Origin of the sequence: Pacificibacter marinus, from assembly GCF_018860505.1 — a bacterium.
GTDB classification, from domain to species: domain Bacteria; phylum Pseudomonadota; class Alphaproteobacteria; order Rhodobacterales; family Rhodobacteraceae; genus Celeribacter; species Celeribacter marinus_B.
On sequence record NZ_JAHKPU010000032.1, the window covers coordinates 1 to 115,343 of the forward strand.

Genomic DNA, 115,343 nt, shown 5'->3' on the forward strand with positions numbered 1-115,343 from the left:
CGCCGTCGCCACTCATCGCTGGGCGGCAAAAGCCCCTTGGCTTTCGAGCGAAAGGCCGCATAAATGAGTTCAGAGACCGGAACGTACACGAGGCAAGACCATTTTTGATCTTGTCTGAAAAGTTCCGTCGCTTCGTCATTCTCGTATCCATTCATTCGTGTTGGATACACCTTAGCACGCTGCCCAAATTTGCCGGACCACTTCAGTTGGAACAGCTCACGCTGCGCCACGTGTTTGCATTGAATGCCCCAGCACGCCCAAAACCACACTTTACGCCATGCATACTGAATTACGCCGTACAAATGGCGCTCCATTTCGGGGCGGCGTTTTTGCTGGTGAAGCGCGCAACAACAGGTCATCATGTGCCCAGTAACATATGAGACATGCCGTGACCGACACCAAGCCATCGATGATCTTTGTAACGCGCAAATTTCCCCCTGCGATCGGCGGGATGGAAACCTATTCGGCGCGGCTTTGTGATGGCCTAAAAGACAGCTATGACGTCACGCTTTTGGCCTGTGCAGGCCGCGAAAACGGCGCGCCGCCCAGTGAGAAAACACTGCTCACTTTTGGCTGGCGCGCCTTTTGGACTATTTTACGCACCCAACAGGCCCCACGCGTTTTACACGTCGGCGATATGGCGACATGGCCTTTGGCTTTGCCTGCCAAACTCAAACGCTGGCCCACGCGCATCATATTGTCTGCCCATGGCACGGATGTCAGTTATCCTTTGCGCGGCGGACTTAAGGGGCGTTTGTACGGTGCTTATCTGCGGCTGGGGCGACGTCTTTTGTCTGGCGCGTGCGTTGTGGCCAATTCTGGGGCCACTGCTGCTGCCACGCGTGATCTTGGCTGGAGTGATGTCGCTGTGGTGCCTTTGGCGTCTGATTTACGTGGCACTGATACAGCCCCCACGCCCACACGATCTTTACTGTTTGCAGGGCGTATTTTGCCACTCAAAGGCCTGTCATGGTTTGTCGAACACGTCCTGCCTCAGCTGCCTGATGATATCACGCTGCAGGTGGCGGGCACCATTTGGGATGACAAAGAGGCACAATGTTTGAAGCACCCGAAAGTGGACTATTTGGGGCCTGTGCCACAAACGAAACTGATTGAGTATTACGCGAATGCTTTGGCCGTGATCATTCCAAACATCCCGTTGCAAAACCGCACATTTGAAGGCTTTGGACTGGTCGCAACCGAAGCCTCGGCTTGTGGCGCGGTGACGCTGGCCTCAGCCTCTGGAGGCTTGAGCGATGCTGTCATTGAGGGCACCACTGGATTTTTACTTCCCCCCCAACAGGCCCCCGCTTGGACCCACAAAATCAACGATATTGCAAGCTGGTCCCCTGAGACCCGCGCGGACTTTGTCAGCCGCTCCATGCAAACTTGCATCGCCTATTACAATTGGGAACGTGTCGTCGAGGAAACAGTTGCAACATATGACGTCTGATAAAGCGGCACAAACCGTCTTTTTTCTAACTTAGGTTGCTTGAAGCCGATTGGTCCTAAATACTGCAACCAAACATAAGAGTGGGCAGTATCCGAATAGACGAGACAATCTCGCGGCGGATAAAGACGGAGAAACAGGTTGAAACTCATCATTCAAATACCGGCGTTCAACGAAGTTGGAACGCTCGCGGAAACCGTGGCAGACTTGCCGCATCAGATTGATGGCATTGATGTCATCGAATACCTTGTGATCGATGATGGCAGTCACGATGGCACGTCTGATTTGGCCCGCGAATTGGGGGTTCACCACATAGTGCGCCATACTGGAAATCGCGGACTGGCCCGTGGGTTTCAAACGGGCATCGATACTGCTTTGTCGCTGAGCGCGGATATCATCGTCAACACAGATGCGGACAATCAATATGCTGGGCAAGACATCGAAAAGCTCGTGCGCCCGATTTTGGATGGCACCGCCGACATCGTGATCGGCGATCGTCAGGTGGGCGATCACGCGCATTTTTCTTGGCTCAAACAACGTTTACAGCAAGTGGGCAGTTTCGTGGTCGGGCGTCTATCCAACACAAATATCCCTGATGCCGTCAGTGGGTTTCGCGCTATAAGTCGCAAAGCCGCCCAACGCATTCACATTTTGTCGGATTTTTCCTATACCACAGAAATGTTGATCCAAGCGGGACGCAACCGTTTGACCGTGATCGCCGTCCCGATCCGCACCAACGAAGTGGATCGTCCATCGCGGTTGTTTGGCTCTATTCCAGGGTTCATAATGCGCACAGGAACGACCATCGTGCGCGCCTATGCGATGTATTACCCGCTCAAAGTGTTCATGGTCATCGGGCTTGTTTCGGCTTTGATCGGGGCGGCGCCAATCCTGCGTTTTATCTATTTCTTCTTTATTGATGGTGGCCAAGGTCACATTCAATCCTTGGTCATTGGTGGCACGCTGTTCATGCTCGGGATCGTGGCGATGATGCTTGGCATTTTGGCGGATTTGATCGGTCGCAATCGGCAATTGCATGAGGCGACTTTGGAGCGGATCAAACGGGTCGAATACATGCTGGCCGAAGCGCAAAACGTTGCCAAGGTTCCAGCCCCAAAAGCCAAAGCCCCTGCCACAGCGAAAGCGCCCACCAAAGCGAAGACGGCTTCCAAAAAGACAGCCACGGCCACGTGATCTCGATGCGCGTTGACATGCCCCATTGGACCGACCTGCCATGATACGTCTGCTCACAGCGACAGGTGTTTTGGTGTCCCTATTGGCCATCGGCTGTGTCGGCTATGCAATCCATTCGAACTGGGCCACAATCGCAGCATTCGACTATGCGCAGATGGACTTTAAAATGGCCGGAGCATCCGTGCTGTTATACGTGTTGTGCATTGTCGTGGCCGGCCTGAATTGGACCCAAATCCTGCGTAACATGGATAAATCCTTGCGCATCAGGCCCGTGTTCTCGGTGTTCATCGTCGCGCAATTGGGCCGCTATCTGCCAGGCAATATCGGGCATTTCGTTGGCCGCGCTGTTTTAGGGCGCGCGCTCGGTATTCCGCTCACGCTGATGGCCGTAACCTCAGTGATTGAAGTCTTAGCGGCGCTCGCGGCAGGTGCCGTGATCTTTATTGTGGTTTATGTGTTCGTCCCCGATATTTTCGCACAAGCGCTGGCTTTTTTGCCCCCACAGGCAACTCCCATGCGGGTGATTTTGCTGTTATTGGCCATCATGTTGGCGGCAGCTTTCGTGACGCGAAAGTTCAAATCGCGCGAAGCGATGCCACGCATCGGTGCTGGACTGTGGACCGCAGCAACTGGACTTGCGGGCCTAAGTCTCGTGCTGACAGGACTGTCATTTGGGGTGTTTATGCACAGCATCGCAGCGCTAACATCCGAACAGTTCGTACTGACCTTAGTGGTCTTTGCGATGGCATGGTTGGCGGGTTACGTGACCCCGGGTGCTCCGGCAGGTTTGGGCGTGCGCGAGGTTGTCATACTGGCGTTTTTAACGCCTGTTTTTGGCGCAACATCGGCTTTGACAGTCAGCGTGTTGCATCGTGTGATGTGTACGATCATCGACTTGGTGACATCCGCAATGGGTGTAGGGCTTTATATTTGGGTGAAGCGAGACAATGAAAAACTACGGAAATAAGTTGGATTTAGGTCTCATTTTGACTATTGCTCTCACGCTTTTGGCCAGTTTGCATTTGGCTGTATTCCAAAAGATCAATTGGGATGAGTTTTACTATCTCTCGCAGATCCATGATTATGGGCGCGGCACTTTTTCAACCGCCTTGCAAACGATCCATGTGCATTTTGGACTTTCGCTGACTACGACAGACCTCAACGAGGTGGATCAAGTCGTGATCGGGCGCTTGGTCATGTGGCTGGCTTTGGTAGGCACGGTCACGGCGATTTATGTCACGGCACGTGCCTTTTTCAGCCGCTCTTGCGCGCTGTTTGCGGGGCTTGTCTATTTGTCGTTCAACTACACGCTTGTGCATGGCACCAGTTTTCGCACCGATCCATCGGCCGCTTTTCTGATAATGACCTGTCTGGCCATCGCCATAAGAGCCCCCCTTGGCGTCTGGGCGATACTTGGGTTCTCGGTTTGCGCTGCTTTGTCTGCGCTGATCACTGTGAAGGTGGTGTTCTATCTGCCAGCCTTTTTGGCAGCTATTCTTTGGCGCTTATCAACAGAGCCGCGCAAGGCCCCTGTTCTTATGGCGATCTTGGCGATGCTCGCGATCAGCGCTATGCTCTTTGGTCTGGGCTACAACTGGCATCAAAGCACCTTGGCCGATGCAGGTTTGGCAGGATCCAAAGCGATGTTGTCCAATGCCGCCAACACGACCTTGATGCCGTCCATTTTGTTCCCGCGCTGGCCCTATATATTGCACAACACTTACGCATCATTGGCGCCAAGCGTTATCGTGCTTGTAGGTGCGCTTTTGTTGCTAATCAAAGGCAAACACTTAACAGGGCATGGATTGGCCGCAGTCGTGGTTTTAGGGTTGGCTTTGCCGCTGGCGTCATTCGCCATTTATCGCAATGCATTTCCCTATTATTTCCCGTTTATTTTTCCGCCTGCAATGATTTTAAGCGCCGCTGTTTTCGAGGCCGCAAAATCCCGTGTGCCACTTTTGGCGGGCTTGATTGTGGCCTGCCTGTTCACATCTGGCAGTTCTTGGGTGGATCGTTTGAGCGCCTCAAAGCACCCGCAAGCTGTCGTCCTTGACGCAGTGCACGAGGTGTTTCCAGAACCCGTTGCCTATATTGACCGCAATGGCTCCATCGCGCGGTTTCCCAAAGCAGGGTTCTTTATGAGCACGTGGGGCGTGTTAAATTACCGCAATGCAGGCGTGCCAGTCTTGTCACAAGCCATCAACAGCCAGACCATCCCGCTTTTGCTACTCAACAGCCCTCAGCTTGAACACGCGGTATCACCAGAGACCAGCATGACGCGAACACCACTGTTTGAACTAGACCGTGAGGCCTTAAAATCCAACTTTATCCCCCACTGGGGGCCCATTTGGGTCGCAGGCAAGACTCTGATGGCAACACCGCAAGCGCAAGTCATCACATTGCGCACCCTTGGCACCTATACGCTAGAAGCATCCATGCCTATTTCCGTAAACGGCACCCTCTTAGGTCCTGGTGCATCAATCACAGTTACAAATGCGCCAATGAGCATTCAAAGTAATGTCGCGCAAGAAATCACATTGCGCTGGGGAAAGGATTTGGTCGTGCCACAAACGGCTGTGCCACAACAAGCGTTTTTTACTGAATTCTAGGACCCAAGCAAAGTAAGCCATCCAGTGTCGTCACATTGGTAATCTCCCCATTTTTGGGGTCCAGCCGTAGAATTCAGGCGGCTGTTTACAGTTTCATTGCGGGTGTGAGGCTGCCGATGCACATATTGGGTCGCTCGTTGTTATAAGCCCAGAGCCATTTCGTTGCCTGATCCTGTGCCTGCTCGATCGTTTCAAAGATGTATTGGCTCAACCATTCGCTACGAACGGTGCGGTTGTAGCGTTCGATGTAGGCGTTTTGCTGCGGCTTGCTGGGCTGGAGTATTCCAACCGGATGTTGCGTTTCTCAGCCCATTCTATGAGCTTTCCACTAACATACTCTGGGCCGTTATCGACGCGAATTGCTTTCGGCTGGCCGCGCCACTCGATGATTTGGTTCAAACTGCGCACGACACGTTCAGCGGGCAACGAGAAGTCTACTTCGATGCATTGCCCTTCGCGATTAAAGTCATCCAACACGTTTAATGTGTGGATAGAGCGGCCATCTGCCAGTTGGTCCGCCATAAAATCCATGGGCCAGGTGTCGTTTGGGACCTCAGGCACGGCCAGCGACTCAAGACTATCACGTTTCAGTCGCTTCTTGGGTTTGATCCGCAGGTTCAGCTCCATCTCGCAGTAGATCCGGTAAACCATTTTGTGGTTCCAGCCGTAGCCCTGCGCGTTGCGCAGGTACAAAAAGCATAGGCCAAATCCCCAAGATCGCTTGTCCGCTGTCAGTCGTTCCAGCCAATCTGAGAACTCTTCGTTCTCATCACTCAGAACCGGACTGTAACGATAGCACGTCTCACTGATCTCAAACGCACGGCAGGTCAGTGCAATGCTGACCCCGTGCCGTGCGACCGCGTTCATGGCCATCTCTCGCCTTAGAGATGGTCTTTCCACGGGGCCTAAGTAGACGGTTTTGACCTTCGTGCCTGAGCTGTTTTCGGTTTTCGAGGTGCGGGTGCCATCGGGCCACTAGGTGTAAGGCGCTGTGCCGCCGCCTGTGGCGCTCAGAGGTCGGTTCTAGACATTGACGGCATAGTGCCAATGGCGGCTTATCAAAAACGGATGCCCGAAATTCTATTTGCAGCGAACGTTCGATTCCCGCCGATTCTGTTGAAAAACTAACGGTTGCGAGTGCAGAAATGGGACTTCCAAATTCGGCGCGAGCGCCTTTTTTATCGGGCTTTGCTCGTTTGCTGCGGTGCAGGAAAGATCCCTCTCGTGCATTGGCTTTGCCAATACCCTGCCGGGCAATGCTTGGCTAGTTTGCGGAGGTTTTGGGCGGTGGCAGCGAGTAGAAATTCGTCATTTGTCGCAAGCGGGGTCGTCTCGCTATCGCGCTCGGTCGTCACTGGATCTGTCACGCTTTCGTGCCGCCCCAAGTGCTCGTTTAAGCCACTTTCCTTTCGAAAGCGACGGGGCTTTTCCAGCCCAGTGCTGAGTGGCGGCGGCGCGAATTTACGAGGCCATTGATGTATTCAAAGATTGCCATCTCAGCTTTCCGTCTTGTCTCCCAAGGATGCCGCCAGATCAGTTCAGCCTTGATCACTGCCCGGCAGGGGTTTTGAAGAAGGTGAGGAGGATCAGAAAACAGTCTGGGAGACTGTTTTCCCGACGCAAGACTGCCGCGTTTTGCGCCTTTGAATGATCTCCCAGATCATTCAATCCGCTGGCGCGGACCAACTTAAACTCATAGCAATTTCCTTTGCCGCTCATCGATATCTTGAAGCCGTGCTTGCGTAGGATTTTCTGGTAATCGTGGGAACAGTATTGCGACCCACGATCCGTGTGATCGATACAGCCTTTTGGTGGTTTCCGGAACGCGATGGCCATATTCAACGCCCGGATTGCTAAATCGCGTTTCATTCGATTGCTTACAGCCCAGCCGATCACGCGCCTCGAATACAGGTCCAAGATGACCGCTAGGTACAACCATCCTTCACGTGTCCAAATGTAACTGATGTCACCTGCCTGTTATCTGACAGGGTATTGCGCAGCAATGTCCCGAGAAGGCATTTCTGATTGGGCGCATCAGCGTTGAAGTCACGATTCAGCAGGTTCGGTGCGATGTTGAACTTATGATTGCTGCCTGTGGTCACCTTATGTTTGCGGGCTCGCACAACGGATATGCCGTTCTCGCGCATCAATCTGCCGACTTGGCGGTGACCGACGTCCAGACCAATCTCTTTAAGCTCCTCAGTCATGCGTGGCCTGCCACTCTCTGGACATTTCCTACGGAAATACCCTGCCGTGCAACGCATAGCTACCAAGACTGAGACGCGACTGTTCTTTGATATGCGCCAACGTCACCATATCAGACCGTTGTCTGCGACTGGCTGTGCGGTTATGAAACGCCCGTAAGCCGCGCGCGCTGACATTCGTCACATGGCACATCCGTCCAATCGAAAATGCAGATTGGCGTTCTTCCCCTCTTATCGAAACTGCGTTTCGACTGCAGGGCAGTGGATAAACCTAAACCTCACGGCTTTTGGCTCGCAAAGAACACCGTGGCCTTTTTTAGAATCTCCCTCTTTCTCCGGGCAAGCCGTCCCCCAGACGGTTTGCATATCCGGATCAAGTCCTTGAGAAGACGGTTCTCGCGTCGAAGCCGATCATTCTCTTTGGCGAGGTCCAAGTCCTCTTTCGACACCACATCCGTGCCGCGATGTGCTGTGATCTTTCGCATGCGTGCTCGGACCCGTAGCGCTACACATGCTCAATGTTCAGCGTCGACATGCCAACGCCCACCTTCTCGGGACATTGCTGCGCAATACCCTGCCAGGCAGTGCATGCCGCCGACACACATCGACAGTCTTCTCGCCAGCTTCCTGTTCCTTGATCATCGCTATGATTTGTTCGTCCGTAAATCGTGCCTTCATTTGTCCGTCCTTTTGTTGGGCAGACTCTACACAAATCTGGAGGAGTTTTAGGGGCTCAGGTCAGGTCCATAGGAACGATAACGGGGTGCTAAGCCTTTACCTTAGATTCTGGCAACAGAAAAATGAGACCAAGTAAAACTCAAGTGTGAGGTGAATTTTAACCACGAATTTCACCATGGCTCTAATCCCAGAAAAATATATAAAATAGTCGTTCGCTCGGTAGGTCGTCGTCCTATCACGATAGATCATGCCCAGTACAGATTAGGACCATTGGAGTTTCCTAAAAAACTTCAGCGTTGGACCAAATGGCAATCTAAAACCCGCTATTCTGTATCGGATGTTCATAAGACTGCTGGAATGGTTGCTACAAGGATGTGAAAATATCGACCAATGGAAGCAGGGGTGACATATTCGAGATCAAGATCTAGCATCTGGATGGGACTGAGCTTGTTTCGACCGCTGATTTGCCATAACCTGGTCATGCTCGGAGGCACTTCATGGCGCAACGCGTATTTCTTCGGGAAGAGAGAGACTTCTTCCACAGTATGCGGGCGTGGTCCCACAAGCGATATATGCCCAAGCATTACGCTGAATAGTTGCGGAAGTTCGTCAAGGCTTGTTTTTCGAAGAATCTTCCCAGTCTTGGTGATCCTTTTTTCCATACCCGTCTTGTACTGCCCCCGTGAAGGGTCGGCGGTCTTGAGCACTTCCAGAAGATGTTCATTTCCGGCGTTAGTATCATGTGTCCTGGTCCGGAACTTGAAAATACTGAAGATCTTGCCTCGATACCCAACACGTTCCTGCAGGTAAAATATCGGGCCCGGAGAGTCTATCCGAACCGAGAGCGCGGATATCAACAGAATAGGCGCTGCGATGATGATAAGAAACGGGGTCATCAGAAAATCCATCACGCATTTGTATCTGGGGACCAAATACCTTTCGGACAATATTTCTTGATTATGATCTGTCTTTAGGGAACTCACGTGACTAGCTACTCTACTAGATCGTTGAAATGATCTGCGATCCGCAACACAACTTCATCACTTAAGCCCAGACCGGACGGGAGGGAAAGACCGCGCCCAGCGGCCTCTTGAGCTCTGGGCAGCGAGACATGATATGCGCCGGATGTGATCGCAGGCTGCATATGGCAGGGAACGGGGTAATGTATACCAACGGGCACGCCTTTGCGTCGCAACTCTTCGCAAATGCGATCCCTATCGGCGATCTGCACCACAACTTGGAGTGTCGCGCGAGACGACCCCAGGCGGATCATTGAAAATAAAAGCAGGAGGCTGAGCCAGATGGTTCCTGTAGAGATCAAATATCTCGTTCTTTCGTTTATTCCAACTCTGCAGATGCGGCAATTTTATTGAAAGGATGCGCGCTTGAATTGCAGACCATGTACAGCGCAGAAATTCATTGCGTCATCCATATTACAGGCATGACCAAAGAGATGGACTGCAATGAGTGCCCGCGTCTTCGAGACTTAGCAGTAGGCTATCCACTTCGATATCACAAAAAACTGGTGTCGCCCCACATCTTATGGCGGCAGCTGCCGTGGCGAAGAATGTGTTGGCCGGAAGAATGACCTCAGCGCCTGCAGTTGTCTGTTTCCATGGCTCAGCGTTTCGACGAGGCGGAACGACTGCGGCCGTGCTGCGGTCGGAGATGGCGCCGAAAGATTTGTGCGTGTCGAAGGCGCCATCAGCGGTGACGCTGTCGATATCATGATCCGTGTCGATCTGGGCAAGCAAATCTGGAAGCATCGATGCGTCGACGACGTTACTGCTGCTCACTGGCTGCTTCGGGCCGGTCGCAGCCGCCAGTGAACCTTCAATACACTTTGATGACTTTTTGTGATGCGGCGAATGTCAGCTTTGGAAGTGTGGTTTAAACGGATCGCCGCAACACAGGATTCAAATTTCTCTGCTGGGGTTTGGTATTGCAAGGTCTTTCGGGGGCGCTCGTTGAGTTGGCGCGCGACAGCGCTGAGTTTGGCTTGATCAGGGCAGTGATAACGCTTTGGGTGTCCTTGTTTTCGACCTTTGCCAACATCACAAGCTATATAGCTGTTGTTAGATCCCACGATGAGCTCGTCCTCCCAGTGCTCTGGCATGGCCCGACCCTCGACCTCCGAAGGGACGGGGTCGCCCCCTTGATCTTGCGCAACTTGAGCCCTTTCTGGGTCGCATGGCGGGACCATCTGATTGCGCGTGGACTGCGCAGACACTCCTATAATTCCTTATTCAAGACCCCACGGGTCTGCACATAAAGGCTGCGATAGAACGTCTCGTGGGACACGCGAAGATGCTCGTCCTCGGGATGTTTCCGCTTGAGCCAACCCGCTACCTGCTGCGGCGACCATTTCCGTCGCAGCTTGCGTGCAATCAGTTGGCACAATGGATCATTGAACGCGAGCTTACATGATTTGGGCCGTGTTGCGCAGTCCCAAGCCCGTTGATCCGAGCGCGCCCAATGCTGCGGCCACCCCTTATCTGTACAAACCGTATTAACGACAGAACTCGCCGGTCATCACCTCACCGTTGTTTGTGACCGTTTGAGTTGTGAATGAATAACACCCCTCGGTCTCAGCTGGCGCGTAGCGGATGAAATAGGGGTCACCTTCATATGTGTAATCCATACTGCGGCTTCCATCATCGTTTTGCGTAAACACTAGATCGTCAACCCCACCTTGCGGAGGACGACCTGGCTGCGCCCCGCCACCTGTTGCAGCAGACAAAGGACGCACGCGGGGCAAGGCATCGAAATCAGGGACTTCGCCCATGAGGCATTGAACGATGTAAGGGGAGTCGGGTGATGTGTGATAGCGGTAGCCAAACACCTCGTCGGGTTGACCATTGCACACATCCAACGTCCCATCGGCAATCGCAGTACCGTCAGGATTGGCATCGCTGTAGATCGGAAAACCGTCAAAAGCCCAGCCAATAATTGCTGCGTCGCCAGCGTTTTTCATTTGCTCAATCATGCAGGTGGGTTTGGCGTGATAGTGGTAATCATCGCCCCGCCCCGCGTGGCCGCCGCAGACATCCAATTGATTGGTTTGCAACGTGTCGTGCTGCGCTTGATGGTGCGCGAGATCGGCCTCAGTCATCTCGCCGCCGCCTGTGTAATCGTAAATCGGCACACCGTTCACGGCCACGCCCAAAGCCGCATCGCGAGTCAAAGGCGTGGTCCCCAGCGTTGGCGTCAAGATGATCGGCGCGGCATATTCTGCAGGTACGGGAACCTGTTCGTTTGTGCCGACAATTCCCGTCATCAAGTCGTGATCTGGGTATGTGTCAGATGTTAAAATGGCGTGGCTGTCGGTACAGGTCACTGTGACATCGCCCTCAAATCCCGCATCCGCGACAGAGGCGGCAACCACGCTACACTGATCGTCATGAGCGCTGGCGTATGTGGGAATAGAAATAATTGAAAAAGCGATGAGCGCGATAGGTTTGGAAAGGGTCATAATTTGACGGTCCTAAATATGATTATTCAACGGTTAAGCGGCACAGAACAGTGTTGCTTTGTTCAAGATCAGGACCCCAGATCAATTCAGCACTCTCAGCCCAATTGATTTCGTCGTAGCCATCCTTGGGGCTGACCTCATGTTCAGAATAGACATTTGCTTGCGGCCAATCTGATGCGTCAAAAGCGGCTGTGTCCCATCCTGCGGGTTCATCAGATATATCAAAGGTGCAGGTCCCTTCGCCAGCAACAGGATCAGACGATGTTTCGCAGGATTTATCGAGCGGGGCTGTATGGATCACAAGACACTGCCAGCCATCGTCGCTTACAGCGACAGGCTCACCTGCCTCATCTAAAATCTGCAATATCACGCCCCCATCGCCCATTTGTTGGCGCGGGGTCCCAATGTATTCCAACCCTGTATCGTTCTCTTTGAAATCCTTGGCGACCAAACCAACCACAAACGGGCGCTCGGCCTCAAAGGTAAAGCTTTCAGCATTGAACGACCGCTCTGTGGTGATCGAAACACTGTCTTGTGCAACCTGTGCGCCATCAATGCGCATCTCAAACCAATTGTCGGCCCAAACATCTGCCGAAAGAGTTTCAGCTGAAAGCGGAAGTACAGTTGTGGCCAGCACAGCCAATGCGGTGAGAGCGGTCTTCATGATTGGATCCTTTTCTGAGGCAATACATCTATAACGTAGCCGATGTATTTTTCCGTCGGAAAAAAGTATAAATTATGAAAAAACTATGAGACATTTTGCCCCCAAGAGCTATTTCGACCAATTGGAGCTTCAACACTACTAAGTGCCGACCTTCACGGTTAACCTAGCGAAATTCCGTTTCCCGCCCTGCCTTAGATGCGTAAGAATCTGGCATTCGCTATAAGGTGCTACATTATGCTGCGTCATCACCAAAGAGCGGGCAAAGATCGAGAATCTGAAACTGTTGCACCGTTTTGATTCCAGTGATCCCGCCGATGATCTGCGCCACGATCATGCGATTGCTGACGCATAGGCACAGGTGAATACGGACGGCCTGCACGGCGCGGCGTCTGATCAGCCATTGGTCTCTTTGAATCTGGACACCATCCGCGATGACCTTTCAAGCGAAGTCCGCCAGAACATCATTCAGCGCGAGCAATGCCAATCGCTGAAAATGCCTCACCAGCTGATCACGCTTTACCTCGCTCTAATGCTCGCTAGATTGTGAACACAGCTTACCACGTTAGGGCTGGTGGTTTGACGCAGGACACACATCTTGTAACTACATTGAACAGGGCTCAAGAGGACATGACATGACATATACACCACCTAAGGTTTGGACTTGGGACGCAGAGAGCGGCGGCAAGTTCGCCAGTATCAATCGGCCTATCGCTGGACCGACCCATGACAAAGACCGGAAAGTGGGCAAACACCCGCATCAGCTTTATTCACTCGCGACCCCCAATGGCGTCAAAGTTACCATCATGTTCGAGGAACTTCTTGAAGCGGGCTTTTCCGAGGCAGAATACGACGCATGGTTGATCAACATCCAAGACGGCGATCAATTTGGTTCTGGCTTTGTTGAGGTCAACCCAAACTCCAAGATCCCTGCCCTATTTGACGAAACCAACGGTGTGCGCATTTTCGAATCCGGTGCGATCTTGCTGTATCTAGCCGAAAAGTTCGGAGCCTTCTTGCCAACGGACCCAAAAGGTCGGACCGAGACCTTGAATTGGCTGTTTTGGTTACAAGGCTCTGCCCCCTACCTTGGCGGCGGCTTTGGTCACTTCTATGCTTATGCGCCAGAAAAATTCGAATATCCGATCAACCGCTTTGCAATGGAAACCAAACGCCAATTGGACGTGTTGGATCGACGTTTGGGGGAAAGTCAGTATCTGGGCGGGGATGCCTACTCCATCGCGGATATCGCAACATTCCCGTGGTACGGCGCGCTGGTCCAGAACATCATCTATGACGCGGCAGAATTCCTTGACGTATCCTCTTACAAGAACGTCAATCGTTGGGTCGACGACATCGCCGCCCGCCCTGCTGTGATCCGCGGTAAGATGGTGAACAAAACATCTGGCGACGAGTCCAAGCAGCTGCGCGAGCGGCATGACGCAAGCGATTTTGACACGCAGACATGGGACAAAATCAAACCATCAGAGTAGCAAGAGCACTGTGGCAAGACGTCAACAAAAAGCGGGGCTGCTGATCTGCGGCCCCGCTTTTCAATGCAAAATCACATATTGGGATAGTTCGGCCCATCACCGCCTTGCGGGGTGGTCCATGTGATGTTCTGACTTGGGTCTTTGATGTCGCAGGTTTTACAATGCACACAGTTTTGGAAGTTGATCACAAACTCTGGCGCGCCAGCTTTTTCAACGATTTCATAAACACCTGCGGGGCAATAACGTTGCGCAGGTTCAGCATATTTGGCCAAATTAACTGCGATAGGCACAGACGGATCAGCCAATTTCAAATGGCAGGGCTGGCTTTCTTCGTGGTTTGTCGCGGCAAAGCTGACATTGGTCAGGCGATCAAAGCTGAGAATACCGTCCGGTTTCGGATAGGTAATTTCGGCAAAATCTTTCGCCTCGCCAGTCGCTTGTGCGTCGTTTTTGCCATGCTTCAATGTGCCAAAGACTGACAGTCCGAGCAAAGAATTAGTCCACATGTCTAAGCCGCCAAGAACCGTCGAGGCCAAAGCCCCCCATTTGGCCCACAAAGGTTTAACGTTGCGTACCTTTTTCAAGTCATCGCCGATATCTCCGTCACGCACAGCTGTCTCGTAATCGGTCAGCTCATCGCCTTCGCGGCCTTCAGAAATTGCCATGGCCGCAGCCTCGGCTGCCGCGATGCCAGACAGCATCGCATTGTGGTTGCCCTTGATGCGCGGCACGTTGACCATGCCCGCAGAACAGCCCAACAAAGCACCGCCCGCAAAGGTCAGTTTCGGCAAGGATTGCAAGCCCCCCTCAGAGATCGCACGCGCCCCATAAGCGATACGTTTGCCGCCTTCCAACAGATCCGCCACAGCGGGGTGATGTTTGAAGCGCTGAAATTCCATATAGGGCGACAGATAGGGGTTCTCATAGTTGAGATGCACCACAAACCCGACGTAGACCTGATTGTTTTCAATGTGGTAAATGAAGGACCCACCACCGGCATTACTGTTCAGCGGCCAGCCCATCGTGTGTTGGACGGTGCCTTCTTTGTGTTTTGACGGGTCGATTTCCCAAATTTCTTTCATGCCAAGGCCGAACTTTTGCGGCTCGTGCCCCTCGGACAAATTGAACTTGTCTATCACGATTTTAGAGAGGGAGCCACGCACACCCTCGCCCAGCAAAACGTATTTGCCGCGCAATTCCATGCCCGCTTCATAATTGGCACCAATGCTGCCGTCCGCTTCGCGGCCAAATTCGCCAGCAACAACCCCCGCAACGCGGTCGCCTTCCATAACCAATTCAGATGCGGCCATACCTGGGAATACTTCAACACCAAGCTCTTCGGCTTGCTCAGCCAACCAGCGACAGACATTGCCCATCGAGACAATGTAATTGCCGTGGTTGGACATTAGTTTTGGCATCGGCCAATTCGGGATACGTACAGAGCGCTTATCGGTCAAAAACAAGAAATGATCTTCGGTCACAGCTGTCTTGATTGGTGCTGATTTTTCTTTCCAATCGGGGATCAAACGATCCAATCCGATGGGATCAAGAACCGCACCAGACAGAATATGAGCGCCAACTTCAGAGCCCTTTTCCAGCACCACAACCTCAAGATTGGGGTCGAGCTGTTTCAACCGGATCGCAGCGGAGAGGCCTGATGGCCCCGCCCCCACGATCACGACGTCATAATCTATGCTTTCGCGCAGTGGAGCGTCTGTTTCATTGCTTGTTTGCGACATGATTTAGCCCATTCTTTCAGACGAGTAGCTGCCCGGTGACGCAGACACGACCACAGTTTTGTTGCCATTCAAGAACACGCGGTGGTTTGCGTGGGCGTGGATGGCACGGGATAGAACTTGCGCTTCAACATCGCGCCCCAAAGACACATAATCCTCTGGGCTTTGCGCATGGGTAATACGCACAACGTCTTGTTCAATAATCGGACCTTCATCAAGATCAGCAGTCACATAGTGAGACGTTGCACCAATCAATTTCACGCCGCGCGCAAAGGCTTGTTTATACGGGTTAGCACCCTTGAAGGATGGCAAAAACGAGTGGTGGATATTGATGATGCGACCTGACATTTTGGTACACATATCGTCAGACAAAATTTGCATATAGCGCGCCAAAACGATCAATTCCGCACCAGAGTCTTCGACCACTTTCATAATCGCGGCTTCGGCTTCTGGTTTGTTATCTTTGGTCACTTTGATGCAATGAAACGGCAGGTCGTTGTTCACCACAACCTTTTGATAATCCATGTGGTTTGAAATCACAGCAACGATTTCAATCGGCAAAGCGCCGATTTTCACGCGGTACAAAATATCATTCAGACAATGACCAAAACGGCTGACCATAATCGCGACTTTCATCTTGATGCTTTCGTCATGGAAAGCAAACTGCATGTCGAAAGGCTTGGCCACTGCGGCGAATTCGGCCTCTAGATCACTTTGGGACACGCCATTTTCAGAGGTAAAGCTGACTCGCATGAAAAATTGATTGGTGTCCAGATCGTCATACTGCGAGCTGTCTGTGATGTTGCAACCGTGGTCAGACAGAAAGGTCGCGATAGCTGCAACGATGCCGCGGCTGGCAGCACAGGTCACGGTGAGGCAATGGTTTGTCATAGTCATATGTCCTTTTCAAGCGCCCAAAAGCACTGGTTCAGGGAGAGAATTAAGGTGGCAACACGCACTGAGAGTGTTAACCAAGAGACAGGCGATGGTCATCGGGCCGACGCCACCAGGCACTGGTGTGATCGCGCCCGCGACCTCTTTGGCCGCATCGAAATCGACATCGCCCACAAGTTTGGTTTTGACGGTGCCATCGTCTTTCACGCCATTTTCAGGCGCAGGCACACGGTTGATACCCACATCAATCACGGTGGCACCGGGTTTAATCCAATCGGCCTTCACCAGTCCAGGCACCCCTGCTGCGACAACAATAATGTCGGACATCCGTGCCAGTTCGGGAATATTGGTCGAGGATTTATGCGTGACAATCACCGTACAATCCGCGTTCAACAGCAGGCGCCCCATGGGTTTACCAACGATGTTGGAATGACCGATAACAAGCGCGGTTATGCCCCGAAGATCAGGATAAATCTGCGCCAACATCATCATGCAGCCACGCGGCGTACAAGGCACGATGGCGTCCTGACCCGTGCCGACCATGCCGACATTGGTGGTGTGAAACCCGTCCACGTCTTTATGCGGATCAATCGCGTTGATCACGAGCTTGCTGTCCAGATGCACTGGCAGTGGCAATTGTACCAAAATGCCATGCACCTCAGGATCGGTGTTGAGCCGTTCAATCAGGCTCATCAGTTCTTTTTCCGAGGTGTCGGCAGACAGGCGAAATTCAAAGGAATTCATGCCTGCCTCAATGGTTTGTTTGCCTTTGGAGCGCACATAGACCTCAGAGGCCGGATCGTTGCCAACAAGGACAACGGCCAAGCCGGGAATGATCCCGTGCTCGGCTTTAAGCTGTGCAACGGCATTTTTTACAGTCCCACGCACCGTTGATGCGAGAGCCTTGCCGTCGATGAGCTGCGCTGTCATTTGAGTTGCTCCGTCAAAGCAGGAACCGCGTCAAACAGGTCTGCGACCAAGCCGTAATCGGCCACTTGGAAGATCGGCGCCTCTGAATCGCTGTTGATTGCGACGATCACTTTGGAATCTTTCATGCCAGCCAAGTGTTGGATCGCACCTGAAATACCACAAGCGATGTACAGATCTGGGGCGACAACTTTACCCGTTTGCCCGACCTGCATGTCATTGGCGGCAAAGCCACTGTCAACCGCCGCACGCGAGGCGCCAACGGCACCGCCAAGTGTATCAGCCAGCGCAGAAATGATTGCAAAGCTTTCTTCCGAGCCAACGCCACGGCCACCTGAGACAACAACACCGGCAGATGTCAGTTCAGGGCGATCGCTGGTCACAACACGGTCTTCGACCCAACGCGAGCTGTCTACAGCCTCTGCCGCATCGATAACCTCTATGGACGCTGCGCCGCCATCCGCCACTGCGTCAAAGCCAGCGGTACGAATAGTCATCACTTTGATCGCGTCAGTAGAGGTCACAGTTTGGATCGCATTGCCCGCATAAATAGGACGTTGGAACGTATCCGCGCTGTCCACGGCAATCACATCAGTGATCACCATCACGTCGAGCAAAGCGGCCAAACGCGGAAAGCTTGCTTTGGCTGATGTGGTCGCGGGGGCTGCGATATGGGTGTAATTTGGAGCAAGGGATTGCAGCAATTTGGCGTATGCTTCTGGCATTTGGTGGCCGTAGTCAGCCCCTTCGACGTGAAGCACTTTGTCCACGCCCGCCAATGCGGCAAGTGGGGCCGGATCAACCCCCTCGCCTGCGGCCAAAATGGTGACCGGACCAAGCGAGGACACAGCCGCCAGCGCTTTGGATGTTGCATCAATAGATATTTGCGAGCCGGAGATTTCGGCGACGAGAAGAACGGACATTATACCACTCCTGCTTCTTTAAGTTTGGCCTTGAGTTCTTCAACAGAACCAACGATTTCACCTGCCGCGCGTGCAGCGGGTTCGACAGTTTTCACAACGGTCAAACGCGGTGTAATGTCCACGCCGTACTCCGCGGCGGTGGTCGCTGCGAGTGATTTTTTCTTGGCCTTCATGATGTTCGGCAGTGACGCATAGCGTGGCTCGTTGAGACGCAAATCGCAGGTTACAATCGCTGGCATGTTCACATCGACAACTTGCAAACCACCATCAACTTCGCGCGTCACACGCGCCACGCCATCGGTGATTTCCAGCGCAGAGGCAGAGGTCGCCTGCCCCCAACCGAGCAAGGCACCAAGCATCTGACCGGTTGCGTTCATGTCATTGTCGATCGCTTGCTTGCCCGCCAAAATCAAATCAGGAGTCTCGGCCTCAGCAACTTTTGCCAAAAGCTTGGCAACGGCCAAAGGTTCGATATCTGTGTGCACATCGTCTGCCGCTTCGATCAAAATTGCGCGGTCTGCCCCCATGGCCAGCGCAGTGCGCAGCACGTCTTCGGATTTTTTCACGCCAATGGTGACCACAACAACTTCCGAAGCCACGCCTTTTTCTTTCAGACGAATGGCTTCTTCCACTGCGATCTCATCGAACGGGTTGATCGACATCTTTACGTTGGCAAGCTCAACACTGCTTTCATCTGCCTTCACGCGGACTTTCACATTGTAGTCAATGACGCGTTTGACCGGCACTAAAATTTTCATCACATCGCTCCTTGGGAGATTAAGGGAGATTAAGTTCATTCAAAATGCGCCTGAAGCGCGAAATTATCGCATAGATAGACCAGAGCCAGCCGTGACGATTGAATGCTTGTCGCGGCTGGTTCGACCCGCGATGCACAAGGGGGGCGTGCACCGCAGATCAACTGGTTCAGCCTTTGAGGACCAGCACAAGGCCGGTCACTCGTTTGCTATTTAGCCCCGCATGAGTGCGTAGGATGGATCGTAGGGGGACATTTCAATCACTTCCGCGCCAACCATATCGCCCAACAAATCGAGCTCCATCTTGGTGCCCACAGCTGCCAGCTCTGGCTTAACGAACGCATAAGCAAGGTTCATGCCCACACGGTGGCCATAATCGCCAGATGTGATCGTGCCGACCACTTTTCCGTCCAGCATCAAAGACGCGCCACCATGTGCGGGTGCATGGGTTGCATCGATTTTGAAACAGGCAAGCTTGGCTTGAACACCAGCTTCTTGGCGTTTGACCAAAGCCTCTTTACCGATGAAGTCGACTTTTTCCATTTTGATAAAACGATCCAAGGATGTCTCGAATGGGTCAAATTCGGTCAGCAAATCAGCTTTCCAGTGCATAAAGCCTTTTTCCATCCGCATGGAGTCAACCGCACGGGCTCCAAACAGACCAAGACCGTGCTCTTTACCTGCGGCGCGCAGGGCGAGGTACACAGCGTAAAGCGATGCGTTTGGTACATGGATCTCATAGGCCAATTCGCCAGAGAAGCTAACGCCAAGGACAGTCACAGGTGAGAAGCCGATGAACGCTTCGCGCACTGACAACCATTTAAAGCCTTCTTTAGACCAGTCGCCGCGGCTTGTGGCTTCAAGCACTTTACGCGCTTTTGGTCCAGCCAAGACAAGAATAGTCTGATCATTTGTCAGGCTCTTGATTTGAACGTCCTCGTCCGCATTCAAGTGCTTTTGCAACCAATCCATATCGTGGAATTCAGCAGCCGCAGCAGACCCGAACCAAGCACGCTCTGGCCCGCGATCACTTGCTGGAATATTCGCAATTGTCGCTTCGCCTTTGACCATACCGTGGTGGTTGAGCATGTAACCCAAGCCAACGCGGCCGTCTTTTTTGGTGACGTTGCCACAGAACATGCGGTCCAAGAACGCGTGACGATCCGCGCCAGTGATCTCGAAGCGGTTGAAACCGTTGACTTCACACAGACCAACGTTTTCTTGCACGTTTTTCACTTCAGCGGCAACGATGTCGAAAGTCTCGTCGAACAGGAAGTTCAAAGACGGGTGGAAATCAGACGTTGGCTTGATGTAATCCATACGCTCCCAGCCGTTCACAACAGTGAATTCAGCGCCTTCAGCGGCCAATATTGGCGTCAAAGGAGTTGTTTTCGCTGGGCGACCTGCGGGGCGGTGTTCATGTGGGAAATGGAACCGGAATTCATTTTGGTAATCTTCGATCGCTTTCAGGGCGGTCAATTCAACATTGGTGTGACCTGTGAAACGACGTGGATCGATGCACCATGTGTCAAATTCTGCTTCGCCGTGAACGATTTGTTGTGCAAGCATCAACCCGTGACCACCGCCTTCACCAAGGCCTGCACGCAGACCGATGATACAGAAGGCGTTGCGTTTGCCAGGAATAGGTCCAACAAGCGGCGCGCCATCGATTGTGTAGGTAATTGGACCGTTCACAATCGCACGGATTCCGGTTTCTTCCAAAGCTGGCATACGTTCAAACGCACCGGCCAGAACATCCATAACGCGGTCCAGATCGTCTGGGCAAAGCGCGTTGACAAAATTCGGGTCGATGCCGTCCATGCCCCATGTTTTACAATCTTGCTCATAGAACCCAACCAAAAGGCCGTTCTTTTCTTGGCGGCAATAGTAATCTGAGATCGGACAACGCAAAAGCGGCATGCGCTTGTCTGATTCCACGATCGCAGGAATGTCTTCGGTTAAGAAATACTGGTGCTCCATAGAGGCAACAGGGTGGTGAACACCCATCATCGCACCCACTTCGTTCACGCGGTAGCCACAGGCGTTGACCACGATTTCACAATCGATATCGCCGTGTTCGGTGTGCACTGTCCATGTGTCGTCTTTATGCTGGGTCAGGCCAGTCACAGGTGTGTTACGATAGACTTCGGCGCCGGCTTTGCGGGCACGACGTGCAAGCGCTTGGCACAATTGCGCTGGGTCGATGTCGCCATCAGAGCCATCCCAAAGGCCGCCGAGTAGGTTATCAGTAGAAATCAACGGGTGGCGACGCGCACATTCTTCTGCGTCGAGGACTTCGAAATCAACGCCCATGCCGCGCGCCATAGACGCGAAGTGGCGGTAGCCCTGCATTTGCTCTTCAGTATTGGCCAAGCGGATACCGCCGTCACCGTGGTGATACCCAACGGGATAATCGGCGTCTGCTGCCAGTTCTTTGTACAGTTTGATAGAATGGCTTTTCAAACCAACCATCGTCTGGTTACCACCAAAGTTGGTGACTTGCGCCGCAGAGTGCCATGTTGTGCCCGATGTCAGCTCATTACGTTCGACCAAAACAACATCGGTCCAACCTTCTTGTGTGAGGTGGTACAGCGTGGAACAGCCAGCAATGCCCCCACCAATAACAACAACGCGTGTTTGAGTTTTCATATCGATCTCACTTTTAAAATATGGATTTGTATCTTCTAAACCTGAGCGAACAGTCACCGTCAATCGTTCAAATTTAAGTTCACAAAAACAGAACGACCCACTAAAAAATACAGAACAAATCTTACTGGAGACACTGATGAAAAACCCATCAAAAACATCAAAAACATCAAAATACGTGGTTTTTATTCATGAAATAAGGGTTTTCAACTTAAAATAGCCTATAACGTAGCGCACATTTTTTTAGCAACTTAAAAACCTAAGGAATATATACGGTTCACAAAAAACCACTCCAAAGCTGTATTCAAATTGATTCTGAACAGGCCAAAGGCTATGATGCAGCATGATAGATACTCTCACCACATCCGCCATACTCAATGACTTTCCCGACCGGCTGACCATACGGGGCTTACGAGTCTTTATTGCGCTGGAAGACACCAAATCCGTTGCGGAAGCGGCAAAGGCCTTGGGGTTGAGCAAGTCCAATGTTTCGCAACAAATCACCACGATGGAACAAAACCTTGGCACGCTCTTGTTTGATCGAAAGCAAAAGCCGATTTCGCTAACCCCTGCGGGTCAAGTTCTCAGTCTGCACGCCCACCGCGTGGTGGCGATGCTCTTAGCGGCAGAAGCCTCGCTTGGGGAATTCACCGTTGCAAATCTACCCGTGTTGAACTGTGCGATCATCGATGACTTGGATGCCTCCCTGACACCGGTGATGGCCACATCGCTGCAAACGCAACTGCCACGCAGTTTCATCAACACCTTTTCTGGCCGATCTGATCACGTGACGGCCCGTTTGGAGTCGCGCGAAGCGGACATCGCGGTGACAGCCACCATTCCTACCAATACGCTTAAATTTCAAGTGCAACAATTGTACCGCGAACAATTCGTCTTGGTGACAGCGCGGGGCACCTATCATCCCACGAATGAATGGCGCAGCGCTCTGCGCGCTATGCCATGGGTGCAATATTCCGAAGCTATGCCGATGGGGCAATTGGTTGCAACGCATCTCAAACGTCTAGGCTTTGATGCGCCCCGACGGTTTTCCTTTGAAACAAGTCGTTCGGTTATCGCCACTGTCGCCCGCACTGGTGGCTGGACATTAGCCACCCCCTTGAGCATTTTGGATGCCAGTCGATTTCGAGACTTGGTGGATATCCATCCCCTGCCCTTTGCCAATATTTCGCGCCAAATCTATTTGATCAATCGTATGAATGAATTGGGCGCTTTGCCCGAAGTCTTGGCCAAACAGCTGCGCGATTTTCTGCAAAATGAACTGTTCCCTGAATTTAGCAAGACAGCTGCGAATGTGTCACAAACGCTCGATGTGTTCAGCGAGACCGTGATCTGAATGCGGCGCTCAAGTAAACCTATCCTTAGACCTAAAAAACCACCGTTCGCGTCATGCAAACGGTGGTTTTATTTTTAACAAGATCGAAAAGATCTTAGCTGCGGCCTTTCCATGGCACCAACCAGTTTTCGGCTTTGCGCATCAAAATATCGATGCCGAAACCGATCAAACCAATCACAATAATCCCCATCAACACGATGTCAGTGGATTGGAACTTGGACGCAGTGACGATCATTTTGCCGATGCCTTTTTCGGCAGCAACCAATTCAGCGGCCACAACTGTGCCCCAGCAAACGCCCATAGCAACGCGCGCACCGGTAAAGATTTCCGGCAGTGAGTTTGGCACGACAACATGGCGCAAGATTTGCCATTTGTTGGCCCCCAAAGAATAAGCGGCCTGCACTTTGGTGATATTGACCCCAGATACGCCAGCACGGGCGGCGATGATCATCACCCAAAGAGCGGCAAGGAACAGCAGAACAATCTTACCTTGTTCGCCAATACCGAACCAAATAATCACAAGCGGGATCAAAGCAAGCGGCGGAACCGGACGCATGAACTCGACGATGGGATCAAACCAACCGCGCGCCCAGCCGGACAAGCCCATAGCGTAACCAAGCGGAATTCCCACAAGCGAACCAAGCACAAAGCCAGCAACAACTCGCCACAACGACCAACCTATGTGTGAAAACAAGGATACATTTTGATAGCCTTCTGTGGCGATTTCATAGAAGCGAGCGGCCACGGATTCTGGTGCTGGAAGCCAAATGGGCTCCATCTGCCAGCCAGCATTGGGTGAAAAATTCAGCGACCCTTTGGCTGTCATCGTGACAACACCATTTGGCACTTTGACTGTATCACCAGGGGTGATCGCTTTGCCTTCGATGGCCGTGATCTTTGCATCGTCGCCGTCATTGGCCTGTGCGCGGATCAAAACAGACCGCCATGCGGCCACTGTAGCTGCATCGTTTTGTGCAAACCCTGTTGATGCGTCCACCTCAGGCGCGTCCACATCAGCGCCGGCTTGATGTACCAAAACATCGACTATGGCGTCAGCCGTGTCACCGCTTGGGCTTGTGGAAGTGTAGGTAAAGCTGGTGTCGCCCATAAAGGGGCCAGGCATGTGGATCGGAACCAATTTGGACCCTGTAAACGCCCCCCAAACCAAGAATACGGCGATAACAGAGATGATTGATGCGACACGATCCGCAGTGACGGCACTTTCATCACCGAAAGTGACCGTTTTCAAAGACGTGTAATCCGTGGCTTTTCCCAAAGCCGCGCGGATCACCTTGGCTAAGAAAAACGCGCCTATGAACAAGCCAGCATAAATTGCGAGTACGATTAAACCAGACATAGCTATTCGTCTCCCCCGCCCATAATTTCTTCTTCCATTTCCCAAATCATTTCGAGAATTTCCTTTTTGGTCTCGCCGAAGGCAGGGTCTTCTTTGACCACACGCAAATCAGCGCCAACTGCCCGTTCTGCAAACGGAAGACGGTATTCTTTAAAGATGCGCCCTGGCCGTGGCGCCATCACCAAGAGGCGTTCGCCCAACAGCAGCGCTTCATCAACCGAGTGGGTGATCAAGATAATGGTTTTTCCGGTCTTCTTCCAAAGATCCAAAACCAAACCTTGCATTTTTTCGCGGGTCAAAGCGTCCAGTGCGCCCAGCGGTTCGTCCATCAAGATCACGTCGGGATCGTTGGCCAAACACCGCGCCAGTGCAACGCGTTGCTGCATGCCACCCGACAGTTCATAAACAGCTTTGTCTTTGAAATCGCGCAACCCCACGGTATCCAGCAGGTTTTCAACGGTCGTGTTACGTTCCGTTTCGGGCATATTTTTCATACGCGGGCCGAATTCAACGTTTTCGCGCACACTCATCCATTCAAACAATGCGCCTTGCTGAAACACCATGCCACGCTCTGCACTGGGTCCCGTGACTGTCTCGCCACCCAATGTGACGACGCCGTCAGTTGCTGCAAGAAACCCCGCTAAGATATTCAAAAGGGTTGATTTTCCGCAACCCGACGGGCCTAGAACCGAAAGCAGCTCCCCCTTTTCCAAATTTAGGGAAACGTTTTGTAAAGCTTGCACATGAGAGCCATCCGGCAACTCGAAACGCATGGAGATATCATTAATTTCTAGAGCACCCACAAGGTTCTCCTCTTTCATACTCTTTTTCGGGACATATCAAAAAATGCGCAGGACGATTGCCCCGCGCATTGAGTATGCAATTACTTGATCGCAGCAAGTGGACCAGTGGACACTGTATCATCGTAGCTCTCGAGCGCTGATGGAATGGATTCAGCTTCAACGAACACGTCAGCAACGCCTTTCATGTAGGCTTGCGCCGCGCCACCAAGCCATTTTTCAGACAACTGATCTTCAACGGATGGGAAGTTAAATGTGGCCATAGAGGCCGCGGCTGCATCTTCATCCATGCCTGCTTCCACGGCCACTTTTGTCAACATATCAGCAGGTTGATCTGCCATCCAAGCCGCGTTGTATTCAGCAGTAACAGCCAAGAATTTGGACACAATTTCTTCATTTTCAACAACAAAATCAGATGGGCCTGATGTCACGTCAAAAACCAAGATACCGATGTCTTCTTTTTCAGTGCCTGTTAGCAAAATGTTGCCATGTTCTTTCATGCGCGACAAAGCACCACCCCAACCACAGGCAAAATCAACAGAGCCTTGCGCCAAAGCCGCAGCACCATCTGTTGGCGCCATGTCGATGATTTCCAAAGATGCAAGGTCGACACCGAAGTGTTCCATTTGTTTCAAGAAACCGTAATGCGCGCCCGTGCCAAGCGGAACAGCCACTTTTTTACCCGCCAATTCATCGGCGCTGTCTTTGTCGATTTCAAGCTCAGCCGCAACCACACAGTTATCGTTTTCTGCGTAGCTCACTGCCACATCAAGCATTTGCAACGCTTGACCTGAAGATGTCGCAATAACGAAAGGAGGCACACCTTGGCTGACAGACAATTGTACATCGCCAGAGGCCATAGCAGCAGACATTGCTGTGCCTGTGTCAAAGCTCACCCAGTTGACAGGCATGCCAAGCGCTTCGGCGTATTTTCCGTCAGCTTTGGCCGCAAGGAATGGCATTGGCCACTCAAGAAAATACCCAACAGTCAGTTCATCAACAGCAAATGCAGGTGTTGCAACGCCGAGTGCTGTCAAGGCCAGTGCAGATGAACCTGCAAGGGATTTAAGTGTTTTAGAAAAGATCATTGATAGCTCCATATTGGTTTTTTGGCACATAGTTTTGGCACATAGTGATGCCTTAGATTGTGATCGGTTTTTCCGATTCTGGTAGTGTTTTTCTTTGATTTCATAAGGATACGCAGTTTAAACTGCGTTTCAATTTTGGACGCCCCTTTTTTATGCACTGCCTAGAAATGCACCTTACGTTACGACAAGATAGATCGAAAACCAAACAAGGTCCAACCCAGATATGCAGGTCATTTTGGCGAGGCAGCTCCAATATTTGGAGCCACCGTTTTTGTTTAAGCACAGGTCGGTATCGCGCTCAAAGCGCGGTCAAGTGTTTCCGTAATTTGGTTGATTTCGCTTTCGCCTACGATCAAGGATGGGGCAAGACATAGCGTGTTGTTAAAGCCTTCAATCGCGCGGGCTGTTTTGCCAATCAAAACGCTTTCAGCGTCACAGCCAGCAACCACTTTATCAACCAAAGCCTCTGCCAGTGGTTCGCGCGTCTCGCGATCTGCGACCAATTCAAGACCACAAAACAGACCTTGGCCGCGCACATCCCCAACGATTGCATGACGATCTTTGATCTCAAAAAGCTTATCCATCAAATAAGCGCCCATCTTTTTGCTATTATCCAGAAGATTTTCATCTTCGATAATGCGCATATTTTCCATCGCAGCCGCTGGTCCAGCCGTACAGCCGCCAAAGGTCGAGATGTCACGGAACATGCTCATTGGATCTGCGGGATTGGTGCGGAATTTTTGGAACACGTCTTCGGTTGTGATCAAGCAAGAAATCGCAGCGTAACCAGACGCCACACCTTTTGCAGTGGTGATGATGTCAGGTTTGATGCCGTAGTTTTGGTACCCAAACCACTCGCCCGTACGCCCCATGCCGCAGACAACTTCGTCCATGTGGATCAAAATATCGTATTTTGTGCAGATTTCCTGCAAGCGTTCCCAGTAACCCGCTGGCGGTGTGATAACGCCGCCGCCTGCTGTCATTGGCTCAAGGCAGATCGCGCCAATGGTGTCTGGACCTTCGCGCAAAATGACCTCTTCAACCGCATCGGCCGCGCGAACGCCATAGTTTTCAACGTCCCATTGCGCCCTGTACTCAAGGCAGTGCGGCACAGCAACAAAGCCATCAGGAAACGGACCAAAATGCGCCTTGCGCTGGCCTTGGCCTGTGGCTGCCATCGCGCCAAAGGTGCTGCCGTGATAGTCGCGATCACGGTACAAGATTTTCCATTTTTTGCCACCGTGATGTTGATGCGCGATTTGGCGCACCATTTTAAACGCTTTTTCATTGGCTTCGGACCCTGAGTTCAAAAAGAATACCCGATCCAACCCTGGCGTTTTAGATGTGATCTGTTCAGCAAATTGTGCGGCAGGAACAGTTCCCATGTTACCGCCAAAAAAGTTCATTTTAAGAACTTGATCGCGGATCGCATTGGCCATGCTTTCGCGGCCATAACCGACATTCACAGTCCACAGACCGCCCGACACACTGTCAAGGAATTCACGACCATTTTGGTCCCACAACTTCATCCCGCGTCCTTCAACAAAAATACGTGGATCTTTTTGGTCAAGTGCGGCGTGTTGAAACAGGTGATGCCACACATGCGCACGATCCGAGTCTACAGTTGCGCGAATATCGTTGATTTGAGTCATTTCCATGAGACGGGTTTACCTAAGCGTTAAGAAACTATTTTTGCAGATCATCGCGGAAATGGCTGCATTCGATAGAGCCAGTTTAGAAATCCGAATGGAGCCAGATAGAGCAACCTTCCTTATTTTGCTAATTTTTCAGGCAATAGCACAAATAATTGTAGTACATATTAAGCAAATCCGCTTTTCCACCCGCTCAACGCTTTAAACTGGCACCTTAATTGGTGAAAAGAGCAGAGCCAGTACATCAAGCATGGCTCACCGCAAAAGAAAGTCACAGATGCAAAATCTTCCCTTTTCCATAGATCGCGACAGCGCTGAGCCTCTGCAACGCCAGTTGCGTCGTGCCTTCATCGATGCGATTCATGATGGGCAGATGGTCGTTGGGCAAAAAATACCATCCTCGCGTGCCTTGGCCGAACAGCTCGGTATCGCGCGCAACACAGCAACCGCTGTCTATGATGAACTGATCGCGCGTGGGTATCTGGAAAGCCAAGCCCGACGGGGATGCTTTGTGTCTGCACGTGGGGCCGAGCAAGATGAAAACACCGCTAAGCCGTCAACTTTGGATTGGAATGCGCGTATGCGTGTGCATCCGTCAAGATTCAATCACATCCGCAAGCCACTGAATTGGAAGGATTATTCATATCCCTTCATTTATGGTCAAGTCGATCCACGCCTGTTTCCCGTGAATGCATGGCGCACCGCATCACGCGACACTTTAGGACGGGCCTCGATTGACTGGTGGGCTGCAGATCGCGCCGTTGATGATGACCCAATGTTGATCGAGCAAATCCGCACTCGAATTTTGCCTGATCGCGGCGTTTACGCCCGTCCCGAAGAAATACTGATCACATTGGGTGCCCAAGAAGGATTTTACCTATTGGCGCGCATGCTATCAGGCCCCGGTGCGCGGGTTGGTTGCGAATATCCTGGATATCCAGATTCCCGCTTTATTTATGAACTCTACGGTGGACAATCGGTGCCTTTGCCAATCGACGCACAAGGGGCGCGCATAGCACCCGGTTTGGGGTTGGATGTGGCCCTGTTAACGCCAGGGGCGCAATGCCCGACCATGACTTTGATGACAGATGCACGCCGCGACCAGATTTTAAATCTTGCGGCCCAAGAAGATTTCTTGATTGTCGAAGACGATTATGAAGGCGAAGTGTCTTTTGCCCGCGACACAGCTTTGAAAGCGCGCGACAAAGACGGACGCGTTTTGTATCTTGGCACCTTGTCCAAAGTCTTGGCCCCTGGTGTGCGGCTTGGCTTTATGGTGGCCCCACCAGAAGTCGTGCAAGAGGCGCGCTGGCTGCGCCGCTTGATGCATCGTTCTGTGCCACTGAACAACCAGCGCGCGGCCGCTATATTTTTAGCCGAAGGGCATTATCTCGCTCTGGTGCGCAAATTGCGCAAAGTGCATGCCGAACGGTGGTATCGTGTCATGGAGCACATCGATACATTGATGCCCGGCTTTAAAGTGCCTGACCCCTGCCAAGGCGGGGCAAGTGTTTGGCTGGAATGCCCCGAAGGTGTCGATGGCCGTGATTTGATGCGCGAGGCGATGAAAGCTGGCGTACTGTTTGAAAGCGGCGATCCCTTTGTGCGCTCTGAAGACGCAGGTCGTTTCTTGCGCCTTGGGCTATCGCTGATCGAAACCGACGCCATCGTGCCAGGGATGCGTGTTCTCGGTGAAGTCGCGGCACGATTGGCGGACTCTGCCCCCACTGTGGCCCCATAAAAACCCAAGGCGTGGACCAATCGCCGCCTAGCAATGCTGTCTAGGGGCTGGATATCCCTATAGACATCTTGATTCGAGAAAGCCCAGATTATGATCCTTAGCACCACCATCCTTGTTCTTGTCGCGGTTCTATTTTCCGCCTTCTTGCGCGGCCTCGCTGGGTTTGGATTTGCCTTGGCTGCCGTACCAATTGTGTCTTTGGTTTTGTCGCCGCTTGAGGCGGTGACACTATCGATTTTGCTGCAAGTCGTTGTCGGCGTGCGCGATAGCTTGACCCTATATGGCGAGGTTCATAGACCCTCGCTTTTGCGCCTATGCATCGGCGCCATCGTTGGAATCCCTGTTGGCGTTTTGGCCCTTACGGCTTTGAGCGCCGATTCCGCGCGGATCATGATTGCGGTTGTTGTCTTAGCTGGTTTGATCATTTTGCTGCGCTACAAACCCAGCACCGCAGAACCCAACGGTCCGCTGGCGGTTGTTGCCGGTGTTATCGCAGGTGCCTTTACAGGCTTGGCAGCCATGCCCGGACCACCCGCTGTCGCGTATTTCTTGGGCACGAGCTTGCCACCCAAACAAACACGCGCATCCTTGTTGTTGTTTTTCTTTGTGGTGTGCATCTTGGCGACACCAGGTCTGTATTTTAAAGGCGCATTGACGCAATCCACACTGGTCATGACCGCTCTGTCTATCCCCTCAATGGCGCTCGGCACATGGCTTGGCACCGCCACATTTAAACGCCTGAACAGCACGCAGTACCGCAATATTGCCATTGGCGTCATGGCCATCGCGGCCATTCTTGCAGGCGCGCGCGGGATTGCGGCTTACATGTGACCCTAGGCTGAATGCCAGCGACAGTTCCTAATGTTATACATTAATACAACAAGACAATTGTCTGTTATAAAATAAAAATCGCCCCAAATTTGGAGGCGATTTTTTTAATAAGTGCAGCCACGTCAAACGAATGCAGCGCCTTAGCCGCCGTAGCTGCGCGTGCCTGCAGATTTCCCAAATCCACCGCGCGAGGCAACGCTGGCTTTGGTCATCGGCGCCTTACCTGCGGTTGCTGCGGGTTTGGTAAACTGAGAGCTGCTCAAACTCCCCTTGCCTTTGTTTCCTGAATAGCTCGCGTTACCAGAAGCGTTGGTATAACCGCCGCCTGCCTTTTTGTACAATGGCTGCGAGCCCGCCATTCCAGCACGATTGCTAAGCATATTACCGATCAAATAGCCCGTCAGAAGTGGCATAAAAATACCGCTTGAACCGCCGTTTCCGACCTGAGCCGCCTCAGTCCCACAAGCACCTTCGCCGTGCTGGCTTTCGCAAACCTCGACACTGTCGTAGCGTGGAGCGGCTTCAACATGCAGCGCTTGAGCTTCGGCAAAGGCCACATCGCAAGCCTCGGTTGAGGCCAATCCGCCCTGCCCGACTTCAGCCTTACAGGTCGCAAGATCAGGATAGGCTTGGGAGTCGATTTTTTCCTCTTGGCAACCAGCCAATGCGAATGAGGCTGCACCGAGAATGCTCAAAGCGACGGTTTTAGAACGTTTTGACATAGGGATATCCTTTGAGATCAATCGCGAATGAAATGGGGTTTGAAGCGGGACAGGTCTTGAGTGATGCGCGAGCGATCTTCGCGGACACTCATGCCGACACATTGCGTGCCAACGACCCAAGATCCGATGACAGGGCGATACCCATCGAACTCAGGCAAGGCGTGATAGGCCTGCACAATTTGCGGAAAGGCACTGTAATCATCATTAGGGGCTGTATCAGTTGTGGCCCCATGCTCGATGATGGAAACGGATGCACCTTCGCGTGAAAAGATCGGTTTGCGCACATGACCCGCCCGCAATATGTCAGACGCGCGATCAAAGGCATCCGACACATGGGGCGCCACTGCGCCTGTACCATTCAGTCCGCCAATGACATCCTCTTCAAAAAAGGCGGGCAATAGGTTTTTGTGGCCTTCAAACATGTTCCACAACACAGGCAACAGCCCCTTGTTGGACACGACAGATTTCCACGCAGGTTCGATCATCAGACAGTTGGCACCCTCGATATGCTGGGCATAGTCATCGCGCAGCATATCTTCCCAAGGGTAGAGTTTGAACAGCGCGCCGATGACGCGGGCTTCGTCGTCCAGAAACTGCCCCTCTTTGCTCAGACCCAGCTTTTCCAGATCAAAGTAATGCGCACCAAGTCCCGCCTCGCGGGCGGCCCAACCCAGCATTTCAACCGTGCCGTAGTCTTCGGGATTGCCGCTCATCGCGGTGAAATGCACATCCATCGCATTGTCGAATAAGGCCTTGAAACGATCAACTAAGGCCTCATGAATGCCGTTGAATTGATCGTCGTCTTTTCCAAGCACGCCCAGCTTGATCTGGTCTTCCAGCCAAGTCCATTGATAGGAGGCGGATTCAAATAAAGACGTTGGTGTATCAGCGTTGTATTCCAACAACTTAGCGGGTCCGGTCCCATCATAGGCCAAATCAAATCGACCATAAAGCTCAGGATCACCTCGGCCCCAGCTGTCTTTCACCAAATCGAAATACGCGGCAGGAATGCCTAATTTTTCGAGCAATTCTTCGCTTTTGACAATCTCAGCCACGGCATCGCGACACATCGTGTGCAATTCGGTCGAGGGGTCTTCGATGTCATCCTCAATTTGACGCAACGAGAATTCATAGGCCGTGGTTTCGTCCCAATAGGGCTCGCCATGCATATCAGCAAAGGTAAAACCCAATTCAGCCGCTTGGTCGCGCCAATTTGGCCGTTCAGGCAGTTTGACTTTGCGCATGAGATCCCCCCAGAATAGTCGCTTGAGCCTCTACATAGAGGGGAATGTGCGCTTGCACCAGACCGGCTGCGCGAGATCAATGATTTGCAACCCGCGCGAGCCGTATCGATAAGGTCAACGCAGTCTCAGGCCTGTAGGCGCTCTGCGTGCCACGCCAAATGATCATCCATAAAGGTCGAGATAAAGAAATAAGAGTGATCGTAACCATCTTGGAGGCGCAAGGTCAGTGCAATGTCAGTGCCAAGGCAAGCATCCTGCAAGGCATGCGGGTTACATCCGTCAAAGAAAGTGTCCGACACGCCTTGATCGACCAAAATGGCAGACAGACGCGCGCCTGATTTGATGAGTCTGACAGCATCATATGGAGCCCATTTGGACTCGTCTGGTCCCAGATAGGCCGCAAGCGCGCCTTTGGACCAATCTGCCGTCGAAGGGTTGGTGATCGGCGCAAAGGCAGAACAGGATTTAAACCTATCAGGATTTTTCAACGCGATGGTCAGCGCACCATGACCGCCCATGGAATGACCGGTGATCCCTTGGCGAGACATATCCACAGGGAAATGTTCTGCAATCAAGTCTGGCAATTCTTTTGTGACATAAGAATACATCTGAAAATGCGCAGCCCACGGGGCTTCTGTCGCGTCAACGTAGAACCCTGCCCCTTGCCCCATCTGCCAACTCTCTGCATTGGCCACATCATCGCCGCGAGGCGAAGTATCAGGGCAGACAATGATCAAACCAAGCTCAGCCGCTTTGCGACGGTATTCGCCTTTGTCCATCACATTGGCATGCGAACACGTCAGGCCGGACAGATACCAAAGAACGGGACATTTCTGTGACGCGGCTTGAGGCGGCACAAAAACAGAAAAGGTCATCTGTGTGCCTGTGGCGCTGGATTGATGGGTGTAGACGCCCTGCGTCCCGCCAAAGGAAAGATTGGTTGAAACGGTTTCCATCTTGCATCTCCAAATTAAAATATCACGCGTGATACACGGTTTGAAGAAATCTATCTGAGGACGTGCTGCAGGCAAAGGCCTCTAGTAGCCGCAATCAATGATTTTGCTGCGCGCTGGCGCATTTCATATTGATCAAAAATGCAAAGGACTCTGTGTGTCATATCCCATTGCCGAACATCATCGCAGGCAAAGACACGAAAAACCCCCGCAGCCTAGTGGCAACGGGGGTCAAGTCTTGCAATACGTTTTACGTATATATTCAGGCGTTCGTTCCGCGTGCAGCTTCGCGCGCAACCATTGGAATGTCAGAACGTTTGATGCCGATGTCTGCCAGTTCACGATTGCTCATGTTAGACAGTTCAGACATGTAACGGCTTTCAGCCACGGAAAGCGCGAACTGCTTGAAGAAGTTTGAAATGACGGTTGTGAAGCGCTCTGTCAAAGAGGATTGAGCGATCTGTGCGTTTGAAGTTGCGTATGCCATTTTAATATTCCTATCTTTCGGTTCGGATGTCGTTTGTGTGAAGGCGCTGTGATTGGCCTAAATTTCTATGTCTCTTGTTAGGCGTTTGCCCGTTTGCTTGAGTTGAATATGGGGTAAATGCTGCGATGCAACAATCCACAATGCGAGAACCCCGCCATGCGTCAAATGCATACATAAATCTTCAGCATATGCGTGGAATACATATCTCCCTTTCGCCTGCTGCAATGCAGAAAAAACAGATTGACTTGTCTTGGTGAAATCCGCGCTTGCGCAAACGTCTAAAGACCCGAAATCAAAAAAAGGCCCCGCGAATGCAGGGCCTTTAACATAAAAAATAATGTAAAATATTACAGCGCCAAAGCCGCCTCATGGGCAGGCAGATAGTCAAGCCCTTGAAATTGCGCCACAGGCTCACAGGTCACTTTCCCATGCGCCACGTTAAGGCCTTCCAGCAGATGTGGATCAGACAACAAGGCTTCTTTCACGCCCATATCCGCCAGTTTCAAAAGATGCGGCAAGGTCGCGTTGTTCAATGCATATGTAGAGGTGCGCGCCACAGCGCCCGGCATATTCGCCACGCAGTAGTGCACGATGCCTTCCTCGACATAGATCGGATCGGCATGAGTTGTCGCCTTCGAGGTCTCGAAACACCCCCCTTGATCGATGGCGACATCCACCAAAACAGCCCCCTGTTGCATCGTTTTCAACATCTCACGGGTGACAAGCTTCGGGGCCGCGGCACCAGGGATCAGCACAGCGCCAATCACCAAATCAGCAGTCGCAATAGCAGTCGCTAATGCGGACTTGCTGGAATACAGCGTTTTGACCGTGCCACCGAATTGCGTATCGATGCTTTCCAGCGCCTCATTTGAGCGATCCAGAATGGTGACATCCGCCCCCATACCGACAGCCATCGCGGTGGCATTGCGCCCGACAACACCGCCACCAATGACGATCACTTTTGCAGGGGCCACACCAGGGACGCCGCCCAGCAAAACACCGCGCCCCCCTTGGGCTTTCTCAAGCGTATGTGCGCCAGCCTGAGCAGCCATACGGCCAGCGACTTGGCTCATCGGCTTAAGCAATGGCAGACCGCCAAAGGGCGATGTCACCGTTTCATATGCGATACAGATGGCCCCAGAGGCCATCAAATCGACCGTTTGCGGCGCGTCTGGCGCGAGGTGTAAATAGGTGTATAGCGTTTGACCTTTGCGCAGGCGCGCGCGTTCAACCGCTTGGGGTTCTTTAACTTTAACGATGATATCCGCCGTGGCGAACACATCTTCGACAGCAGCCAGTGTGGCACCGACCGCGGTGTAATCTGCATCTTCAGCGCCTATGCCTAAGCCAGCACCATGCTCAACCACAACGTCGTGGCCATGTGCCACAAGCTCTGCTGCGCTTTCTGGCGTCAAGCCTACGCGGTATTCATGATTTTTGATTTCTTTAGGACAACCGATGCGCATGTTCATTCCCTCCATGTTCGCTTGGGCTCAAGCTTAGCATCGCGATTTTGGGATGTTCTTCGTCATTATGCTCTGAATGGTGCAGAGGTGAAACTTATGTCCGAACTTTCGTCTTAAAGTGAAAATAAATCCCGATTTTAAAACTCGAATGGGATATTACCCCACGCTAAAGCTGAATTGGGGCGAATCTTATGGTGTGGTTTTAACCCTTCAGCTTGCGCCCTGCCCGCGCTTTATGGTCTATGGACGCAAAGCAATTCGGAGCATTGATATGACCACCATCCAAGCCGTCACCATCGGGGACAAAAGCCTTAAAGGCGCCGTCACGCTTGCCAACGATCTGCCATTTGGCTTGATCTGCGGTCCTTGCCAGCTGGAAAGCTTGGATCACGCACGTATGCTCGCGGAAAAAATCGCGGCGGCTTGCGACGCCACAGGCACGCCATTCATTTTCAAAGGCTCCTACGACAAGGCCAACCGCTCGTCATTGTCCGGCGAACGCGGACTTGGGTCAGAAGCGGGCCTGACAATCTTGTCGAAAATTCGCGATGAATTTGGCTGTCCTGTTCTCACAGATGTGCATGAGACACATCATTGTGCCATGGCAGCGGAGTTTGTCGATATTCTGCAAATTCCTGCGTTTTTGTGCCGCCAAACCGATTTACTTTTGGCTGCGGGCGAAACAGGAAAGACCATCAATATCAAAAAAGGTCAGTTTTTGGCCCCTTGGGACATGGCAAATGTCGCTGAAAAAGTCGCCTCAACCGGCAATCGCAACATCATGCTATGTGATCGTGGCACGTCTTTTGGCTATAACACGCTTGTCAGCGATTTCCGCGGTTTGCCAAAGATGGCGGAAACCGGATACCCCGTTGTGTTCGATGCGACGCATTCCGTGCAGCAACCCGGTGGCAATGGCAATTCATCGGGCGGTGATCGCACTATGGTGCCGCCTTTGGCCCGCGCAGCTGTCGCTGTTGGCACTGCTTGTCTGTTCATTGAAGCGCATGAAGACCCTGATAATGCGCCTTCAGATGGTCCAAACATGGTGCGGATCGAAGATCTACAACCGCTTTTGGCAACATTGCGTGCGCTCGATCAGGTTGTGAAGCCCCAGTAAACTACGGTTTCGAATGCAATGAAAACATCTCGCGCTATGGGCGTCTTATCGTCATATGCCAAAGATGTCGCCCAAGCATCAAAAGTTTGCTTGGGCAGATTACGCTCACAAAATGGCATATGAAAATGCCGCAGAATTCAGCTTTTTTGTACTTTGCTTACAATCTTGAAACGGGCCATCCAACTCAGTCTTCAAGCGATATATTCATGACCAAAATTTCCCCTACCGACCCTGTTTCCTCTATTCGCAACCTCGGACCGGCCACCGATGCGGTCTATGCCCGTGCTGGAATCACCACAGCGACACAGTTGCGCGACCTTGGTCCTGATGCGGCTTACGCAAAGTTGCTCAAATCCGGTGCACGCCCACATTTCATCAGCTTTTATGCCATGGTGATGGGGCTGCAAGGACGGCCTTGGAATGACTGCAAAGGCGAGGAAAAAACCGCACTGCGTGAACGCTTTGATGCGATTAAAGATGGTGTGACGGCTGACCCCTTGTCAGGAATTGAGAAGATTTTGAATGAGATCGGAGTGATTGAAACCCGATAGGTCTCTGGTCCTGCAACACACTCTGTTGAACGTGATCTTTAGGCCGCAATCGGCGAAAACCATTCAACAAAAAAGGCCACTCATATGAGCGGCCTTTTCTAATCTACATGGACCTAATTCAGATCCGTGAGGCAGAGCCTCTTAGCCAACCAATTCAAGACCGGAGAAGAAGTAAGCGATTTCTTCTGCAGCTGTTTCTGGAGCGTCTGAACCGTGAACAGAGTTTTCGCCGATAGACAAAGCGAATTCTTTGCGGATTGTACCCTCTTCAGCGTCTGCTGGGTTTGTTGCGCCCATAACTTCGCGGTTTTTCGCGATGGCGTCTTCGCCTTCGAGAACTTGAACAACGATAGGCTCGGAGATCATGAATTCACACAATTCGCCAAAGAAAGGACGCTCAGAGTGAACGCCGTAGAATTGCTGCGCTTGTGCAAGTGTCAATTGGATGCGCTTGGATGCGACAACGCGCAGGCCAGCTTCTTCGAATTTCGCAACAATCGCACCTGTCAGGTTACGTTTTGTGGCGTCTGGTTTGATGATAGAGAAAGTGCGTTGGATAGCCATGGGAATGCCTCATAATGCAAAGTTAAAGTGCTGTGAGGCGTCTTCACGCCCCGTTCTCGCGCCGCATAGCACGGGACTTAAAGTTTGGGAAGAGAGTACTCAAGCTATTGCGTTAAACAATGCGGTTTCAAAAAGATTTTTCAAAAACAAGGCTACAATCAATCGCACGGTAGTCAAATAAGGCGATGTTTGACTGATGAATGGCCTGTGCACATGACATACGCGGGCGCGCGCCCTTGATTTGGAATGTTTCGGGCCGAAAAGACCCCCCTATTGTTATTTTTGTATCGCTGCGGGCCATGGTCGTCGCGGGATAAAGTCCATCATAACTGTTCATCGAATAGGTTGCGAAAACGCCAATATTACCGACCCCCTTAAACCCGCGGTTGATCTGGGCTGAGACCTGATGCTGCACATATGAATTATGGTCTAAGCCAGCTTTAAATCCTGAAAGACTATAGCCCAAAGCGGCATTGGTTTTGTCGGCAACAGGGAAAGCATATAACAGATTGCCTTTGGCAAACTGACCGCTCAAATCGGCATTGGAAATATCAGTCCGATCTTGCACATCCAAACCGATCGTCACCTGTTTGCCATCACCCAAATGCCATTTGTGGCTGTATTGAAGGCCAAAATCACGGCGGTAAAGCTCTGCGTCCCCATCAAATCGCAAATACGAATAGGCCTCAACAGTGCCTTCACCACCGATATAGAATTGCTCTTGTTTAACGCCGAACCTCAGCCGTGTGGATTGTAGGTCGTGATCCTCATACAGGCTTTGCCGCAGTTGCGCGCTCAGTCCAATTCGAGACCCGCCTTGCGTGACGAAAGCGTAGTTGAGCGTCCCGCCCAGAGATAGACCAACCCCACTTTCGGCGTTTCCGTCACCTGTTGGGACAAAAGTGCCCAATAAGGTCTCAAAACGATCATTATAGGTGTAGCGGTAAACGTTGCTTGACGGCAAAATCGCAAAATCGGTGTTGAACGTCCAAGGGGATTTTTCCTCAACCGACTTGAGTGCCTTCAATAAAACACGCCTGTCGTTTTCTGTCTTGGGCGATTTAAGCAAGGTGCGAATATGAAAGCGCGCTGCATCATATTTTCCAGCTTGAAAAAGCCACCCCGACAGCGCCCAGCGGGCCTGCCTATTGTCAGGGTCCTCTTTAAGCGCATTAAGAACATTCGACAGGTTTATGGCTTTGGGCTGCGCCTGCGCCTGTGCAGATGGCGAGCACAAAACAATAAAGGCTGAGGCGATCCCCAAAGAAAGACAGAAACCAAAAATCGATTTCATTTTGAAACACCTACCAAGGACAATAAACACGCGCTGTCGCCGCATCGGAAAAGTCGTACCGTAAACACAGAAGGATCACAAAGACCCCTCTACTTTTTTCGTCTTAAATTAGACTATTTAGCAACATTAAGGCCACTCCTGATCCGGTTATATAACCTGCGAAATGTCCCCTTCCTTGGGATTCAAGTGATATGATTATAGCACTTTGATGTGACGTCTAGGTGTGACGTTTAAAGATGACCACATATGAACAGTTTTTCCCGATACCTGTTCAACACAAAACAAATTATTTCTATTCTTTCGTTTTGCTTAAAATCCGCCTCATGCTTTGCCGAATTGTTGGAATGACATCCGTTTCAAACCAAGGGTTTTGCTTAAGCCATCTGTTGTTTCGCGGGCTTGGGTGGGGCAATACAAATAAACGATCTTGGCCTTGCCAAGACAGTTTGACAGCGTCAGTAACGGTCTTTCCTTTCAGGTGAGGCAGGTGCCATGCGATGGCATAAGCCCCTAAAACCAAAGTCAATTCAACGCGTTTGAGAGCGTCCATGGTGTTTTTGCGCCATGTCGTCGCACAAATATCCGGTGGTGGTTTGTCCCCAGAAGACCCCGTACCGGGAAAGCAAAGCCCCATCGGAAAAATGCCGATCTGAGGATCCTCATAGAAAGCAGACTTATCAATCCCAAGCCAGTCACGCAAACGATCCCCCGACGGATCGTCAAACGGTCGATTTTTCAAATGCGTAATGCGACCAGGAGCTTGACCAACAATCAAAATCTTTGCGCGCTCGTCGAGCTGAAAAATGGGATTTGGACCTAGCGGCAGGTCGTTACACAGTCGGCAGGCCAGCATCTTTCGTTTGAGCGTATGAAAGTCCTGTTGCATCCATTCCCAACCAAACCGTTTCAATAGCCACGGACTGAATTCTTGCGTGGATTTCTTTTCATACTTTCCAGCGCCTGTCAGCAAGTGGCTTTATCGATCTTTTGGTATCATTCGCCAACCATTCTCGTGATTTAATCTCTTTTTCCACAGAATGACCGCGATACGATCTGAAGTAAGCCGCCAGGTCCGTCAAACTGCCCCGCGATAGCGGTGTCGCTCTTGTTGTAATAAAAAATCACTTTTGGTCGACAGAATTTTAGCGCTGACGCGTAGAATTATGGAAGGCTGGTTACCAAGCCAGTTCAACTGAGATTTGAAGGATTTCTAACAATGGCGATTTTACGCAATCTGGGTCTTATGACTGCGCTCATGGTATCACCGCTCGCAGCTGTCGCCCACCATGGCAGCAGCGGTCAGTTCGACACCAGCACAACGGTTGAACTGTCCGGTGAGATCACCCGCATACGGCTCGTGAACCCGCATGCCTATGTATATTTCGACTCGACGGATGAAAACGGCGAGACCGTGAATCTTCGTTGCGAGTTGCAGTCTGGATCACTTTTGAAACGCAATGGTTGGACCACGGATATGTTTGAGATCGGCAGCACGATTTCCATCATCGGTTCGCCAGACCGCACAGACCCAACCACCTGTTACATGAGCCAAGTCACCTTTGAAAATGGCGTTGTGGCAACGCGGTATAGTAAGTTTGACGACCAAGGCGCGATTGAGGCTGAGCAGCGCCAAACTGAGCGCGATGACGGCACGCCCAATATTGACGGCAACTGGGCTATGGTGCGCGAAGCGGGCGCACCTCCCGGTGGTGGTGGCCGTTCGACAGTCGAGCTGACCGAAGCAGGTGCCGCCGCCATTGAGGGCGCAACCGCAGATGACAACCCGCGCTATCAGTGCGCGGCCACAAACATCGTGATGGACTGGTGGTTTGATCAGATGGTGAACACCATCGAGCAGGGTGATGATCAAATCACAATGACTTACGGGTTTATGGATCTTGAGCGCACCATTTATCTTGATGGTACAGAAATGCCGGATGATTACGTGGCACATCGCGCCGGATTTTCAACGGGTGAATGGGATGATGAAACGCTTGTTGTGACCACCACAGGATTTGATGAAGGATGGATCAACGCTCCGATGAGCGAAGGTGAAGGCCCTGGCTCACGTCCTGAAGGAGACGATGGTGACGCAGCAGATCGACCTGCGGGCCCCGAAGGTGCTGGAGGCCCGCCATCCCCAGTGAAAAATAGCCCTGAATTGATTGTGACTGAAACGTTTACACTCAACGATGACGGCACCGTTTTGACGCGAAACTACACGTTTGAGGATCCTCTTTACCTTGAGGCTCCGATCTCTGGGTCTGACGCGGTTACCCTCACAAACGATGCCTATGAAGACTATGCCTGTGATGACCTGACTGAAGAACGCTCAGAGTCTGCAGAGTAATCTATGGGGCCGCACAATCGCGGCCTCAACGCTTTTCATTCACGAACAGATTAAATTGCCCCGCCACCCGACGCCGTCTTACGCGGCGGGGCACGACCGTTGACAGAAAGACATGACATGGAAATGCTATTCTGGTTGGAGGATTCAATCGTCGGTTTGACGGTCTCCAGCACCCAATGGGGTTATCCCATTGTTCTCTCGCTTCACGCGGTTGGCATGGCAACCCTTGTGGGTGTGGCTTTGATGCTGACAATTCGTGTTTTGGGCTTTGCCCCAAACATCCCCGTGACCTCTATGGCACCTTATTGGCGCGTGGCTCTTGGTGGATTCATATTGAATTTGCTGTCGGGCAGCGCGCTGTTTTGCGGCAATGCGTCTGAGCTGTTTTTCAACTGGGCGTTCCGTATCAAAATCGTGTTGGTCTTTATCGGTTTGGCGCTCACATGGCGGTTGGTGCAAATCTGCGTCAAACGCACGAATGAGGTTTCACCCGCGCATCGCAAACTTGCTGCATTGGCAATGGCAACATGGATCGTCGCGATCATTTTTGGCCGTCTCATTGGTTACTGGTCTTAAGGGGAACATGATATGAATACCTTGCTCAACTGGGTCATCGATACCTTGAATTCAACGGCGCTCAGCGGGTTTATCATGACCAACGCCTATCTGTTTCCGTTTTTGGAAATGGCGCATTTCATTGGGCTGTGCCTGCTGTTCGGGTCGCTGATTGTGGTCGATTTGCGTGTGGTTGGTTTTGCCAAATCCGTGCCAATCGCGCGCGTCGATCTGTTTGTGCGCTTTGCTCTAATTGGCTTTGCGATCAATCTGATGTCTGGAGCATTGTTCGTGGTGGGGGATTCCGATCGCTACCTCGTGAACTATGCGTTTTGGACCAAGATGGGGTTGATTGTCCTTGCGGGTCTGAACACCGCGTATTTCGTGCGTCGGATCAAACCGCAAATGGATCGCGGCGTGACCTCGCAAAATCTGACCAATGGTGCAAAAACCGTGGCTTGGCTGTCCTTGACCTTGTGGACCTGCGTTATCATTTTGGGGCGATTTATTCCCTATGTTGAAGACCTATAAATCGCGCGCTGCCCTGCCCTTGTGGATATTGATTGCAGGGCTTTGCATCGCCTCAACAGCTTCGGTTCAAGGCGTTGCTGCGCAAGATCAGGGGTTTCTGGCAAGCGCCTCAGGTGTTCACCTCGGCCCCATTTTTCATCCATTTCAACAGCTGCGAACGTCCTGTTGTTTGCAGCAAGGCTGACCTTGTTTGACATGCAAACGGCTGGCTATTTCACCACATAACGGAGACATGATCATGAACCTTACCACGAAACTCACCCTTGGTGCCTTTGCGGGCGGCGCTTTATTGGTTATCGCTGTCTTACCTGCTGAATACGGTATTGATCCGACAGGTTTAGGTGAAACATTCGGTCTGGACGCTTTATCCACTAAGCCCATTACCATCGCGCAGTTTGATGGCGATCTGTCGTTTAATGTGGGCGATTACGACCCGACAGCAGAACGGATAGATCAATCTGTGCAAGGCCTGATCCATCTTGAAGATGCGCCTTTTCACAGTGAGGTCATCGATATCCAGATCGAGGATTACGGCGAGGTTGAATATAAATTCGTCATGCCCGCCGACACAACATTCGTCTATTCGTGGCAGGTGTTAGAGGCGCAGGGCGATGGCGTCTATTATGATTTTCACGGGCACCCCTCATCTGAGGACGCGGTGAATTTTCCCGAGGGGTTCGAGATGGCCTATGCCAAAGGTGAGGGTTTGACCCAAAGCGGGTCTTTCACTGCGCCATTTGCAGGCTACCACGGGTTCTACTTTATGAATATCGAAGAAGGCCCCATTACGGTACGCCTCAACATCAGCGGGTATTGGGACGAGAGCAAAGAAATGTACCGCGCCATTCAAGGCGAGGTCGTCACCAACGAAGCGTTCTAGTCAAATTAAGCGCCGCCACTGGGGGCATGTGGTGACCTGCTCCACAGTTTGAATGCGTTTTTTTGATAGGCATATTTTGACAGGCATATCTTGTCTGTTCCACAAACTCATAACCAATGTGGGTTTGTGGCCCCTCACCAGCCTCATGACCCTATGAGGAAGACATACCCCTAAACATCATACGCTTACCGTATGTCAGTCGCACCGATACGATATTTGAGTTTCGCACGGAACTAACCTTACCCTTTGAGCAGATATTTTCATTCCAGAAGTCTGCTCACAGAAAGTTAGTAAAAACATGACAACCAAACCTTGTATCATCTGCATTGCGATGACTGGATCGCTTCCCAGCAAAAAAGATAATCCAGCGGTTCCGATTACAATTTCAGAGCAGATTGAATCGACACACGAAGCCTATGAGGCGGGTGCTTCCATTGCGCATTGTCATGTTCGCTGGGACGACGGGACACCAACTGCCGATCCAGAACGATTTGGCTTGTTGCAAGAAGGGCTGATCAAACATTGCCCTGACATGATCATCCAGTTTTCAACTGGCGGCAAATCCAGCTCAGGGGATGCACGCGGAAAAATGCTACCCCTGCGCCCCGATATGGCCTCGCTCAGCACAGGGTCCAGTTCTTTCCCGAACAACGGTGTCTTTGCAAATCCGCGCGACCTTGTTGAATGGCTTGCGTTGGAAATGGTCAAATATGACATCAAACCTGAGCTTGAAATCTTTGACCTGTCACACCTGCATCAGGCCGCGGCACTGCAAAAGTCAGGTCACATCAAAGGGCCACTATACGCGCAATTTGTCATGGGTATTAAAAATGCGATGCCTGTCGATAAGGACGTGTTGGATTACTACGTGAAAACGCTTCATCGCCTGACGGATGATAGCGAATGGTGTGCGGCTGGTATTGGCCCCTCTCAAATCATTTTGAATGAATGGTGCGTCGCAGGCGGCGGTCATGCCCGCACAGGGTTGGAAGACAACGTGCGTCTTGATCGCGATACACTTGCCCCCTCAAACGCGGCGCTTGTGAACCGCGTTGTCGAGCTTTGCGACAAATACGAACGCCCCGTCGCCACACCTGCGCAAGCCCGTGACCTTTTGCGTTTGCGTCCCGCGTAACAGCTCGAAACTTTTACCATTTCAGCAATAGGAAACACTATGACCACCAATCGAAACCGCCGTAGATTTGTTTTGGGGACATCCGCTCTTTTGAGCACTTCCCTGATATGTCCTCGATTTGTTGGGATGGCACAGGCTGCGACCCCCACCAATCCGCTTGACGGGATGAGCGCTATTCGTGTGATTTCACAAGACAAAATATCCACCGAAGGCCCTGTGTGGGACGCGATCAACCAGCGCCTTATCTTTACCGACATCCCCGGTGATACGATTTACACATATACGCCAAAAACCGGCGAAGAGACGATTCTGCGCAGCCCCTCAGACATGGCCAATGGCTTGCTTTTGGATGGAAAAGGCGGTCTGCTCGGCGCGGATCAACGCACACGCATGATTTCGCGGATGGATTTGGAAACCGGAGAGGTTGAGCCCTTTGTCACCGAATATGACGGCAAAAAACTGAATTCTCCCAACGACATGTTTTACCACAGCTCTGGCATTCTCTACTTTACCGATCCGCCCTTTGGCATGGACCGCGCCAGCGCTGACAAAACACGCTATATCGATTTCAACGGGTTCTATGCGCGTCATCCAGATGGCACGGTTGAGCTGCTTAAGAAAGTCGCGACAGACCTGAATCCGAATGGCGTCATTCTAAGCCCAGACGAGAAAACACTGTACTTGTGCATTTCCAGCGATGGGGTATCACCGATCTTGGCCTTTGATGTTGCCCCAGACGGCAGCCTATCGAACGAGCGTGAATTTGCGACGGGCCACCACAATGACGGTTTATCTGTCGATGTGGACGGCAATGTTTATGTCGGCAACGACACAGGCGTTTTCGTATATGCGCCAGACGGCACGCATCACGGTACGATCACCCTACCCGGCGGAGAAGTCGCCACGAACATGATCTTTGGCGGGGCAGATCTACAGACCCTGTTCATCACCTGCCGCGGGACCAATGTTTATGCCGTCGACCTTGCCATTGCAGGTCTTGCAGCGCGTCAGTTTTAGCGACGCCTATCCCCCCCCAGTCGCCCGCAGATCACAACGCGGGTGAGTATGTGACACGCTGTCCCAGTTAAAATCAGGACGGCGTGTCTCTTTATGACAGATTTTCCGACCTCAAAGAACAAGGACAACGCGATGCGCAACGTCACAAAAGACAATATTACAGATGTTTTCATGAGCTACATGGGCCCTGAGACCCCTGAGCGCCTACGAGTGGTTTTGGGCAGCATGGTCAAGCACCTGCATGACTTTGCCCGCGAGGTGAACCTCACCCATGATGAATGGAACAAAGGCATCGCGTTTTTAGAGGCCGCCGCCGAAATTTCAGATGCAGAGCGCCATGAATATGTGCTGCTGTCTGATGTTCTGGGCCTGTCATCTCTCATCGACCTATTGCACGCCGATCCCGATGGCACCTCGTCGTCTGTATTGGGGCCATTCCATATTTCAGGCTCGCCCAAGCTCGAGCTTGGCGGCGACCTCAGAAAAGACTGCGATGCGCAGGTTCTATTGGCACAAGGCTGTGTCAAAGACCCTGACGGCAACCCGATTTCTGGGGCGACCTTGGACATTTGGCAAACCGCGCCGAATGGGCTGTATTCTAGCCAAGATCCAGATCAAGACACCTATTCGTTCCATGGGTTACAAACCGTTGGGGCCGATGGCAGATATGCGTTCACCTCGGTGCGCCCTGTTGAATACACCGTACCCTCTGATGGGCCAGTCGGGGACATCCTGCGCGCGTGCGGGCGGCACCCTTGGCGGCCCTCTCATCTGCATTTCATCGTTGAAGCCCCAGGGTTCCGCCCTTTGGTGACCGAGGTTTTCCCTGAAGACGATCAATACCTTGATCAAGATACAGTGTTTGGCGTGCGTGAAGATTTGGTCATGCGATATCAAAACATGCCCGCCGGCAGTTTCCCCGAAACAGGGTTCGCGTTGTCAGGGGCAGTCGATGAGGCCTATCTCAAAGTGGACTTTGATCTGACCCTTGTGCCCGCCTAACGTGTGCCTTTCTAAATCAGACATAAACACCCCTGCCCATTAGATGTTAAAAACGCTGGACCACAAACATGGTCCAGCGTTTCTGTTTGAAGTCCCAATCACATCCGGGGAGAGGAGAATTGCAGTCCACCTGAGCAATGCGCGCTCAGATGGGACTGTTGTACAGTTAGGCCGCGCCTAGGTTCGGCATAAGGTTTAACAAATGCTGACTGTACGCGTGTTGAGGGCTCTCAAACAGATCTTCGTTCGATGCGATCTCACAGATTTTGCCATGACGCATCACAGCGATACGGTCACACATCTGACGCACCACAGGCAGATCGTGGCTGATGAACAACATCGTCAGCCCCAGCTCGTCTTGCAGGTCACGCAACAGATTTAGGATTTGAGCTTGAGTCGATACATCCAGCGCCGATGTCGGCTCATCACAGATCAATATCCTCGGCCTTGAGGCAAGGGCACGCGCAATCGCGATCCGTTGCCGTTGACCACCTGAGAATTCATGCGGATAACGGCGGGCTGCGGTCTTGCCCAACCCGACATGATCCAACAAATCATCCACAATTTGTCGTGTTTGGCTTTCGTTTTCCGTCAAGCGATGAAAGCGCATTGGTTCGGCCACGATATCGCGAATATTCATTCGGCTGTTCATGCTCGAATAAGGGTCTTGGAACACCACCTGTAAAAACGTCCGTGAATGACGTCGTGCGAGATCATTGTGCTTTGGGCCGATTTTTTGGCCATAGATAGACAAATCGCCTGTATCGGCAAAGTGCAATCCTGCGATGATTTTTGCCACAGTCGATTTTCCAGAACCGGATTCACCGACCAAGCCAAAGGTCTCCCCCTGTTGAATGTCAAACGACACGTTGTCGACAGCCTGCACAAATGTGCGCTGGCTCTTAAAAACGCTGTTTTTCAAACGAAACGCCAAAGACATATTTTTCACTTGGATGGCGGGACCAACCGAAGCCTCGACACCCGCATTCGTCTTACCCAACCAATGCGACTGCACATCAATCTTTGATTGAGCCGCCTCCCCTTCGATCAAATCGACACAGGTGAAACGGTGCAGGCGCTTGTCCGGCGATGGCACTGCAACGATCAGGTTTTGGGTATATTCATGCTGCGGAAGGCGCAGGACTTGATTGACGTCACCCACCTCAACCAGCTCACCGCGAAACATCACTGCAACGCGGTCCGCAATTTCACTGACGACGCCGATATCATGGGTGACCATAATGACCCCTAATCCACGTTCATCGCAGATCCGCCTAATCAGTTTTAAAATCTGTGACTGAATCGAAACATCAAGCGCCGTTGTCGGCTCATCTGCAATGATCAATTCAGGATCCCCCGCGAGCGCCAGCGCGATCACCACCCTTTGACGCATTCCACCCGAAAACTGATGAGGGTAGGAATTAAGGCGGCTTTGCGGATCAGGAATACCAACGTCGTTCAGCAGTTCAATCGCCCGTGCCTCGGCGTCCTTGGCCTTTAGCCCAAGGCACTCTTGGATCGTCTCAACCAGTTGTTTGCCAACTGTCATCAACGGGTTGAGCGAACTTTGCGGATCTTGAAAGATCGTACCAATACGGCGACCGCGCAATTTGCGCATCTGCTCATCCGTATAATCGCGGATGTTTTCGCCTTGAAAGTAGACCTCGCCAGAACTGATGCGGCCTGGTTTGCCCAACAATCCCGTGATCGCGTTGCCCACAGTTGATTTACCTGCACCAGATTCCCCAACAAGGCCAATGATTTCACCCGCATTCACCTGAAGATCAAAATTCTTCACGGCGTTCAAAACCAAGTTGCGCATTGGGAAATCGATACAAAGATTTCGAATGTCCAAAAGCTGTGTCATCTTAATTTAGGATCCAAAATATCGCGCAGCTTGTCGCCGAGCAGGTTGACAGAAAAAACGAGGAGAACCAGTACCAATGACGGGAAGAACGCAATCCACCAAAGGCCTGAGAACAGGTATTCATTCCCGACACGGATTAAGGTTCCAAGTGACGGTGTTGTTGACGGAATGCCCTGCCCCAGAAACGAAAGTGTCGCCTCAGAAATAATCGCAATCGCAAAGCTGAGCGTTGACAGCACAATCACGGATCGCATCACGTTGGGCAGCACATGGCGCAAGATAATCAGCCAACTTGGCAGGCCGATAACGCGCGCGGCTTGAACATATTCTTTGTTGCGCTCCACCATTGTTGCGCCACGGGTCACACGGGCAAATTGCGGCCAATCCGACAGACCAATGGCGATGATCACAAAATAGATCGCAAATTGGTTGTGATACTCAATCGGCAGAAACGCGCGACCAAATCCGTTGATCATGATCGCAGTCAAAATGCCAGGGATCGTCAATTGAACATCCGCGATGCGCATGATGACCACATCGGTCAGCCCGCCAGCAAAACCGGAAATGACCCCAAGGGTTGTGCCTAGAACCATTCCCAACAGAACCGCTGCAAGGCCAACCAGAATAGACAATCGCCCACCGTAAAGCATCGTAGACAACAGGTCGCGCCCCTGATCATCCGTTCCCAAAATATACTGGGACTGCCCGCCTGCGGCCCACGCTGGTGGCAGCTTACCATCCCACAGCATCACCTGCGCGGGATCGAAGGGATTGAATGGGGCAATGATCGGCGCAAACAATGCGACGCTAAAAAAGAACAGCGTTGCTAAGCCCGCGATCATGGCCATCGGCGAATGGGTGAAGCTCCAAACCACATCATTGTCTAAAAAGCGGCTGAGGCGAGATGTCTTATCAGTATCAATCATGGTCATCTGACTTTTCATAGGGATTGGCATCAGCTTAAGCGAATGCGCGGGTCGATCAGGAAGTAGAGCAAATCAACGGTCAAGCTGATCAAAACAAACAATCCTGCGACAAACAAAAGATAGGCTGCCATGACGGGAATATCGACAAAACCCACGGCCTGAATGAACATTAAACCTGTGCCAGGCCACTGGAATACAGTTTCAGTGATCACAGAAAAAGCAATCAAACCGCCGATGTTCATCCCTATAACAGTTGTCACCGGAACAAGCGTGTTGCGCAGTGCATGCCCAAAGTTGATAGCACGGTCTGTGAGCCCTCTTGCCCGTGCAAACTTGATAAAATCAGCCCGCATAACCTCAAGCATTTCGGCGCGTACAAGGCGCAAGATCATCGTTGTTTGGAACAAGGACAGTGTAATCGCAGGCAAGAGGATCGAGCGCCAACCATCCACCGTCAACAAGCTGGTTTTCCATCCCCCAAGATCGACAGTTCCGCCGCGCCCTGAGGATGGCAGCCACTGCAATGTGACCGCAAAGATATAAATAAGAGCGATGCCGATGACAAAGGTTGGCAGGCTAACCCCCGCCAAAGATGAAGATAAAATCGTCTTTGACAGCCACGATTTAGGGCGAATGCCACAAAATACACCTGCTGTTACGCCAAAGGTGATTGCGATCACAGCCGACACCGCGACCAATTCCAATGTTGCAGGCAAGCGGCTCGCAATCAGTTCGGTCACGGGTTGTTTTAAACGATAAGAAATTCCAAAGTTGCCTTGGACGGCATTGGTCATAAAACGTCCGTATTGCGTCATCACCGTGTCGTTAAGCCCAAGCGCCTCGCGCATACGATCTGCATCCGCTGCTGTCGCATCCTCGGGCAGCAAACTGCTGAGAGGATCCCCCACAAAGTTAAACATGGAAAACGAAACAAATGACACAATGATCATCACCAGACCAACCTGCATGAGCCGGCCGAATAAATAGCGCATGACACCCCCTTTTATATCCTAGATCGCGATGAATCCGCCGCGCCCCATACAGATATTTGGGGCGCGGACTATTATTTTTGTTGCAATCAGTTTGCGTTTTTCACAGCAAATTCAAAGCGTGGCGTGTTGTCAGCCGAGATCGGCAAATCAAGATCTGACACCATCGCCCATGAAATCACCTGATGGTGCACAGGCGCATAAGGCGCTTCATCGCGCGCAATTTGCCAAGCCTGATGAATAAGATCAAGGCGTGTCTCAGGATTCATTTCTTTGCGAATTTCGCCAATTAAATCATTTACTTGTGAGTTATCGTATTCAGCAGCATTGGCACGCCCGCCTGCTTCCAACAGGTATTCCATTGGGTATTGGCTATCCAATGTTGGCACCCCCCAGCCGATCAAGAAAAAGTCCGTATCCTTGTCGTTGACCTTGGTGAAGTGAATGTTCTTTGGTGTCGCCTCCAAAGTCACGTTGATGCCAATACGGGCCAGCATTGCAACCGCAGCCTGACAGATTTTCTCATCATTGAGGTAACGATCGTTCGGGCAATCCAATTGAACCGAAAACCCGTCTGCATAGCCCGCTTCAGCCATCAATGCCTTAGATTTTTCGGGATCATAGCCATAAGGTGCATCCAATTCAGGCGTGCTGCCAAAGACGCTCGGCGATGTCAGCATCCCAGTCGGGAAAGAATTGCCATCCATCACAACGCGCTGAATGGCTGCCAGATCAAGAGCATGATTGACGGCCAAACGCACGCGCACATCCGCAAACGGATTAACGTCAGTGATGTTAGACGATTTCAAAGGCTCCGCGCTTTGCTTCATGCCAAAGAAAATCGTACGGACTTCAGGAACTGTTTCGATTTTTAAACCTTCAGCCCCCTTGATGCGTTGAATGTCTTGCAACGGCGGATCAAGAACGAAATCTAACTCCCCCGACAACAAAGAGGCCACACGCGTCGCAGCATTGGCGATGGGGCGAAATTCAATTGTGTCGATGTTGCCAGAGTGATCGCTCCAGCCCCACCAGTCTTCATTGCGCGCCATGATCGTTTGCTCATCCGGTGCGCGTGAGACCAATTTGAATGGGCCCGTGCCATTAGCATGGCGCACCGCATAGGTCTCTTCTTTGGTCGTGAAGTTTTGGGGCTCGACAACGCCGTTCTCTTCAGCCCAATCGCTGTCCATGATCATAATCGATGTCAACTGCGCTGGCAAAATCGGGTTCGGATCTGTCGTTATCAATTTAACTTCGTAGTCGTTGATCACCTCAACGGATGCAATCGAAGACATAAGTTTGATATAGGCAGAGGTCGGCGCCTGCGTGCGGGTGATTGAAAACACAACGTCTTGCGCGTTGAAGTCTTGCCCTTCGTGGAAAGTCACGCCTTTGCGCAGCTTCAAAAGCCAAGCATTCTCGCCCTCAATGGGTTCCCAACTGGTCGCGAGGCCTGGGACCAAATTCAAACTCGGATCACGCGTGATCAAGCGCTCGTACATAATTCCGTTAATGGCCCGTGTAGAGGCATCCACTTCACTATGCGGATCAAAGGTTAGCGCATCGCCAGAACTGCTCCAGCGTAAAGTTTCAGCCGAAACCGCAGTGCCGGCTGATATGGCAGTGCCCGCTACGGCCATGACGGCCAGCATTGAGATAACATTTTTTTGCATCAGATTCTCCCTATCGACGTTACAAATTGCAACCCGCAAGGGTTGAATTAGACTTGCAGTACGCGGGTAAAGCCGTGAGGGGCCTCCTCCCCCTGAGCCACGTCAAACCATCGCGTTGTCTTAATGTACTATAAAGATATAACGAGAGAAAAAGCACTGTTGCCAATACTGCTTAGGATGGGCCGCCTTTCCTAAAAAGTATCGCAAAACCCTGTTTTATATTCTAATATCAGCAACGAACCTGACTAGAGAAAATCTCAAAAAAACCTCTAGTAATATACTTTAATGTTTAAAATAAAAAGGTTACGAGATGAACTTACGCCAACTTGGTTACTTCGTTGCTATTGCTGAAGAACAGAACATGGGCCGCGCGGCCCAACGCTTGAACATCTCGCAGCCGCCTCTTAGCCGCCAAATACATGCCTTGGAAATTGAGTTGGGCGCACAATTATTTACCCGTATGCCCAAAGGTATGGTCCTCACCGAAGCGGGACGTATTTTACTGTCTGAAGCGAGAGAGATTCTTGCGAAAACAAACCACGTCCAAGAGCTGATCGAGGGGGTTGTCTCTGGCAATGTCGGACAGTTGAACGTCGGCTTTTTTGGTTCCACCATCTATGGCGCCGTACCTTCGGTTTTGAGAAAGTTCAGCCTGCAAAATCCCCGTGTCAACGTCACTCTGCGCTGGATGAGCAAGCCGGAGCAAATCAACGCAATACGAGACGGGCGTATTCATGTTGGGTTCGGACGCTACTTCTTCGCAGGTGACGATCTAGAGGAAGTGACGTTTTACCGTGAACACCTGTTTGCCGCTGTGCTGAACGATTCAGAACTGTTTGATGCCGAGGAAGTGACACTTGAACAGCTCAGTAAAATGCCGCTGTTCTTGTACCCGGCAGCCGATCCACCCAGCATCGCGGACGAAGTCATTGCCGTGTTTCGCAAGGCCGGATTGAACCCTCAAGTGGAACAAAAAGTACCGGATTTAACCTCAGCGCTTGCCCTTGTGCGTTGCGGCAAAGGCTGTGCGATCGTGACAGAGGCGGCAACGGCGCTACAGTTCCCTGATGTTAAATTTCTGCGAATTAGGGGATGCGATAGCTTTATTCCAACCTCTTACCTTGTTTCTGCACAAAACAAATCGCCAGTCTTAGAAAAGTTCTTGGATATTATCGACGAAGACATCACCACGCATGGCGATTAATGGCTTGCGATGAGGACTATAAATTGAAAATGCCGTGCCTGACATTCATCAGACACGGCATCGTTTTATCTTACGCCAGTTTTATCGTGACCGTTTTATGTTGTGCGTGATGGCAATGCGCCTGTGAAAACGGGCTTTCGTTTTTCCTTGAACGCCATCTTGGCCTCACGCCCGTCTGGGGACATAGACAAGTAGCCTTGCATCGTGCCTGAGGCTGCCATGTGGTTTGAATAGCCAGCGGAATCCATCAAAATATTGGTCGCTTTCTTGGTATATTTTATGGCCAGTGGCGGCAATTCGGACAAGGCGATGGCGTAATCGTTCACGGCGTCTTCAAACTCTGCAGCAGGTACGCAGCGGTTGATCAGTCCCCAACGTTCCGCTTCCGGCGCGTTAACTTTGCGGCCCAACAGAGACATTTCCAATGAACGTGCCCTGCCGACGCTTAACAGCGCCACGCCACCGGAATGATTGCCCGCCTGAATTTCGCGCATCTGAAAAAAGGCTGTGTCCACTGCGACGATCAAATCACAAGACATCGCGATATATCCACCACCGCCGATGGCAGGCCCGTTCACGGCAGCCACAATGGGCTTGGGGCTGCGCTGCATGCGCTGACGAGTGCCTTCGTTCCAATGGCCATATTCGTCCATTTGTTCACTCGTCGCCGTTGCCGTAAACCGAAGATCTTGACCAGAGGAAAAGAAATCGCCACTGCCTGTGATGACGATGCAGCGGCAGTCGTCATTATGTTCAAGCATGTCCAAAGCCTGTGAGATTTCCTTGAAAACATGGGTATCATGGGCGTTCTTGACCTCAGGGCGGTTCAAGGTAATCGTCCAAACGGTACCGGCTTGCGAAACCAACAGTGAATCAAATGTCATCGTCATAAGTGCTCTCCAATATGCTTCGAGGCCAGACGCGGACGACGTCTCGATAACCTCTCAGATTTAGCGAAGCATATTTTTCAAACACCATATCAGGAAAATACTATTTTGCTGCGCACACCATGCCAAATCAGTATGACGCAACGCATTTCGATCAAAACTCAACACCAATATACCAGTTAGGTATGAAAGATCGGCATCAAAGGTATTTGAAACGTATCACGTTATTTGACTAACTTCCCCAAAACCACAGGTGAATGACACAGGTGGATCAACGATTTGCCCATCGTCATCACGACAATGACAACAAAATGGGCAGTGACCGTGCAACGGAGAAAAACACATGGCCAAAATTGAATTCGGTGTCTTGGATGATCAGGCGATCATCGTGGTGTCCGGCAAAATCATTAACGTAAACGAACGCTCTAACGGGCAGTTTTCAAGCGATCCAATGGCGGTCCTCGCCGAGTGGCCTGCTTTTGAGACATGGGCACGCGACGTCACTGCATTAGGGACTGAACCTGACGTCGATTATGACGCGCTTGGCTGCCCTGTTCCAAAGCCGACTGCCGTTTATGGTATTGGTCTGAACTACGCGGATCACGCAAATGAGGCGGGTTTGGAATTCCCCAAACAGCCAATGGTTTTCGCAAAATACCCCTGCTGCATCACAGATGCCACAGCAGATGTTATTTTGACATCTAACCGCGTGGATTTCGAGGCAGAGTTGGTCATCGTCATCAGTCGTGAAGCGTATAAAGTCAGCGAAGAGGACGCTATGTCCTATGTCGCAGGCTATTCGATTGGTCAGGACATTTCGGATCGTCGCCAGCAATTTTCCGACAAACCACCACAGTTCTGCCTTGGTAAATCTGCGCCAACCTATGGCCCTTGTGGCCCTGTCATCGTGACAACGGACGGTTTTGATGACCCGCATGACGTGCCGCTCAACTGTTTTATCAATGACGAACAAGTGCAAAACAGTAGCACGAAGCATCTGATCTTTAACGTGCCGCAACTGGTGTCTTTCTTGTCGCAATGGTGCATTTTGCAGCCCGGCGATTTGATTTTCAGCGGCACACCTGCCGGTGTCGGCGCCGTGCGGACTCCGCGCCGTTATTTGCAACCGGGCGAAGTCATCACAACGAATATCGAAGGTATCGGTCAAATGCGCAACCGCTGCGTTTAAACCCTACTCTCTCATGAACAGGATACAACCATGACCGATTTTCAACACATGGATGACGTCGCCGCAATGATGGCGCAACTGGATCGCAGAGACCCGATTGATGGATCAATCGTCTTCTATGGTTCATCGACATTCAAAAACTGGAAACGCCTTGCCGAAGACATGAACAACTTGGACGTTGTGAACGCCGGTTTTGGTGGCGGCACATTTGAAGGAGCGATGCAGCATTTCGAGCGCGTCTTTGATGCTGTCACGCCAAAAATGATCGTGGTCTACTTTGGCGAAAATGACATCGCCAGCGATGGGTTTACAGCCGAGGAAACTTTAGATCTGCACAAGGCTTTTCACACCCGTGTACGCGAGCGTTTTCCTACGATTCCAGTGATTTACCTGCCACCAAAGACAGGTATCATTCGCTGGATTTGGCACCCTGATTATGTCGAATACAGCCGCCTTGTGGAAAAAGACACCCAAAACGATCCGAATGCTTACTTCGCCGATGTTGGTGTGGTGACGCTTGGATCGAATGGTCGCCCCGCGACAAAATTCTTTGAGCGCGATGGCATCCACATCGGTCCAAAGGGCTATGCAGCTTGGACACCAGTCATCAAAGCAGCGATGGCCAAAGCTGGGCTGAAGTAAACAATCCGCCACAATCCGCCAGCGCAAAACCCGATCCTACACGTAAACGGGATCAAGTTTTGCGCTGACTGAGGCATTTATAGACACAACGAGATTGTGGTCAGTTTTGCGACCCCAAGTTGAATACGCCGATTTCGGTTCACCTATTTCAGCGTGATCTTATCTCAGGGCTTAGTGCTCAGGCTCATCGCCAATCGCTGCCATTTTGGCAGTCAGCTTGGCAAGCATCATCTTTCGAACCTCAGCATAAGCGGGATCATCGGCGACGCTGAACAATTCCAATGGGTCATTTTCGCAATCTAACAATTCCCATTCCCTTTCCTGCCCGCCTTGGTTGGTGCCCGGCAGATCAAAGCCGTCATTGTACCAATAGATCAACTTATAGCGCTGATCGCGAATGCCGTAATGAGAATAGGCGTTGTGGTCGGGATCGCGATGCATCCAGACCGAGAACGGCAGAAACAACCCTGCATGCGCTAAAATCAGCCCTGTGAAGCTATTCAATAATCCAAGTTGCAGAAAATTTTGAAAAAAAGATGGCAGCAAAGACACCGGCGGAAACATCGAGACCGCCAAAATGCCAACCATCAAAAGCCCTGCAAACCGCAGATTCAAGCGTGACAAGGCATAGGCGGCGACGGCCATGCATAGATGCCTGCGGTGTTTTTAAACGAGGTCAGGATCAGCCAAATGATGGGAAAAAAGGAAATGAAGACCGACAGGCCAACAAGCGTATAGAGCACGTAATGTGGACGATGTGTATGAATTAATCCTTGTTGCGCAGTGTAAAGACGTAGACCAAGCTCATGGCGAAGATGACCAAGAACTGCACCACCACGATGGCTGCGACAAAGTTGAAATCCAGAAAATCAAAGATGACCTTATAGGCATAAAGCGACAGACTTTCTGTGGCCGCAGCGGGTCCACCGTCAGTCAGGTTGAACGGCAATTCAAACGTGCGCAGCGCATTCATTGAGCGAATGATCAAGGCACCCAAAATGGGCCCTTTAAGCAATGGCAGGGCGATTTGCGTGAACTCGGTCCAACGGTTCATGCCGTCCATCCGCCCTGCTTCGAACAGGTCACGCGGGATAGATTGCAGCCCCGCCAGAATGATCAAGGCCATGAAAGAACTGGTTTTTCAAACAGCGACAGTCACCATAGAGGCCACCGCCAAAACGTCATCGCCGAGAAAATTAATAGGGCGTTCCACCAAGCCAATTTGTAGTGCGACCGAATTAAACAATCCATAATCAAAATTGTACATCCAGCGCCACATCAGCGTGTTCAACGCCGTCGGCAAAGCCCAAGGGAACAAAACGGCCAAACGCGCTAGGCCTCTGAATTTGAATATTTATTTATCAATAATGCCAAGCCGACACCCAACATCAATACCAAAGGAATTGACAACGCGGTAAAGGTGAAGGTCACACCCAAAGAGTTCCAAAATCGGGCATAGCCCATTAACTTTGCGTAGTGGTCAAACCCGACAAAACGGTAAGGTTCAAACCCATCAATGCTTGATTGACCAAAGCTGAGAATAACCGATTGGATGATGCGATAGATAAGAATGAGGGCGATGATCAAAACCGTCGGCGTGACAAATCCGATCCCTGTCAGCGCGGTGCGTTTCTATTACCGATCTTCTCAGCATGCTGGAGCACTCTCAGCTTGCGTTGAACGTCACGTTCTTCGTTCGTCATAAAAACTTCCTCCACCCAAAATTGGGTAATTTACAGGAAGTGTCCCGAGAGTCCGTACATATCTACAGGTTCAAAAAAGTTTTGCCGACGTAATGAAATGAACTCGGGAGCCGCGTTCAAGCGTGACGACACATCACGGCAAGCCGCATTCAAACTTTGCAGATCCATGCCGCCGACGGCCATGATCTGTTCAAATGAAAAATTGGGAATTAATTTGCGATCATCCGCTTTGCGCAGATATCCCAAATCTTCGAGCTCTCCAACCAAACGATACACCGTGGACGCAGCAAGACCTGTGCCTTTGACCAAATGCGTCACCTGCATTCCTTCGTCTTTGGCTGAAGACAGATTGTTCCAATAGTGTCAGTATTCGCTTTAGATTTTCACTCACAAAGAATCTCCCTTATGAGAAAAGTATTCTTAAAATAAGGAATGGTCAGCGTAATGAATAAAATTGCCATTCAGCAGATTAGTCGTCAAAAAATGATCACCCGCGCAGACTGCGCCACAGGTTCAGCGCTACGTCGGTCAGGTCAGCAAGGCGGGCCGTGATGTGTTCTTGCGCAATGGTATTATTGCGATCTGATGCGACCTCTAATCGGTTAATAAGACGACACAAACGGCGTCGGTGCGTTCCTGTTATGACCTGCAATGGATCCGCGATCACGCCTGCGAACGTTGTGACCACAGAGGCCAACATCGAGAGGACAACGCCCGTTGCCACCAATTCCCAAGGCTTTAGGTCCGTCGAGAACACACCATAATACAGCCTGCCCAACCCTTGTCCGAGGGGGAAGTTTGCGATGGCATGTGCGTGGGCTCTGAGTTCGGCCACCTGTCCCGTGATAGAGATGACCCCTAGGGTGACAGTTTGAAAGGCAATGATCCCCACAATGATGACCACGAGTGTCGTTGTTATTTCGCTCACGGCACTGCGCACACCTGTATAGTTGGCAATTTCGTGCTCGACGATTTCTTTGGAGCAGGCACGCATATTGCCCCTTGTTTCAAGATCGCGAATGAAGGCCATAACGCGCTTTGCAACCTGCTGAGATACATTGGTTTCAAGAAAAATTTGACGTTGCGACAGCCAAATAGAGGCTTTGTGGCATCGTATCGTCCGCGCGATTAGGGCACTCAGTTGGATCACAAGAAAAACGGGCGCCAACAAGACATTCGCAGGAGCACGCAACAGATCAAAGCCAAAGGCAAAACGATGAAGGCGCAAAGTGCCTCGCACCCCAAACGTCGCGCGCACGAATGCGTTAACCTCTGCGCGCCGTCTTTCATTTGATGTCACATCACTCACGACCACGGCTTCCTCACGCTCTTTCAGATTACCTTATGTAGGATATCTGATCGTGATGTAAGCATTGCGACAAATCATAAAAGTCCACTGCAGCAAGGGCAGTTTGATCTTCATGCCGCGATCAAAACGGCGGTGCAGTACACACAAAGCGAGGGACTTGCACCCCTCGCTTTGGAACTTGTTATAAAACTGGCTGTCTTAGTACCAGTTGCCTTAGAACGGGCTGTCTGCGTAGTAGAATTCAGCCGCGTTGTCTTGAGTGACCAAAACAGACCCAATGACAAATGTACCTGATACTGGCGCTGTTGACGTCAGACCAACAGCTGTCAACTCAATCGCTGTTGCGATCATGGACGGTGGGTAAGTCACGTTCGCAGGGATCATTGCATCGCCATCACGGGTACGGGCAATCATTTCTTTCATGCCAGCGCCGCCCAAAACGAACTGAATATCGTCACGACCTGCGGCCTCGATCGCAGCCAGAATACCAATGGCCATGTCATCATCAGAAGCCCAAACAGCGTCGATTTGTGCGTGTTTGGACAAGAAGTCCTGCATCACAACAAAGCTGTCATCACGGTTCCAATTGCCATGCTCCATGCCAATGACCTCGATACCAGAGCCTTCGATGGCCGCTTCGAACCCTGCAACGCGCTCGTTGTCGATCGAAGTTGGAATGCCACGGAATGCAACGATTTTACCGCCCTCAGGCATTGCGGAGACCATAAATTCGCCGGACACTTTACCAAAACCCGCATTGTCGCCGGCAACGTAAAGATCTTCGATACCCTCAATTGACAACCCACGATCCACAACAGTGACCCATGCACCGCCATCAGACACGGCTTTCACAGGGCTCGTCAAAGGCTCGGATTCGAAAGGCAAAACAACCAGCGCGTCGATATTGCGTGTCGCAACCATGTCTTCGATATCGTTGACCTGTTTGGCTGCATCTGATGCCGTTGCCAAAACGAAATCCAGTTCTGGGTAAACCTCTTCAAGGCGTTTAACCGCTTCTTGAGCGTGGAAATTCATACCACCAGCCCAGCCGTGTGTCGCCGCCGGAATGGAGACGCCGATGACCTTTGTGTCTTGTGCAAAAGCGGGCATGACCAGTGTTGCACCAAGTGCGACTGCACCTGCAAATTTAGTAAATTTCATGGTTTTTCCTCCCAATAACCAATTTTCTCTGCAAAAGACATCTTAGCCTTCTGCCTTTTTATCGCGCTGCAAAATCACAGCGAGAATGATGATGACCCCTTGGACCGCACCGTTCAGATAGGGTGAGACGCCGTCAGTCAAATTCAAAATATTTCCAATCAATGACAAGATCAGCACACCGATGATGGTGCCCCAGACCCTGCCAAATCCGCCCTTAAGCATGGTACCGCCGATGATCACGGCCGCAATTGCTTCGAGTTCCCACAGCACACCTGTGCTAGAGGATGCAGACCCCAACCGTGGCACATACATGATGGTGGCGATACCAACCAAAACCCCTAAAAAGATATAGGTCATCATGCGCACTTTGTTCACGTTTACCGATGAATACCGTGCGACCTGATCGTTCGAGCCAACAGCCGCAACATGACGCCCAAAGGCCGCGCGACGCATAACCAATTCGCCAATAACCGCGACAAGCGCGAAGACGATGATCGGCCAACTGATCCCCAGAATGCCGTCAAAATAGATCGGACGAATGATAGCGCGCATCCCGAAATCCAAAGACAACGTGCCCCCATCGGCCAACCACGTCACAAGACTGCGGTAAATGCCCATGGTGCCCAAGGTGACAATAAACGCGTCAATACGCATCGTGGTGATGAGAAACCCATTGATGAACCCCGCCGCGGTACCGGCAACGATGGCCGTCAGTAACCCGACCATGACCAAAGGCCACCCTGCCCCCATCGACGGCAGCAATCCGTTCATCACAAGGATCATCAAGCCAGCGATAAACGCCGCCATTGAGCCCACTGACAGGTCCAAGCCTCCTGCTGTGATGACAAATGTCATACCCACCGCGATGATGCCAATAAAGGCCGAACGGGACAAAACATTACTGACGTTCCCTGCGCTTAGGAAATTTCCGTTCAGTGCGGCGCCGACCAGCACCAGCACGATAAGCGCAAGAATTGGTCCCATGACTTTTAGATCCAAAAGCATGTTTTTGGTGTGTTTGTTTTTATCTGCGGTGAGCATCAAACTGTTTCTTCCTTTTGCGCATCAAGCCCCATAGCGAGCCGGACGATTTTGTCTTCGGTCATGTCTGCACCTGATACTTCGCCTGCAATGCGGCCAGTGCGCATGACAAGAACACGATCCGCCAGTCCAATGACTTCTTGCATTTCAGAGCTGATAACGATGATCGACTTGTCCTGCGCCGAGAGTGCGTGAATGAATTCGTAAATCTGTTGTTTGGTGCCGATATCGATACCGCGCGTGGGTTCGTCGATGACCACGATGCTTGGGTCGGCCAGCATGATCTTGGCGATCAATAGTTTTTGCTGATTGCCACCGGACAAATTGCCCACTGCGACGTGACGGGTTGGCGCGCGAATGTCGAACTCTTCGATCGCTTTCGTCAGCGCTACCTCTTCGGCCGTGTGGTCGATCAGCCAGTTGGTGAAATCCGGCAGGCTTTGTAACGTTAAGTTCTCGCGCATGCCCTTGTTCAACAACAGACCACGGCTCTTGCGATCTTCTGTTAGATAGCAAAGCCCTGCGGCCTGTGCTTGGCTTGGGGATTTGAAACGAACGTCATCCCCGTTCAGGCGCACTTGGCCCGTGGCAGACCGCAATCCAACCAGCCCTTCGATCATTTCTGTGCGACCCGACCCGATCAGGCCAGAAATGCCAAGGATTTCGCCTTTGTGCAGGGTGAAAGATACGTCTTCAGCAAACCCGGGCACAGTCAGCCCCGTGACCTCAAGCGCAGCCGTTGTGCCAATTTCGCCAGCACGCACGGGGTATAAAGATGACACATCACGACCGACCATGGCAGTGGCCATTTGATCTTCGTCGTAATCGCTTGCAGGCCCTTGCGACACGACATGACCATCGCGCAAAACTGTGATCTGGTCCGAAATTCGTTTCACTTCATCCAGCTTATGCGAAGTGAACAAAATGGCCACGCCATCGGCCTTCAGCTTTTCAACCTGTTCGAACAAGACATCCGCTTCGCGTGCCGTCAAAACAGCCGTTGGTTCATCCATGATCAACACTTTCGCGTTGCGCGACAATGCCTTTGCAATTTCGACCATTTGCTTGTCAGCGTTGGCAATATCTTGGACTCGCGCTGAAGGGTCGACCTCACAGTTCAAGCGTTTAAGCAACGCCCGCGTCTCGGTTTGCATCGTAGCCTTATCCAAGAAAAGCCCGCGTGTTTTCTCATGCCCGAGGAAAATATTTTGCTCGACACTCAACTGATCCGCCAGATTGAATTCTTGGTGGATCAAAACCACGCCTTGGGCCTCGGCGTCTTGCGAATTCATGAACGACACAGGCACGCCGTTTAACGTCAACTCACCAGTGGTCGGGGCCAAATACCCCGACATGATTTTCATCGTCGTCGACTTGCCCGCGCCGTTTTCGCCAATCAAAGCATGGACTTGTCCGGGGTGCAGCGCGATGTCCACGTCGTGCAACACCTGCACGGGACCAAAACTGCGGCAAATCCCATTAAGAGAAAGCGTAAGAGGATCGCTCATACTTTGACCCATGCAGCACCGCCCGCAGATGAGCGCACACAGGCGTCAATAAAGGTCACGCCATCCAGCCCATCATGCACAGTTGGCAGCATATGATCGATGGTCGCTCCATCGCGCGCAGCAACGATCACATCAGCCGCCTCGTTATAGATATTTGCAAAGCCCTCAAGATAGCCCTCAGGGTGTCCGGGGGGAATGCGCGAAGCCGCCTGATTAACGCCATACGCGCCGGCACCATTGCGGGTCAAAAGACGTTTGGCTTCGCCATGGGGCGTGAACCACAGATAATTGGGGTCCTCTTGTGACCATTCCAAGCCACCCTTTTCGCCGTAAACCCGCAATTTCAAGCCATTTTCATTGCCGGGCGCGACCTGCGACGACCACAACATGCCTTTCGCCCCGCCCTTATAACGCAGCATCACATGCACGTTGTCGTCCAGACGCCGCCCCTCAACAAAGCTGGTTAGGTCTGCTGCAAGACTGTCCAAAGTCAGCCCTGAAACAAAACCTGCAAGGTTGTATGCATGCGTGCCGATGTCCCCCACGCACCCGCCAGCGCCAGAGCGCGCAGGGTCAGTACGCCATTCGGCTTGCTTCGATCCTTCGCCCTCAAGCGGCATGGTCAGCCAATCTTGTGGATACTCTGCTTGCACAACGCGGATTTTACCCAAAAGGCCGTCCGCCACCATCGCGCGTGCTTGGCGCACCATCGGGTAACCCGTGTAATTATGCGTCAAAATGAACTGCGCCTTCGACTGTTCGGCTGCCGCGACCAGTTTTTTGGCATCTTCAAGCGTCGATGTCAGGGGCTTGTCGCAGATCACGTGGATGCCACGTTGCAAGAATGCATGCGCAGCAGGGTAATGCACGTGATTGGGCGTGACGATAGCGACGGCCTCGACGCCATTTTCCAACTCGGCCTCGCGCGCGGCCATCTCGTTAAAATCGCCATAGCAGCGGTCGGCATCCAAACCCAGCGCCGCGCCTGAGGCCTTGGATTTCTCAGCCGTCGACGACAGTGCCCCCGCGACCAAATCAAATCGCCCATCAATGCGGGCTGCAATACGGTGAACGCCACCGATGAAGGCATCGTTGCCCCCACCGACCATACCTAAACGGATCGGTTTCATCAGCTTATCCCCATCATTTTGGCATTGAGCGCCGTATCTGCACCACTGTCGGCAAAATCATCAAAAGCGCGTTCAGTCACGCGAATGATATGGTCTTTGACAAATTGTGCCCCTTCACGCGCCCCGTCTTCAGGGTGTTTAAGCGCGCATTCCCATTCGACAACGGCCCAGCCATCAAAATCGATGGCAGCCATTTTTGAAAAGATCGCCCCAAAATCAACCTGACCATCGCCCAAAGACCGAAAGCGCCCTGCGCGGTCGACCCATGATTGATAGCCACCGTAAACACCTTGACGGCCTGTTGGATTGAACTCGGCATCTTTGACATGGAACATACGGATGCGGTCTTTGTAGATATCGATGTTATCAAGGTAATCCATGCATTGCAGAACGTAATGGGACGGATCGTAAAGCATGTTGGCGCGGGCGTGATTACCTGTGCGCTCTAGAAACATTTCATACGTGACGCCGTCGTGAAGGTCTTCGCCTGGATGAATTTCGTAACAAACATCAACGCCGCAGTCTTCGGCATGATCCAAAATCGGCAACCAGCGCTTGGCCAATTCGTCAAAGGCTTGTTCGACCAAACCAGCGGGGCGTTGCGGCCAAGGGTATACATAAGGCCAAGCCAAAGCGCCCGAGAATGTCGCATGTGCGCCGATGCCAAGTTTTTTTGAAGCCGTCAGCGCCTTTTTCACTTGATCAACAGCCCATTCTTGGCGGGCCTTTGGATTGCCACGCACTTCTGGAGCCGCAAAGCCATCGAAGGCGTCGTCATAAGCCGGATGAACAGCGACCAATTGGCCTTGTAAATGTGTCGAAAGCTCAGTGACTTCGACGCCATTGGCCCGTGCCTGACCTGCCCAATCCTCGCAATATCCTTTGGATGTCGCAGCCTTTTCCAGATCGATCAGACGGGCATCCCATGTGGGAACTTGGACGCCTTTATAGCCGCAATCAGCCGCCCATTTGGTTATGGAATCCCACGAGTTGAATGGCGCCTCATCGCCTGCGAATTGCGCTAAAAATAGTGCTGGACCTTTGATCGTTTTCATCGGTTTTCCTCTCTTTGTCGTCACACGAAACGGTGGACGATAATCTCAAATTCTTCCTGTAGTCCCGTAACCGGTTGCAGGATCTGGCCTGTCGCATACCGCGCCTTAAAGCGACGGATGCAAACATCCAGCCCCACAAAAGTGAAGGGTTCCATATGAGCAAAGTCTCTGCTCATGATATGTTTTCTCTGCTGTAGATATTCATTCTAATTTTCCCAGTATCCTTGGGCAAATCACGTAGTTCTATCAAGTTGCGCATAAGGCGAACCGCCGCGACAACAGCCGCTGGAGCATCCTGATCCAGAACCAAATCGACGATGCCATCCCGCAATCCGTCGCGGGAAGTTGGCGTCAATTCGTGAACAATAACAACGGGTTTGGGATCGAGAGCCTGAACGGCGCTCACCAAACCCCGGTTCCCCGCACCGATGCCATAAATCCCCACCAAGGGCTGCTGGGCGGCGGCATCTGTGATAAGGCGTTTGACTGTCGCGGCATTATCGTCGCCCTCAACCGTTGGCAAAAGAGTGAGGCTATCAAACCGCTCTTTCATAACCGCGCGAAAGCCCATCAAACGCTCGTTGTGATCACGCGAAGACAGCGATCCCGCAATCATCAAAACCGCACCGGCAGGGCGAATAAACCGGCCCATAAACTCAGCCGCTGTGCGTCCGGCAGCGACATTGTCGAGCCCGACATAGCCTTCGCGGTCGGAATGGGGCAAATCTGCGACAAGTGTCACGACGCGCACACCACTTGCGCGCAGGCGGGTGACTTCTTCTTGAATTTCAGGCGCTTCACTTGTCATAAGTGCGACAGCATCGCAGTCTAAATTGCGCATGGCTTCGACCTGACCGGCAACATCAAAGGCCCGCGTTTGAACGATCTGTATCAAGATCTGCTCTTCAACCAAGGCCACACGTTGATATTCAAGCGCTTGCAGCAACAGAGCCACAAAACCTGTATCACTTGACGGCACAATAAAACAAAACTTGTAGACTTTGCGACGTGATAGGTTTGCAGCGGCGATATTGCGGACATATCCGGTTTGCGCAACAGCAGCTTTCACCTTAGCCACAACCTTTGCAGACACCCCACCACGATTGTTCAAGACACGGTCAACCGTAGCCAAGCTCACCTGTGCCACCGAAGCGACGTCATGCACCGTAGGTCCGCTCATCAAATCCCCCCAAGCTTGAAACCTCCCTCAAGCTATAGCGACCCTAAGAACAGTCTTGAGGTACGTCAATCAAAAATATGATGTAACCTCGTCATTTCACAACGTCACCGAGATGACATTCATTACAACCTTGTTTAATTTGGCGATCAAACCCGCATGTCCTCAGTGATCGAGATAATGAAGGTTGGCGCTGCGGCTGTTGATACCGGCGCGCGTTAACAATTACTGAATCGGGTTTAGGAATGTGGGACTGATCTACGTGCATGGCAAAGTGCTGCCTTTTCGGACGCGGTAATCAGCGTGCCGCGTCTTAGGCCCTTTTAACGATTGGCCGCTGTCACAATTGAGCAAAGTGATACTGCGCTTGGTACATGGCATGACCGCGCATCATACTATGAGAAGCAGTACCGCAGCCGCGTCCTCGGCAACCTTAAGAATCGCGCCAAGCCATTTGGGTATGATGTGCACAAATGACCAGCCGACGTTGATATCGCGGTTTCTAAAAAAGGCGCGGAGCACTGCCCCGCGCCTTTTTTGTGTGATTTTGTCGTAAGGAGCCTTAGACCCAGCGGCTATCCAAGCGCGTAGCCTGCGCCGCGAACTGTTCGTACTGGGTCTTCGCCGCCATGTTGACACAGAGCTTTGCGCAGACGTCCGATATGGACATCGACTGTACGCGTATCGACATAGATATCACGCCCCCAAACCCGATCCAGCAACTGCTCACGTGACCAGACACGGCCTGGTTTTTCCATAAAGGTGGTCAACAGACGAAACTCGGTTGGGCCAAGTTTCAAAGCACTGTCAGAGCGTGTCACTTTATGGGTTTCTGCATCAAGACGGATGTCGTCAAACGACAACACCTGCCCCACAGCTGATGGGCGCACGCGACGCAATTGCGTGCGCACGCGGGCCATCAATTCGATCACTGAATACGGTTTGACCACATAGTCATCCGCACCCGTTTCCAAGCCCCGCACGCGATCAACATCTTCTGAACGCGCTGACAGCATGATGATCGGGATTTGACGTGTCTCTGCGCGCGATTTCAACCGACGGCAAATTTCGATGCCAGACACACCAGGCAACATCCAATCAAGGACGATGATGTCTGGTGCCTCTTCGCCTACAAACAACAAGGCATCATCGCCATTTTCGGCTTTGGTGACCTGAAATCCTTCGGATTCAAAGTTATAGCCCAAGACTTCACGCTGCGCTGGTTCATCTTCGACAAGCAAAACATGCGGACGATCAACAGACATCAGAACGACTCCATATCCATGTCAGTGTGCGATGTCAGATCACCTTTTGGACGGCTTTCCTCTGGCATTTCCCCCGTGACAAGGTAGATCACTTGCTCAGCAATCGAGGTCGCGTGATCGCCCATGCGTTCGATGTTTTTGGCAATGAAGTGCAGATGCATACAGGCCGAAATATTGCGCGGATCTTCCATCATGTAGGTCAGGAATTCACGGAACAAAGCATTGTACATCTGGTCGACGTCAAGATCACGTTGACGCACTTGCTCAGCCAATTCGGCATCGCGTTGAATGTAGGCGTCCAGTGCGAGCTTGAGCATTTCCTCAACTTCGCGCGCCATGCGGCGGATAGAGGCACCTGCCCCTGTGATTGGCTGCATATCGGCCAAGACACCTGTGCGCTTGGCTAAGTTTTTCGCGTAATCACCGCAGCGTTCCAAATTACCTGCGATTTTCATCACAGTTAAAACGGTGCGCAAATCGCCTGCCGCAGGTGAACGCAATGCGATCACGCGGGCGGCTTCTTCATTGATTTGCTCTTCCAAAGCATCGATGGCTTTGTCAGAGGCGCGCACTTTAGCCGCCAGTTCAACGTCACGTTCTTCCAAGGCCTGCGCCGCAGAGGTGATATTGGCTTCAACCAAGCCACCCATTTTCATGATCAGAGCTTGGATGGCTTCTAGGTCGCGATCAAAAACCGACGCGATGTGTTTTTCATTTGTCATAGAAGTTACTCCTTAACCGATCCGGCCAGTGATGTAGGACTCTGTACGTGGGTCCTGAGGATTGGTGAAAATTTGACCTGTTTCGCCGTATTCAACAAGGTTTCCGAGGTGGAAGAAGGCTGTTTTTTGGCTCACACGCGCAGCTTGCTGCATGGAGTGCGTGACGATCACCACAGAGAAGTTTTCGCGCAATTCGTCGATCAGCTCTTCGACCTGAGCGGTGGCAATTGGGTCAAGCGCAGAACATGGCTCATCCATCAACAGAACCTCTGGTTCGGTGGCCACAGCACGGGCAATACACAAACGCTGTTGCTGACCGCCTGAAAGACCTGTGCCCGGCGCATGCAGGCGATCTTTCACCTCGTTCCAAATCGCACCGCGGCGCAGGGATTTTTCAACGATTTCGTCAAGATCCGCTTTGGTGCGCGCCAAGCCGTGAATACGTGGGCCATAAGCCACGTTGTCGTAGATTGATTTCGGGAACGGATTTGGTTTTTGGAACACCATGCCAACTTTGGCGCGCAATTGCACCGGATCAACACGTTTGTCGTAGATGTCTTCACCTTCGATTTGGATAGACCCTTCAACGCGGCAAATATCGATGGTGTCATTCATCCGGTTCAGGCAACGCAAGAATGTGGATTTGCCGCAGCCAGACGGACCAATAAAGGCTGTCACAGTCTTATCTTTGATCTCGACATTCACGTCTTTGATCGCATGGGTGTCACCGTAATAGACCTGTACACCTTTGGCGGAAATTTTAATGTCGTTCATGTCAACGTCTCTTTTCACAATTCGCATATCGTTCATTTTGTTACCCTTTCCTACCAGCGACGCTCAAAGCGGCGGCGTAGAATAATTGCGATGATGTTCATTGTCAGAAGGAAAGCCAGCAAGACGATGATACCGCCCCATGCCTTTTCATAAAAACCAGCATCAGCGCGAGCGGCCCAAGTGTAGATTTGTGCAGGCATTGCAGAGTTCGGGTCAAGGAAGCCACTGACAACCCCATCAGGGAATTCGCGGGCCACGAAGCCAACCATCCCGATGAGCAAGAGTGGTGCAGATTCACCCAAAGCCTGCGCCAAGCCAATAATTGTCCCCGTCAAAATGCCAGGCATAGCGAGCGGCAACACATGGTGGAACACGGATTGCATCTTAGACGCGCCAATCCCCAAAGCGGCATCACGAATGGATGGTGGCACAGCTTTCAATGATGCACGTGTCGAGATGATAATCGTTGGCAGTGTCATCAAGGTCAAAACCAAACCACCAACAAGCGGGGCTGATTGTGGCAGGTGCATAAACTGAATGAACACGGACAGGCCCAGAATACCAAAGACGATGGACGGCACAGCAGCGAGGTTTGAAATGTTCACTTCCACAATATCTGTGAACTTGTTTTGCGGCGCGAACTCTTCAAGGTAGATGGACGCAGCAACACCGATCGGCAAGCTGAGAAGCAAAACCACCAACATCATAAAGAGTGACCCAACAGCCGCCGCACCGATACCAGCGCCACCAGGGTTATCAACACCCGCATCTGTGCCCTTGATAAAGGCCCAGTTAAAGCGGCCCGTCAGAATATCTGCGTCGGTCAATGCGTCAACAATATCAAGGTCGGTTTTGACCAAGAAACGACTGTCCACAAGGCTTTCCCGATCGACACGGCCTTTGAAATAGCCTTCGACGCGCGACGATGTTTGCAATTGGAATGTAACGGGGCGTCCAATATCGTCTGGGTGTTCACGGTAGTGCCCGCGAATGTCGCCACCGACCTTACCCAAGATGCGTTCAATCGCATCAGAGTCGTAGGCCACATCGACACCGCGTTCATCCAAAGCGTTACTGAAGTTTTCGATGAAAATATCAGTGTATGCAGCGGTTTTCAGCATTTTGCTTTCAGCGGCATCGTAATCTTCTTGCGACAAGGTCACTTCGAGCTTGGCCACATATTGCGTAAAGGCCGGCAAGCCCGAGCGCAGGATAGAAAAGGCTAGAGCGGCAAGAAAAAGAACACCGATCGAGATCGCAACAATACCGTAGGCACGAAACCGTGCCTCTGCGGCGTTTCTTTTTTTGGTACGCGGATCCGCGACCATAAGTGAGCCGTGTGAGATACGGCCATTTGAGGCTGATTGATCAGACATTAGTCGTATTGCTCCCGGTATTTACGAACAATGATAAGGGCAACAACGTTCAGCGCGAGTGTGATAACAAAAAGCGTCATCCCCAGCGCAAAGGCCACCATCGTTTCAGGACTGTTAAATTCACCATCACCCGTAAGCTGGCTGACGATTTTAGCGGTGACTGTTGTCATAGCTTCGAGTGGGTTAAGCGACAGGCTGGCCGCAGCCCCTGCCCCAAGCACCACGATCATGGTCTCACCAATGGCGCGTGACGCAGCCAAAAGAACCGCCCCTACGATGCCCGGCAAAGCCGCCGGCAAAATCACTTGGCGAATGGTTTCAGACTGGGTTGCGCCCAGACCATAAGATCCATCACGCATCGCCTGTGGCACAGCGTTGATGATATCATCAGACAATGACGACACAAACGGGATCAGCATGATGCCCATCACCAAACCCGCTGTCATTGCGGCCGTACCACCAGACATCCAATTCACACCCAATAGGCCATCAGCGCCAAAGATATTGACCAAAAGTGGGCCTACGGTGAGCAAAGCAAAGAGACCGTAAACAATGGTCGGAATGCCCGCGAGAACTTCGAGGACAGGTTTTGCGATAGAGCGCACAGAATTAGAAGCGTATTCAGACAGGTAAATCGCAGCAAAAAGACCAAGTGGGACAGCGACAACCAATGCGATGATGGAAATGTAGAGTGTCCCCCAGATCAGTGGCAAAAAGCCCAGATCAGATGCGCCACCGCGACCAGAAAAGCTTGGTTCCCAACGTGTGCCAAAGAAAAAGTCAGCACCCGGAAAGGATTCAAAAAAGTCGATTGTGTTAAAGATCAAGCTGAAGACAATGCCCAAAGTGGTCAAAACCGCGATGGAAGCTGCAGCAATTAACAAGACAAGAATACCACGTTCAACGACATTGCGGGCGCGGAAGTCTTTGTCGGTTTGTTTCAAGGCATATCCGAACCCCGCCGCTGCAATCAGCAACACAACGATCCCGCGGATCATATTACCTGTCGCCGCCAAGGCACGGAATTTTTGCGCCGCTTCCAATGTGGATTGCGTGACAGTCGATCCGACAGCAACACCAACACTGGCAAGGCGCTCGCGCACGTTGGTAAAGTCTACACGAACATCGCTTGCGGCGTCGCGGCTCATTGCCCCTTGGGCGACAGCGACATCAAGACCATCCGCAACGCGGCGGACATCTGCCATCATAAGGGAACGGGACGATCCTTGTGCAACATCTGTGTTGCTGATCATCCCCAGAACAGATTGCTCAATAAGCAACGGTTGAACCGTCATCCAAATGACCAAAACCAAAAGCGATGGAACCAAAACCAATAGGGCAACATTTTGCCCGTAGTAGCCCTTTAATGAATGCAAAAGACGCAGATCGCCATCTGCTGAGGCCATCGCTCTGCGAACCCCCAACACGTAGCCAACCACGGCAAGTGCGCCAACGAGAGCGACAATTAAAAGCGTAGACATGTGCGTGGGCCCCCCAGCACCAGAGATATCAAATCCAACGACTAGTGCCTGAATATTGGCGCCGTTGGGATGGTTCGGGTGGCCCTATACCAAGGCCACCCGAGACGAAAAGGCTAGATTATTTTACAGCCAATGTGTCTTCAGCAGAGACAGACGCTTGTGTTGCTGCAAGCTCAGGGTCAGATACGAGACCGTATTGAGCCAATGGACCGTCTGGGCCAGCAACTTCGTTAGAGATAAAGAATTGTGCGAATTCTTTAACACCTGGGATAACGCCGATGTGTGCTTTTTTCACGAAGAAGTACAATGGACGTGACACAGGGTAGTCGCCAGCTGCGATTGTTTCAGTGGTTGGCTCAACGCCACCCATTGTTGCAACTTTAAGTGAGTCTGTGTTGTTCTCGTAGAATGCGAGACCAAAGATTCCAACACCGTTCGGGTTTGCTTCGATACGTGCAAGTGTTTCTGTGTAGTCACCGTCGATGTCGACAGTGATACCGTTGCCACGTACTGCAAGACAGGCGCTTTCTGCGTCATCTTCGGACATGCCGCCAGCAACCATTGCGTCAAACGCGCCAGTTTCTTCACAGCCAACCAACAGTACTTTTTCTTCAAACACTTCGCGTGTGCCGTGCTTGGTGCCCGGAATGAATGCGTTGATGTCAACGGCTGGCAGTTCAGCATTGAAGTCAGCCCATTGTGTGTGCGGGTTGGCAACAACTTCGCCGTCAACCAGAACATTTGCGCCAAGAGCGTTGAAGATGTCAGTTGGTTCAAACGTTGTGAATGCAGGGCCGTCGATTTGGGATGCAAATACGATGCCGTCGTAACCGATTTTAACTTCGATGATGTCAGTCACACCGTTTTCGAGGCAAAGCGCGATGTCGCTGTCACGGATTGGACGTGAAGAGTTTGCGATGTCGATTGTGTTTTCGCCAACGCCTTCACAAAAGCGCTTGAGACCAGCAGATGAGCCACCGGATTCAACAACGGGTGTCGGGAAGTCAAAGTTGTCGCCAAACGCTTCAGCGACGATAGAAGCGTATGGGAGAACTGTGGAAGAACCAGCAACTTGAACGTTATCACGTGCGGCTGCGGCAGTTACAGACATAGCGGAGATCGCCAGCGCTGAGGCGGAAAGTTTAACAAAGGACATATGTAGCTCCTGAAATTCATATCATGAGAGGCGTTTCGTTTCTCTCTCAGTGGCGGTCTAAACTCACTTAGCTATGCTTTTGTGAAAGTAATGTAACAAATACATGACAAAGACCAAATTTCAGGCAAATAATATGAAGCCAAATTTAGGACAATGAAAGCCCCACGCCCCTAACCCCTTAATCGTAAGGTAAAATAACCGAAAAACAGCTGCCGTTGCCCGCATGGCTTTCCACACGTAATCTGCCGCGGTGACGGTTTAATATGTGTTTTACGATGGCCAATCCAAGCCCCGTGCCGCCCATTTCACGCGATCTATGGGTGTCGACGCGATAAAAACGTTCGGTCAAGCGCGGAATGTGATGTGCGGGAATGCCCTCGCCTTGATCTGCGATATCAACACGCACAGCAGGGCCGCGCATTGTGGGTTCAATGGCGTGAGACGTTATACAAATTGACACTTCGCCGCCATCAGGTCCGTATTTGATCGCGTTTTCAACAAGGTTGGTGAACACTTGGGTCAGTTGGTCTTGATCCCCCATCACCAAATCCTGCGCATCGCCGCCCTCTAGGCGCAACGACACTTCGCGCGCTTCGGCCAAAGGGTGCAAGGTCTGCACAACTGAGCGCACCACAGCAGGCACATTCACCTCATTCGTCGGGCGCACACGGCGGTCTGCCTCGACGCGGCTGAGCGATAAAAGATCGCCCACGATTCGGTTCATACGCTTGGCCTCTGCGTCCATAATCGACAAAAACCGTGTCCTAGCATCCACGTCATTGGCCGCAGGGCCAAGCAGGGTTTCGATGAATCCAAGCACAGCCGTCAGCGGCGTGCGCAGTTCATGCGATACATTCGCGACGAAATCCCGACGCATTTGCCCCGCTTCTTGCAGCTCTGTTTTGTCTTCGAACGCGATGACAACATAGCCGACGTCTTGTGTCACTGCTGCGCGGATTTGAACTTCAAAGTGTAAATCGCGTGATGATTCCGATACGCGGTAGATGGCTGTCGCATCCTCGCCCAGACGCAATACGTTCTCAATGGCGTCCAACAACATGGGTTGGCGCAACACAGTTATATAGTGCCGTCCCTGTGTGCCTGATCCAAAAAGGTCTTCCGCTTTTTGATTGGCAATAACCACCCGTTCATCACGGCCAATGACGATCAACGGCAAAGGCATCGCTTTGGCCATTTCTATCACAAGGTCATTTGCAGACGTTTCGGTGTATTGTGTGGAATTCATCGCGAGATCTTTCTAAAGGTGTTGCCTTGAGTACTGACAGAGTATGACGCGCATGTGACCCTTTTGCATGTGCTTTCGCTTTAAGGTTGTTGAATGCGGCTTTACCTTGATTTTGCAGCTTCGTAGATTCGCAAAATGGTAATTTTTCCGATATTGCCAAAAACAATGTTGCATTTCGGCGGGTTTCCGCTTCTCTTACAACTAAGCAGAAAAAATTCATAATAGGCCGCGCGACGAAAAATGGGCAATATCTCAACTTCTAAGTTCTTTGATGTGATTGCGATGTCCCGCAAGGATCGGCAGAGCGACACCATCATGACGCTGATGGTTGGTGAGTATGCTCGTGTGCAAGGCGCGGAAAATTTGATGCCCACGTCCTCAGCTGTCTTCTACTTGGACTTTAAGGACTTATCTGCTGATGTTTTGCGCGCGGTCAATCCCGATGTGGTGATTTCACCTGCGATCGGCACGACATTCGATTGTTTGGAGCTGGCCGAGTTCTTGGAAAAAGCTGCATTTTCTGGTCGGTATCGTGTGGTTTTGGATAAGATCCCACGTCCAGATATCATCTGTCGTGAAGTGCGCCACACGCATCCGATGCTGGATTTCGATGTCATCAGCGAAAAACCAGAGCTTGCGAAACATATGAACTAGGCGGCGGCGCGATCAAGGTCGCACCGATTTCTTGCATGCACCCCTCTCACAAACAGGCTTAGCCAATCGGTTCGAGACCGTCTTTAAACCGGCGCCCGTTGTGTTGATAGCGCAGAGCTTGCTCTTTTAACGCCTCGATCTGATCTTGTGACAATTGACGTACAACTTTCCCAGGGGCCCCCATCACAACGGATCCATCAGGGATTTCTTTGTTCTCGGTGATCAAAGCCCCTGCCCCGATCAGACAGTTTTTGCCGATCTTGGCTCCGTTCAACACGATGGCTCCCATGCCAATCAAGGTGTTTTCGCCCAAGGTACAGCCATGCAGCATCGCTTTATGCCCAATCGTACAACCGGCACCAATGGTCAAAGGAGATCCCATATCCGTGTGTAGCACTGCATTCTCTTGGATGTTGCTGCCAGCACCGACATCAATCATTTCATTGTCGCCACGCAATGTTGCACCAAACCAGATATTCGCGCCCGCGCCCAAACTGACTTTGCCGATGACATTGGCATCATGTGCCACCCAGTAGTCACCGTTTTCTGGCAAAATAGGCGCGTGATCGTCAAGACTATAAAGTGTCATGTTTCAATTTCCTCAAATTCTGCCTGCAATCCGCGCACCACATCCAACAACCCCGGCTGCTGCCTGCGGTGCAACCGCTCTGCCGATACGATGGTTTTCAAGCGCTCAAATGATGTATCAAGATCGTCATTCACCAGAACATAATCATAGCCATCCCAATGACTGATTTCGTCCCAACTTTGGCGCATCCGTTTTTCGATCACATCCGAACTGTCTTGGCCGCGAGTCTCAAGACGTCTGCGCAACTCGGTGATGGAGGGCGGCAGAACAAAAATCGACAAGACATGATCGCGTAGGGCTGAATTGGCGATTTGCTGCGCCCCTTGCCAATCCACATCGAACAACACATCCTTGCCCGCTTCAATCGCTTTACGCACTGGCCCCGCAGGCGAGCCATAGTAGTTGCCAAAGACCAAAGCATGCTCAAGCATATCGCCACTGGTGACCATCGATTTAAAGTCATCCTCGGCTGTGAAATGGTAATCAATGCCATTTTGCTCGCCAAGGCGCGGGGCGCGAGTGGTGGCCGAAACGGAAAAACTCAACGTTTCGTCCCACTGCATTAAACGTTTGGCAAGCGTGGATTTACCCGCACCAGAGGGCGACGATAAAATGATAAGAAGTCCGCGGCGTTCGGCTGACATGTGTCCCTCCTTATAATGGACCATATTTCTATAGTGCGCGCTGATAGGCTTGACCACCGTTTCGAATGGCCTTTTGCGGGTGATTTTGGCCGCAGTGCAGCAATAAGGCAAATGGAGCCTGCAATTTGATATAACGCCCCCCAAATGAGGCAAAAACATGTCCTGCCCTAAGGGAATGTCAGAAAGGCAGTCCTTTTAAAATGTCAAAATTAACGTTTGAGTGGCCCTAAAATCGATGGTTTTTCGGCCACTCCCAACCCATTTTGCGATTGAATGCCACAAGTGAACACGTCAAGATCGTTTTTTCTGACCTGCCGCTCTATGGATCGAATAATAATTATATGTATCTGTTTTCATGACGTATTTGGAAAAATCCATCGTCATTGATTTTCACAAACATGCTCTGAAATGGCCATTTCAAGACCCAAAACAACGGTCGCTATTAACCATTCATTAGGAAAATCCACCAATTTGGGCAAACTCGTGGCATAAAAGGGCCAAGCAAGCACAGACACATCGTGCTCAGACAGAACAAGGCAGCATAGGCCCATAGCGCCGCTGCAAACGATTAGGTGATGAAATGAAAATTGATTATGACAGCGGGTCTAACGTCGTGTCCCTTATACCGCGTCGCAACGAAATGATCTTTCCAGCACTGCGCGAGGTCGAAGCCTACTGGGACGGCCTGCGCAATGGTCGTCCCGTGCCAGCCCGCAGCGACATTGATCCACGCGGCATGCAATCTGCATTGGAATTTGCCTTCATTCTTGAACGCATTGCCCCCGGTATTGCCCGCTTCCGCCTTGCGGGGATGCATCTGACCGACTTGATGGGCATGGAAGTGCGCGGTATGCCACTCACAGCGATGTTCGTGCCTGAAAGCCGCGCGAAAATCTCTGCAGTGATCGAATCTGTGTGTGATACCCCGCAGATCACAACCCTTACCCTGAAAGGTGAACGCGGCATTGGTCGTGGATCTTTGGATGCGCAACTTTTGCTTTGCCCGCTGAAATCCGATCTTGGGGATGTGAACCGTATTCTTGGCTGCTTGCAGTCCAAAGGCAACATTGGCCGTCAGCCCCGCCGCTTTGACGCTATTGAAACTGTGTCGCGCCCTCTTATAAACGCAGGCATTCAAGACACACCAATGTCAGAGGGCATGACAGAAAAAGGCACCCCGATCCCACAAGGGTTCGCAGAAGCGCGCAAAGCCTATCTTGAGCAAAAAGACACTATGACAACGGCTCAAGACACTCCACAGCCGCCGCGCCCAACAGGCAAACCCGCTTTGCGCCTTGTCTCGACCGATGACTGATCTAATGAACATGAGCGCATTGCGGCAAAAATTGTCACCTAGCTCACACCGCAATACGACCTAACGACCAGACACAAAAAAGGCCGGACATGACATCCGGCCTTTTCATATTATATATCAAGCCGCTCAGCGGGCGTTTTTAGACAGCTCTTCAGCCACCAAGAACGCAAGTTCCAAAGCTTGTGATGCGTTCAAGCGCGGGTCACAAGCTGTGTGGTAACGATCTGCCAGATTTTCGTCGGTCACTTCGATCGCGCCGCCAGTGCATTCGGTCACATCCGCACCAGTCATCTCGAAATGCACGCCGCCCGGAATGGTTCCGTGTGCGCGATGAACTTCGAAAAATTCCTGCACTTCGCCCAAAACACTTTCAAACGGACGGGTTTTGTAACCGCTGTCTGATTTGATCGTATTGCCGTGCATAGGATCGCAAGACCACACAACGTTCGCGCCCTCTTCTTTCACCGCTTGAATCAAACGTGGAAGATGCTCTTTGACATTGCCGGCCCCAAAGCGCGCGATCAAGGTCAAGCGCCCTGCCTCATTCGCTGGGTTCAGCTTTTTCATCAAAATTTTCAGGTCTTCTGCAGTCGTTGTCGGACCACATTTCAAACCGATGGGGTTGGACACGCCCGAACAGAATTCAACATGCGCCCCGTCAGGTTGACGTGTGCGATCGCCGATCCAGATCATGTGACCGGATCCCGCGACAGTATCGCCCAAAGTGCTGTCCACGCGGGTCAGCGCCTCTTCGTATTCCAACAACAATGCTTCATGCGAGGTGTAGAAATCAACGGTTTTCAAATCATTGTTGTTGTCAGACGTCATGCCTGCGGCGCGCATGAAATCCAGCGCGTCTTGGATGCGATTGGCCATATCGCGATATTTCTCGGCTTCGTCGGCCTCTGTGAAGCCCAGAGTCCAACCATGCACGCGGTGCACATCGGCAAACCCACCTTTGGAATAGGCGCGCAACAAGTTCAAACTTGCCGCCGCTTGGGTGTAGGCTTGCAACATACGGTCAGGATCAGGGATGCGCGCCTCAGGCGTGAAATCAAACCCGTTGATGATGTCGCCGCGGTAGCTTGGCAACTCCACACCATTTGATGTCTCAGTTGGCGCAGAGCGTGGTTTCGCAAATTGACCCGCCATACGGCCCACTTTCACCACAGGCACTTTCGCGCCAAAGGTCAAAACCATCGCCATTTGCAGCATCACTTTGAAGGTATCGCGAATTTGGTCTGCACCAAATTCGGAAAAGCTTTCCGCACAATCGCCACCTTGCAGCAAAAACGCTTCACCGCGTGAGGCAGCCGCGAGTTGGGATTTCAGTGTTTTGGTCTCGCCTGCAAAGACAAGAGGAGGATACTTGGAGAGTTGTGCCTCAACCGCGTTGAGTTTTGCCTCGTCCGTATACTCGGGCATTTGCACACGCGGTTTGTTACGCCATGCTGATTTTACCCAATCCGTCATTGTCTCTACTCCGGGAAATTAATTCATTTATGCCACGCAGCGCAGAGTGTTAGCGCGAGCAGCCCAAGCGTTATAGGCGCAGGTCTTGGGTTGGAAAACCCGAAATGGTAAAAAAAGTTGCGCAATTTAGGGGCAATTGCACAATCAACATGCGCGTTGGTCTCAACACCCCCCAAAAACCATCGTATGTTTTGGATGAATTGCCTTGCAAGTGACCTTAGCCACAGACCAAAGCAGCCCGAAATGAAGACAGTGACGTTACGTGACGTTTAAGCGATTCTTTGATGTATCGCTGTTTTCGGCAGTTTTTTACACAATCGTCATCGAACATCCGAGATCGTATTTCTGCCGTTTGGCGTAGAAAATGGGTGTTTTTTGTACAATTGGATAAAAAAAACACAATATATGGGATAGTATTTCTAATTCCCTCACGCCATTCGCCATCCCCGTCTAGTTGCTTTTCATTTTGAAACTGTCGATCTACGCTTCCCACAGAACAATGATTCAACTGGGAGAATAACGAATGAAAAAACTTCTATTGGCCACAGCGGCTACGACACTTATGGCAGGCGCATCATACGCCGACGAAATCAAGCTGGGCCTTATGCTCGGATTTTCTGGTCCTGCTGAATCTTTGGCACCAGACATGGCTGGCGGTGTGCGCGCTGCGGCCAAAGAAATATCAGACAGCGGCAAGTTCTTGGACGGCACAACCGTCGCCATCGTTGAAGGCGATTCCACATGTACGGACGCGGCAGTTGCCTCATCTGTTGCAGAACGCATGATCACATCTGACGGTATCGTTGGCCTTATCGGGGCTTTGTGTTCCGGTGCAACTGGCGCGGCTTTGACCAATGTTGCGGTGCCAAACGGCATGGTGATGTTCTCGCCATCCGCGACATCGCCTTCTTTGACAACCATCGAAGACAACGGCTTGTTCTTCCGCGCCTCCCCATCTGATGCGCGCCAAGGTCAAGTTATGGCTGAATCGCTGCTCGAAAAAGGCGTGATGTCAGCGGCTGTCACCTACACAAACAACGACTACGGCAAAGGCTTGGCCGATGCGTTTGAATCCTCCTACACAGATTTGGGCGGCAAAGTCACCATCAACACATCCCATGAAGATGGCAAAGCGGATTACTCTGCTGAAGTGGGCGCATTGGCCTCTGCTGGCGGTGATATTCTTGTTGTTGTTGGATACCTTGATCAAGGTGGCCCAGGCATCATTCGAGCGGCCCTCGATACAGGTGCCTTTGATCGCTTCCACCTGCCCGATGCGATGATCGGTGACACAATCGAAGACCGCTTTGGCACTGAAATCGAAGGAGCTACTGGTCAAGTTCCAGGATCAGATTCTCCAGGTGGCGAACTGCTCGTCGCGATTGGCGAAGCAAACGGTTACAATGGCACAGCGCCCTACGCCCCTGAATCCTATGACGCAGGTGCTATGATGTTGCTGGCGATGCAAGCGGCTGGCTCCTCTGACCCACAGGTCTACAAAGACTTCGTGATGGGTGTTGCCAATGCGCCGGGTGAAAAAATCTTCCCAGGTGAATTGGCCAAAGCGCTCGATATCCTCGCCTCTGGCGGTGACATTGACTATGTGGGCGGCACCGCTGCCGAGCTGATCGAACCTGGTGAAGCGGCTGGATCTTACCGTGAGATTCTTGTCAAAGACGGTAAAATCACCACTGTTGGCTACCGCTAATCGGTTAGATATTTTGCACAGCCCGAGATTTTGTCTCGGGCTGTTCGCATAGTCGACCCACAAAAAAGACGGTAAACCCAAGGGGATAGTTATATGATCGAAGTGCGTGATCTACACATGCATTTCGGCGGTTTTCGCGCGGTGGACGGGGCATCGCTTTCCATCAAGGAAGGTTCCATTACAGGTCTGATTGGCCCAAATGGCGCGGGAAAAACGTCGCTTTTCAATTGCATCGCAGGCGTTTTGACGCCCACCAGCGGACAAATCTTGTTTGATGGCGAAGACGTCACAGGTTTGAAACCGCATCAATTGTTCCACAAAGGCATCTTGCGTACTTTTCAGATCGCGCATGAGTTTTCCACCATGACTGTGCGTGAAAACTTGATGATGGTGCCAGCCAATCAATCTGGTGAAACGCTGTGGAATGCTTGGTTCAAACGCGGTCAGATTGCGGTTGAAGAAGCAGCCTTGCGTAAAAAAGCCGACGAAGTTTTAGAGTTCCTGACCATTTCTCATATCGCGGATGAGAAAGCTGGCAATATCTCTGGCGGGCAAAAAAAGCTTGTCGAGTTGGGCCGTACCATGATGGTCGATGCCAAAATCGTCTTTCTGGATGAAGTGGGCGCAGGCGTGAACCGCACCCTGCTATACACCATTGCCGATGCGATCAAACGGCTGAACACCGAACGCGGCTATACGTTTTGCATGATTGAACATGATATGGAGTTCATCAAAATGCTCTGTGATCCGGTGATTGTTATGGCTTCCGGCCAAGTGATGGCAACGGGATCAGCGGACGAGATTATGCAAAATGAACAGGTGATCGAGGCCTATCTAGGCACGGGCATCAAGAACAAAGAAGCCACCGAAGGGCTAACCAAGGACGCCATTCCAGCAGCATCGGAGGGCACAGCATGAGCTATTTGAGTGCCACTCATATGACTGGCGGCTACGGCGGCGCGGACATTTTGCACGATTGTGAACTGTCGGTCGAACAAGGCGAAATTGCCGTGATTGTTGGCCCGAACGGTGCTGGCAAATCGACTGCGATGAAAGCCGTGTTTGGGATGCTGAACATCCATACCGGATCAGTTGTGCTGGATGGCGAAGACATCACCAAATTGTCGCCGCAAGAACGTGTGTACAAAGGCATGGGCTTTGTGCCGCAGACCTCAAACATCTTTCCGACCATGACGGTTGAAGAAAATCTGGAAATGGGCGCGTTCATTCGCACCGATGATTATCAACAGACCTTGGAACAGGTCTATGAAATCTTTCCTGCAGTCTATGAAAAACGCAATCAGAACGCGGGCGAATTGTCAGGCGGACAGCGTCAACAGGTTGCTGTCAGCCGCGCTTTGATGACAAAACCTAAATTGCTAATGCTGGATGAGCCAACTGCGGGCGTCTCCCCCATCGTGATGGATGAATTGTTTGATCGCATTATCGAGGTGGCGAAAACAGGTATCGCTGTGCTTATGGTGGAACAAAATGCCAGACAAGCGCTTGATATCGCGGATAAAGGCTATGTTTTGGTGCAAGGCGCCAATGCTTATACGGACACAGGGGCTGCACTTCTTGCAAACCCTGAAGTGCGCCGCACGTTCTTAGGGGGTTAGACGATGCACAGACTGGTCGTGCCGACCCTCGTTTTTACGCCGATTGTGATTGGAGTGCCGATTTACGTCTATACATCTTATGTGGAAAATCAAAAACCCAACCTGCCTGCCGAATTGTTCTGTGTCTCAGAAACAATTTGCGAAGGCAGCGCCGCCAATTGCCGCAGCGGGTCAGCACCCTTGCACTTCAAACGCGGTGACGATTTTGACGGCGAAATGCAATTCGACAACGGGCGCAAACTGACAGGTGCTGTGACTGCTGTTGCTGGGCAGATGTCGGGGCGATTTAATGAGCCAGGAGGCGGGACGTATGAGATGGAAATCTCAACCGAAAACTTCACGTTGATGCACCGCGTTCCAGATGTGCGTGGAACACAAAAAGAAACCTATTTTCAGGGCACATGTGAGAGGGTGAATTGATGGATATTCTCAACGCCTTAGTGGCATTTGCGAATTTTGTACTGGTGCCGGGCACCGCTTATGGCGCGCAGCTTGCGCTTGGGGCCCTTGGGGTCACGCTTATTTACGGAATTTTGCGGTTTTCGAATTTTGCCCACGGTGACACCATGGCCTTTGGCACGATGTTTACCGTGTTGATCACCACCGCGATGCAATCGGCTGGGATCAGTTTTGGCCCCATGCCCACCGCCCTGCTTGCTTTACCGTTTGCGATCTTGTGCACCATGGCTTTGGTGCTTGCCACCGATCGCGCAGTGTACCGTTTTTATCGCAAGGTCAAAGCGGCGCCAGTGATGTTGGTGATTGTGTCGATGGGCGTCATGTTTGTGATGAACGGCGCGGTGCGGATGTTCGTTGGTACCGATGATCGGCGCTTTGCAGATGGGGAACGTTTCATCATCACCGCGCGTGATTTCAAATCCATGACAGGCCTATCCGAGGGCCTTGCCATTCGCACAACGCAAGCCATCACCGTACTGGTGGCAATCATCGTTGTGGCCGCCTTGTTTTGGTTCTTGAACAGAACGCGCACTGGAAAATCGATGCGCGCCTATGCAGATAACGAAGATTTGGCGCTTCTCTCAGGCATCAACCCTGAGCGTGTCGTGACCATCACATGGTTGATTGTCGCGGCTTTGGCCACCATCGCAGGCACGCTTTATGGATTAGACAAGTCCTTTAAGCCGTTCATTTATATGCAACTTTTGCTTCCTATATTTGCCTCAGCCATCGTTGGCGGACTTGGGTCGCCACTGGGGGCCATCGCAGGTGGCTTTGTGATCGCCTTTTCCGAAGTGACGCTGACTTATGCGTTCAAAAAGGTCGTCACCTATCTGGTGCCAGAGACTTGGGCACCAGAGGGATTGGTGCAACTTTTGTCCACCGACTATAAATTTGCGGTGTCCTTCGCGATCCTGATCATCGTTTTACTGTTCAAGCCAACAGGTCTGTTTAAGGGGAAATCGGTATGAGCCAATCTCACAATCACAGCCCATCGTCTGCCTACCGCGCGCCTTTGTACTTTGGGGCCATGGCGGCCCTGATCATCGCCGTTGGGTTTATCCAGTCTTGGAATTCGGCTTTGTTCATTTTGAACATGGGGCTGATTTCTGCGATCATGGCGCTTGGTGTGAACCTGCAATGGGGCTTCGCGGGCCTGTTTAACGTCGGCGTTATGGGCTTTGTCGCTCTGGGTGGTTTGGCCGTTGTACTTGTTTCGACCTCTCCTGTTGGTGAGGCTTGGCAAGCGGGTGGGCCACGCGTGCTGTTTGCACTTATGCTGGGCGTCGGAACTATTATTGGCGCGATCTTACTGTGGAAAAAGCTGGCTAAGGGGCGTATCCGCGCGCTGATCGTAACCGCTTGGATCGTCGCAGGGTTCTTTCTCTTCCGTGCGGTGTTTGATCCGGCTGTGGCCGCCATTGAGGCAATAAACCCCGCGATTTCTGGCAACCTTGGCGGTCTTGGCTTGCCTGTGCTGATCGCTTGGCCGGTTGGTGGCTTGTTCGCGGCGGGCGCTGCGTGGCTTGTGGCCAAAACCGCTTTGGGGTTGCGCTCCGATTACTTGGCAATTGCCACACTTGGCATTGCTGAAATCATTATCGCGGTGATGAAAAACGAAGACTGGATGGGCCGCGGCGTGAAAAACGTCATCGGCCTGCCCCGCCCTGTGCCTTATGAAATCGATTTGCAGCAAAGCGAATGGTTCATTGGCATGATGCAATCTATCGGCGCAGATCCCGTCACCGCGTCGAGCATTTTCGTCAAGCTTTGCTATGCGGGTTTGTTTTTGGCAGTCATTCTTTTGTTGATCACGGCCATGCAGTTGGCGCTCAATTCACCTTGGGGGCGAATGATGCGTGCGATCCGAGACAACGAAGTGTCGTCTGAGGCCATGGGCAAGGATGTCACCGGACGCCATTTGCAAATCTTTGTGCTTGGGGCAGCCATTTGTGGCTTGGCAGGAGCAATGATGACCACGCTGGACGGACAATTGACGCCAGCATCCTATCAGCCGCTGCGCTTTACCTTTCTGGTTTGGGTGATGGTGATTGTTGGTGGATCGGGCAACAATTGGGGCGCTGTTTTGGGCGGTCTGTTTATTTGGTTCCTCTGGGTCGAAGTCGAACCGATTGGGCGCTTCTTGGCCCAAGTGCTGACCTCTGGCTTGGCCGATGACAGTGGTATCAAAGAGGTTATCATGGATCGTATGGTCTATATTCGCCCCCTCACGATGGGGCTGGTGCTGCTCTTTGTGCTTCGGTTCAATCCGCGTGGATTGCTGCCTGAACGCTAAAGCTTTTCACAGACGACAAAGTTTAGGGCGTGCCATATCAGGCGCGCCTTTTTTTTGCTTTCAGGCGGAGGACATTGGTTCACTTTATACTCCCTGAAACGCAAAAAAGGCGACCCAAAGGCCGCCTTTGTTATTACTGCTTTTGCGCCTGTGTTTAGCTGGCAAGCAAAAGACGTGTTTCGTGTTTTTTCAATGACTTACGTGCGGATTCGTAATTGGTCAAACCGCTTTGTGTCGCAAGCTCAGGGAAGAGCGATAGCACTTCGTCACGTTGCGCGGATTTCAAGCCACCAAGCGATGCTTCACCAGGTTGGAACGTTTCGGTCCAAGCCCCGTTGGATAGCACAACTTCATGGTTGTCACACAAGAAGTGGATGTAAGACGTTTGCGCAGGACGCGCTTGCGAAATGCCAGGCATGCCAACCAAATGGATCGCAGGCGATAGAACTTCGCGTTCCTCAAAGTAGAGCTGCGCACGGTCAGAGGTGAGCAACACACGGTGCTGTGGCGAAACCATCAGGTCGCGTTCAGGCAAACCGTTGCCCAAAGCGCCTTTTTGGATCAGCACAGGCGCCAAAGACTCTTGGCGATCAAAGTCAGCTTTTGTGAGGTCTTTTTGGCCAACCCAACGAATTTCCTGTACACCATTGTCGCGCGTGAAGACTTTATCGCCCTCTTTCAGCGTTTCAGCTGCCACCTCACCTCGCGGTGTCGCAATGGCTGTGCCCGGTGTGAAGCAGATCACGAACTCTTCGATGTCAAAGTAATTGACGTTGGCCGATTGGCCCGTGGAAGAGTTGTAAAACGTCATCTGGCCCGTAAAGCCATTGCCGTCATCATCGGGGTTTTGCACGTTGTTGGTCAGCTCATAGCCGTTCTCGATAAACCAACTGACATCAAGGGTATCTTGATCCGTCGCATCACCATCACCATCGCCGTAAACTGTGGTGTTGTTCGGATTCGACGTGGTGCCAATCGAATTAACCACAATGGTATCCGCGCCGTTGCCGCCGTGAAGCTCATCATTTTCGCCACCACCGTACAGCGTGTCGTCGCCTTCGCCGCCATAGAGTTTGTCATAACCATCGCCTGCCGTCAGCGTGTCATCGCCATCTTCGCCGTAGATTACATCATTGCCGTCACCACCGTCGATGGTGTCATTACCAGGAACCAGCGGTGTCACGACGACGTCATCAATCAAGTCACCATTCATTGAGAATCCAGACTGTGTGGTCCGTGTGGTCAAGGTGAAGGTGATGGATGTTTGGTTCTCGAATTCTGCTGAGAACCAAGCGTCTTGATCTGACGGGCTGTTGGCCTCTGTGCCTGATGCGATGACTTCGGAGCCTGTATTCGTGACCTCTAAGGACGTGTCAGAGCTGGTTCCAAATCCAGTAAAGGAGCCTGAATCAACAGAAACAGATTCGACATCACCAACCGAGTTACGGTCAAGATCGTTGAAAGTCGCTGTCGAATTGATGGAAACCGCTTCGCCGGTGGTCGGGTTAAAGAATTCCAAACGGAAGGTCGCCGTTTCACCACCATCATGAGACGATGAACCTTTGCCGCTGTTCAACAGGATTTCAGCCCCGTTGCCCCCGCTCAAATCGACATTCAAAGATCTGTCAGATGTTTCAACAAGAACCAGTCGGCCAGAAATCCAAGTGCCATCATCCAATTGCGCAACTTTTGCGTAGATGGCTGTGTCACCAGGATCGGCGTTATTGTTACCTGAAGAGCTGTCTGAGACGAGGTTCGAACTTGAAAGAGACAGAGCGCTTGCATCCAAACCACTGTTGTCAGAACTGTTGCCCGCATCACCATATAGGGTATCGTTGCCGTCACCACCGTTGATGATGTCATCACCGCCAAGACCATTAATTGTATCATCGGCACTGGTGCCGTTTAGCGTATTGTTGCCGCTGTCGCCATTAATATCGGCCATCGTACATCCCCATTCGGTGTAGGGCGTCAACATCGCCCAAAATCAAAACGTCTATAGGCGACTGGCAGGTCACCTTTATCAAAACCGCAAATGCAGTCTTAACATTCATTTACCACTAAATTGGCAACCAGACAGAGGGAGATTGTATGAATATTCCCCCCGATGGTATGTTTTGACAGTTGAGACGCAGGGGGAGCAGAACTTACGCTCATTCAACTAACTGAAAAACTTAAATAAAAATAAAAATTTGGACGATTTGGTGAAAATTTCAACCCCATACGAACGGTGCGTCACAATAATGTGCAGACGTTTCTAAAGTGGAAACGACTGCACAGATATTTGATATTTCGATCAAATTTGGAAACGGCCATATGACGTGAGAGCGAAAACCCTAAACGGATCTTAGAATCATATGGCTGTTCGACAGTCTTAACCATGGATAGGTTATGACCCCGAATGCCATGCCCCCAAGGCTGGCATTCGGGTGAAAGCTTGGCTATCGGGGTGCTTAGGACACCAACAGTTCAGCTTCATGCTTGCGCAGCACGCGACGTGCTGTTTCATAATGGCCGCGACCGGACTTTTCGCGCAATTCAGGGAAGATCGAGAAGATTTCTTCGCGTTGTTCTTCACCGATACCGGCCAAGGTGAAGTCACCAGGCTGGAAGCTTTCAGACCAAGTGCCATTCCCGAGGATCACTTCGTGGTGGTCAAACATCACGTGGACGTAAGTGACACCTTCAGCGCCCATAAGCTCAACACCGTCCATCTTGGTTAGGTGTTTCGCAGCGACAAGAACTTCGTGATCGTCAAAGTAGAGCGCCGCCTTTTCAGACGCGACGAGCATGCGGTGGTTTGGTGACACCATCATGTCGCGCTCTGGCAAGTCATTGCCCAAAGCCCCTTTGCGGATCATCACTGGGCAAAGCTCAGTGCGCAACATCAAGTCAACAGTCGACAAAACCTTGTGGCCAACCCAGCGGATGGTTTGAAGTCCATTGTCGCGGGTGATGACTTTGTCGCCCACTTTAAGGGTTTCAACAGTCACTTCACCTTCCGGTGTCGCGATCATCGTGCCTGGCGTGAAACATGGGATGACATTCTCGATGTTCTCGAATGTCATCGATCCAGTTACATTGCCATCACCATCTAGGAAATCGACAGTACCGTTTTCGGAGTTGGATGGATCATAGGTGATATTGAGCGGACCAGCGCCTGACAGATCAAGCGTATCGTTGTCATCGCCTGCTTCGCCACCGTCAACCACATCACCAGCGTTACCGCCAATGATTGTATCCGCATCCGCACCACCAAAGATATCATCCGCGCCAGTGCCGCCTGTGATGGTATCATTGCCGTCACCACCATCGATGATGTCATCGCCGCGGTTGCCGTAGATGGTATCATCGCCTGCGCCACCATTCAGGATATCGCTGCCATCGTTGCTGGTCAGAGATATGTTGTCGAGCAAAGGACCATAGGTGGAGTTTTCATCGCTAAGTTCACGGAACTCAAGACGATCATCGCCAGAGCCTGTGACTTCGAACTCGTAGGTTTCCCACTCATCACCTGGCTCAATCGTATCGATCAAAACACCGCCAAAGTACACTTCGACCTGATCTTCAGACCCTTCAACACGCTGCATCACATCAACGCTGATAGTGTAGCTTTCACCGTCAGTTGTATCCACGTCTTGGTAGATGCTGTCGAGGCCACGTTCGGCGTCAAGTTCGATAAACGTGCCGCCGTCTTGTGAGAACTCACCCTCGAACCCGTTGCCCCAAGTCTCGATAAGACCTGAATTGGACTGCCAGCCTGTGATCGAAGACACTTGCGAGAAAGTGCCATCCGCTTGACCGCTTTCCAAAGCGCCGTTGACCAAAAGGTTTTCGGACAGATCGCTGTCATCGCCAACGATCAAGTCATCGCCGTCACCGCCGTCAATCGTGTCATTGCCCGCGTTGCCGTAAAGCATGTCATTGTCGATGCCACCGTCGATGGTGTCGTCGCCGTCACCGCCCAAAAGCGTATCTGTGTCATCGCCACCGATGATCGTATCATCGCCTGCGCCGCCATCAACATAGTCTCTGTCGTTTTCTGGAACTGGGTCTGTGTCGTCGCTTTCATCGGTGTGGTTCATCACCCCATCGACATCAGAGGCATCAATGTAATCATCGCCATCGCCGCCGTAGATTTCATCAGACCCATGACCGCCGGTGATCGTATCGTTGCCTGTGCCACCATAGACCGTATCGTCGTCAATGCCTGCATTGATGATATCGTCGCCAGAACCACCATCGATGTAATCCGCATCGTCACCTGTCAGGATCGTATCGTTGCCAGCGCCACCGTAAACGGTGTCTTTACCGTCTTCTGTGTTCTGGTCTGATCCGTATGGGTACAAAGCATTTGGCAAGGCAGGATCGTCGCCAACGTAGTCAGAGAAGGTGTCATTGCCCACGTCGATATAATCATCGCCGTCGCCGCCATCGACATAGTCAGCGCCTTGGACGTCGATGATTGTGTCGTTGCCTGAGCCACCGTAGACGGTATCGTTATCGATGCCCGAATAGATGGTGTCATCGCCGTCGCCGCCGAGAACCGTATCCGCATCGTCACCTGTGTATATGGTGTCATTGCCAGCACCGCCGTCAACATAGTCGATGTCATCGGTTGGGTTTACGTCATCGTAGATGTTTGTCGGGTACGGCGTGTCATCAAGCGCTGCGTCAAGCAAGAGTGATGGATCTGCGGCGAGCTCGTCAAAAGTGTTTGGGCCAGAATTTGCACCGGACACATCGATAAAGTCGTCGCCAGACCCGCCTTCAACAGTTTCAGAGCCGCTGGTATCGATGATCGTATCGTTGCCTGAGCCACCCAGAAGCGTATCGTCACCAGCATTGCCGTTGATGTAATCATCGCCAGAGCCACCATCGATGTAATCGGCTTCGTCGCCTGCATCTGCGTCAACGGAATATGACAGGTTGTCGATCGCGCCAGAGCCCGGCAATGAAACCGTCATGCTGGCAACACCAGCCGTATCAATGTCGAGCGTCGCCACGCCACCGTTGGCCGTTGTCGGTGTTGGGATCGTGGCGATAACAGCGCCGTCAACATCGAACAATGTCACGGTGCCTACGCCATTATCCATGTCGAGGAATGTCAGGCTATTGACTGTTGAAACGTCAGCAAAATCAAAGACAAACGTGCCGCCGGATGCGTCATCATCAGGGTCAGTGCTGTCGCCATCTTCTGACAAGATCAGAACATTGCCAAGCGTGCCGCTTGCAAGGTCACTGTCGCCCCCAGTTGGGTTGGCAGTATCAAAGACCATAACTGGATTGCTTGCGCTGGCGCTTGAAATGGTTACGCCGTCGCTGATGAACTGATTGCCAACAACTTCGCCTGTGGTCAGGTCGTTGAAATCAAGTGTCACGTCTTTTGCAAGCGCGCCGCCATATAATTCATCGTCACCAGAACCACCTGTGATCGTATCTGCGCCCGCGCCGCCATAAGCAACATCGTCGCCTGCGTCGCCAGCAACAGTGTCGTCACCGATTTCACCAAAGAGCAAATCGTTGTCGTTCATGCCTTCCAAGAAATCGTCGCCAGTGCCGCCGTGCAGCTCGTCGTCGCCATCAACACCACATAGGGTATCATCGCCAGATTCGCCGAAGACTTCATCATCTCCGTCACCTGAAATCACAAGATCGTCGCCCGCACCTGCGTGAACGATGTCGTCGTCGCCGACTTCACCGTCCAACAATGCGTCATCATTGTCGATCATATCGCCTTCGGGATCACCTTCGTAATCATCCGTGATTGTGTCGTCGCCGTCAGTGCCTGAAACGATACCGTCCAAATTCGTGGCTTCGTCAAAGGAAATGTCAGCAATTTTTACGGTACCAGACGTAGAAGAATCGCTGCCGTTGTCGTGAATGACTGAAAAGCTCACGATTGGGCCAGGGATCGTTACGGTTACGGTATCAAGCGCACCAGAACCTTCGACGGCTGAGGTCTCGTTGCCGTCGCCTTCGACCGAATTCCCATCAACTTCATGCTTGTACAGGTCCGAAAATGTAACTTCGACCTCTTCGCCCGCAGCGTTAAGTGCAACGATGGTGACTTTATCGTCCCAACCATAACCGGAATCGACGTCAAACACTTCAAAAGTGACATTTGAGACTTCTTCGGTGAAGGTAAACTCAGCAGTTGTCGGTTTATCGACGGATGAACTTACCAGCTCCCCCCCAGACATTTGGAAAGAGTCACCATGTGATTTTGGTGTCGAGACTGAGACACCAACTGCGTCGCCACCTGTGGTCGATGAGACTGTTGTTGACCCGTCGGCGCCGGTTGAGTTGAGATCGAGTGTGTAATCGGACATGTTTAAAGCTCCTGGTTGCCGCCGCGCTCATCGCTGTTCACGACGACGACGCAAGTGTAATGATTATGGGGTTTTGCCAAAGCAAAGCAGACGGGATTGACGCCGTTTAAGGTGGAGAATGCGCGATGGGCGCTCAGACGATATGTTTGACACTTCGTCATGCTAGACACTTTGCCATACTCTCTCTCCTACACACGTATGGACACCCCAAACGCGATTACCCGAAGGCGTTACTGGCCACCAAAAGCCACGTAAACGGAGAACTCGAAACATCTAGCAAGGCAAAACTTACCTCATCCCGCAAGCGGGTTACACATGTCTACAGCAGCAGCGGAACGAGCAACCATTCCAAATACCACACGGACACGTATGCCAGATGATCAAGCGATCACCCTTCTACGCGGCCGCCCCCGTGGCCGAAAAATTATGCCCCCCAGTGGGCACCCTGAGTCATACGATCAAATGGCCCAACTGCAAAAGAAGTTTTCACGCATCGCAGGTCGAAAAAGATGAAAAAGACCAGTTGATGCAGTTGGTTAACGGCCTAAATGAAGCGTGTAATCTTGAGGTATAGCACAACCCTGAGGAAAGTGATGTTTTGGGTGAATTCTTATAGACCTATGTTTTTCAAACACTTACTGACTAGCGGCAGACGACCCAAGTTGCCCTTAGGTCATTAACCTTTTGAACGCAGCGTCAAAAGATATCGTTACGTAGGGTGATGCATTTTTTTGCCACCATTCTGACGGCATCCCAGCAAGCAGCTCAACAATTCCATCCACTCTATTCAATTTACGTTATTCTGGAAACAGTAAGGCCGTTCAAATGGCGAATCAAAGCGTGAAACTGATTCATCTAAGGCAAATGATTCGTGATCCAAATGCTCCGTGAGTGACCAATTATGGTTAAATATTTGAAGACAAAGCATCACAAAAAGCGCCACGATTTGATCTGATGTGGTGCAGCTAATCTTGGCGTAAAAGCCACTTAGAAGGCAAATAAGGACATTAAAGTCAAAAACAGAAAAACCCCGAAAGCACATATGGCTTTGGGGTCTGTCAGACATTCCTAGAGGAATGCTATTTGGGAATGGTACCCGCGGGCGGACTCGAACCGCCAAGCCTGTTACAGCGGGGGATTTTGAATCCCCTGTGTCTACCAATTCCACCACGCGGGCAGATCGAAGTTCTGGGTCGTTTAAAACCGTTTGCTTCGTCGTGGGAGGGATTTAGCGAAGCGCGCCGCCCTCCACAAGAGGGATATGACAGTTCTTGATAAAAAAATGTCATTTTCTTTTCGCGCGCGTCACTTGCCCCTTAGTTTTATGGCCATTCGCCAAAGTCGCGCAGAGCGCAAAAACATCGCAGACCACGATGTGGCCGCAATCATAGCCTGTTTTCATCAAAATTGGCTTTGTTGAGAGCTGATATGGGAACATCCACAGGATTGAGAAGCCCGGCCAGCAGTGCGCACCCAAATGAGAAAAGCCATCTGCCTGATTTTCGAACAGTCTTAGAGCAAAGAAAACCGCCCTGCCCCAATTGGCTGATACAAATATAGTTCTGGATATCTACAATATAGACCAAAGTGATTGAAGCAAACGGCACGCCCCAGCCCGAACGTGTCACGGCAGTTTCCCCGGGCACCAATAGATACATGCACAGTTTAGTGTCAGCGTGTCGCCTCAAAGGGTAAAATGCGGAGATCTGACCTTGACCCACAGACAGCAATGCGGCCTAAAGAGACAAAACAGTCTTTGAGGATTTGGGCATATGTTGAAACGGCTTTATGATTGGACGCTGTCCATGGCGCAGCACCCGCGTGCGTTATGGGCTTTGGCTTTGGTCGCGTTCGTTGAAAGCTCTGTCTTTCCGATTCCACCTGACATTTTGATGATCCCGTTGATTGTAGCGCGCCCTAAAGATGCATTTAAAATCGCGTTTGTAGCCACTCTGGCCTCGGTCGCTGGCGGGATGCTTGGCTATTTCATCGGTTACGGTGCCTTCGAGACCATTGGTCGTCCTGTGCTCGAATTCTACGGCAAAGACGCGTATTTCGAAGAATTCAAAGAGACATACAACCAATATGGCGCTTGGGCTGTGTTGATCGCGGGCGTCACACCCTTTCCTTATAAGGTCATCACCATTCTGTCAGGCGCGACGGCTTTGTCCCTACCCATCTTTATCGCGGCCTCTGTTGCCGCGCGCGCTTTGCGGTTCTTTATTGTTGCCGCCTTGTTGTGGAAATTCGGCGAACCTATTCGCGATTTCATCGAAAAACGTTTAGGTCTGATGTTCACCCTATTTGTCATCTTACTTGTGGGCGGCTTTGCCGTGGTGAAATTCCTATGAAAAAATTGACACGTACACATTTGGTGATCTTGGCGGCGGGTGGATCGCTTGCGCTTTTGCTTGGTGCTTTCTTGTTTCAAGCTATGGGATATCCACCCTGCAAAATGTGTTTTTGGCAACGATGGCCGCATGCGGCGGCTATCTTGATCGGGGCTGCCTATATGGGCGTGCAGGCCCGTGTTTTGCTCTGGCTTGGGGCGCTTTCTGCGGCCATCACATCGGGCATTGGCGCATTCCATGCAGGCGTTGAATACAAATGGTGGGAAGGCCCGACCTCTTGCACTGGCGGCAGCAACGCCTTGTCTGGCCTGACTGGCAGCGATCTTTTGCCCGGATCGGCCACCAAAGCGATTGTCATGTGTGACGAGGTGTCATGGCAGCTGTTTGGCCTGTCTATGGCCAGCTATAATTTCATCTTTTCAGCGCTTCTGGTCGTCGCTTGGGTCATGGCCGCACGCAAAGACGCTTAAAGCGCATCACAAGGTCATTGACGGCCCTCTAAGGGCCCAATGAGCCATTGCGCCCTATATGCTGTCTGGGGTAGACTGCAGGTCAACGATATATAGACCTCAAAACAACCACAGGCGGACATCGTGAGCGACACTCCACAAACTCCTGACTCCGAAGACGAAACACCACGCGAACCTATGTTCCATGATGGGCCGAACATCTCGATCACATCCGAGATGAAAAGCTCTTATTTGGATTACGCGATGAGCGTCATCGTCAGCCGCGCTATTCCGGATTTGCGCGATGGATTGAAACCTGTGCACCGTCGCATCATTTATTCGATGTACGAAAAAGGCATCACCCACGACAAAACTTACCGTAAATCGGCGAAATCTGTCGGCGATGTGATGGGCTCTTACCACCCGCATGGCGATAGCGCGATCTACGACGCTTTGGTGCGGATGGCGCAAGATTTCTCGATGTCTTTACCGCTTGTCGATGGTCAAGGTAACTTTGGCTCTATGGACGGTGATAGTGCGGCGGCGATGCGTTACACGGAATCGCGTCTGCAAAAAGTCACCTCTTACATGACGGGCGATTTGGACAAAGACACTGTCGATTTTACAGACAACTATGACGGCAAAGAGCGCGAACCGACTGTCTTACCTGCACGGTTCCCGAACATGCTGGTCAATGGCGCTGGCGGTATCGCGGTCGGCATGGCGACGAACATTCCTCCGCATAACTTGGGCGAAGTGATCGATGCCACACTTGAGCTGATCGACAATCCTGATTTGTCGATGGAACGGCTGATGGAAATCATCCCCGGCCCTGACTTTCCAACGGGTGCGATCATGCTGGGGCGCTCTGGTGCGCGTAAAGCCTATCTTGAGGGCCGCGGATCTGTGATTATTCGCGCCAAAACCCATGTCGAAGAAATTCGCAAAGACCGTTACGCGATTGTTGTGGATGAAATTCCCTATCAAGTTAACAAATCCACGATGATCGAAAAGATCGCCGAACTTGTGCGCGATAAAAAGGTCGAGGGCATTGCCCACGTGCAAGATGAATCAGATCGCGTTGGCGTGCGGGTTGTGGTCGAATTGAAACGGGATGCAACGCCCGAAGTTGTGTTGAATCAATTGTACCGCTTCACGCCGCTGCAAACCTATTTCGGCTGCAACATGCTGGCGCTAAACTCTGGTCGCCCAGAACAACTGACCTTGCGCGATTTTTTGACCTACTTCATCTCGTTCCGCGAAGAAGTGGTTGCCCGCCGCACCGCGTTTGAACTGCGCAAAGCCCGTGACCGCGCGCATATCTTGTGTGGTTTGGCTGTGGCTGTCACCAATGTGGACGAAATCGTCGCCACCATCCGCGCCTCTGCCGATGCGGCCGAAGCGCGTGCCAAATTGATGACGCGTCGCTGGCCTGCTCATGACATCGCGCCCTATATCAAACTGGTCGATGATCCGTCGCACACGATCAATGAAGACGGCACCTATAACCTGTCAGAGGTTCAAACCCGCGCGATTTTGGAACTGCGTTTGCAGCGCCTGACACAGATCGGTGTCAAAGAAGTCACCGACGAGTTGCAAGAACTTGCTGGTAAAATCAAAGACTATCTTGAAATTTTGGCCTCGCGCGAACGCATCATGGAGATCATTTCGAACGAATTGATCGAAGTAAAAACCCAGTTCGCTGTGCCGCGTCGCACCGAAATTGTCGATTGGTCTGGGGATTCCTCTGACGAAGATCTGATCGAAAAAGAAGACATGGTCGTGACTATCACTTCGTCTGGTTGGGCCAAACGTACGCCTTTGGCCGATTACCGCGCGCAAAAACGTGGCGGTAAAGGTCTGTCTGGCATGGCAACCAAAGACGAAGACGTGATCACCACGCTCTTTGTGGCCAACACCCATACGCAGCTGTTGTTCTTTACTGATGACGGCATGGCCTACAAGCTGAAAACATGGCGTTTGCCGCTTGGGGGACGTACCGCCAAGGGCAAGCCAATCGTCAATATTCTGCCTATTCCAACAGGTGTCGGCATTGCAGCGATCATGCCGGTGGACCGTGACGAAGTGGAATGGGACGATCTGCAAATCGTCTTTGCCACATCCAAAGGCTCTGTACGCCGCAATCGCCTGTCTGACTTCACCAACGTGAAATCGAACGGCAAGATCGCGATGAAATTTGAAGGCGAAGATGAAGGCACGCGTCTGATCAATGCGCGCATTTGTGATGAAAACGACGATGTGATGCTTGTGACATCATCAGGTCGCGCCATCCGCTTCCCTGTCACTGATGTACGCGTGTTCAATTCGCGTGCTTCACTTGGTGTCCGTGGCATCAAGATGACCGATGATGAAGTTGTGTCGATGTCAGTGATCCGTCACTTTGAAGCGGACGCCACTGAACGTGCCGCCTATCTCAAGATGCGCCGCGCGCAAGCTGGCGCGGATGAGGTTGAGGGAACCGATGAGGATGAAGAAGCCATCGAAGGTTCCATCAGCCAAGAACGGTTCGAGGAAATGAAAGCCGCAGAAGAACTGTTGGTGACCATTTCGGAAAGCGGCACCGGCAAACTGTCGTCCAGCCACGATTACCCCGTTCGGGGCCGTGGCGGTATGGGCGTCACGGCGATGGATAAAGCGATGCGCGGCGGGCCTCTTGTTGCGTCCTTCCCTGTTTCACTGGATGACCAGATCATGTTGGCGACCTCTAAAGGGCAATCGATCCGCTGCCCTGTGCAAGGTATCTCCTTCCGCTCGCGCTCAGCTGGTGGTGTAAAGGTGTTCAACACAGGCAAAGGCGAAGTTGTCGTTTCTGTGGCTTACATTGCTGAAAGCGACGAAGACGAAGGCGATGTGGTAGATGGCACAGCAATCGAGACACCGGACGCGTCTGAGAGTTAAATTCAATCACGCTAAATTGATTAAACTTTACATTTGAGGGCCTTAGGGCCCTCAAATCATGTTATGCATAAGAATAATCTGACCCATTTGTTGCCGCTGTGCAACTGCGCCATTCATTGCCATTTTAGGCGCTGGTCTTTCTCACCCAATACGCCGTAGAGGTCAGCCCATATTTATAATGGAGATCCCAAAAATGAAAAATATCGCTCTCGCACTTACAGGCTTAGCCGCAATTTCCGCAGCGCCAGCTTTTGCAGAAACAACATACCTGTCGTTCGACCTGGGCTACTCCGAATTGTCTGAAGGCGGTGATACACTTGAAAATTTGTCAGGCGCAGCGGCGTTTGAGGGTAAATCAGGTAAGTTTACTTACGGCGCTGAATTGTCAGGTACAAAGTTCTCAATTGGTGGCGGTGATCTGAATATTTCAGAAATTTCAGCAATTCTTGGCTATGACATTACGTCAGCAATCACAGTTTTTGCAGGCGCCAGTGTTTTTGAAATTGAAGACGAAGAATTCACATCTTTGACCGCAGGTGCAGAATATGCCTTGGGTGACCTGACTTTTGGTGCGGCTTACACCAACACTGAAGTCGACGGTTTCGAATCCGATGGCGGCCAAGTTTACGTTGACTATGACACAGCCGCACTCGACGCATACTTCGGCGTTGCTTTCGGTGAAGACATGGATGACATCTACTTTGCTGGCCTGTCACGTGACGTTGCCGCATACGAAGTTGAATTCGACGCAATCGTTGTTGACGAACTCAACGTTTACACATTGTCCGGTTCTTACAGCATCCGTGAAAACATCCGTCTAAATGCTTCTGTTGATTACTTCGACGCGTACGGCGACGACTTGACACAAGCGAGCATCGGCGCAGGTTACATGGTTGCAGACAACATCTGGGTTGATGCATCCTATGACACACTCAAAATCGACGGCGAAAGTGTTGACGGCTTTGGTTTGGCTGTTTCCTTTGAAACTGGCGACCGTGGTTTGCGTGCCTCTGAGCGCGTGATGACAGCATATGACTACTTGTCAACTCTGCCAGTACTCGGCGGCCTCTAAGCTCTAAGCTTTATTAACACATCGAAAAGGGCTGCCTCGCGCAGCCCTTTTTGCTTTTCTAAGCCCCGCAATCGGGCTACATCCCCATTATGACAGATAAAACACTCCACATCGTTGGCGGCGGCATGGCCGGATCAGAGGCTGCTTGGCAAGCAGCCAATTTGGGTATTCAAGTGGTGATCCACGAGATGCGACCCAAGGTAGAAACCTTTGCGCATCAGACAGGCAATTTGGCCGAAATGGTTTGTTCCAACTCGTTTCGATCAGACGACTCTGAACAAAACGCCGTTGGGCTGTTGCATTGGGAAATGCGTGCTGCGAACGGCTTGATCATGGCAGCCGCCGAACAACATCGCCTACCCGCTGGTGGCGCTTTGGCGGTGGACCGCGATGCCTTTGCAGAATTTGTGACTGAGCAAATCAACGCCCATCCGAATATCACTGTTGAATTCGGCGAAGTGAATGAAATACCGTCGGAGGGCACTTGGATTTTCGCCACGGGCCCCCTGACCTCGCCAACACTGGGGCAAGCAATCGCGAAAGAGACAGGTGCAGACCGCTTGGCCTTTTTCGATGCCATCGCGCCGATCATCTATCATGACAGCATCAACATGGACGTGGCATGGATGCAGTCGCGCTATGACAAAGGCGAGACCGAGGAAGAGCAAAAAGCCTATCTCAACTGCCCAATGACCAAAGACCAATACGAGGCCTTTATCGACGCGCTTTTGGCAGCGGATAAGACCGAATTCCACGAAGGTGAAACCGCTGGGTATTTTGACGGCTGCCTGCCCATCGAAGTGATGGCTGAACGGGGGCGTGAAACCTTGCGTTTTGGCCCGATGAAACCCGTGGGTCTAACCAATGCCAATGATCCAGAAACCAAACCCTACGCCGTGGTGCAGCTGCGCCGCGACAACAAACTTGGCACGCTGTACAATATCGTCGGGTTTCAAACCAAGATGAAATACGGCGCACAAGCGGATGTGTTTAAAATGATCCCAGGTTTGGAAAATGCAAAGTTTGCCCGTCTTGGCGGTATCCATCGCAATACATTTTTGAACTCCCCTACATTACTTGATGATCAGATGCGTTTGAAATCAAAGCTAAATGTACGTTTCGCTGGGCAAGTCACAGGCGTCGAAGGTTATGTTGAATCTGCTGCGATGGGATTGCTGGCAGGGCGTTTGGCTGCGCATGAAATTCTGGGCAAGCCCATCACATCGCCACCCGGCACAACCGCAACGGGCGCATTGATCCATCACATCACCGGCGGGGCTGAGGCAAAAACCTTTCAGCCGATGAATGTGAACTTTGGATTGTTCCCGCCTGTCGAAGGTCTAAAATCTGGCAGACGCGGCCGCAAAGATCGCTACAAAGCCTACACAGATCGCGCTAAAATTCAGTTTAATGAATGGCTTGAAGGTCAGTATTAATGTCCTTTGTGACCCGATTTGCACCCAGCCCCACGGGGCCGTTGCATCTCGGGCACGCCTATTCTGCTTGGATCGCCCATGACATGGCCCGCGCCCATGATGGGCGATTTTTACTGCGCTTTGAAGACACAGACCTTGAGCGCTCCAAACCAGAATATATCGCTCAAATCATTGAAGATCTCACATGGTTAGGTGTGACGTGGGATGAAGCCCCTTCGTTTCAGTCTCAGTCTTTAGATATTTATAATCAAAGCCTTGAAGCCTTAATTTCACGTGATTTAACCTATCCCTGTAAGTGCAGTCGCAAAGATATCGCAGCCGCATCATCAGCCCCACAAGAGGGTGTGCCGCACCATCTTTACCCTCAAACCTGTAAACACCGTTTGATGTCAGATCGCCAAAACGGTGACGCGATACGCCTTCATATGGACCGCGCTTGCGACGCTCTGGGTGAGTTTGATTTGAAATTTCATGAGCTGGGTGACATTAACAGCGGCATATACTCGATTGATAAAAATACACTTATGCGCGACGTTGGTGACATTGTCGTCGGTCGTAAAGATATTCAAACCGCCGCCTATTTCATGGCCTCTGCCATAGATGATATGCGCCAAGGGGTCACGCATGTCGTACGTGGCGTCGACCTGTTTGAATTCACTCAAGTGCAAGTTCTGCTGCTGCATTTATTGGGCCACAGGGCGCCGCTTTATCATCATCATGATCTGATCCGCGATGAGGCAGGCAAACGCTTGGCCAAACGCGACGATGCCCGCGCGATATCGAAATACCGCGCCGATGGATACTCTCCACAAGATATCAAGCACTTGGTCGGACTTATTTAAGTCGATTCAAACCTCTGGTGACATCAACTCAACTGTCTCGCCATCGCGCACGGCCGTATAGAAACATGACCGACGATTGGTGTGGCAAGCTGGCCCCGTTTGATTGACCGTAACCAAGATGCAATCCTGATCGCAATCAAATCGAAAATCGACCAATTCTTGGACGTGGCCAGAGCTTTCGCCCTTGATCCAAAACGATTGACGTGACCGCGACCAGTAGGTCACTTTGCCAGTGTCCAAAGTCATGGCGACGGATTTGGCATTCATCCAAGCCAGCATCAAGATCTCGCCCGTCTGCGCATCTTGGGCAATGGCGGGAATGAGACCTTTGTCATCATATTTTAGAGAGTTGGGATCAAAGGTCATGGCGGGTCCTTTCCTATGCCTATCGCATGCCCTATCTAAGACTGTAATTGATGAAAGGCAAATCATGTCCGCAGATCTTGCATCCCTCTATTCTGGTCGCCTTTTGGCACTGGCCGCAGACATTCCGCATCTTGGTCGCCTAGATGCACCAGATGCAACTGTACGCGAACGTGCGCCACTGTGCGGATCGACCGTGACAGCGGATGTCGTGGTGCGCGATGGCCGCATCGCCGACTTTGCACAAGACGTCAAAGCCTGTGCACTTGGCCAAGCTGCTGCGGCTGTATTAGGACAAAATATCATTGGCAGATCTGCTGAAGAGCTGACCACTGCTTTGACGGAACTCAGTGCGTTTCTCAAAGACGATGGCCCAACCCCTTCTACGCCCTTTGAAGGCTTTGAGGCGCTGCTGCCTGCGCGTGCTTATACAAACCGTCACGCCTCTATTTTGTTGTCGGTTATAGCCGCACAAAAAGCGATGATCGAAGCAAATTTGGCCTCAACCAGCTAATCCATTTTGCGCGCGCCTATGGCACAAAAAAAACCGCCGCACTTCGAATTGAAGGCGGCGGATAAAGTTGGGATTCAAGCAACAGTTCAGCGGGATGAGGCTCCGCAAGCGGACGGGAATAGGTAAGACGTCTGCAACACCCGTTGGGACATGAGGTGTCGGTTGGTTGTTTGAATCACAGGCAGAAACTTAGAAAAATGCAGGGGCTATAAGACCTCCGAATAGGATCACCAAAAGGGCGGCAGCACCGATCATATCTTCGACCAAAGTACCTTGTGAGCGCTCTACAACGGATTTGATATCGCGGATCATTGTGTCGTCCTTTCGTGAGGTTAATAGGTTGTTGCCTATTTGTTCTCATTTTTAACGACCTGTGTAAAGAACTTTTTAAGAACATTTGCGAACAAAATAAACAGAAACCAGTTAACCTACTGACATCAAACGAATTGCACGATCTTTTTCCATTAACCAAAGTAGAACACGCACGGCCTGCCCGCGTTCGCTTTTCAGCTCTGGATCATCATGCAGCAGTTTTCGCGCATCATTTTGAGCCAGTGCCATCAGCGCAGACTGTGTTTCGATATCGGCGATTCTGAATTTCGGAACACCAGATTGCGCAGTCCCAAGCACATCACCTGCCCCGCGCATCGTTAGGTCTTCTTCGGCGATGCGAAACCCGTCTTCTGTTTCGCGTAAAATCTCTAAACGCCTGCGCCCCGTTTCACTCAGCGGCGCTTGATAGAGCAACAAACAGGTCGACGCGACAGTGCCGCGCCCCACCCGTCCACGCAGTTGGTGTAGCTGCGCGAGGCCAAAATGCTCGGCCCGCTCAATCACCATAATAGACGCGTTGGGCACGTTGACACCCACCTCAATCACAGTGGTCGCAACAAGAACTGACAGATCGCCACGGACAAATTGCGCCATGGTTGCATCTTTTTCCTCCGCGGCCATTTGACCGTGAACCAATCCGACTTTGCCTTCCCCAAGGGCGGCACGCAAATGTTTGAAACGCTCTTCAGCAGCCATCAAATCCATGACTTCGCTTTCGCCAACAAGAGGACAGACCCAATAGGCCTGCTTTCCTGCCGCGACAGCAGCATTCAAATGGGCCACGACATCGTCCATCCGCTCAGTCGCACTCAACGCCGTCTTAATCGGTGTGCGGCCGGCGGGCTTTTCATCCAAGATCGACACATCCATATCGCCATATTGCGCCAAGGATAAAGATCGCGGGATCGGCGTGGCTGTCATCACCAGCATATCAACGCATTGACCTTTTTCAGCCAGCGCCATGCGCTGTGTCACACCAAAACGATGCTGCTCATCAACAATCGCCAGCCTAAGGTCGCTAAAGATAACATCGTCTTGAAACACAGCATGGGTGCCCACAAGAATATGTATGTCGCCTTGCGCCAAGGCCTGCAATTTGGCTTTGCGTTCCCTACCTTTGTCGCGTCCTGTCAGCAATTCAAGTACAACGCCAGCTTGCTCTGCCAATGGTCGCAAATCTGCCAAATGCTGTCGTGCCAAAATTTCCGTGGGGGCCATCAAAACACCCTGCCCGCCGGCCTCCACCGCTATAAGCAAAGACATCAACGCGACCAAGGTTTTACCCGACCCGACATCCCCCATCAACAGGCGGTTCATGCGCTCAGACAACGACAGGTCGTGTTCAATATCATCCATTGCGCGGCTCTGCGCACCTGTTGGGTGAAATGGCAGAGCTTTCAACACGCGAGCGCGCAGCTTTCCGATCCCGACCGAGCTGCGGCCAGGCTTTGATTTCACCGCTTTGCGAGCCAGTGCCAGCGTAATTTGATGCGCGAATAACTCATCGTAAGCAAGCCTTTGACGCGCTGGCGATGTAGCGGTCAACTCGTTGGCGCTCATCGGATTGTGAGACATTTCGAGCGCAGATTTAAACGCGGGCCAAGATTCTCGTGACCTCAAACTCGGGTCGATCCACTCTTCCAACTCAGGCGTTTTCTCAATCGAGTCAAGGCAGGATTTGGCCATGATTTTCTGCGTCACCCCCGCAGCCAATGAATACACCGGTTCAAATCTTGGCAAGTCGTCTTCTTTGTCTAGCGTCAAGATGTGATCTGGATGCGGCATTTGAATTTGTGAATCGTAAAATTCAACCTTCCCTGACACGAGGCGGTTTTCATTGACGGGCAGTTGTTTTTCGATCCAATCTGCGGCCCCTCTAAAGAACACCAGCTGGAATTCAGTGGCACTATCGCTCACGAAAACACGATGCGGCAGCCCCTTACGACTGGGAAACAAATGGCGCAATACGGTCACTTCGACAGTGACCACATCGCCTGAAAGTGCCCCGATGACAGTTGGAACGCGGCGCCGATCGATGAGCGCGTGCGGCAATGTAAACAGCAGGTCTTTAGGGCGCTCCACCGATAGCCCCGCAAAAGCTTTGGCCGTTTTGGGCCCGACACCCGCCAAGGTCGACAGGTCTGCAAAGAGTGGAAATAAGGATTCTGGTCGCACGCTGGTCATTTTGGCGCAATCAGGTCGAGCCAACCATCCTCGTCCAACGTGAGAATATTCAATTCAGCCGCCTTTTTCGCCTTTGACCCAGCCCCCGGCCCTGCGACCAGAATATCCGTTTTCGCAGAAACAGACCCAGAAACTTTGGCCCCAAGACTTTCCGCTTTGGCCTTGGCTTCGGCGCGGCTCATTTTTTCCAACGTGCCAGAAAACACAACGATTTTTCCGGTAACGGGGCTATCATTTGCAGGCTGTTTGGCATCAATGATGGTCAACTGGGCCGCGAGACGATCAATAGATGCGCGTTCAGACGTTTGATGAAAGGCTGTCACCAAGGATTTGGCCATGACAGCGCCGATACCATCGATGGACAAAAGATCGTCCCAGATTTCACCCTCACCGACCACGGCGCTGGTCATTGCTGCCTCAAAACGGTGCCAACTGCCATAATTGAGCGCAAGTAAAGCCGCTGAACTGTCCCCGACATGGCGTATCCCGAGGCCAAAAATCATCCGCGCTAAGTCAACTTGTCTGCTGGCGTTGATCGCGTCAAAAACTTTTTGCGCAGATTTTGTCCCCCAACCGTCGCGGTTCTTGAGTTGTTGAAGCCCTGATCCATATCGTTCTTCGAGCTTGAAAATATCAGCGGGTTCTTTGATCCATCCATCATTGTAGAACTGCTCGACCTGTTTGGCGCCAAACCCATCAATATCGAACGCGCCGCGTGAAACAAAGTGCTTTAACTTTTCAATGGCTTGGGCCGGGCAAATCATGCCACCAGAACATCTGTGGACCGCATCACCCTCTTCACGGATGGCGTCAGATCCGCATTCTGGACAGGTCTTCGGAAAGGCAAACACGGTTTCAGATCCAGTGCGTTTGTCGATGTCAACATCTGCAATTTTCGGAATGACATCGCCAGCGCGGTAAACTTGGACCCAATCACCGATACGAATATCTTTGCCACCACGAATTTCATCGCCTTTGCTATCTCGACCTTCGATGTAATCTTGATTGTGCAGCGTGGCATTTGACACAACCACGCCGCCGACCGTGACAGGCGTCAACCGAGCGACGGGACTGAGCGCACCAGTGCGACCAACTTGGATATCTATCGCTTCCAAGCGGGTCCAAGCAAGTTCGGCAGGGAATTTATGAGCAATGGCCCAACGTGGTGTGGTGGAGCGAAAGCCAAGGCGCGCTTGCAAGGCCAAATCGTCGACTTTGTAGACAACTCCGTCGATGTCATACCCCAAGGTCGCGCGTTGTTCTTCGATGTGGTGATAGTGTGCAACCAACTCTTGAGGGCTGGAGCAGAGTTTGGTTAGCGGATTGATCGAAAACCCGAATGATTTAAGCGCATTGATCGCACCCATTTGGGTGTCGGCCAAAGGCTGTGAGAGTTCGCCCCAAGCATAGGCAAAGAATTTTAGGGGGCGCGCACGGGTGATATCCGCATCAAGTTGGCGCAAACTGCCAGCCGCAGCATTGCGTGGGTTTGAGAATATTTTGCCACCACGCTCAGAATGCCGTTCATTAAGAGCGGCAAAATCGGCATGGCTCATATAAACTTCGCCGCGCACTTCCAAAATGTCAGGCGCGCCGGAAATTTGGTGCGGAATATCTGCGATGGTTTTGGCATTTTCGGTGACGTTTTCGCCCGTTTCACCATCACCTCGAGTCGCGGCATAAACAAGAGCACCATTTTCATAGCGGATCGACAACGACAGCCCATCGATTTTGGGCTCTGCTGTGTATTGCAACGCAGTGTTGCTGCCTAAGAATTTTCGGATGGATGTGTCAAAATCATCGACGTCGCTGTCTTCAAAAGCATTCGACAAAGATAGCATGCGCACCGCATGGGTGATTTTACCAAAGCCCGCTGCGGGGCTTGCGCCGACAACATTTGAAGGGCTATCGGCACGTTTCAGAGCTGGAAATCGAGATTCAATCTCTGCATTTCTCGCTTTGAGCGTATCGTAATCGGCATCGATAATTTTAGGCTCGGCAGTGTAATAGTCTGCATTGGCCGCCAATAAGATTTTTGACAAACGTGCGAGTTCAGCGCGCGCTTGTTCTTCGGTCATGACTTCGACGGCGACGTCCGCAGACATAAAAAAACCTCTCCAACTTTGGTCCCCTAATTGTTTAGGAGAGCAAGTCGAAGAGGTCCAGTCGAGATGCAACGGAATGGTGCGATGTCGTTAAAAACTGCGTCAGCCCTGAAAATATTTAGGCACCAATTGCGATTGGGGTTTCCATGTCAACGGGATCAGGGTCACGCAAAACATAGCCGCGGCCCCAAACCGTTTCGATGTAATTGTCACCGTCTGTTGCGTTTGCAAGCTTCTTGCGTAATTTACAAATAAAGACATCGATGATTTTGAGTTCAGGTTCATCCATGCCACCATAGAGGTGATTGAGGAACATTTCCTTGGTCAAAGTTGTGCCTTTGCGCAGCGACAAAAGTTCCAACATTTGATATTCTTTACCAGTGAGGTGCACAGGTTTGTTGGCAACAGACACTGTTTTCGCATCAAGATTGACCTCGATCTTACCAGTGCCAATCACAGATTGTGAATGCCCTTTTGAGCGACGGATGATGGCGTGGATACGGGCCACCAGTTCTTCGCGGTGAAATGGTTTGGTCAGATAATCATCCGCACCAAAGCCAAAACCTTTGATTTTGTTTTCAGTGTCGTCAGCACCAGAGAGAATCAGAATTGGCGTTTCGATTCGTGCGAGACGCAATTGACGCAGCACTTCGTGTCCGTTCATGTCCGGCAAACCAAGATCCAAAAGGATCAGGTCATAATCATAAAGTTTTGCGAGATCGATGCCTTCCTCGCCTAAATCCGTCGTGTAGACGTTGAGATTTGCATGTGTCAGCATCAATTCAATGCTTTTTGATGTCGTTGGATCGTCCTCGACCAAAAGAATACGCATTACCTAGAGTCTCCGTTGCTAAATTTTTTTTCGAGCATTCGTTCGATAAAAATATTGGCCAAAATGGTTAACTACACGTTACTAGTTTTAACCTTTTAGCATTCTCAACCTAAGGTTGTCGATATTTTTGCAAAGAAGTGGCTTTTAACGCGATTTCGCCATGATTCTGAATCGCTGTTTTCCAAGAATTGAACTCTTCTTCACTCAAGCCATAGGTTTTCAAGGCCTCGGTCAAAGGCATCAATCCAAACGCCACGGCTTTGACAATGATCGCTTTGCGCGATGCCACCCAGCGCCGAGTCTCAGGCGGTGGCAGGTCTGCGCGCGTCATGATACTGCCATCTGGCAAGGTGACGGCACGCGGGCCGTCTACTTTTCTCAAATACATGGGCTCACCCTCATCAACTTTACGTATTTGTTTTGACGCAAGGGTCTTAATGGGTGGTGAAACCTGTCATTGAGAATATATAGGATTTTCATATATTCTGAGCATGTTCTGGAAAGGTTTTGTTCATGACTGTTGCTGCACCCGCTACAAAGACACATCCGATCAACTCTCTTGGCTTTGCCAAGCCTCCGTCTGAAACACGGGTTGTCGTCGCTATGTCCGGCGGAGTGGACAGTTCTGTCGTGGCGGCACAGCTGGCTGAAGAAGGCTATGATGTGGTCGGGGTGACTTTGCAGCTGTATGACCACGGAGCTGCTTTGTCGAAAAAGGGTGCTTGCTGTGCGGGACGTGACATTCATGACGCGCGGCGCGTGGCCGAAGAAATGGGTTTTCCGCATTACGTTTTGGATTATGAGAGCGTGTTCAAGGATGCAGTGATCGATGAATTCGCTGACAGTTATTTGGCGGGGGCGACACCTGTGCCTTGTATTCGCTGCAATGAGCGGGTGAAATTTAAGGACCTGCTAGAGACGGCCAAAGATTTGGATGCCGATTGCATGGCGACAGGTCACTATATTCAACGCAAAATGGGCAAAGGCGGTGCAGAATTGCATTCGGCAGCCGATGCCAACCGCGATCAGTCGTATTTCTTGTTCTCAACCACAGAGGCGCAACTCGATTACCTGCGCTTTCCTTTGGGCCATTTGGCGTCCAAAGATGAGACCCGTGCGCTGGCTTCGAAATACGGATTGGCCGTGGCGGATAAGCCCGACAGCCAAGACATTTGCTTCGTGCCAAACGGCAACTACGCCTCTGTGATCGAAAAACTGCGCCCAGGGGCTGCCGAACCTGGTGATATTGTTGACACCGATGGAAACGTATTGGGGCAACATAACGGTGTGTTGCACTATACAGTCGGGCAACGTCGCGGTCTTGGCATCGGTGGTTTGGCGGATCCTTTGTATGTGGTCAAATTGGATGTTGAGAAAAAGCACGTCATCGTTGGGCCAAAAGACATGCTCGCCACCCGTAAAATCCCTGTACGTGAGATCAATTGGTTGGGCGACGCACCACTGTCGAGCCGCGAGGAATGGCATGTTCTGGTACGCGTGCGCTCGACCCGCCCCCCGCGTGAGGCAATCATCCGGCCAATTTCTGATACTGAGGCAGAGGTCGAATTGATCGTCGCCGAAGAAGGTGTGTCAGCCGGCCAAGCTTGCGTGTTTTACGATGACGACAGTACGCGGATCTTTGGTGGCGGCTGGATTTGGCGTGGATATTAAAGCGATAATTTTATTATAAAAATGACCCGCGCACATGTTGGATGATCTTCCAAAAGGTGCGCGGGCCGTGTCAGTTAATGGGCAGGCGTCGCAGGTGCGTTGCTCAAACGGCGAAACGCCAGAACCATCACATGCGCCATAATGAGTGTCATGCCAACATGGCCGACAAATGACGACTGCGTGTAAGTGCCAAATCCCATCATAAATGTCCGACCGATCACTGGCGCCAAAATCCCTTGGGCGACAACCCATAAGATAAATCCAGAGATAAAGCCCGTCAGCCAAACTTTGTTTGGCATCACGAGGCGGATAAAATATGTGAACAGACCAAACCCTAAGGCTCCGATGATGAAATGCAGTGGAAACGCCACGGTATGAGACAGCTCCACACCCGTAAATTTCATGGTCAACGCAATCACCAGATTGGATGGCTGTAGGGTGACGCCGAACAAAATCGGTGAAATGAGCCACGCATAAAGCTCAAAGGCGATTTCGCCAATTAAGCCGGACAGCGCGATGGATAGAAGTGTTTTCTTATTTGTAAGCGATTGAAAGATGTGCATATTTTTCTCTTTTGATGTATCGCCCTTACCTAAGAACAGGCAACACAAACAACAAGAAACGTCTTTTCACACCTGATTGTACTTGCGTGATCAAGCCGTGATCTCTCTACGGACGGCGGCTTTGGCAATGCGCTTGAGCCGTTACTTTGCAAGCCCTGCTAAAATTGCCTTTGCTGCACGCACACCTGGTGCTTCACCACCCTGCCCCAAACGCTGCATCGTGAGATCCAGCGCCGCAGTTTGCGCAGTTGGGTTTTGCAAAACATCACTGAGCGCTGTCGCTATTTTATCAGGCAGGCAGTTTTGCGCCAAAAACTCTGGCACGACTCGGGTTTCGGACACCAGATTGACCAAAGTCACTGTATCGATCAGCAGTTTGCGTTCGACGATCTTCTGCGTCAGCCATTGCATTTTATAAGCGATCACCATCGGCGTTTGATTGGCGGCAAGCTCAAGTGACACGGTGCCAGAAGCGGCCAGCGCAATGTCTGCGGCTTTGAAAGCGGCGCGTTTGGCGGTTTTGTCTGAGGCTTCGATCAAGATAGGGGGTACGGGCCATTGGGCCGTTTTTTCCCGCACGAGCGTCTCAACCGGTCCGGCCATGGGCAGAACAAAACGTGCGTTGGGATTTGTCTTTGCAAAGAGACCTAGCGCTTTTCCGAAATCATCAGACAGCCGCGCAACTTCACCCTTACGCGACCCCGGTAGAACCAAAACCAAAGGCGCATCATCGATGCCCTGCGCGGCGCGAAACTGGGATACTTCCGCATCCGAGGCCACAACTTCGGTCGATACAGGATGCCCGACGAAATCACAGCGCAGGCCCACGGCGTCAAAGTAAGGCGGCTCAAACGGAAAGAGCGCTAAGACTTGATCGACTTTGGCTGCCATCTTGGCAGCGCGTTCAGGTCGCCATGCCCAAACTGTTGGGGCCACATAATGACAAATGCGCAAATCGGATTGCGATTTCACAATATCGGCCACGCGTAGGCAAAAATCAGGACTGTCGATGGTCAAAATCACATCAGGTTGCCACGCCAATGCGGCCTCCGCCGTTTCACGGATGCGGCGTTTGAGGTGAAAATACTTTGGCAGAATTTCCATGATGCCCATAAGCGACAATTCATCCATCGCAAACAGGCTATCCAGCCCCTCAACCGCCATCAGGGGCCCGCCAACGCCGCGAAACTCGACATCAGCCAGCTGTTTGAGACCTGCCATAGCCGCGGCGCCCAATTTGTCGCCGGATTGCTCGCCCGCGATGACAAAAACCTTTAAAGCACTCATATGGCTTTCAGGAAGATACCTGCCTCTTCAATGCGGGATTTGAGCGCTGCACGATCAAGCACGATCACGGTGTCAGACGGAATCACCAACCCCGCAAGGCCGGCTTTGATCACAGCTTCGATGGTCTTGGGGCCGATGGTCGGCATATCAATACGCAGGTCTTGGTTACGTTTTGGCGATTTCACAAACACCCCCTTGGCGCGTCGCAGGTGATCGGGAGTCGCCGCGACGTAAGACAGCATAGAATCTGTGCCTTGCAACGTCTCAATCCCCAAAATCATTCCACCGGCGCAAACAGCCCCTTGGCCCACATCAAGCGGTGACAATGTACTGAGCACCTTTAAAGCGCGTGCGGCGTCTTTGTCATCTTGTTTGCTGGGCTTTACACCCCAGATCGTGCCTTTTGGCAGCACAAGATCGGGGCAAATATCGACCGCACTCTTGATGTCAAAGCCTTGATCGCCAAACACCGCCAAGACCTCGCGCAGTAAAGCATCATCGCCCTTTCCCATCGACATGGCCAGCCGCAGGGCGTGGCGGTCTAGCAAAACAGGGTTCACTTTGGGCCGCGCCATAGCACCAGCGAAACTCACAGAGGTGACGTCACGGTCTTGTAAGTCTTTGAACAGGCGACCAAGTTTTTCGATCCGCGCAGTGACATGATCAATGCCCTCAGGCACAAAGCTATCATCCAAAGTCACATAGACAGGCGCCTCCAAAGCCTCGGCCAAAAGGCGGGGCAGATCCCCTGATCCTGCGATGATGGCCGTTCTGGACACGCGCGTCACCTTATGTGTTGTGAAAGATCATTTTGGCGTCAAAAATCCGCGATCACTATCGCCCATCACAAAAGCAACCATACGGGCCACGTAGTCACTGTCGAAATCCTCGTGCAAGCGTGCAGCGCGTTCCTTGAATGATCCGTCACCTTGCTTGAGCATTTGAAAGGCTGCGCGCAATTGGTTGATGTCGTCACGCGCCACGCCACGCCGCTTCAGCCCCACAAGATTGAGACCATCCAGCTCGGCCCGCGGACCTTGGACCAAAGCATGCGGCAAGACATCACCGGTCACCATAGACAAAGCCCCGATAATGGCACCCTGCCCGATCCGCACCCATTGGTGGATGCCAGACAGGCCGCCGATGATCACGTCATCATCAATAACACAATGACCCGCCACCGCGACGGAGTTGACCAAAATCACCCGATTGCCGATTTGCACGTCATGGGCGACATGGGCGCTGGCCATCAGCAGGTTGTCATCGCCCACCCGCGTGACCCCACCACCGCCAACTGTGCCCAAATTCATGGTCACATATTCGCGGATGCGGTTGCGCTTGCCGATGATCAATTTGGTCGGTTCGCCATCATATTTCAGATCCTGTGGAATCGCACCAATCGAGGCAAACTGGAAAATCACAGTCTCGTCGCCAATCAATGTGTCACCAGACACAACAACATGACTTTTCAACACAACACCAGCGCCCAACACCACATCAGGCCCAACAAGGCAGAACGGACCGATGTGGCAGTTTTCACCGACAACAGCACCGTTTTCGATCACAGATGAGGGGTGAATATTTGCGCTTGGATGGATGCTCATGACGGGCTCCGAATATGGAAAATATGACCTGACCCGAAATGGGTCACTCTTTTGGAAGATCCATCATCGCTGTGAATGACGCTTGGCAGGCCACTTCGCCATCAACTTCTGCACGGCCTTCAAATTTCCAAACCTTGCCGCCACCGCGTTTTGTTGTGATGTGCATTTTCAACACGTCACCAGGAACGACTTTGCGGCGAAATTTGCAGGATTCGATCGACATGAAATAAACTAGGAAGTCTTTGTCCGCGAGACCGTTTTCAACGCCCACCATCACAGCGGCAGTTTGCGCCATGGCTTCGACGATTGTCACCCCAGGCATGATCGGCGCGCCAGGGAAATGGCCTTGGAAATGGGGTTCGTTAAAGGACACGTTTTTGATGCCGGTACAGGTCTGGTCACCATCGATATCAACCACACGATCCACCAGTAAAAACGGATAACGATGCGGGATAATGCGTTGAATGAGATCAATATCTGCGGTTTTGAAGCTCTCTGTCATGTCCGTCCCTTGTCTTTTCGTATCTCTGCCCCGTTTGTGGGGGTATTATGTTGCATGAAGATCATGCTCAGGTGCCTCAGATATGTCCCGCGACAGCTGTCTTGCAGGTCGATAATGAGATCTTAGGTCTTTATATACAATACACTAGGTGGTGTCTGTATCAATGGCGTGTGGTTATGACAAGTCAGCTTAAACCTTTGGTGAGATTATTGATCTTCAGCAGCGGGTTGCGGGTCTTGCGCCAATGCCTCGGCCTCCGCCGCTTGTTGACTGCTGGCATTCAGCCGTTTGATGACCTCAAGTGAAATATCGATAGAGCCAGACATGAGGTAGATTTGTGTTCTCTCGAAAACAGCCACTGCACGAACTTCTTGAGCGATATCTTTTAAAACAACGTTCAACGTGTCCTCAAATGCGCGCAAACCTTGATCTCGCGTTTGCTCAATCGCCTCTGATTTGGCTTTTTGCTCTGCTCGGATAGCAATGACCTTTTCGTCAAAGGCTTCAGCTTTTTTGGCAAAATCTTCTTTCGACAGTGTGTTTTTTAACTCTGTCAGTTCTTGTTCTTCCGCCTCAAGGGACGCGAAGATGGTATCATTTTCGATCACAAGATCGTTGAGTAAGGCTTCAACTTTGGCTTCAAGCGCGCGCCCAATGTCGGTGTTCTCAAAAATGCGTTCACGATCAAACGCGATCAGAGGAATCTGAGCGATTGTGTTTTGTGGTTGAGGTGCAATCTCGGCCTCTGAGGTGACATCGGGGGCTGCCGCCTCGTTTTCCGCGTCTTGAGCCGACAAAGGGCCAGACACATTGGCGGCAAAAACCGCGCAAACTATCCAGCCCCAAGCCCGCATTAGAATTGAGTCGCGATCGTCAAATCAAAGTTTTGTTCGACGTCATAATCTTCTTTTTGCAACGCATGGGTGAAATTGAACCGCAATGGACCAATCGGCGTGTTCAAGTACACAGCAGCACCGATGACAGTGCGCCAGCTCAAATCTTCACTACCGTCTATTGCGCCCGTGACATCGTCCAATCCCCAAACGGCGCCGTGATCTAGGAACAACCCACCTTTGATACCGTATTCCTCAGGTAAGCCCAAAGGAAAATCGGTTTCCAAACGGGCCACAGCATAGAAATTACCACCCAAAGCGAGGTCCGTATCTTCATCACGAGGACCAATACCGCCAGGTTCGAACCCGCGAATAATTGAGGTGCCTGCAAAATAACGATCCGAAACCCGAGTGTTCGATCCAAGACCATCAATCATACCGCCTTCGATAGTGGCACTCACATTGACAGTTTCATTCCACAATGAGGTCTTCGCAGTCACTTCAGCAGAGTTGCGCAAGTATTCAGCGTCACTGCCAAGCCCCGCATAATCTTGGCTAAACTTGAACGCAAAACCATTCTGAGATTCCACACCATTGCGGCTTGTATCAAAGGAATAGGTGTATCCCACTGACTGTTGGAAAACTTCACCTGCGGCGATGTCATCTTCGATAATGTCTGGCAAATCGTTGTCATCGGGATTTGTGACCTCGTTCAGCCCCGCACGATACCGCAGTGACAACCGCGAGAGCTCGGACACAGGGAAGGTCAAGCTTGGGGATACGTATATGTTTTTCTCAGTATGACTTGCGTAAGATGGCTCTGAAAATCCATAAGCCGCTGACAAGCCAAAAGCCACATCACGCCCCAAAAACGCAGGTTCTACGAAGTTAAAGCTCAGATTGCCATCGTCTAGCGCGGTGGTCAGACTGAAGGACAAGGATTGCCCACGCCCCAAAAAGTTTCGCTCAGAAAACGATGCGACAAAGTTCACACCTGAGGACACAGAATAGTTTGCGCCGAATGAAAAACTGCCTGTGGGCGTTTCATCTACATCTACATCCACAACGACTTGCTGGCTGCTTGAGCCTTCGCGCGCGTTGACACGCACGTCAGAGAAAAATCCAAGGGCGCGAATGCGGCTGGCCGCCTCGCGAATTTCGCGTGGGTTAAAGGGATCACCTTCAACGACACGGAATTTTTGGCGAACCACACGATCAAGCGTGGTGGCATTGCCTTCGATATCGATGCGTTCCACAAACACACGTGGGCCACGCACCAAAACGAATTCGATGTCCAATGTTTGGGTGCGATCATTGCGGGTGACACGCGGTTCAACACGCAAAAAGTCCAAACCCTTTTTGGTCGCGAGAACTTCCATTCGCTCGATCACGTTTTCAACGGCAACCGGTGAATATGTTTGGCCAGAACGAATATTCAGAACTTTTTGAAAGTCTGCGGCGTCTGCACCGTCAAAATTGGACACCGTGGTCATAGTGCCAAAATCAAAACTTTGACCTTCACGGACATTAAACGTCAAAAAGTAAGCGTTACGTTCGCGCGAAAACTCGGCGGCGACGTTCAGAATTTCAAAATCGACATAGCCGCGTGATGTATAGAAATCAGCCAAAACCCGCTTATCGAACTCGACACGATCTTCGGCAAAGGTATCACGGCCCACCACAAAACGTAAAAGACCCGCCTGTTTGGTTTCCAGAACGCGCCGCAGGCGAGAATCAGGGAAGGCACGGTTGCCAACAAAGGTCAGGCGTTCAACTTCAACGCCTTTGCCTTCGGTCACTTCAAACACAACATCAACACGGTTGTCGGACCGGCGTATGATGCGCGGGGTCACCGTTGCTGCCAATTGGCCTTTTGTTTCATAGATTTCAGTGATCGCTGCGGCATCAAATTCAACCGTGGACGGCGAATAAACGCGGCGCACTTGGGTCTGTAATACAGAGGACAGCGCCTCATCTTTAACCTTAGAATTGCCTTCGATACTGATCCGAGACACCGTTGGGTATTCGGCCACTTTGATCACCAAACGCGATCCCTGAGGGGTAAATTCAACGGTTTCAAACAGTCCTGAGCCCAAAACACGCTGGTAAGCGTCATTCAATTCGCCCGCAGAGACACCCTGCCCGCGCGCGATTCCCGCATAGGATAGAATGGTTTCAGCAGAAACACGGCCATTGCCTTCAATGGCGACGGTTGAAAACCGGAATTCTTGTGCGTATGCGGCACCCGGCGTAGCTATATAAGCTGTTGACCCCAATGCCAAAACTGCAAAAGACAGCGCGAAGGCGCGTGGCAGTTCTCCGCGTAGTACAGTGTGAATTCCACGTTTTTGAAACCGCATGACAGCTCATCCATTTACCCAAGTTATAGCTTGAGTAACGGGAATACTGGCCCTTGTCAAAAGCATGTGCTGCAGAATCCTATGCGCGGGCAAACCCTCGCCATCACACGAAAAAGGGCGGCCAAGCGGCTGCCCTTGAAATACACGTTGACTTTGATGTTGTTACCCAGAGCGACGTGGATCAAAGATCGATAGCATTCTGTTACAAAAACAT

Annotated in this window: 105 protein-coding genes, 1 tRNA gene and 6 pseudogenes (1 of these 112 running past the window's edge); 36 read left to right on the forward strand and 76 right to left on the reverse strand. The window is 51.6% G+C overall.

The window, feature by feature from the left end; all coding sequences use genetic code 11:
* Positions 1 to 314: pseudogene (locus KO503_RS11755) on the reverse strand (hypothetical protein); the annotation flags it as partial.
* Positions 315 to 388: 74 nt separating this feature from the next.
* Between KO503_RS11755 and KO503_RS11760 the strand changes: the two are divergent.
* The 4 genes from KO503_RS11760 (at position 389) to KO503_RS11775 (ending at position 5,253) form a co-directional block, all read left to right on the forward strand.
* A complete protein-coding gene (locus KO503_RS11760) occupies positions 389 to 1,453 on the forward strand; it encodes a glycosyltransferase family 4 protein (RefSeq protein WP_215991752.1) in 1,065 nt (354 codons plus the stop codon).
* 138 nt (positions 1,454 to 1,591) lie between these two features.
* Positions 1,592 to 2,644 (forward strand): glycosyltransferase family 2 protein, encoded by a 1,053-nt coding sequence (locus tag KO503_RS11765; protein WP_215991753.1) that lies wholly within the window; start codon positions 1,592 to 1,594, stop codon positions 2,642 to 2,644.
* A gap of 40 nt (positions 2,645 to 2,684) precedes the next feature.
* Complete coding sequence (locus tag KO503_RS11770; RefSeq protein WP_215991754.1) at positions 2,685 to 3,611, forward strand: lysylphosphatidylglycerol synthase domain-containing protein; 927 nt, start codon at positions 2,685 to 2,687, stop codon at positions 3,609 to 3,611.
* The gene (locus KO503_RS11775) at positions 3,592 to 5,253 is read left to right on the forward strand and encodes an ArnT family glycosyltransferase (RefSeq protein ID WP_215991755.1); all 1,662 of its coding nucleotides are present in this window, start codon (positions 3,592 to 3,594) and stop codon (positions 5,251 to 5,253) included. Before KO503_RS11770 ends, KO503_RS11775 begins: the two co-directional genes overlap by 20 nt.
* 85 nt (positions 5,254 to 5,338) lie before the next feature.
* Here KO503_RS11775 and KO503_RS11780 read toward each other — a convergent pair.
* From KO503_RS11780 to KO503_RS11835, 11 genes and pseudogenes are all read right to left on the reverse strand, one after another.
* A pseudogene (locus KO503_RS11780) lies at positions 5,339 to 6,153 on the reverse strand (IS3 family transposase); the annotation flags it as partial.
* 493 nt (positions 6,154 to 6,646) lie between these two features.
* Positions 6,647 to 7,942, reverse strand: a pseudogene (locus KO503_RS17790) (IS3 family transposase).
* A gap of 37 nt (positions 7,943 to 7,979) precedes the next feature.
* A complete protein-coding gene (locus KO503_RS18080; protein WP_436836515.1) occupies positions 7,980 to 8,135 on the reverse strand; it encodes a transposase in 156 nt (51 codons plus the stop codon).
* A gap of 341 nt (positions 8,136 to 8,476) precedes the next feature.
* A complete protein-coding gene (locus tag KO503_RS11805; protein WP_290122938.1) occupies positions 8,477 to 9,043 on the reverse strand; it encodes a sugar transferase in 567 nt (188 codons plus the stop codon).
* 83 nt (positions 9,044 to 9,126) lie between these two features.
* Positions 9,127 to 9,456: a DegT/DnrJ/EryC1/StrS family aminotransferase gene (locus tag KO503_RS11810; protein WP_215991757.1), complete on the reverse strand. Its 330-nt coding sequence runs from the start codon at positions 9,454 to 9,456 to the stop codon at positions 9,127 to 9,129.
* 45 nt (positions 9,457 to 9,501) lie between these two features.
* Positions 9,502 to 9,721, reverse strand: a pseudogene (locus tag KO503_RS18025) (DegT/DnrJ/EryC1/StrS family aminotransferase).
* Positions 9,722 to 9,727: 6 nt separating this feature from the next.
* A pseudogene (locus tag KO503_RS17795) lies at positions 9,728 to 9,931 on the reverse strand (transposase); the annotation flags it as partial.
* A 98-nt stretch (positions 9,932 to 10,029) separates the two neighbouring features.
* Positions 10,030 to 10,607, reverse strand: a pseudogene (locus KO503_RS18085) (transposase); the annotation flags it as partial.
* Between the two features lie 37 nt (positions 10,608 to 10,644).
* Complete coding sequence (locus KO503_RS11825) at positions 10,645 to 11,607, reverse strand: YHYH protein (RefSeq protein ID WP_215991759.1); 963 nt, start codon at positions 11,605 to 11,607, stop codon at positions 10,645 to 10,647.
* A gap of 22 nt (positions 11,608 to 11,629) precedes the next feature.
* A complete protein-coding gene (locus KO503_RS11830; RefSeq protein ID WP_215991760.1) occupies positions 11,630 to 12,271 on the reverse strand; it encodes a PEBP family protein in 642 nt (213 codons plus the stop codon).
* A gap of 245 nt (positions 12,272 to 12,516) precedes the next feature.
* Positions 12,517 to 12,672: a hypothetical protein gene (locus tag KO503_RS11835; RefSeq protein ID WP_215991761.1), complete on the reverse strand. Its 156-nt coding sequence runs from the start codon at positions 12,670 to 12,672 to the stop codon at positions 12,517 to 12,519.
* Between the two features lie 231 nt (positions 12,673 to 12,903).
* On the opposite strand from KO503_RS11835, the gene yghU reads away from it, so the two are divergent.
* Entirely contained in the window at positions 12,904 to 13,761 is an 858-nt protein-coding gene (yghU, locus tag KO503_RS11840; protein ID WP_215991762.1) for a glutathione-dependent disulfide-bond oxidoreductase, read from the forward strand.
* Positions 13,762 to 13,832: 71 nt separating this feature from the next.
* Here yghU and KO503_RS11845 read toward each other — a convergent pair whose 3' ends face one another.
* The 6 genes from KO503_RS11845 to KO503_RS11870 form a co-directional block, all read right to left on the reverse strand.
* The gene (locus KO503_RS11845; RefSeq protein ID WP_215991763.1) at positions 13,833 to 15,500 is read right to left on the reverse strand and encodes an electron transfer flavoprotein-ubiquinone oxidoreductase; all 1,668 of its coding nucleotides are present in this window, start codon (positions 15,498 to 15,500) and stop codon (positions 13,833 to 13,835) included.
* 3 nt (positions 15,501 to 15,503) lie between these two features.
* The gene (gene purU, locus KO503_RS11850) at positions 15,504 to 16,388 is read right to left on the reverse strand and encodes a formyltetrahydrofolate deformylase (protein WP_215991764.1); all 885 of its coding nucleotides are present in this window, start codon (positions 16,386 to 16,388) and stop codon (positions 15,504 to 15,506) included.
* Positions 16,389 to 16,403: 15 nt separating this feature from the next.
* A complete protein-coding gene (gene folD / locus KO503_RS11855) occupies positions 16,404 to 17,321 on the reverse strand; it encodes a bifunctional methylenetetrahydrofolate dehydrogenase/methenyltetrahydrofolate cyclohydrolase FolD (protein WP_215991765.1) in 918 nt (305 codons plus the stop codon).
* Complete coding sequence (locus tag KO503_RS11860) at positions 17,318 to 18,241, reverse strand: electron transfer flavoprotein subunit alpha/FixB family protein (RefSeq protein ID WP_215991766.1); 924 nt, start codon at positions 18,239 to 18,241, stop codon at positions 17,318 to 17,320. Before KO503_RS11860 ends, folD begins: the two co-directional genes overlap by 4 nt.
* Positions 18,241 to 18,999: an electron transfer flavoprotein subunit beta/FixA family protein gene (locus KO503_RS11865; protein WP_215991767.1), complete on the reverse strand. Its 759-nt coding sequence runs from the start codon at positions 18,997 to 18,999 to the stop codon at positions 18,241 to 18,243. The genes KO503_RS11860 and KO503_RS11865 overlap by 1 nt, the downstream gene beginning before the upstream one ends.
* A 210-nt stretch (positions 19,000 to 19,209) precedes the next feature.
* Complete coding sequence (locus KO503_RS11870; RefSeq protein WP_215991768.1) at positions 19,210 to 21,645, reverse strand: GcvT family protein; 2,436 nt, start codon at positions 21,643 to 21,645, stop codon at positions 19,210 to 19,212.
* Between the two features lie 340 nt (positions 21,646 to 21,985).
* On the opposite strand from KO503_RS11870, the gene KO503_RS11875 reads away from it, so the two are divergent.
* Complete coding sequence (locus KO503_RS11875) at positions 21,986 to 22,996, forward strand: LysR family transcriptional regulator (protein ID WP_215991769.1); 1,011 nt, start codon at positions 21,986 to 21,988, stop codon at positions 22,994 to 22,996.
* Positions 22,997 to 23,090: 94 nt separating this feature from the next.
* Here KO503_RS11875 and KO503_RS11880 read toward each other — a convergent pair whose 3' ends face one another.
* From KO503_RS11880 to KO503_RS11895, 4 genes are all read right to left on the reverse strand, one after another.
* A complete protein-coding gene (locus KO503_RS11880) occupies positions 23,091 to 24,353 on the reverse strand; it encodes an ABC transporter permease (protein WP_215991770.1) in 1,263 nt (420 codons plus the stop codon).
* Positions 24,354 to 24,355: 2 nt separating this feature from the next.
* The gene (locus KO503_RS11885; protein WP_215991771.1) at positions 24,356 to 25,156 is read right to left on the reverse strand and encodes an ABC transporter ATP-binding protein; all 801 of its coding nucleotides are present in this window, start codon (positions 25,154 to 25,156) and stop codon (positions 24,356 to 24,358) included.
* Between the two features lie 80 nt (positions 25,157 to 25,236).
* Entirely contained in the window at positions 25,237 to 26,241 is a 1,005-nt protein-coding gene (locus KO503_RS11890; RefSeq protein WP_215991772.1) for a taurine ABC transporter substrate-binding protein, read from the reverse strand.
* A 275-nt stretch (positions 26,242 to 26,516) separates the two neighbouring features.
* Positions 26,517 to 27,899 (reverse strand): aminotransferase family protein, encoded by a 1,383-nt coding sequence (locus tag KO503_RS11895; protein WP_215991773.1) that lies wholly within the window; start codon positions 27,897 to 27,899, stop codon positions 26,517 to 26,519.
* Between the two features lie 271 nt (positions 27,900 to 28,170).
* Here KO503_RS11895 and KO503_RS11900 point away from each other — a divergent pair, with 271 nt between their 5' ends.
* Both KO503_RS11900 and KO503_RS11905 read left to right on the forward strand, forming a co-directional pair.
* Complete coding sequence (locus KO503_RS11900) at positions 28,171 to 29,634, forward strand: PLP-dependent aminotransferase family protein (RefSeq protein WP_215991774.1); 1,464 nt, start codon at positions 28,171 to 28,173, stop codon at positions 29,632 to 29,634.
* A gap of 90 nt (positions 29,635 to 29,724) precedes the next feature.
* Positions 29,725 to 30,465, forward strand: a complete 741-nt coding sequence (locus KO503_RS11905; RefSeq protein ID WP_215991775.1) for a sulfite exporter TauE/SafE family protein — start codon at positions 29,725 to 29,727, stop codon at positions 30,463 to 30,465.
* 140 nt (positions 30,466 to 30,605) lie between these two features.
* Here the strand turns inward: KO503_RS11905 and KO503_RS11910 are convergent, their stop codons facing one another.
* From KO503_RS11910 to ald, 5 genes are all read right to left on the reverse strand, one after another.
* On the reverse strand, positions 30,606 to 31,187 hold the full coding sequence (locus KO503_RS11910) for a DUF1190 domain-containing protein (RefSeq protein ID WP_215991776.1): 582 nt from the start codon (positions 31,185 to 31,187) through the stop codon (positions 30,606 to 30,608).
* A 17-nt stretch (positions 31,188 to 31,204) separates the two neighbouring features.
* Positions 31,205 to 32,431 carry a glutathionylspermidine synthase family protein gene (locus tag KO503_RS11915; protein WP_215991777.1) on the reverse strand — a complete coding sequence of 409 codons (1,227 nt, stop codon included), beginning with the start codon at positions 32,429 to 32,431 and terminating at the stop codon, positions 31,205 to 31,207.
* A 125-nt stretch (positions 32,432 to 32,556) separates the two neighbouring features.
* Positions 32,557 to 33,387 (reverse strand): S-formylglutathione hydrolase, encoded by an 831-nt coding sequence (gene fghA, locus KO503_RS11920; RefSeq protein ID WP_215991778.1) that lies wholly within the window; start codon positions 33,385 to 33,387, stop codon positions 32,557 to 32,559.
* A gap of 259 nt (positions 33,388 to 33,646) precedes the next feature.
* Entirely contained in the window at positions 33,647 to 33,871 is a 225-nt protein-coding gene (locus tag KO503_RS11925) for a DUF1127 domain-containing protein (RefSeq protein ID WP_215991779.1), read from the reverse strand.
* A gap of 347 nt (positions 33,872 to 34,218) precedes the next feature.
* On the reverse strand, positions 34,219 to 35,337 hold the full coding sequence (gene ald / locus KO503_RS11930; RefSeq protein WP_215991780.1) for an alanine dehydrogenase: 1,119 nt from the start codon (positions 35,335 to 35,337) through the stop codon (positions 34,219 to 34,221).
* A 271-nt stretch (positions 35,338 to 35,608) separates the two neighbouring features.
* Here ald and kdsA point away from each other — a divergent pair, with 271 nt between their 5' ends.
* Together kdsA and KO503_RS11940 are read left to right on the forward strand one after the other, a co-directional pair.
* The gene (gene kdsA / locus KO503_RS11935; protein WP_215942019.1) at positions 35,609 to 36,457 is read left to right on the forward strand and encodes a 3-deoxy-8-phosphooctulonate synthase; all 849 of its coding nucleotides are present in this window, start codon (positions 35,609 to 35,611) and stop codon (positions 36,455 to 36,457) included.
* Between the two features lie 206 nt (positions 36,458 to 36,663).
* The gene (locus tag KO503_RS11940) at positions 36,664 to 37,008 is read left to right on the forward strand and encodes a TfoX/Sxy family protein (RefSeq protein ID WP_215991781.1); all 345 of its coding nucleotides are present in this window, start codon (positions 36,664 to 36,666) and stop codon (positions 37,006 to 37,008) included.
* A gap of 141 nt (positions 37,009 to 37,149) precedes the next feature.
* Here the strand turns inward: KO503_RS11940 and ndk are convergent, their stop codons facing one another.
* The 3 genes from ndk to KO503_RS11955 form a co-directional block, all read right to left on the reverse strand.
* Complete coding sequence (gene ndk, locus KO503_RS11945) at positions 37,150 to 37,572, reverse strand: nucleoside-diphosphate kinase (RefSeq protein WP_215942018.1); 423 nt, start codon at positions 37,570 to 37,572, stop codon at positions 37,150 to 37,152.
* Positions 37,573 to 37,699: 127 nt separating this feature from the next.
* A complete protein-coding gene (locus KO503_RS11950; protein WP_215991782.1) occupies positions 37,700 to 38,866 on the reverse strand; it encodes a tetratricopeptide repeat protein in 1,167 nt (388 codons plus the stop codon).
* A 292-nt stretch (positions 38,867 to 39,158) separates the two neighbouring features.
* Positions 39,159 to 39,836, reverse strand: coding sequence for a uracil-DNA glycosylase family protein (locus KO503_RS11955; protein WP_252731061.1), 678 nt, complete (start codon positions 39,834 to 39,836; stop codon positions 39,159 to 39,161).
* 246 nt (positions 39,837 to 40,082) lie between these two features.
* Here KO503_RS11955 and KO503_RS11960 point away from each other — a divergent pair, with 246 nt between their 5' ends.
* The 7 genes from KO503_RS11960 to KO503_RS11990 all read left to right on the forward strand — a co-directional run bounded on the left by KO503_RS11960 (position 40,083) and on the right by KO503_RS11990 (position 46,336).
* Positions 40,083 to 41,216: a DUF6152 family protein gene (locus tag KO503_RS11960; protein ID WP_215991783.1), complete on the forward strand. Its 1,134-nt coding sequence runs from the start codon at positions 40,083 to 40,085 to the stop codon at positions 41,214 to 41,216.
* A gap of 117 nt (positions 41,217 to 41,333) precedes the next feature.
* Positions 41,334 to 41,792, forward strand: coding sequence for a hypothetical protein (locus KO503_RS11965; RefSeq protein ID WP_215991784.1), 459 nt, complete (start codon positions 41,334 to 41,336; stop codon positions 41,790 to 41,792).
* A 12-nt stretch (positions 41,793 to 41,804) separates the two neighbouring features.
* Complete coding sequence (locus KO503_RS11970; RefSeq protein WP_215945540.1) at positions 41,805 to 42,302, forward strand: DUF6644 family protein; 498 nt, start codon at positions 41,805 to 41,807, stop codon at positions 42,300 to 42,302.
* A gap of 238 nt (positions 42,303 to 42,540) precedes the next feature.
* Positions 42,541 to 43,182, forward strand: coding sequence for a hypothetical protein (locus KO503_RS11975; RefSeq protein WP_215991785.1), 642 nt, complete (start codon positions 42,541 to 42,543; stop codon positions 43,180 to 43,182).
* 298 nt (positions 43,183 to 43,480) lie between these two features.
* A complete protein-coding gene (locus tag KO503_RS11980) occupies positions 43,481 to 44,317 on the forward strand; it encodes a 3-keto-5-aminohexanoate cleavage protein (protein WP_215991786.1) in 837 nt (278 codons plus the stop codon).
* Positions 44,318 to 44,356: 39 nt separating this feature from the next.
* A complete protein-coding gene (locus KO503_RS11985) occupies positions 44,357 to 45,334 on the forward strand; it encodes an SMP-30/gluconolactonase/LRE family protein (RefSeq protein ID WP_215991787.1) in 978 nt (325 codons plus the stop codon).
* A 132-nt stretch (positions 45,335 to 45,466) separates the two neighbouring features.
* Entirely contained in the window at positions 45,467 to 46,336 is an 870-nt protein-coding gene (locus KO503_RS11990) for a dioxygenase (protein WP_215991788.1), read from the forward strand.
* 166 nt (positions 46,337 to 46,502) lie between these two features.
* On the opposite strand, the gene KO503_RS11995 is transcribed toward KO503_RS11990, so the two are convergent.
* From KO503_RS11995 to KO503_RS12010, 4 genes are all read right to left on the reverse strand, one after another.
* Positions 46,503 to 48,203, reverse strand: coding sequence for a dipeptide ABC transporter ATP-binding protein (locus tag KO503_RS11995; protein WP_215991789.1), 1,701 nt, complete (start codon positions 48,201 to 48,203; stop codon positions 46,503 to 46,505).
* Positions 48,200 to 49,129, reverse strand: a complete 930-nt coding sequence (locus tag KO503_RS12000) for an ABC transporter permease (protein ID WP_215991790.1) — start codon at positions 49,127 to 49,129, stop codon at positions 48,200 to 48,202. Before KO503_RS12000 ends, KO503_RS11995 begins: the two co-directional genes overlap by 4 nt.
* Positions 49,130 to 49,158: 29 nt before the next feature.
* Complete coding sequence (locus KO503_RS12005) at positions 49,159 to 50,121, reverse strand: ABC transporter permease (RefSeq protein WP_215991791.1); 963 nt, start codon at positions 50,119 to 50,121, stop codon at positions 49,159 to 49,161.
* 86 nt (positions 50,122 to 50,207) lie between these two features.
* Positions 50,208 to 51,794 carry an ABC transporter substrate-binding protein gene (locus tag KO503_RS12010; RefSeq protein ID WP_252731062.1) on the reverse strand — a complete coding sequence of 529 codons (1,587 nt, stop codon included), beginning with the start codon at positions 51,792 to 51,794 and terminating at the stop codon, positions 50,208 to 50,210.
* 310 nt (positions 51,795 to 52,104) lie between these two features.
* Here KO503_RS12010 and KO503_RS12015 point away from each other — a divergent pair, with 310 nt between their 5' ends.
* The gene (locus tag KO503_RS12015) at positions 52,105 to 52,998 is read left to right on the forward strand and encodes a LysR family transcriptional regulator (RefSeq protein WP_215991792.1); all 894 of its coding nucleotides are present in this window, start codon (positions 52,105 to 52,107) and stop codon (positions 52,996 to 52,998) included.
* Between the two features lie 95 nt (positions 52,999 to 53,093).
* Here KO503_RS12015 and KO503_RS12020 read toward each other — a convergent pair whose 3' ends face one another.
* Entirely contained in the window at positions 53,094 to 53,888 is a 795-nt protein-coding gene (locus KO503_RS12020; RefSeq protein WP_215991793.1) for an enoyl-CoA hydratase/isomerase family protein, read from the reverse strand.
* Positions 53,889 to 54,228: 340 nt separating this feature from the next.
* Between KO503_RS12020 and KO503_RS12025 the strand changes: the two genes are divergently transcribed.
* Both KO503_RS12025 and KO503_RS12030 read left to right on the forward strand, forming a co-directional pair.
* Positions 54,229 to 55,074, forward strand: coding sequence for a fumarylacetoacetate hydrolase family protein (locus KO503_RS12025; RefSeq protein ID WP_215991794.1), 846 nt, complete (start codon positions 54,229 to 54,231; stop codon positions 55,072 to 55,074).
* Between the two features lie 30 nt (positions 55,075 to 55,104).
* On the forward strand, positions 55,105 to 55,716 hold the full coding sequence (locus KO503_RS12030) for a GDSL-type esterase/lipase family protein (RefSeq protein WP_215991795.1): 612 nt from the start codon (positions 55,105 to 55,107) through the stop codon (positions 55,714 to 55,716).
* Positions 55,717 to 55,887: 171 nt separating this feature from the next.
* Here the strand turns inward: KO503_RS12030 and KO503_RS12035 are convergent, their stop codons facing one another.
* The 20 genes from KO503_RS12035 to KO503_RS12130 form a co-directional block, all read right to left on the reverse strand.
* Complete coding sequence (locus KO503_RS12035) at positions 55,888 to 56,361, reverse strand: sulfatase/phosphatase domain-containing protein (protein WP_215991796.1); 474 nt, start codon at positions 56,359 to 56,361, stop codon at positions 55,888 to 55,890.
* A 121-nt stretch (positions 56,362 to 56,482) separates the two neighbouring features.
* A complete protein-coding gene (locus KO503_RS12040) occupies positions 56,483 to 56,842 on the reverse strand; it encodes a carbohydrate ABC transporter permease (protein ID WP_215991797.1) in 360 nt (119 codons plus the stop codon).
* A 15-nt stretch (positions 56,843 to 56,857) separates the two neighbouring features.
* Positions 56,858 to 57,043, reverse strand: coding sequence for a hypothetical protein (locus tag KO503_RS12045; RefSeq protein ID WP_215991798.1), 186 nt, complete (start codon positions 57,041 to 57,043; stop codon positions 56,858 to 56,860).
* 5 nt (positions 57,044 to 57,048) lie between these two features.
* On the reverse strand, positions 57,049 to 57,303 hold the full coding sequence (locus KO503_RS12050; RefSeq protein WP_215991799.1) for a hypothetical protein: 255 nt from the start codon (positions 57,301 to 57,303) through the stop codon (positions 57,049 to 57,051).
* 146 nt (positions 57,304 to 57,449) lie between these two features.
* Complete coding sequence (locus KO503_RS12055) at positions 57,450 to 57,743, reverse strand: helix-turn-helix domain-containing protein (RefSeq protein ID WP_215991800.1); 294 nt, start codon at positions 57,741 to 57,743, stop codon at positions 57,450 to 57,452.
* A gap of 163 nt (positions 57,744 to 57,906) precedes the next feature.
* Positions 57,907 to 58,728: a DUF6635 family protein gene (locus KO503_RS12060; protein ID WP_252731063.1), complete on the reverse strand. Its 822-nt coding sequence runs from the start codon at positions 58,726 to 58,728 to the stop codon at positions 57,907 to 57,909.
* A 213-nt stretch (positions 58,729 to 58,941) separates the two neighbouring features.
* On the reverse strand, positions 58,942 to 59,889 hold the full coding sequence (locus tag KO503_RS12065) for an ABC transporter substrate-binding protein (protein WP_215991802.1): 948 nt from the start codon (positions 59,887 to 59,889) through the stop codon (positions 58,942 to 58,944).
* A 42-nt stretch (positions 59,890 to 59,931) separates the two neighbouring features.
* Positions 59,932 to 60,930, reverse strand: coding sequence for an ABC transporter permease (locus KO503_RS12070; RefSeq protein ID WP_252731064.1), 999 nt, complete (start codon positions 60,928 to 60,930; stop codon positions 59,932 to 59,934).
* A complete protein-coding gene (locus KO503_RS12075) occupies positions 60,930 to 62,438 on the reverse strand; it encodes a sugar ABC transporter ATP-binding protein (RefSeq protein WP_215991803.1) in 1,509 nt (502 codons plus the stop codon). Before KO503_RS12075 ends, KO503_RS12070 begins: the two co-directional genes overlap by 1 nt.
* Positions 62,435 to 63,568 (reverse strand): Gfo/Idh/MocA family protein, encoded by a 1,134-nt coding sequence (locus KO503_RS12080; RefSeq protein ID WP_215991804.1) that lies wholly within the window; start codon positions 63,566 to 63,568, stop codon positions 62,435 to 62,437. Before KO503_RS12080 ends, KO503_RS12075 begins: the two co-directional genes overlap by 4 nt.
* On the reverse strand, positions 63,568 to 64,623 hold the full coding sequence (locus KO503_RS12085; RefSeq protein ID WP_215991805.1) for a sugar phosphate isomerase/epimerase family protein: 1,056 nt from the start codon (positions 64,621 to 64,623) through the stop codon (positions 63,568 to 63,570). The genes KO503_RS12080 and KO503_RS12085 overlap by 1 nt, the downstream gene beginning before the upstream one ends.
* 20 nt (positions 64,624 to 64,643) lie before the next feature.
* Positions 64,644 to 64,799 (reverse strand): hypothetical protein, encoded by a 156-nt coding sequence (locus KO503_RS12090; RefSeq protein WP_215991806.1) that lies wholly within the window; start codon positions 64,797 to 64,799, stop codon positions 64,644 to 64,646.
* Positions 64,796 to 65,803: a LacI family DNA-binding transcriptional regulator gene (locus KO503_RS12095; RefSeq protein WP_215991807.1), complete on the reverse strand. Its 1,008-nt coding sequence runs from the start codon at positions 65,801 to 65,803 to the stop codon at positions 64,796 to 64,798. Before KO503_RS12095 ends, KO503_RS12090 begins: the two co-directional genes overlap by 4 nt.
* A gap of 572 nt (positions 65,804 to 66,375) precedes the next feature.
* Entirely contained in the window at positions 66,376 to 67,065 is a 690-nt protein-coding gene (gene phoB / locus KO503_RS12100) for a phosphate regulon transcriptional regulator PhoB (protein ID WP_215991808.1), read from the reverse strand.
* Positions 67,065 to 67,787 carry a phosphate signaling complex protein PhoU gene (phoU, locus tag KO503_RS12105; RefSeq protein ID WP_215991809.1) on the reverse strand — a complete coding sequence of 241 codons (723 nt, stop codon included), beginning with the start codon at positions 67,785 to 67,787 and terminating at the stop codon, positions 67,065 to 67,067. Before phoU ends, phoB begins: the two co-directional genes overlap by 1 nt.
* Positions 67,788 to 67,799: 12 nt before the next feature.
* Complete coding sequence (gene pstB / locus KO503_RS12110) at positions 67,800 to 68,597, reverse strand: phosphate ABC transporter ATP-binding protein PstB (RefSeq protein ID WP_215942811.1); 798 nt, start codon at positions 68,595 to 68,597, stop codon at positions 67,800 to 67,802.
* Between the two features lie 14 nt (positions 68,598 to 68,611).
* Positions 68,612 to 69,937 (reverse strand): phosphate ABC transporter permease PstA, encoded by a 1,326-nt coding sequence (gene pstA / locus KO503_RS12115; protein ID WP_215991810.1) that lies wholly within the window; start codon positions 69,935 to 69,937, stop codon positions 68,612 to 68,614.
* Positions 69,937 to 71,418, reverse strand: a complete 1,482-nt coding sequence (pstC, locus tag KO503_RS12120) for a phosphate ABC transporter permease subunit PstC (RefSeq protein WP_215991811.1) — start codon at positions 71,416 to 71,418, stop codon at positions 69,937 to 69,939. Before pstC ends, pstA begins: the two co-directional genes overlap by 1 nt.
* Before the next feature lie 118 nt (positions 71,419 to 71,536).
* Positions 71,537 to 72,574 (reverse strand): PstS family phosphate ABC transporter substrate-binding protein, encoded by a 1,038-nt coding sequence (locus KO503_RS12125; protein ID WP_215991812.1) that lies wholly within the window; start codon positions 72,572 to 72,574, stop codon positions 71,537 to 71,539.
* A gap of 178 nt (positions 72,575 to 72,752) precedes the next feature.
* Positions 72,753 to 73,820 carry an ATP-binding protein gene (locus KO503_RS12130; protein WP_215991813.1) on the reverse strand — a complete coding sequence of 356 codons (1,068 nt, stop codon included), beginning with the start codon at positions 73,818 to 73,820 and terminating at the stop codon, positions 72,753 to 72,755.
* 240 nt (positions 73,821 to 74,060) lie between these two features.
* On the opposite strand from KO503_RS12130, the gene KO503_RS12135 reads away from it, so the two are divergent.
* The gene (locus KO503_RS12135; RefSeq protein WP_215991814.1) at positions 74,061 to 74,474 is read left to right on the forward strand and encodes a hypothetical protein; all 414 of its coding nucleotides are present in this window, start codon (positions 74,061 to 74,063) and stop codon (positions 74,472 to 74,474) included.
* Positions 74,475 to 74,532: 58 nt separating this feature from the next.
* On the opposite strand, the gene KO503_RS12140 is transcribed toward KO503_RS12135, so the two are convergent.
* Positions 74,533 to 75,063 carry a gamma carbonic anhydrase family protein gene (locus KO503_RS12140; RefSeq protein WP_215991815.1) on the reverse strand — a complete coding sequence of 177 codons (531 nt, stop codon included), beginning with the start codon at positions 75,061 to 75,063 and terminating at the stop codon, positions 74,533 to 74,535.
* Entirely contained in the window at positions 75,060 to 75,707 is a 648-nt protein-coding gene (gene gmk / locus KO503_RS12145) for a guanylate kinase (protein WP_215991816.1), read from the reverse strand. Before gmk ends, KO503_RS12140 begins: the two co-directional genes overlap by 4 nt.
* Positions 75,708 to 76,287: 580 nt before the next feature.
* Here gmk and KO503_RS12150 point away from each other — a divergent pair.
* Positions 76,288 to 77,022 carry a PAS domain-containing protein gene (locus KO503_RS12150; RefSeq protein ID WP_215991817.1) on the forward strand — a complete coding sequence of 245 codons (735 nt, stop codon included), beginning with the start codon at positions 76,288 to 76,290 and terminating at the stop codon, positions 77,020 to 77,022.
* A gap of 126 nt (positions 77,023 to 77,148) precedes the next feature.
* Here the strand turns inward: KO503_RS12150 and KO503_RS12155 are convergent, their stop codons facing one another.
* Positions 77,149 to 78,495: a class II 3-deoxy-7-phosphoheptulonate synthase gene (locus tag KO503_RS12155; RefSeq protein WP_215991818.1), complete on the reverse strand. Its 1,347-nt coding sequence runs from the start codon at positions 78,493 to 78,495 to the stop codon at positions 77,149 to 77,151.
* Between the two features lie 523 nt (positions 78,496 to 79,018).
* Between KO503_RS12155 and KO503_RS12160 the strand changes: the two genes are divergently transcribed.
* The 6 genes from KO503_RS12160 (at position 79,019) to KO503_RS12185 (ending at position 84,577) form a co-directional block, all read left to right on the forward strand.
* A complete protein-coding gene (locus tag KO503_RS12160) occupies positions 79,019 to 80,203 on the forward strand; it encodes an ABC transporter substrate-binding protein (RefSeq protein WP_215991819.1) in 1,185 nt (394 codons plus the stop codon).
* Positions 80,204 to 80,296: 93 nt separating this feature from the next.
* On the forward strand, positions 80,297 to 81,121 hold the full coding sequence (locus KO503_RS12165) for an ABC transporter ATP-binding protein (RefSeq protein WP_215991820.1): 825 nt from the start codon (positions 80,297 to 80,299) through the stop codon (positions 81,119 to 81,121).
* Complete coding sequence (locus KO503_RS12170; RefSeq protein WP_215991821.1) at positions 81,118 to 81,822, forward strand: ABC transporter ATP-binding protein; 705 nt, start codon at positions 81,118 to 81,120, stop codon at positions 81,820 to 81,822. Before KO503_RS12165 ends, KO503_RS12170 begins: the two co-directional genes overlap by 4 nt.
* Positions 81,823 to 81,825: 3 nt before the next feature.
* Positions 81,826 to 82,242, forward strand: a complete 417-nt coding sequence (locus tag KO503_RS12175) for a hypothetical protein (RefSeq protein ID WP_215991822.1) — start codon at positions 81,826 to 81,828, stop codon at positions 82,240 to 82,242.
* Positions 82,242 to 83,252 (forward strand): branched-chain amino acid ABC transporter permease, encoded by a 1,011-nt coding sequence (locus KO503_RS12180; protein WP_215991823.1) that lies wholly within the window; start codon positions 82,242 to 82,244, stop codon positions 83,250 to 83,252. The genes KO503_RS12175 and KO503_RS12180 overlap by 1 nt, the downstream gene beginning before the upstream one ends.
* Positions 83,249 to 84,577, forward strand: a complete 1,329-nt coding sequence (locus KO503_RS12185) for a branched-chain amino acid ABC transporter permease (RefSeq protein WP_215991824.1) — start codon at positions 83,249 to 83,251, stop codon at positions 84,575 to 84,577. The genes KO503_RS12180 and KO503_RS12185 overlap by 4 nt, the downstream gene beginning before the upstream one ends.
* Positions 84,578 to 84,731: 154 nt before the next feature.
* On the opposite strand, the gene KO503_RS12190 is transcribed toward KO503_RS12185, so the two are convergent.
* From KO503_RS12190 to KO503_RS12205, 4 genes are all read right to left on the reverse strand, one after another.
* Positions 84,732 to 86,522 (reverse strand): Hint domain-containing protein, encoded by a 1,791-nt coding sequence (locus KO503_RS12190; RefSeq protein WP_215991825.1) that lies wholly within the window; start codon positions 86,520 to 86,522, stop codon positions 84,732 to 84,734.
* A gap of 508 nt (positions 86,523 to 87,030) precedes the next feature.
* Positions 87,031 to 90,909 carry a Hint domain-containing protein gene (locus tag KO503_RS12195; protein ID WP_215991826.1) on the reverse strand — a complete coding sequence of 1,293 codons (3,879 nt, stop codon included), beginning with the start codon at positions 90,907 to 90,909 and terminating at the stop codon, positions 87,031 to 87,033.
* A 1,090-nt stretch (positions 90,910 to 91,999) separates the two neighbouring features.
* A tRNA-Leu gene (locus KO503_RS12200) sits at positions 92,000 to 92,086 on the reverse strand.
* A 208-nt stretch (positions 92,087 to 92,294) separates the two neighbouring features.
* Positions 92,295 to 92,537 (reverse strand): hypothetical protein, encoded by a 243-nt coding sequence (locus KO503_RS12205; RefSeq protein ID WP_215991827.1) that lies wholly within the window; start codon positions 92,535 to 92,537, stop codon positions 92,295 to 92,297.
* A gap of 144 nt (positions 92,538 to 92,681) precedes the next feature.
* Between KO503_RS12205 and KO503_RS12210 the strand changes: the two genes are divergently transcribed.
* The 6 genes from KO503_RS12210 (at position 92,682) to gluQRS (ending at position 99,978) form a co-directional block, all read left to right on the forward strand.
* Positions 92,682 to 93,260 (forward strand): YqaA family protein, encoded by a 579-nt coding sequence (locus KO503_RS12210; protein WP_215991828.1) that lies wholly within the window; start codon positions 92,682 to 92,684, stop codon positions 93,258 to 93,260.
* Entirely contained in the window at positions 93,257 to 93,730 is a 474-nt protein-coding gene (locus KO503_RS12215) for a disulfide bond formation protein B (RefSeq protein ID WP_354667588.1), read from the forward strand. Before KO503_RS12210 ends, KO503_RS12215 begins: the two co-directional genes overlap by 4 nt.
* A gap of 123 nt (positions 93,731 to 93,853) precedes the next feature.
* Complete coding sequence (gene gyrA / locus KO503_RS12220; protein ID WP_215991829.1) at positions 93,854 to 96,628, forward strand: DNA gyrase subunit A; 2,775 nt, start codon at positions 93,854 to 93,856, stop codon at positions 96,626 to 96,628.
* 193 nt (positions 96,629 to 96,821) lie between these two features.
* Positions 96,822 to 97,700, forward strand: a complete 879-nt coding sequence (locus KO503_RS12225; RefSeq protein WP_215991830.1) for a hypothetical protein — start codon at positions 96,822 to 96,824, stop codon at positions 97,698 to 97,700.
* An 89-nt stretch (positions 97,701 to 97,789) separates the two neighbouring features.
* On the forward strand, positions 97,790 to 99,136 hold the full coding sequence (gene trmFO, locus KO503_RS12230) for a methylenetetrahydrofolate--tRNA-(uracil(54)-C(5))-methyltransferase (FADH(2)-oxidizing) TrmFO (protein ID WP_215991831.1): 1,347 nt from the start codon (positions 97,790 to 97,792) through the stop codon (positions 99,134 to 99,136).
* A complete protein-coding gene (gene gluQRS / locus KO503_RS12235) occupies positions 99,136 to 99,978 on the forward strand; it encodes a tRNA glutamyl-Q(34) synthetase GluQRS (RefSeq protein ID WP_215991832.1) in 843 nt (280 codons plus the stop codon). Before trmFO ends, gluQRS begins: the two co-directional genes overlap by 1 nt.
* A gap of 6 nt (positions 99,979 to 99,984) precedes the next feature.
* Here the strand turns inward: gluQRS and hisI are convergent, their stop codons facing one another.
* On the reverse strand, positions 99,985 to 100,344 hold the full coding sequence (hisI, locus tag KO503_RS12240; RefSeq protein WP_215991833.1) for a phosphoribosyl-AMP cyclohydrolase: 360 nt from the start codon (positions 100,342 to 100,344) through the stop codon (positions 99,985 to 99,987).
* A 64-nt stretch (positions 100,345 to 100,408) separates the two neighbouring features.
* On the opposite strand from hisI, the gene KO503_RS12245 reads away from it, so the two are divergent.
* Positions 100,409 to 100,855: an iron-sulfur cluster assembly scaffold protein gene (locus KO503_RS12245; RefSeq protein WP_215991834.1), complete on the forward strand. Its 447-nt coding sequence runs from the start codon at positions 100,409 to 100,411 to the stop codon at positions 100,853 to 100,855.
* A 189-nt stretch (positions 100,856 to 101,044) separates the two neighbouring features.
* Here the strand turns inward: KO503_RS12245 and KO503_RS17910 are convergent, their stop codons facing one another.
* From KO503_RS17910 to sciP, 5 genes are all read right to left on the reverse strand, one after another.
* On the reverse strand, positions 101,045 to 101,167 hold the full coding sequence (locus KO503_RS17910) for a hypothetical protein (protein ID WP_289846657.1): 123 nt from the start codon (positions 101,165 to 101,167) through the stop codon (positions 101,045 to 101,047).
* Between the two features lie 111 nt (positions 101,168 to 101,278).
* Entirely contained in the window at positions 101,279 to 103,372 is a 2,094-nt protein-coding gene (gene recG / locus KO503_RS12250) for an ATP-dependent DNA helicase RecG (RefSeq protein WP_215991835.1), read from the reverse strand.
* On the reverse strand, positions 103,369 to 105,477 hold the full coding sequence (ligA, locus tag KO503_RS12255) for an NAD-dependent DNA ligase LigA (protein ID WP_215991836.1): 2,109 nt from the start codon (positions 105,475 to 105,477) through the stop codon (positions 103,369 to 103,371). Before ligA ends, recG begins: the two co-directional genes overlap by 4 nt.
* A 118-nt stretch (positions 105,478 to 105,595) precedes the next feature.
* Positions 105,596 to 106,309, reverse strand: a complete 714-nt coding sequence (gene ctrA, locus KO503_RS12260) for a response regulator transcription factor CtrA (protein WP_215991837.1) — start codon at positions 106,307 to 106,309, stop codon at positions 105,596 to 105,598.
* A gap of 109 nt (positions 106,310 to 106,418) precedes the next feature.
* On the reverse strand, positions 106,419 to 106,697 hold the full coding sequence (sciP, locus tag KO503_RS12265; protein ID WP_215991838.1) for a CtrA inhibitor SciP: 279 nt from the start codon (positions 106,695 to 106,697) through the stop codon (positions 106,419 to 106,421).
* Positions 106,698 to 106,822: 125 nt separating this feature from the next.
* Here sciP and mnmA point away from each other — a divergent pair, with 125 nt between their 5' ends.
* The gene (gene mnmA / locus KO503_RS12270; RefSeq protein WP_215991839.1) at positions 106,823 to 107,980 is read left to right on the forward strand and encodes a tRNA 2-thiouridine(34) synthase MnmA; all 1,158 of its coding nucleotides are present in this window, start codon (positions 106,823 to 106,825) and stop codon (positions 107,978 to 107,980) included.
* Positions 107,981 to 108,054: 74 nt separating this feature from the next.
* Here mnmA and KO503_RS12275 read toward each other — a convergent pair whose 3' ends face one another.
* The 8 genes from KO503_RS12275 to KO503_RS17925 all read right to left on the reverse strand — a co-directional run.
* Entirely contained in the window at positions 108,055 to 108,543 is a 489-nt protein-coding gene (locus KO503_RS12275; RefSeq protein ID WP_215991840.1) for a hypothetical protein, read from the reverse strand.
* Between the two features lie 141 nt (positions 108,544 to 108,684).
* The gene (lpxB, locus tag KO503_RS12280; RefSeq protein WP_215991841.1) at positions 108,685 to 109,830 is read right to left on the reverse strand and encodes a lipid-A-disaccharide synthase; all 1,146 of its coding nucleotides are present in this window, start codon (positions 109,828 to 109,830) and stop codon (positions 108,685 to 108,687) included.
* Positions 109,827 to 110,609: an LpxI family protein gene (locus KO503_RS18030; RefSeq protein ID WP_215991842.1), complete on the reverse strand. Its 783-nt coding sequence runs from the start codon at positions 110,607 to 110,609 to the stop codon at positions 109,827 to 109,829. The genes lpxB and KO503_RS18030 overlap by 4 nt, the downstream gene beginning before the upstream one ends.
* Positions 110,610 to 110,636: 27 nt before the next feature.
* Positions 110,637 to 111,434, reverse strand: a complete 798-nt coding sequence (lpxA, locus tag KO503_RS12290; RefSeq protein ID WP_215991843.1) for an acyl-ACP--UDP-N-acetylglucosamine O-acyltransferase — start codon at positions 111,432 to 111,434, stop codon at positions 110,637 to 110,639.
* Between the two features lie 43 nt (positions 111,435 to 111,477).
* The gene (gene fabZ, locus KO503_RS12295) at positions 111,478 to 111,936 is read right to left on the reverse strand and encodes a 3-hydroxyacyl-ACP dehydratase FabZ (protein WP_215991844.1); all 459 of its coding nucleotides are present in this window, start codon (positions 111,934 to 111,936) and stop codon (positions 111,478 to 111,480) included.
* A gap of 206 nt (positions 111,937 to 112,142) precedes the next feature.
* Positions 112,143 to 112,790, reverse strand: a complete 648-nt coding sequence (locus KO503_RS12300) for an OmpH family outer membrane protein (protein ID WP_215991845.1) — start codon at positions 112,788 to 112,790, stop codon at positions 112,143 to 112,145.
* The gene (gene bamA / locus KO503_RS12305) at positions 112,790 to 115,129 is read right to left on the reverse strand and encodes an outer membrane protein assembly factor BamA (protein WP_215991846.1); all 2,340 of its coding nucleotides are present in this window, start codon (positions 115,127 to 115,129) and stop codon (positions 112,790 to 112,792) included. The genes KO503_RS12300 and bamA overlap by 1 nt, the downstream gene beginning before the upstream one ends.
* Before the next feature lie 202 nt (positions 115,130 to 115,331).
* Positions 115,332 to 115,343, reverse strand: partial view of a hypothetical protein gene (locus tag KO503_RS17925; protein WP_290122940.1) — the final stretch only. 120 nt of this gene lie beyond the right edge of the window; 12 of the gene's 132 nt are visible here — the last part of the coding sequence; the start codon falls outside the window, past its right edge — the gene reads right to left on this strand; its stop codon occupies positions 115,332 to 115,334.

Bases quoted from the DNA above. Each gene is read 5' to 3' on its own strand.
- KO503_RS11770 (WP_215991754.1), top strand. From the start codon at position 2,685: ATGATACGTCTGCTCACAGCGACAGGTGTTTTGGTGTCCCTATTGGCC.
- KO503_RS11775 (WP_215991755.1), top strand. From the start codon at position 3,592: ATGAAAAACTACGGAAATAAGTTGGATTTAGGTCTCATTTTGACTATT.
- KO503_RS18080 (WP_436836515.1), bottom strand. From the start codon at position 8,135: ATGAAGGCACGATTTACGGACGAACAAATCATAGCGATGATCAAGGAA.
- KO503_RS11805 (WP_290122938.1), bottom strand. From the start codon at position 9,043: ATGGATTTTCTGATGACCCCGTTTCTTATCATCATCGCAGCGCCTATT.
- KO503_RS11825 (WP_215991759.1), bottom strand. From the start codon at position 11,607: ATGACCCTTTCCAAACCTATCGCGCTCATCGCTTTTTCAATTATTTCT.
- KO503_RS11830 (WP_215991760.1), bottom strand. From the start codon at position 12,271: ATGAAGACCGCTCTCACCGCATTGGCTGTGCTGGCCACAACTGTACTT.
- KO503_RS11835 (WP_215991761.1), bottom strand. From the start codon at position 12,672: ATGGCTGATCAGACGCCGCGCCGTGCAGGCCGTCCGTATTCACCTGTG.
- yghU (WP_215991762.1), top strand. From the start codon at position 12,904: ATGACATATACACCACCTAAGGTTTGGACTTGGGACGCAGAGAGCGGC.
- KO503_RS11845 (WP_215991763.1), bottom strand. From the start codon at position 15,500: ATGTCGCAAACAAGCAATGAAACAGACGCTCCACTGCGCGAAAGCATA.
- purU (WP_215991764.1), bottom strand. From the start codon at position 16,388: ATGACAAACCATTGCCTCACCGTGACCTGTGCTGCCAGCCGCGGCATC.
- folD (WP_215991765.1), bottom strand. From the start codon at position 17,321: ATGACAGCGCAGCTCATCGACGGCAAGGCTCTCGCATCAACGGTGCGT.
- KO503_RS11860 (WP_215991766.1), bottom strand. From the start codon at position 18,241: ATGTCCGTTCTTCTCGTCGCCGAAATCTCCGGCTCGCAAATATCTATT.
- KO503_RS11865 (WP_215991767.1), bottom strand. From the start codon at position 18,999: ATGAAAATTTTAGTGCCGGTCAAACGCGTCATTGACTACAATGTGAAA.
- KO503_RS11870 (WP_215991768.1), bottom strand. From the start codon at position 21,645: ATGAAAACTCAAACACGCGTTGTTGTTATTGGTGGGGGCATTGCTGGC.
- KO503_RS11875 (WP_215991769.1), top strand. From the start codon at position 21,986: ATGATAGATACTCTCACCACATCCGCCATACTCAATGACTTTCCCGAC.
- KO503_RS11880 (WP_215991770.1), bottom strand. From the start codon at position 24,353: ATGTCTGGTTTAATCGTACTCGCAATTTATGCTGGCTTGTTCATAGGC.
- KO503_RS11890 (WP_215991772.1), bottom strand. From the start codon at position 26,241: ATGATCTTTTCTAAAACACTTAAATCCCTTGCAGGTTCATCTGCACTG.
- KO503_RS11895 (WP_215991773.1), bottom strand. From the start codon at position 27,899: ATGGAAATGACTCAAATCAACGATATTCGCGCAACTGTAGACTCGGAT.
- KO503_RS11900 (WP_215991774.1), top strand. From the start codon at position 28,171: ATGCAAAATCTTCCCTTTTCCATAGATCGCGACAGCGCTGAGCCTCTG.
- KO503_RS11905 (WP_215991775.1), top strand. From the start codon at position 29,725: ATGATCCTTAGCACCACCATCCTTGTTCTTGTCGCGGTTCTATTTTCC.
- KO503_RS11910 (WP_215991776.1), bottom strand. From the start codon at position 31,187: ATGTCAAAACGTTCTAAAACCGTCGCTTTGAGCATTCTCGGTGCAGCC.
- KO503_RS11915 (WP_215991777.1), bottom strand. From the start codon at position 32,431: ATGCGCAAAGTCAAACTGCCTGAACGGCCAAATTGGCGCGACCAAGCG.
- fghA (WP_215991778.1), bottom strand. From the start codon at position 33,387: ATGGAAACCGTTTCAACCAATCTTTCCTTTGGCGGGACGCAGGGCGTC.
- KO503_RS11925 (WP_215991779.1), bottom strand. From the start codon at position 33,871: ATGGCATACGCAACTTCAAACGCACAGATCGCTCAATCCTCTTTGACA.
- ald (WP_215991780.1), bottom strand. From the start codon at position 35,337: ATGCGCATCGGTTGTCCTAAAGAAATCAAAAATCATGAATACCGCGTA.
- kdsA (WP_215942019.1), top strand. From the start codon at position 35,609: ATGACCACCATCCAAGCCGTCACCATCGGGGACAAAAGCCTTAAAGGC.
- KO503_RS11940 (WP_215991781.1), top strand. From the start codon at position 36,664: ATGACCAAAATTTCCCCTACCGACCCTGTTTCCTCTATTCGCAACCTC.
- ndk (WP_215942018.1), bottom strand. From the start codon at position 37,572: ATGGCTATCCAACGCACTTTCTCTATCATCAAACCAGACGCCACAAAA.
- KO503_RS11950 (WP_215991782.1), bottom strand. From the start codon at position 38,866: ATGAAATCGATTTTTGGTTTCTGTCTTTCTTTGGGGATCGCCTCAGCC.
- KO503_RS11960 (WP_215991783.1), top strand. From the start codon at position 40,083: ATGGCGATTTTACGCAATCTGGGTCTTATGACTGCGCTCATGGTATCA.
- KO503_RS11965 (WP_215991784.1), top strand. From the start codon at position 41,334: ATGGAAATGCTATTCTGGTTGGAGGATTCAATCGTCGGTTTGACGGTC.
- KO503_RS11970 (WP_215945540.1), top strand. From the start codon at position 41,805: ATGAATACCTTGCTCAACTGGGTCATCGATACCTTGAATTCAACGGCG.
- KO503_RS11975 (WP_215991785.1), top strand. From the start codon at position 42,541: ATGAACCTTACCACGAAACTCACCCTTGGTGCCTTTGCGGGCGGCGCT.
- KO503_RS11980 (WP_215991786.1), top strand. From the start codon at position 43,481: ATGACAACCAAACCTTGTATCATCTGCATTGCGATGACTGGATCGCTT.
- KO503_RS11985 (WP_215991787.1), top strand. From the start codon at position 44,357: ATGACCACCAATCGAAACCGCCGTAGATTTGTTTTGGGGACATCCGCT.
- KO503_RS11990 (WP_215991788.1), top strand. From the start codon at position 45,467: ATGCGCAACGTCACAAAAGACAATATTACAGATGTTTTCATGAGCTAC.
- KO503_RS11995 (WP_215991789.1), bottom strand. From the start codon at position 48,203: ATGACACAGCTTTTGGACATTCGAAATCTTTGTATCGATTTCCCAATG.
- KO503_RS12000 (WP_215991790.1), bottom strand. From the start codon at position 49,129: ATGATTGATACTGATAAGACATCTCGCCTCAGCCGCTTTTTAGACAAT.
- KO503_RS12005 (WP_215991791.1), bottom strand. From the start codon at position 50,121: ATGCGCTATTTATTCGGCCGGCTCATGCAGGTTGGTCTGGTGATGATC.
- KO503_RS12010 (WP_252731062.1), bottom strand. From the start codon at position 51,794: ATGCAAAAAAATGTTATCTCAATGCTGGCCGTCATGGCCGTAGCGGGC.
- KO503_RS12015 (WP_215991792.1), top strand. From the start codon at position 52,105: ATGAACTTACGCCAACTTGGTTACTTCGTTGCTATTGCTGAAGAACAG.
- KO503_RS12020 (WP_215991793.1), bottom strand. From the start codon at position 53,888: ATGACGATGACATTTGATTCACTGTTGGTTTCGCAAGCCGGTACCGTT.
- KO503_RS12025 (WP_215991794.1), top strand. From the start codon at position 54,229: ATGGCCAAAATTGAATTCGGTGTCTTGGATGATCAGGCGATCATCGTG.
- KO503_RS12030 (WP_215991795.1), top strand. From the start codon at position 55,105: ATGACCGATTTTCAACACATGGATGACGTCGCCGCAATGATGGCGCAA.
- KO503_RS12035 (WP_215991796.1), bottom strand. From the start codon at position 56,361: ATGGCCGTCGCCGCCTATGCCTTGTCACGCTTGAATCTGCGGTTTGCA.
- KO503_RS12040 (WP_215991797.1), bottom strand. From the start codon at position 56,842: ATGGCCTTGATCATTCTGGCGGGGCTGCAATCTATCCCGCGTGACCTG.
- KO503_RS12055 (WP_215991800.1), bottom strand. From the start codon at position 57,743: ATGCAGGTGACGCATTTGGTCAAAGGCACAGGTCTTGCTGCGTCCACG.
- KO503_RS12065 (WP_215991802.1), bottom strand. From the start codon at position 59,889: ATGAAATTTACTAAATTTGCAGGTGCAGTCGCACTTGGTGCAACACTG.
- KO503_RS12070 (WP_252731064.1), bottom strand. From the start codon at position 60,930: ATGCTCACCGCAGATAAAAACAAACACACCAAAAACATGCTTTTGGAT.
- KO503_RS12075 (WP_215991803.1), bottom strand. From the start codon at position 62,438: ATGAGCGATCCTCTTACGCTTTCTCTTAATGGGATTTGCCGCAGTTTT.
- KO503_RS12080 (WP_215991804.1), bottom strand. From the start codon at position 63,568: ATGAAACCGATCCGTTTAGGTATGGTCGGTGGGGGCAACGATGCCTTC.
- KO503_RS12085 (WP_215991805.1), bottom strand. From the start codon at position 64,623: ATGAAAACGATCAAAGGTCCAGCACTATTTTTAGCGCAATTCGCAGGC.
- KO503_RS12090 (WP_215991806.1), bottom strand. From the start codon at position 64,799: ATGAGCAGAGACTTTGCTCATATGGAACCCTTCACTTTTGTGGGGCTG.
- KO503_RS12095 (WP_215991807.1), bottom strand. From the start codon at position 65,803: ATGAGCGGACCTACGGTGCATGACGTCGCTTCGGTGGCACAGGTGAGC.
- phoB (WP_215991808.1), bottom strand. From the start codon at position 67,065: ATGTCTGTTGATCGTCCGCATGTTTTGCTTGTCGAAGATGAACCAGCG.
- phoU (WP_215991809.1), bottom strand. From the start codon at position 67,787: ATGACAAATGAAAAACACATCGCGTCGGTTTTTGATCGCGACCTAGAA.
- pstB (WP_215942811.1), bottom strand. From the start codon at position 68,597: ATGAACGATATGCGAATTGTGAAAAGAGACGTTGACATGAACGACATT.
- pstA (WP_215991810.1), bottom strand. From the start codon at position 69,937: ATGTCTGATCAATCAGCCTCAAATGGCCGTATCTCACACGGCTCACTT.
- pstC (WP_215991811.1), bottom strand. From the start codon at position 71,418: ATGTCTACGCTTTTAATTGTCGCTCTCGTTGGCGCACTTGCCGTGGTT.
- KO503_RS12125 (WP_215991812.1), bottom strand. From the start codon at position 72,574: ATGTCCTTTGTTAAACTTTCCGCCTCAGCGCTGGCGATCTCCGCTATG.
- KO503_RS12130 (WP_215991813.1), bottom strand. From the start codon at position 73,820: ATGAATTCCACACAATACACCGAAACGTCTGCAAATGACCTTGTGATA.
- KO503_RS12135 (WP_215991814.1), top strand. From the start codon at position 74,061: ATGGGCAATATCTCAACTTCTAAGTTCTTTGATGTGATTGCGATGTCC.
- KO503_RS12140 (WP_215991815.1), bottom strand. From the start codon at position 75,063: ATGACACTTTATAGTCTTGACGATCACGCGCCTATTTTGCCAGAAAAC.
- gmk (WP_215991816.1), bottom strand. From the start codon at position 75,707: ATGTCAGCCGAACGCCGCGGACTTCTTATCATTTTATCGTCGCCCTCT.
- KO503_RS12150 (WP_215991817.1), top strand. From the start codon at position 76,288: ATGAAAATTGATTATGACAGCGGGTCTAACGTCGTGTCCCTTATACCG.
- KO503_RS12155 (WP_215991818.1), bottom strand. From the start codon at position 78,495: ATGACGGATTGGGTAAAATCAGCATGGCGTAACAAACCGCGTGTGCAA.
- KO503_RS12160 (WP_215991819.1), top strand. From the start codon at position 79,019: ATGAAAAAACTTCTATTGGCCACAGCGGCTACGACACTTATGGCAGGC.
- KO503_RS12165 (WP_215991820.1), top strand. From the start codon at position 80,297: ATGATCGAAGTGCGTGATCTACACATGCATTTCGGCGGTTTTCGCGCG.
- KO503_RS12170 (WP_215991821.1), top strand. From the start codon at position 81,118: ATGAGCTATTTGAGTGCCACTCATATGACTGGCGGCTACGGCGGCGCG.
- KO503_RS12175 (WP_215991822.1), top strand. From the start codon at position 81,826: ATGCACAGACTGGTCGTGCCGACCCTCGTTTTTACGCCGATTGTGATT.
- KO503_RS12180 (WP_215991823.1), top strand. From the start codon at position 82,242: ATGGATATTCTCAACGCCTTAGTGGCATTTGCGAATTTTGTACTGGTG.
- KO503_RS12185 (WP_215991824.1), top strand. From the start codon at position 83,249: ATGAGCCAATCTCACAATCACAGCCCATCGTCTGCCTACCGCGCGCCT.
- KO503_RS12190 (WP_215991825.1), bottom strand. From the start codon at position 86,522: ATGGCCGATATTAATGGCGACAGCGGCAACAATACGCTAAACGGCACC.
- KO503_RS12195 (WP_215991826.1), bottom strand. From the start codon at position 90,909: ATGTCCGATTACACACTCGATCTCAACTCAACCGGCGCCGACGGGTCA.
- KO503_RS12210 (WP_215991828.1), top strand. From the start codon at position 92,682: ATGTTGAAACGGCTTTATGATTGGACGCTGTCCATGGCGCAGCACCCG.
- KO503_RS12215 (WP_354667588.1), top strand. From the start codon at position 93,257: ATGAAAAAATTGACACGTACACATTTGGTGATCTTGGCGGCGGGTGGA.
- KO503_RS12225 (WP_215991830.1), top strand. From the start codon at position 96,822: ATGAAAAATATCGCTCTCGCACTTACAGGCTTAGCCGCAATTTCCGCA.
- trmFO (WP_215991831.1), top strand. From the start codon at position 97,790: ATGACAGATAAAACACTCCACATCGTTGGCGGCGGCATGGCCGGATCA.
- gluQRS (WP_215991832.1), top strand. From the start codon at position 99,136: ATGTCCTTTGTGACCCGATTTGCACCCAGCCCCACGGGGCCGTTGCAT.
- hisI (WP_215991833.1), bottom strand. From the start codon at position 100,344: ATGACCTTTGATCCCAACTCTCTAAAATATGATGACAAAGGTCTCATT.
- KO503_RS12245 (WP_215991834.1), top strand. From the start codon at position 100,409: ATGTCCGCAGATCTTGCATCCCTCTATTCTGGTCGCCTTTTGGCACTG.
- KO503_RS17910 (WP_289846657.1), bottom strand. From the start codon at position 101,167: ATGATCCGCGATATCAAATCCGTTGTAGAGCGCTCACAAGGTACTTTG.
- recG (WP_215991835.1), bottom strand. From the start codon at position 103,372: ATGACCAGCGTGCGACCAGAATCCTTATTTCCACTCTTTGCAGACCTG.
- ligA (WP_215991836.1), bottom strand. From the start codon at position 105,477: ATGTCTGCGGACGTCGCCGTCGAAGTCATGACCGAAGAACAAGCGCGC.
- ctrA (WP_215991837.1), bottom strand. From the start codon at position 106,309: ATGCGTATTCTTTTGGTCGAGGACGATCCAACGACATCAAAAAGCATT.
- sciP (WP_215991838.1), bottom strand. From the start codon at position 106,697: ATGTATTTGAGAAAAGTAGACGGCCCGCGTGCCGTCACCTTGCCAGAT.
- mnmA (WP_215991839.1), top strand. From the start codon at position 106,823: ATGACTGTTGCTGCACCCGCTACAAAGACACATCCGATCAACTCTCTT.
- KO503_RS12275 (WP_215991840.1), bottom strand. From the start codon at position 108,543: ATGCACATCTTTCAATCGCTTACAAATAAGAAAACACTTCTATCCATC.
- lpxB (WP_215991841.1), bottom strand. From the start codon at position 109,830: ATGAGTGCTTTAAAGGTTTTTGTCATCGCGGGCGAGCAATCCGGCGAC.
- lpxA (WP_215991843.1), bottom strand. From the start codon at position 111,434: ATGAGCATCCATCCAAGCGCAAATATTCACCCCTCATCTGTGATCGAA.
- fabZ (WP_215991844.1), bottom strand. From the start codon at position 111,936: ATGACAGAGAGCTTCAAAACCGCAGATATTGATCTCATTCAACGCATT.
- KO503_RS12300 (WP_215991845.1), bottom strand. From the start codon at position 112,790: ATGCGGGCTTGGGGCTGGATAGTTTGCGCGGTTTTTGCCGCCAATGTG.
- bamA (WP_215991846.1), bottom strand. From the start codon at position 115,129: ATGCGGTTTCAAAAACGTGGAATTCACACTGTACTACGCGGAGAACTG.